The sequence below is a fragment of the Ideonella sp. genome (genome assembly GCF_041918995.1).
GTDB lineage: Bacteria > Pseudomonadota > Gammaproteobacteria > Burkholderiales > Burkholderiaceae_C > Ideonella.
This window is the reverse complement of sequence record NZ_JAYRUN010000007.1, coordinates 54,904-170,246: the sequence shown is the minus strand read 5'-3', so window position 1 is coordinate 170,246 and position 115,343 is coordinate 54,904. Positions and strand designations below refer to the sequence as shown.

The following is a 115,343-nucleotide window of genomic DNA, read 5'->3' as shown; positions in this document are numbered from 1 at the left end:
CCGAGCGGGTCGGGAAGGTCGAGTCCTCCCGAAGCCAATGGTCAGAGGCATCCGGGTCGCCTTTCTGAAGCAAGTTGCGCCAGCCGACGCGCAGGTCGAGATTGGCGACCGCCTTCTGCGACACCAAGGTGAGGTCGAGCAGCGTCCTCGCCGGAATCCGGCGCCACGGCGACGCGTATGCGCCCACGTGCCGAGCCGTCGCGCTCAGTCGCAGCGCCTCTCCGTGCAACGGAGCGGACGCCTGGAGCTTGGTCAGGTGACGGGGGGAGTAGTACAGGCCCTGGCCAGCGCCAGGGGCCGCGTCCTGCCAAGCCTGGCTGCCGCGCACGCGCCAGCCGGCTGACTGCCACTCCACCTCCAACTCCGCGCCGCGCGCACTGGCATTGACGGTGGTGCCGGCGGCGTCCTCGTTGCGGGTGGAGAAGTGGTACAGCGAGCCGAGGACGCGGAGTCCACCTTGCTTGTACTCGGAAACCAGCTCGCTGGTGGTGGCAGTCACGGCTTCGTCCACCGGGACGCCCGCCGCCGCCTGGCTGTTGCCCGGTGTGGCCGCTTCGGCAGCGGAACGATACAGCGCGGAGCGGCCATGGGAGGCCTTGAGCGACCATGCGCGCGACACCTGCCAGACGGTGGCCACGCGGGGGCTCCAAGTCCACGGCGATCCGATACGGTGGTCCGCCCGGATGCCCACCGTCGCTGACCAGGCCTCGCTGAGGGTGAACTCGTCCTCCACGGAAAAGCCGACTGCGCGCTGGCTGTCGCTTCTGGTGTCCCGTGATCCGTCACTGTCCCAGTAGTGGAACCGCTGTTGAGGGTCGTGGCGAAGACGCACGCCCAGCGCTACACGCTGGTGCTGCCAACCGTCATAGCCGGCCTGGGCATCCAGCGCCCACCATCGACCATCGTTCACGTCTTCATAGCGGTAGCCGTCTGCCCAAGCGTCATTGAAGCGATAGGCATAGCGTCCATGCTGTGCTCTGAGCGAGACCCGCCAATGGGGCGCCGGCCGACTGTCGTGGCCAAGGGCAAGCAGTTCGTTGCGGTCGATCCAGGCGTCGTACCAACCGGGGACTTCGATCGGCAAGAAGCGGTAGTCGCGTGCCACGCGCCGCTGTGCCGTCATCAGCTGCGCATGGAAGCCCTCGTACTGCGCCTTGAGCAGCACGGTCTGGCTGTGCCCGATGTAGTGATCGACAAAGTCGCCGATCTCAGGTGAGGCCAGCCCGTTGTCGTGGTGCACCGACAGCGAGGCCAGCCATTCCAGACCATTGGCCTGGCGGCGGCCGGCGCTGACTCGCCAGGTGCGCTGGTTCCAGTCACCCAGCGCGCCGCTGACCTCCACGCCGTCGAGCGTGCGGCCGCGTTTGGTGATGACGTTGATGACACCCAGCAGGGCGTTGTTGCCGTACATCGCCGAGCCGTTGCCGGGCGCGTACTCGATGCGGTCGATCATCGCCACGTCGATCAGCCCGTCGCGGCCCAGGTAGAGCTGGTCGTACAGGTTGTCCGGTGGCGGGTTGCCGTCCACCAGCATCAGCACGCGCGAGGCGAAGGTGTCGCCACCCGTGCCACGGGCGCCGAGGTAGACGTAGTCGGACGAGTGGCTGATGTGGATGCCGCGCATGTGGTCCAGCACCTCACCGAGTGTGCGCAGACCATAGATGCGGATCTCCTCCGCAGTGAGCACCGACACCGCCGATGCCGCATCGGTCACTTGACCGGCGAACCGGGTCGCGCTCACGACCTCGGTGTCGAGCAGGCTTTCCAGCGGCAGGTCGGTCAGGTCGGCCGGGGTGGCGCGGGCAGGCAGGGCGGCGGACACCCCGACAGCGACGAGGCTGGCGAGGGCCAGGGCGTGGAAGCGGGGCGGGTGGGCAGGAACAGGCGGGCGCATGGGCAGGGCACATCCCGGCCCCCCGGGGCGGGCGGCCGACTGCGTGGAGTGTCGGTCCTCATATCGGCACCCCGACGCCCGATTTCAGTGCATCGGCCCGGGGGGGGGGGGGGGGGGGCCGGGGGGGCCGCCCCCCCCCCGCCCCCCCGGCGCCGGGCGGCATGGCCCTCAGGCCAGCAGGGACTCAGCGCACCTTGCCCTGCTTCCACGCATTCAGCAGCGTGTCGTAGGCGATGGTTTCACCCTTGGGCTTCTCGTTGGCCAGCTTGGCCCAGGGCGCCTGCTGGTTCGACAGCCACTTCTTGGGGTCTTCCTTCTTGTTGAGCCTGGGCGCGCACTTGGCCATGCCTGCACGCTCCAGGCGGGCCAGCACGTCGTCCATCTCCTTGGCGAGGTTGTCCATGGCGGCCTGCGGGGTCTTTTCGCCGGTCACCGCCTGCGCCACGTTCTTCCACCACAGCTGGGCCAGCTTGGGGTAGTCGGGCACGTTGGTGCCGGTGGGCGTCCAGGCCACCCGGGCCGGGCTGCGGTAGAACTCCACCAGGCCGCCGAGCTTGGGCGCCATGTCGGTCATGGCCTTGCTCTGGATGTCCGACTCGCGGATGGGGGTGAGGCCCACGATGGTCTTCTTCAGGCTCACCGACTTGGCCGTGACGAACTGCGCATACAGCCAGGCGGCGGCGGTGCGGTTGGCGTCATGGCCCTGGAAGAAGGTCCAGGAGCCGACGTCCTGGTAGCCGTTCTGCATGCCCTGCTTCCAGTACGGGCCGTTGGGGCCGGGCGCCATGCGCCACTTGGGCGTGCCGTCGGCGTTGACCACCGGCAGGCCCGGCTTGGTCATGTCGGCGGTGAAGGCGGTGTACCAGAAGATCTGCTGGGCGATCTGGCCCTGGGCGGGCACGGGGCCGGCCTCGCCGAAGGTCATGCCGGTGGCCTCCTTCGGCGCGTACTTCTTCATCCAGTCCACGTACTTGGTGAGCGCGTAGACGGCGGCCGGCGAGTTGGTGGCGCCACCACGCTCGACGGAGGCGCCCACCGGCGCGCACTTCTGCGCATCCACCCGGATGCCCCACTCGTCCACCGGGTTGCCGTTGGGGATGCCCTTGTCGGCGGTGCCGGCCATGGACAGCCAGGCGTCGGTGAAGCGCCAGCCGAGCGACGGGTCCTTCTTGCCGTAGTCCATGTGGCCGTAGATCGGCTTGCCGTCGATGGTCTTCACGTCGTTGGTGAAGAACTCGGCGATGTCCTCGTAGGCGCTCCAGTTGAGCGGCACGCCGAGGTCGTAGCCGTACTTGGCCTTGAACTTGTCCTTCAGGTCCTTGCGCTCGAACAGGTCGGCGCGGAACCAGTACAGGTTGGCGAACTGCTGGTCGGGCAGCTGGTACAGCTTGCCGTCGGGAGCGGTGGTGAAGCTGGTGCCGATGAAATCCTTCAGGTCCAGCCCGGGGTTGGTGAAGTCCTTGCCCGCACCGGCCATGTAGTCGGTGAGGTTCATGATCTTGCCGTAGCGCCAGTGCGTGCCGATGAGGTCGGAGTCGCTGATCCAGCCGTCGTAGATGCTCTTGCCGGACTGCATGCTGGTCTGCAGCTTCTCCACGACGTCACCTTCCTGGATGAGGTCGTGCTTGACGGTGATGCCGGTGATCTCGGTGAAGGCCTTGGCGAGCGTCTTGGCCTCGTACTCGTGGGTGGTGATGGTCTCGGAGACGACCGAGATCTCCTTCACGCCCTTGGCCTGCAGCTTCTTGGCGGCCTCGATGAACCACTTCATCTCGGCCATCTGCTGGTCCTTGCTCAGCGTGGACGGCTGGAACTCGGCATCGATCCACTTCTTGGCCTCGGGCTCGCCGGCCCAGGCGTGGCCGGCGACGGCGCAGGTGGCTGCCAGGGCGAGCGCGGTGTGGCGCAGCTTCATGTCATGTCTCCTCGTCTCATTGCTTCCCCGTGTGCGGTTGGCGGTCACCACGGCCCCGGGGAAGCACCGGGCCGGATTCCGTGGAGGGTGGGCGGTCAGCCCTTCTTCATGATCAGCGCGAGCACGGCCATGGACAGCACAAAGCTGATCCATACGCTCGGTTCGCTCTCGAGGCTGAACCACTCGGCGAACCAGCCGGCCATGCCCACGAAGGCCAGGTTGATGTAGGCCGCCGTGAGCAGCCCGATGAACAGGCGGTCGCCCCGCGTGGTGGCGATGGGCAGGAAGCCCTTGCGCACGGTGGTGGGGCTCCTGATCTCCCACACCGTCATGCCCACCAGCATCAGCACGATGCAGGTGAAGAACACCGCGATGGGGGTGGTCCAGACCATCCAGTCGAACATGGGTGGGTTTCCTTTCAGTTGGCGAGAGGGGCGCGCGGGCGGGGAGCCGGCATTCGCCCGGGCTCATGCGTTCGCGCCCTCGGCTGCGCCGAGGGTGCCCTGCGCTGCTCGCTACGCGGGGCGGCTGCGGTGGATTCGCAGCCGGCCGCCTTCGCGCCCGGCTGCATAAATCCTCCTCGCTCGGTCCGCTGCGGGGCAGCGGACTGCCCCCGCTCCACTGCGCTGCTCGGCGCTGCCGAAATCGCCCAGGCGAATGCCGGCTCCCCGCCTGGAGTCCGCGTGGCAGTGGCACGGGCCCGTTTGTCACGGGGGGCAGTCAAGGCCGTTGGACGCGGGCGGGTGGGGCCGGGCGCCGGGGCGATGTGGGAGCGCCGAGAAGCGCAGGGCCCGGGTCGGCGCGCGCAGCGCGCTTCGTGAACTGACCCGCGGCGACTGTCCGAGCGAAGCGAACGCAGTGAGCGCAGCGAGTTGAGCCGCGCGACCCGGGACCGAGCATCGCAGGGCACCTTCGGCCGCAGGCCGAAGGCGCGGACGTTCTGAGCCCCGGCGCCCGGCCCCGCCCGCCCGCATCGCATCCACCGCCGCAGTCCGACGCGGGATGGCATCACACCCGCCCCATGGCGAAGCCCTTGGCGATGTAGTGCCGGACGAACCAGATGACGATGGCGCCCGGGACGATGGTGAGCGTGCCGGCGGCCGCCAGCGTCGCCCAGTCCATGCCGGAGGCGCTCACGGTGCGTGTCATGGTGGCCACGATGGGCTTGGCGTTCACGGAAGTGAGGGTGCGTGCCAGCAGCAGCTCCACCCAGCTGAACATGAAGCAGAAGAACGCGGCCACGCCCACGCCGGCCTTGATGAGCGGCAGGAAGATGGTGAGGAAGAAGCGCGGGAAGGAGTAGCCGTCGATGTAGGCCGTCTCGTCGATCTCGCGCGGGATGCCGCTCATGAAGCCTTCCAGGATCCACACCGCCAGCGGCACGTTGAACAGCAGGTGCGCCAGCGCCACCGCGATGTGCGTGTCCATCAGCCCCACCGTGCTGTAGAGCTGGAAGAACGGCAGCAGGAACACCGCGGGCGGCGTCATGCGGTTGGTGAGCAGCCAGAAGAACACGTGCTTGTCGCCCAGGAAGCTGTAGCGGCTGAACGCATAGGCGGCCGGCAGTGCCACCGTCACCGAGATCACCGTGTTGATGGCCACGTAGATCAGGCTGTTGATGTAGCCCGAGTACCAGCTCTCGTCGGTGAAGATGGTGCGGTAGTTGTCCCAGGTGAAGGCCTGGGGCAGCAGCGAGAAGCTCGACAGGATCTCCTCGTTGGTCTTGAAGCTCATGTTGACCATCCAGTAGATGGGCAACAGCGCGAAGAGCAGGTAGGCCAGCAGGAACAGGCTGCGCTTGCGGAAGCGGCGTTCAGTCATGGCCGGCTCCTTCGGCGCTGGCCTGGCCCAGGCGCTGCATCCAGTTGTAGAGCACGAAGCAGAACAGCAGGATGATGAGGAAGTAGATCAGCGAGAAGGCGGCCGCCGGGCCCAGGTCGAACTGGCCCACCGCCTTCTGGGTGAGGTACTGGCTGAGGAAGGTGGTGGCGTTGCCCGGGCCGCCGCCGGTGAGCACGAAGGGCTCGGTGTAGATCATGAAGCTGTCCATGAAGCGCAGCAGCACCGCGATCATCAGCACGCCGCGCATCTTGGGCAGCTGGATGTAGCGGAACACCGCGAACTTGCTCGCGCCGTCGATGCGGGCGGCCTGGTAGTAGGCGTCGGGGATGCTGCGCAGGCCGGCGTAGGCCAGCAGCGCCACCAGGGGCGTCCAGTGCCACACGTCCATCAGCAGCACCGTGAGCCAGGCATGGGTGGAGTCGCCCGTGTAGCTGTACTCGATGCCCAGCTCCTGCAGCGCGTGGCCCATGAGGCCGATGTCGGCGCGGCCGAAGATCTGCCAGATGGTGCCCACCACGTTCCAGGGGATCAGCAGCGACAGCGCCACGATCACCAGCGTGGCCGAGGCCTTCCAGCCCTCGGCCGGCATGGCCAGCGCCAGCGCGATGCCCAGCGGGATCTCCACCGCCAGCACCGCCAGCGAGAAGCGCAGCTGGTTCCACAGCGCGGCGTGCAGGTCCTCGTCGCGCATCACGGCGGCGAACCATTCGGTGCCCACGAACACGCGGCGCTCGGGGCTGATGATGTCCTGCACCGAGTAGTTCACCACCGTCATCAGCGGCAGGATGGCCGAGAAGGCCACGCAGATGAACACGGGCAGGATGAGGAACCAGGCTTTCTGGTTCACGGGCTTGTTCAACTGGGCACTCATGCCACGAGCTCCTCATCCGCATAGAAGCAGGTGTGGGCGCCCAGCACCTGCAGGCCCACGGTGTCGCCCACCGACGGCGCGCTGGCGTCGGGCGCCAGGCGGGCCTTCAGGGTCTGCTCGCCGGCGCGGCAGGTGACGAGCAGGTAGGTGCCGATGTCCTGCACCTGGGCCACCTGGGCCGGCAGGGTGCCGGGCGTGCCGGCAGGCGCCAGCGCCAGGTACTCCGGCCGGATGCCCAGCTTGAGCGCGCCGTCGGGCAGGGCCCGCCCCGCCGGGCCCAGCGCCTGGCCGGCCACCTGCAGGGTGCCGTCGCGCTGCTCGGCGGCCAGGAAGTTCATGCCCGGCGAGCCGATGAAGTGGCCCACGAAGGTGTGGGCCGGCCGCTCGAACAGCGCGTCGGCCGTGCCCACCTGCACCGCCCGGCCGCGGGTCATGACCACCACCTCGTCGGCGAAGGTCAGCGCTTCCACCTGGTCGTGCGTCACGTAGATCAGCGTGAGCTTCAGCTCATGGTGGATCTGCTTGAGCTTGCGCCGCAGCTGCCATTTCAGGTGCGGGTCGATGACGGTCAGCGGCTCGTCGAACAGCACCGCCGACACGTCCGGCCGCACCAGGCCGCGGCCCAGCGAGATCTTCTGCTTCTGGTCGGCCGACAGGCCGGCGGCGCGCATGTCCAGCTGGTGGCTCATCTCCAGCATCTCGGCGATCTGGCCCACGCGCTGGCGGATCTGCCCGGCGGGCACCTTGCGGTTCTTCAGCGGGAAGGCCAGGTTCTCCGCCACGGTCATCGTGTCGTAGATCACCGGGAACTGGAACACCTGGGCGATGTTGCGCTCCTGCGGGCTGGCGCGGGTGACGTCGCGGCCGTCGAAGCGCACGCCGCCATGCGAGGGCACCAGCAGGCCCGACATGATGTTGAGCATGGTGGTCTTGCCGCAGCCCGAGGGGCCCAGCAGCGCGTAGGCGCCGCCGTCGGCGAAGCTCATCTTCAGGGGCAGCAGGGCGTAGTCGCCGTCCTCGCGCGGGTTCGGCTTGTACGAGTGCGCCAGGTCGAGGTCGATGCGGGCCATCAGCGGGCTCCTTGCCGGGCGGCGCCGGGCCGTTCAGGGGCGCGCTGCAGCGCGCCGTCGGCGCCGAACACGTAGGCCTGTGACGGGTGCAGGTGCAGCGTGATGGACGCGCCCAGCGCGAAGTCGTGCACGCCGGTCAGCTGCGCCACCAGCTCGCCCACCGGCGTGGCGGCGTGCACGAAGGTGTCGGAGCCGGAGATCTCGGCCAGCTCCACGGTGCCGGGCAGGGCGATGTCCCCGGGACGCGGGGCCACGCGCAGCGCGCTGGCGCGCACGCCCACCGTGCAGTCGCGCGACGCGCCGGCCCCAGCCGGCAGTGACACGGGCAGGAGCGGCCCGCCGCGCAGCTGCAGGCCGCCGTCGGTGGCCTGCGCGGCGATGAGGTTCATGGGCGGGTCGCTGAAGGCGCGCGCCACGCGCAACGACGCCGGGCGGTGGAACACCTCGGCCGTGGGGCCGTATTGCAGCAGCTCGCCGGCGTCGAGCACGGCGGTCCAGCCGCCCAGCAGCAGGGCCTCGCCGGGCTCGGTGGTGGCGTAGATCACGGTGGAATCGCCGGCGGCGAACAGCTGCGTGAGCTCCTCGCGCAGCTCCTCGCGCAGCTTGTAGTCCAGGTTCACCAGCGGCTCGTCCAGCAGCATCAGCGGCGCGTTCTTGGCCAGCGCACGCGCCAGCGCCACGCGCTGCTGCTGGCCGCCCGACAGCGCCGAGGGCAGGCGGTCCAGGAAGGGCTCGATGTGCAGCCGGCCGGCCAGGGCGCGCACGCGCGCGTCGATGTCGCGCTCGCCGCGCAGCCGCAGCGGCGAGGCGATGTTCTGCGACACCGTCATCGACGGGTAGTTGATGAACTGCTGGTAGACCATGGCCACGTTGCGCTCGCGCACGGGCACGCCGGTCACGTCCTGCCCGTCCACGAGGACGCGGCCGGCGCTCGGCGCATCCAGGCCCGCCATCAGGCGCATCAGGCTGGTCTTGCCGGCCTGGGTGGCGCCCAGCAGCACGGTGACGGCGCCGGGCCGCGGGGCCAGCGACATCTCGTGCAGCCAGGTCTCGGCACCGACCTTCTTGCTGATGCCTTCCAGCCTCAGCTGCATGGGGAATCCTTCGTCATGGGGAACAGGGGGCGGGCGTCCGATTCGTCGGCTGCGGTCATCCAGGCGTCGACCCGGGCGCGCTCGGCCGCGGTGTAGTGCAGGCCCAGCTTGCTGCGGCGCCACAGCACATCGTCGCCGGTGCGGGCCCACTCGTGCTGGCGCAGGTGCTTCAGCTCGGCCTCGTGCAGGCCCGGCGCGATCTCCTCGCCCAGGTCGGCGGCGGTCTCGGCACCGGCCAGCACCTGGTCGATGCGGCTGCCATAGGCGCGCGCCAGGCGGCGCACCAGCGGCGTCGGCAGGCCCGGGTGGCGCGCGCCCACCGCATGCACCAGGCGCTCGAAGTCGGTGTCGGGGCGCTGGGCGCGGCCGATCCACGCGGCCAGGTCGCCGCCGGGCAGGAACGCGCCGTGCGTCCACGGCGCGCGCGTCTCGCCCAGCAGCCGGCCCACCTCGGTGGCGGCGTCCTCGGCAAGCTTGCGGAAGGTGGTGATCTTGCCGCCCCACACGCTGAGCACCGGGGCGCCCTCCGCGCTCGACTCCAGCAGGTAGTCGCGCGTGACGGCGGAGGGGTCGCCCGAGGCGTCCTCCAGCAGCGGGCGCACGCCGGCGTAGCTCCACACCACGTCGGCCGGGCGCACCGGGCGGCGGAAGTAGCGGCTGGCCTGCTCGCACAGGTAGGCCGTTTCCGTCTCGCTGATCGCCGCGCCGCGCGGGTCGCCCTGCAGCTCCACGTCGGTGGTGCCGATGAGGGTGAAATCGCGCTCGTAGGGGATGGCGAAGATGATGCGCTTGTCGGGGTTCTGGAAGATGTAGGCGTGGTCGTGCTCGAAGCAGCGCGGCACCACGATGTGCGAGCCCTTCACCAGCCGCAGGCTGCGCGTGGCCAGCGCCTCGCCGTGCGCCGGCCGGGCGGTGCCGCGCAGGAAGGCCTCGGCCCAGGGGCCGGCGGCATTCACCAGCGCACGCGCCTGCACGCTGTGCGCCTGGCCGTCCTCGCCCTGCAGCGTGGCGGTCCAGCCCCCGGGGTGGCGCTGCGCGGCGGTGCAGCGGGTGCGCGTGAGCACGGTGGCGCCGTGCTCGTGCGCGTCCAGCGCGTTCAGCACCACCAGCCGCGCGTCGTCCACCCAGCCGTCGGAGTAGACGAAGCCGCGCGTGAAGCGGGGCTGCAGCGGGGCACCGGCGGGGTGGTGGCGCAGGTCCACGCCGCGCGAGCCGGGCAGCACCTCGCGCCGCGCGAGGTGGTCGTACAGGAAGATGCCCATGCGGATCAGCCACGCCGGCCGCATGGACGGATCGTGCGGCATCACGAAACGCAGCGGCCACATGATGTGCGGCGCGCTCTTGAGCAGCACCTCGCGCTCCTGCAGCGCCTTGCGCACCAGCGAGAACTCGTAGTACTCGAGATAGCGCAGGCCGCCGTGGATGAGCTTGGTGGACGAGGAGGACGTGTGCGAAGCCAGGTCGTCCTGCTCCACCAGCACCACGCGCCAGCCGCGGCCGGCCAGGTCGCGTGCGATGCCGGCGCCGTTGATGCCGCCGCCCACCACGAGCACGTCGCAGTGCGGGGGCACGCTGGGAACGCCGCGGGGGGCGACGTGAGGGGCCGCGCAGGCAGGCGCAGGGCGGTTCAGGGCAGTCTCCTTCGTTCTTCTTTTTTCGTTTTATCCCAGTTGTTGCGCGAAAGCAAGTTCGCATCGGTTCGTTTGCTTTCGGGTTTGTGCGGAGGCCGCGACCCCACACGGCTTGAGGACAATGCCGCCATGACCCCCAATCCGCGTCAGTCCGAGCTGCTCGACGCCGTGCGCGCCCAGGGCATGGCCACCGTCGAATCGCTGGCCGAGCGTTTCGGCGTCACGCTGCAGACCGTGCGGCGCGACGTGAAGCTGCTCGCCGAGGCGGGGCTGCTCGCGCGCTACCACGGTGGCGTGCGCCTGCCTGCGTCCACCACCGAGAACCTCGCGCACCGCCAGCGCGAGGCGCTGAATGCCGATGCCAAGCAGCGCATCGCGCGCGCGGTGGCGGCCCGGGTGCCGCATGGCTCGTCCCTGCTCATCAACCTGGGCACCACCACCGAAGCGGTGGCGCGCGAGCTGCTGCACCACCAGGGCCTGCGCGTCATCACCAACAACCTGAACGTGGCCGCGATCCTGGCGGACAACCCCGACTGCGAGGTGATCGTCGCCGGTGGCGTGGTGCGCAACCGCGACCGTGGCATCGTCGGCGAGGCGGCCGTGGACTTCATCCGCCAGTTCCGCGTGGACATCGGGCTCATCGGCATCTCGGGCATCGAGCCCGACGGCTCGCTGCGCGACTTCGACTACCGCGAGGTCAAGGTAGCGCGGGTGATCATCGAGCAGTCGCGCGAGGTCTGGCTGGTGGCCGACCACAGCAAGTTCAACCGCCCGGCCATGGTGGAGCTGGCCCGCGTGGACCAGCTCGACCTGCTGTTCACCGACAGCCCGCCGCCGCCGCCGTTTCCCACGCTGCTGGCCGAGGCCGGCGTTCAACTCGAATGCGTGCAGCCATGACGTCCCGCACTTTCCTGCTCGCCCTGGACCAGGGCACCTCCAGCTCGCGCAGCATCGTCTTCGACGAGGCCGGCCGCATCGTCGCCATGGCGCAGCGCGAGTTCCGCCAGATCTACCCCCAGCCCGGCTGGGTGGAGCACGACCCCGAGGAGATCTGGACCAGCCAGCTGGCCACGGCGCGCGAGGCCCTGGCGCTGGCCGGCCTGACGGCGCGCGACATCCGCGCCATCGGCATCACCAACCAGCGCGAGACCACCGTGGTGTGGAACCGCCGCACCGGCCGGCCCGTGCACAACGCCATCGTCTGGCAGGACCGCCGCGCCGAGCCGCTGTGCGCGCAGCTGCGCGAGCAGGGCCTGGAGCCCACCGTGCGCGAGACCACCGGCCTGGTGATCGACGCGTACTTCTCCGGCACCAAGATCCGCTGGATCCTGGACCACGCGCCCGGCGCCCACCTGGCCGCCGCGCAGGGCGAGCTCGCCTTCGGCACGGTGGACAGCTGGCTGCTGTGGAAGCTCACCAAGGGAAGCGTCCACGCCACCGACGTGAGCAACGCCGCACGCACCATGCTGTTCGACGTGCGCCACAACCGCTGGGACCACGGCCTGCTGGGCGCGCTGCACGTGCCCGACAGCCTGCTGCCGCAGGTCTTCCCGAGCAGCCATGTGTTCGGCGAGAGCGACGCGGAATGGCTGGGCGCGCCGGTGCCCATCGCCGGCATCGCGGGCGACCAGCAGAGCGCGCTGTTCGGCCAGGCGTGCTTCCGCGCCGGCCAGGCCAAGAACACCTACGGCACGGGCTGCTTCATGCTCATGCACACGGGCGAGCGCTTCCGCCCGAGCGACAACGGCCTGGTCACCACGAGCGCCGCGCAACCGACCGCGACGCCGGAGTTCGCCTTCGAGGGCAGCGTGTTCATCGGCGGTGCGGTGGTGCAGTGGCTGCGCGACGGCCTGAAGGCCATCCGCGCCAGCTCCGAGGTGCAGTCGCTGGCCGAGAGCGTGCCCGATGCCGGCGGCGTGATGTTCGTGCCCGCCTTCACCGGCCTGGGCGCCCCGTACTGGCAGCCCGAGGCGCGGGGCACCATCGTGGGCCTGACGCGGGGCAGCACCGTGGCCCACATCGCGCGCGCGGCGCTGGAGAGCATCGCCTTCCAGAGCGCTGCCCTGCTGCAGGCGATGAGCCGCGACGCCGTGGCGGCCGGGGGCTCGCCCGTGACGGAGCTGCGCGTGGACGGCGGCGCCTGCGTGAACGACCTGCTCATGCAGTTCCAGGCGGACCTGCTGGGCATCCCCGTGCTGCGGCCGCAGGTGATCGAGACCACTGCGCTGGGCGCCGCCTACCTGGCCGGCCTGGCCACCGGCGTGTGGCGCAACCTGGACGAGCTGGCCGGGCAGTGGCAGGCGCAGCGCCGCTTCGAGCCCACGCTGCCGCGCGACCGTGCCCAGGAGCTGATGGACCGCTGGGAACGGGCGGTGCGCCAGGCCACGGTGGCCTGACGGCGCGCGCGGCAGCCGCGGCCGCGGCGCATCCGCGCGGCCTCAGCGGTGCAGCAGCGCCAGGGCGGCCGGCAGATGCCCGGTCGCGGCCAGCGCCACGCCCGCCGTGGCCAGCAGGTGGAGCGCCACCGTGGCCCAGTAGACCTGCCGGAACGCGGGCTTGGTGGACTTGTGGCGCAGCAGCTGCTGCGCCCACCAGGCGGCGGGCCAGCCGCCCAGCAGGGCCAGGCCATGCAGCGTCTGCTCCGGGGTGCGCCACTGCCCCTGCCGGGCGGCGTACTTGTCGGTCCAGTAGGCCCAGAAGGTGGCCAGGTTCAGGCCGGCCAACCCCAGCAGCACGCCGCCATGCAGGCCACCGGTCCACCACCCAGCGGCCCAGGCCATGGCCCAGGCCGCCATCAGCACCCACGCGAGCACGATCACGGCGTTGCCCGGCATCGCCGCCCGGGGCGGCGATGCGGCTGCACCACCGCGCCGCGGTGCCCCGTGGTCGTCGTGTTCACCGGTGTCCTCCCAGGGCAAAGTATGGCGCCATCCGCCGCCGGATTCGACCGGCTTTTCCGGCCATCGGCCACGGCCAGACAGGGCAGACTGCGCGGCGTCGCTGCTGTCGCCCCCTGGACCCACCGTGCCTGCCCTGCTCTCGTCCTGTCTGTTCGCGCTGGCGGCGTCCGCCTGCGAGCCGCCCGGCCCGGCCGTGGCGGGGCCGGCGGCGGCCGGTGCACTGCGCGGCATCGCCCCACTGGCGGCGCGGGCCCAGCTGCCACGGCGTGCCGCGGCGCTGCGTGGTCTGGCGCCCGAGACACCCGGCTTCCGCCTGAAGCCCGCCGGCCAGGGGCTGCGCATGCCACTGCCGCCGGGCGTGCCGCACCAGTTCGGCTGGGACATGGCCCTGCCCGTGGCAGCGGCCGGCTCGCCCGCGTCGCAGCTGGCGCTGCAGGGCGTGGTCGACATCCATGGGGCGGTTCCCGGCGCGGCACCGGGGCGGCCGGCGCATCGTCTCGGGCCGGCGGCCGTGGGCCGGGTGCCCGGGCTCGAGCCCTGGACGGGGGCCACCTGGCGCTACGAGGCCGGGCTGCTCACCGGCGGCATGCAGGCCCGCGCCACGGACATGCTGCTGCTGCGCGTGCAGACGCGTTTTTGAGACGTTCTTGAAGCGTTCTTGAGGCGTGCCTGAGGCGTGCCTGAGGCGGCCGCCGAGGCGGCGCACCGCCAGGGTTCAGCCCGCCGCGGCGGCCACGAGCGCGGCCAGGGCCTGCGCGACTTCGTCCTCGCCCACCCCGTCGCCGCGCTGCACCGGTGCGTCGGCCAGCGCCGCCGCGCCGTCGGTCTTCAGCCGCTTGACCCACTCGCCCGCCTCCCGGCCGCCAGCGAAGGCTTCGCTCTGCAGCAGGGTACGGCCGTCGTGGGCGCTCAGCTTGAAGTAGAAGCGGCCGTCGGCCTCGCGGTACTGCTTGAACACCGGCAGGGCGGCCGCCTTGGGCTTGGCCTCGTCACGAGCGGGTGCGGCCAGGGGCTGGAAGCGCCGCAGCCCCACCGCCTCGCGCAGCCGCTGCAGCAGCGGGCCGGCGAGCGCGCGCGCCTTCGCCGCGCCTTCCTGCAGGGTGTCCTCGATGCGCTCCGGGCGGGCCATCAGCTCGTCGTAGCGCGCGCGCATCGGGCCGATCTCGGCATCGATGCGCTCGAACAGGCGCTGCTTGGCGTCGCCCCAGCCCAGGCCGGCGCGCAGCTCGGCGCGGAAGGCGGCACGCTCCGCGGCGCTTGCGAACGCGTCGTACAGCGCGACCAGGGCGGTGCCCTCGGGCTCCTTCGGCTCACCCGGCAGGCGCGAGTCGGTCACGATGCGGGCGATGGCCTCGCGCAGCGCCTTGGCCCCGCCCTCGAACAGGGGCACGACGTTGTCGTAGCTCTTGCTCATCTTGCGGCCGTCCAGGCCGGGCAGCAGCTCCATCTCGGCGTCCACCTGCGCCTCGGGCAGCACGAAGAAGTCCTCCCCCTTGCCGAACAGGTGGTTGAAGCGCTGCGCCACGTCGCGCGCCATCTCGATGTGCTGCACCTGGTCCTTGCCCACGGGCACCCGGTGCGCGTTGAACATCAGGATGTCGGCCGCCATCAGGATGGGGTAGCTGTACAGGCCCATGGTGATGCCCGCGTCCGGGTCCTCGCCGGCGGCGGTGTTGGCGTCCACCGAGGCCTTGTAGGCATGGGCGCGGTTCATCTGGCCCTTGCTCGTCACGCAGGTGAGCAGCCAGGTCAGCTCGGGGATCTCGGGGATGTCGCTCTGCCGGTAGAACACCACCCGCCGGGTGTCCAGGCCGCAGGCCAGCCAGGTGGCGGCGATCTGCAGGCGCGAGCGCTCGATGCGGTCGGGCTCGTCGCACTTGATCAGCGCGTGGTAGTCGGCCATGAAGAAGAAGCTCTCCACGCCCGCCTCGCGGCTGGCCGCGATGGCGGGGCGGATCGCCCCGACGTAGTTGCCGAGGTGCAGGGTGCCGGTGGTGGTGATGCCGGTGAGGACGCGGGTGCTCATGCGGCCATTGTCGCCGGCCGCGTGCGGGCCGGCGCGGCCGGCGCGTCGCCTCGGCCGCGGGCGCGCAGCGCCGCCAGCAGCGCGCGGATCTCGGCGTCGGGCCGCTGCGGCTGCTTCCAGTAGGCCGAGCAGTCGGCCTCGCGCGCCAGCAGGCCCATCTCCACCAGCTCGCGCCGCGGGGTGACGTGGTCGCCGTAGGTGGTCCAGGCCTTGAGGATCTCGTTCACCTCGCGCTCGGTGTAGACGCGGCCGCTGTCGAAGCGCATCCACAGGCCCCACATGGCCAGGCGCTGCACGCTGAACTTGTAGGGCCAGCGCACCAGGCGGCCATGCGTGTCGAACTGGGTGAGCGCCTTGCGGGCGTGCGGGCCGAGCGGGGCCTCGGCCGGCGGCTCCGCCTGCGCGGGCGGCGGCACGGCCGGCACGGCGGGCTCGGCGGGTGTCGCTGGGGGCAGCAGGGCGCCAGGCGCGGCGCGCAGCGCCTGCCAGTTGCGGTGCCCGGCGGCGCGCGCCAGCATGTGCAGCAGCTGCTGGTGGCTGGGCGCGGTGGCCGGCTGGGTGGCCAGGTGGTCGGCGAGCTGCTGGCGCAGCGACTTGGCGAACTGCGAGGCGTCGTCGCAGTGCAGGGCCACGCGCTCACGGCCGCGCGGCAGGGGGGTGGGGGACGTCGTCATGGGCGTTGTTCCTCGTCACGCGCGCATGGACCGGTGGCATCGGGGTGCGTCCGCCTCGCCCGCGAATGCGGAACGGCGGGGCCGATGGGCTGGGGTCGCCGACTTGCAGCTGCCGGAGGTCCACACGCGCAGCACGGGGCTGACAGCGCACGACATGACCGAAGCAGGGGGAGCACGAGAAAGCTCTCGCGCGCCAAGGGCAGGTTCAGCTCGCCAGCACGGGCTGGCGCGACGACGCCTGGGTGAACTGCCGACCGGCCGCCATCATAGCGAGTCGCCCCCGGGTGTGCTGCCACGACGCTGTCAGCAGCCCGGAGGGAGCATGCGCGTCCGCCCCGGCGTAGGATGCGTCGCCTCCCGCCGCGGCCCACCCACCAGGAGGACCCCATGCCATTTGCCTACACCGTCGTCTACGTTGACAACGTCGAGGCGTCCCTGAGCTTCTTCGAGCGCGCCTTCGGCCTCACCCGCGGCTTCGTCTCGCCCGGGGCGGAGTTCGGCCAGCTGGACACCGGCACCACGGCGCTCGCCTTCTGCGACCACGCCACCGCGCGCGAGAGCCTGGGCGGCGACTACCGTCGCGCGGCCGACGGCGCGCCGCTGGGCATGGAGGTGGCCTTCACCACCGACGACGTGGCCGCCGCCGTGGACCGCGCAGTGCAGGCCGGCGCCACGCTGCTCAAGCCCGCCACCCGCATGCCCTGGGGCCAGACGGTGGCCTACGTGCGGGCGCCCGACGGCACGCTGGTCGAACTCTGCACGCCCATGGGCTGAGGTCGACGCTCCACGCATGCGCCGCGCCGACCGCCTCTTCGAGATCGTCCAGCTCATCCGCGGGCGCCGGCTGTCCACGGCCGCCTTCCTGGCCGGGCGCCTGGAGGTGTCGCTGCGCACCGTCTACCGCGACGTGGCCGACCTGCAGGCGCAGGGCGTGCCCATCGAGGGCGAGGCCGGCGTGGGCTACCGCCTGGGGGCCGGCTACGACCTGCCACCGCTCATGTTCAGCGCCGCCGAGGCCAAGGCCCTTGTCGCCTGCGTGCGGCTGGCCCAGTCCCGGCTCGACCGCGGCCTGGCCAGCGCGTCGGAGTCGGCGCTGTCCAAGATCATCGCCGTGCTGCCCACGGCCGCGCGCGCCGCGGCCGAGAGCCTGCCCATCTACGCGCCACCCTACTTTGCCGACGAGGACCCGGTGCGCCACCGGCTCGAGCGCCTGCGCGGCGCCATCGAGGTGCGGCGCAAGCTGCAGCTGGCCTACCGCGACGAGGCCGGCCGCGCCACCGACCGCACGGTGCGGCCGCTGGGCTGCTTCTACTGGGGCGCGGTGTGGACGCTGGGCGCCTGGTGCGAACAGCGCGACGACTTCCGCAGCTTCCGCGTCGACCGCATCGCCGACATGGCGGTGCTCGACGAGCCCTACCGCGACGAGGCCGGCAAGACCCTGGCCGATTTCCTGCGCACGGTGGAGCACGAATGACACCCCTGGCCGAGCTGAACCTTCGCACTGCGCGCCTGCACCTGCGCCCGCTGGCCGCCGGCGACGAGGCCGACCTGTTCGCCATCTTCGGTGACCCGCAGGTGATGCGCTACTGGTCCACGCCGCCATGGCAAGGCCTGGACGACGCGGTGGCCGCCATCGAGCGCGACCGGCGCACGCTCGCCGGGCGGCAGGACCTGCGACTCGGTGTGGTGTTGCACGCCGGTGAGGCGGCCGGCCGCCTGGTGGGCACGGTGAGCCTGTTCCGCATCGACGCCTCGAACCGGCGGGCGGAGATCGGTTATGCGCTGGCGCGGTCGCAGCAGGGGTCCGGGCTCATGCACGAGGCGCTGCAGGCGCTGGTGGCGACCGCCTTCGACCACACACCCGGGGCGCCCTTCGACGACCTGGCGCTGCACCGGCTGGAGGCGGACGCCGACCCGCGCAATGCGGCGTCCTGCCGCACGCTGCAGCGGCTGGGCTTCCTGCGCGAGGGCCTGCTGCGCGAACGCTGGCAGGTGGGCGGCGAGCTGAGCGACTCGGCCTGGTACGGGCTGCTGCGGCCCGACTGGCTGGCCTCGCGGGCCTCCGCGGCTCAGCCGGCCGGCTGAACGCCCAGCAGGCTGGCCAGCCCGGTGAAGCTGAAGAAGGCCAGCACGGTGGTGACCAGGATGATGCGCGCCACACGGCCGTTGTCGGCGCCATAGCGCTCGGCCAGCAGCGACACGTTGCTGGCGCTGGGCAGCGCGGCCGTGAGCGCCAGCGCGGTGAGCTGGAAGTCGCTGAGCGGCACGCCCATCTGGCGCGCCGAGGCGCCCAGCAGCAGCACCAGCAGCGGGTGCAGCAGCAGCTTCACGGCGGCCACGGGCACGATGGCCGCCAGCGGCGTGGGTGGCGGCGGTGGCGTGGCGTGGTCGGGGATGTCCACGGCGCGGTGGGCGGGGTCGCCTGAGCGCCAGAGCACGGCGCCGATGGTGAACAGCGCCACCGGGCTGGCCGCGTTGGCGAGCATGTTCACGATGGCCTGCACAGGACCGGGCAGCGCCAGGCCGGACACCCCGGCCGCCGCGCCCAGCGCGATCGACCAGGGCAGGGGGTTGGACAGGGCGCCGCGCAGGGCCCGCCAGGCGGCGGCCCGGCCGCCCGCGGCCCCCGCGCCGCCGGCCTGGGCCAGCCCCAGGCAGACCGAGCTGGTGACCAGCATGTCGGCCAGGATGGTGCAGATCACCGGGCCGGCCGCCGCGGGGCCCATCACGCCCACCAGCAGCGGCACGCCCATGAAGCCCGAGTTCGGGAACGCGGCCACGAGCGCGCCGAAGGACGCGTCCTTCATGCCCACCCGCGCCGAGAGCGTGAGCGCGATGGTGAAGCCCACGACGAGGGCGGCCGCCAGCAGGTACACGCCCAGCACCGCCGGATTCAGCAACTGCAGCAGCGGCGTGGACTGGCCGAAGCGGAACAGCATGCACGGCAGGGCGAAGAACAGCACGAAGGTGTTCAGCCCCGGGATGGCGCTGCCCGGCAGCAGGTGGCGGGCCGCGGCCCAGTAGCCGGCGGCGACGAGGGCGAAGAAGGGCAGGGTGACGGCGAAGATGGCGGCCATGGGCGACGAGGTGAGTGGCCGTCAGTCGCGCTGGGCGCCCGGGCGCCCGGATTCCACCACGTAGCGGGCGTGCACGGCCAAGGGGCTCGCCGCGTCCGCAAAGTCCTGCACGTCCATCAGCCGCATCTGCAGCCGCCGCGCGTCGAGCTGGCCGCGCACATAGCCGCGCCGCTGTGTGCGCGCCAGCTGGATGTGCGGGTTGAAGCGCAGGGCGGTGTCGATACGCTCCTGGTCCTTGCCAGGGCTGCTGATGCTGGTGGTGACGAACTCGCTGGCGAGCGTGGCCGAGCGCGGGTCGTCGAAGTCGGCCTTGACGTCGGCGACGTAGTGGCCGTGCAGGTCGCCGCCCAGCACCACCGCGCCGGGCAGGCGGCGCGCGGCGATTCCGGACAGCAGCCGGGCGCGGGCGGGGGCGTAACCGTCCCAGCCGTCGTTCCACACCGCCATGCGCTCCGGGCCGCCGGTGGGGTCGCTCCAGGCGAAGCGGCTCAGCAGCGTGGTCTGGGCGAGCAGGTTCCAGGGGCGCTCCATGTCCCACGACCGGGCCAGCCACGCCTCCTGGGCCATGCCGAGGAAGCTGCGGCGCGGATCGTCGAGCGCGCTGCAGTCACGCCGGCTCGTGCGCCCGGCGCCGCCGTTCCAGGTGGGGCAGGCAAGGGTGTCGCGGTGCTGGCGGCCATCGAGCATCAGCACGCGGGCCAGCGCGCCCCAGTCGTGCGCGCCGTGCAGCGGCAGGGCGCCGCCGGGCACGTCGCGGCGCGGGCGCATCGCCTGCGGCAGCGGCAGGTGCTCCCAGTAGGCCTGGTAGGCGTCGGCGCGGCGGGCGGCGAAACCGCGCTCGCCGCCGTTCAGGCCGGTGTAGTCGTTGGCCACCTCGTGGTCGTCCCAGATCAGCATCCAGGGGCAGGCGGCATGGACGTCCTGCAGCTGGGAGTCACGCTGGTAGGTGGCATAGCGGGTGCGCCAGTCGTCCAGGCTGCGTGCATAGCCGCCCGGGTGGGGGCGCAGCGCCCAGGGCAGCCAGGGGTACTCGTAGACGTAGTCGCCCAGGAACAGCACCAGGTCCAGCGCCTCGCGCGCCGCGTGCGCCCAGGCGGCGTAGCGGCCGGTGTCGTAGCGCTGGCAGCTGGCGATGGCGAACTGCAGCGGCTCCATCGCATCGGGTGCCGGGGCGGTGCGGGTGCGGCCGGTGCGGCTGCGCTGCCCCAGGGCGGTGAAGCGGTAGAAGTACCAGCGCCCGGGCGCCAGACCCCGCGGCTCGGCGTGGATGCTGTGGGCCCAGGCCGCTTCGGCCATGTCGGTGCCGCGGGCGACCACGTGGGCGAAGCCCTCGTCCTGTGCGAGCTCCCATTGCACGGGCACCCGTTCGGGCAGTCCCTCGCCGGTCAGCCGTGTCCACAGCACCATGCCATCGGGGCGGGGGTAGCCGCTGGCCACACCCTGCTCGAAGCGCGGTGTGTCGCCGGCGCGGGCGTGGCGCAGCCAGGCGGGCGCGGTGCCGGCGGCCAGGGCCGCCGCCAGCAGGGCGCGCCGGCGGGGCTGGGTGGGGGTGGGGAGGCGGTGGTCGGTCGTCACGGCCGCCGCAGCATAACCGCGGGGCCGGACGCCAGGCTTGCGCGGCACGCCGGTGGGCGGGGCCGCGCGGGTGGGCCTTCAGGCCACGCGGCGCAGGCGCGCGCGGGCGGGCGAGCCGCCCAGCACGCCGCCGAACAGGTCCTTCGGGTCGTCCAGGCGCGGCACCAGGTCGATCTGGCGGCTGGCCTCGCGCTGCTCGCCGAGCAGCAGGTGCAGGAAGCGCAGGGCGGAGAAATCCTCCAGCGCGAAACCCACGGAATCGAAGATGGTCACCTCGTCGGCCGTGCGGCGGAAGGGCCCGCCGGCGGCCACGACGTCAGCGAACTCGGTCACGGGGAAGTCCGCCGGCAGCTGCTGGATCTCGCCCTCGATGCGCGACTGCGGCTCGTACTCCACCACCACGCGGGCATCCGGCCGCAGCAGGATGTCGCGGTGCAGCTCCGTCTTGCCGGGGCAGTCGCCGCCCACGCCGTTCAGGTGCATGCCGGGGCGCACCATGCCGGGCTCCAGGATGACGGCGTTGCGCTTGTCGGCCGTCACGGTGGTCACGACGTCGGCGCCCTGCACCGCCTCGGCCGTGGAGCCACAGCGCACGATGGCCAGGTCGGCCAGCTCGGGCAGGCTGCGCAGGTTGCGCTCGAGCTTGGCGCTGGCGAGCGGGTCGATGTCGAACAGGCGCAGCTCGCGGATGCCCAGCATGCGGTGGAAGGCGATGGCCTGGAATTCGCTCTGCGCCCCGTTGCCGATCAGCGCCATGACGCGGCTGTCGGGCCGCGCCAGCCACTGGGCGGCCAGGGCCGACATGGCGGCCGTGCGCAGGGCGGTGGTCACCGTCAGCTCCGACAGCAGCAGCGGGTAGCCGGTGGCCACGTCGGCCAGCACGCCGAAGGCGGTCACCGTGAGCAGGCCCTCGGCCGTGTTCTTGGGGTGGCCGTTGACGTACTTGAAGGCGTAGTGGGCGCCGTCGGAGGCGGGCATGAGCTCGATCACGCCCACGTCGGAGTGGCTGGCCACGCGGGCCGTCTTCTCGAACTCGGCCCAGCGGCGGTAGTCCGCCTCGATCTCGCCGGCCAGGCGGTGGATGAAGGTGCCGGTGCCCAGGCGGTGCACCAGTTGCTGGATGTCGGCGATGCCGATGTAGTCGACCATGGGACGTCTCGTCTTGCGGTGGGCGGGCCGGGGTTTGTCTCGTGGCGTGCCGGGCGGCACGCAGGGGTGATGCGCTGACTGGGCATCCGCTGGCGCTGGCGCGCGGCCCCCGCGCCGCACCATGGTGGTGATTCTGTGGACAAGCGAAGCCAACAAGAAGCCAGCAAAGTGCGCAGATCGCGCAGCCGATTGAACAAATCGCTAGAGCAGGCTGGCGATGTGGCTAAGATGAGGCCATGGACGACGTGGACCACCAGCTCCTGAGCCTTCTGCGCGAGAATGCGCGCGCCTCGGTGGCCTCGCTGGCCAAGCGCCTGCGCGTGGCACGCGGCACCGTGCAGAACCGCATCGCCAAGCTGGAGGCCAACGGCACCATCGTGGGCTACACGGTGCGCCTGAAGCCACAGACCGAGGCCAACCGCATCGCCGCACTGATGACCATCACGGTCGAGGGCAATGCGCTCGACGCCGTGCTGCGCGCGCTGCGGGGCGACCCCGCCGTGCAGGCCCTGCACACCACCAACGGCCGCTGGGACATCGTCGCCGAGCTGCGCGCCGATTCCCTGGAAGCCTTCGACCGCGTGCTCAGCCGCATCCGCCTGATCGAAGGCATCGCCCACACTGAAACGAGCCTGCTGCTCTCGACACACAAGCTGTGAACGCTCCCGCTTCCCTCAACTCGGCGCAGATGGAGGCCGTGCACTACCTGCGCGGGCCCTGCCTGGTGCTGGCCGGCGCCGGCTCGGGCAAGACGCGGGTGATCACCCACAAGATCGCCCGGCTGCTGCAGGCCGGCCTGGCCCCGAAGCAGATCGCGGCCATCACCTTCACCAACAAGGCGGCGCTGGAAATGCGCGAGCGGGCCAAGGCGCTGGTGGGCCCCAAGGCGGCCAAGGACCTGGCGATCAGCACCTTCCACTCGCTGGGCGTGCGCATCCTGCGCGAGGACGGCGAGCAGCTGGGCCTGAAGCCCAACTTCTCCATCCTCGACTCGGACGACGTGCTGGGCGTGCTGCGGGACGCCGGCAGCTGCACCGACAACGCCCTGGCCCGCCGCTGGCAATGGACGATCAGCCTGTGGAAGAACCAGGGCCTGGACAGCGACGCCGCGCTCTCGGCGGCCAAGGACGACGACGAGCGCGTGGCCGCGCGCGTGATGAAGCTCTACGAGGAGCGGCTGGCCGCCTACCAGGCGGTGGACTTCGACGACCTGATCAGCCTGCCGCTCAAGCTCATCACCACACGCCCCGAGGCGCAGGCCAAGTGGCAGGCCCAGTTCGGCCATGTGCTGGTGGACGAGTACCAGGACACCAACGCCGTGCAGTACGAGCTGCTCAAGGCGCTGGTGGAGCACCCCGACGAATTGATGCGCGGCATGTTCACCGCGGTCGGCGACGACGACCAGAGCATCTACGGCTGGCGTGGCGCCACCATCGAGAACCTGAAGCGCCTGCCCGAGGAGTTCCCCAGCCTCAAGGTGATCCCGCTGGAGCAGAACTACCGCTCCACCAGCGCCATCCTGCGCGCCGCCAACGAGGTGATCGCGGGCAACCCCAAGATCTTCGCCAAGAAGCTGTGGAGCGAGCACGGCGAAGGCGAGCCGGTGCGCGTGGCCGAGTGCGACGGCGAGGAGCACGAGGCCGAGCGCGCCGTGGCGCGCATCCAGGCCCTGCGCGGCAACGACGGGCGCGTCAAGTTCAGCGACATCGCGATCCTGTACCGCGCCAACCACCAGGCGCGCATGTTCGAGCAGAAGCTGCGCGCCGCGCAGATCCCCTACAAGGTCTCGGGCGGGCAGAGCTTCTTCGACAAGGCGGAGATCAAGGACCTGTGCGCCTGGCTGCGCCTGCTGGTGAACCAGGACGACGACCCGGCCTTCCTGCGCGCCGTGACCACGCCCAAGCGCGGCATCGGCCACACCACCATCGGCAAGCTCGGCGAGTTCGCCGCGAGGTGGAAGGTGAGCATGTTCGAGGCGCTGTTCGCCGAGAGCCTGGTGGCTGCGCTGCCGGCCAAGGCCATCGGCTCGCTGCATGAGTTCGGCCGCTACGTGAACGATCTGGAGCACCGGGCGCGCACGACGGTGGGCGCCGAGGACGCCAAGGCGCTGCTGATCGGGTGGCTCCAGGACATCGGCTACGAGCAGCACCTGTTCGACAACGAGGACAGCGAGAAGGTGGCGGCCGCACGCTGGACCAATGTGCTCGATTTCGTCGACTGGGTGGCGCGGCGCTGCGGCGGCGAGATCACCCAGGAGGGCGGCACCTTCGAGAGCGAGCGCAAGAGCGTGCTCGACGTCGCGCAGACCATCAGTGTCATCCTGAGCCTGGCCGAGCGCGGCGACGAGCAGGACCAGGTCGTGCTGTCCACCCTGCATGCCAGCAAGGGCCTGGAGTGGCCGCACGTCATCCTGGCCGGCGTCAACGAGGGCCTGCTGCCCTTCAAGACCGACGACGACGACATGACGCCCGAGCGGCTGCAGGAGGAGCGCCGCCTGATGTACGTGGGCATCACCCGCGCGCAGAAGACGCTGGTGGTGAGCACGCTGCGCCGGCGCAAGAAGGGCCGCGACACCATCGCCGGCATCCCCAGCCGTTTCATCGCGGAGATGAAGCTCAACCAGGCGCCCGCGGGCGAGGACCCCAAGGAGCGCCTGAAGCGCCTGCGCGCCGAGCTCGCCGCCAAGGCGGCGGCCGGCCAGCCCGATCGACCCGACTGACGCCGCCATGTCGCCCTGCGCATCGATCGAGCGCACCGTCGGCGGGATCTCGTCGAGCCGCTGAACGCTGCCGTCCGGGTTCGGGCATGCTCATGGTTGACACCGCTCTTGCCGCTCAGTGCTGCAGTCGGCGGACAGCGACCGGTACCGCGATGCCGAACACTGGCGGCAAGCTCCCGTCATCGAACTCGAACAGCATGCGGCCTCGTGAGTCGATGTCCAGTACCGATGAGGTCGCGTTGTAGGCGTGCCGGCGGAACCGGCTTTCCAGTTCAAGCGGCAGCCATGCGCCATCCGCTTGCCTCTCCCATGCCACCGAGACCACCCTGCCGCGTGGCCCGGGCACGGCGGCAGCGTCGCAGTAGCCCACGATGAGGCTGTCGGGACTGATCGCAGTGGCCGAGCACCTCCGGAAGCCCTTGACCAGTGGCAGGTTCTGAACGCGCGAGCCCATGCCCGGGTTCCAGTAGAACGCGTGCCCGTAGGTCTCATGGTTCCCCTTGCCGACCACCTCATCTCGGTCGTTCATGCCATGGACCGCGGTCACCGGCCCCATGCCTAGCACGCCCGTGGCCGCTGACCAGAAGAAGCCGAGGCCGTAGCCTGTCTTGTGGGTGAGCACACTGCCGGCCACATGTCCCTGGTTGTTGATGCGCTGGCCCCACATGATGGGTGCCCAATCCGGGTTGGGCAGAACATGCGGCGTACCGTCCGCCTCCCACACGACAGTGTGGAACTCGCGGGGCTTCTCGCTGTAGTAGCCCACGACCTGTCCATGGTCGTTGATGTCCATCGCATAGCCGCGATGCCCAGGATGGGGGGACAGCTTCGCCGACAGGTCCACGACGCCGCCCTCTGGGGGCCACTTGACGGCGCGCACCTCCTCTGTCATCAGGGCCGCTTGGTATCCGACCGCCTCGTCCGCCTCGTTCACTCCGATGGCGGCACCTGCACCGTAGTCCGCCGAGGTCAGCGGGAGGGCGGTCACCCTGCCGTCTGCTGTGGCACGCAGTGGCATATTCAACTCGAGGAACCAGCCGACCATGGTTCCGCGGTCGTTCATTCGCGAGGGCGCCGGGAAGGGCGGCTCGGTGGCAAAGCGCTTCAGGCGGTACTTGTCCGCTGCCCGACCGTCCACCGTGGGTTCTGCCGCCTGTGCGGCGGCCACTGCGGTCAGGGTCCACACAGCCAGGTGCAGGAGCGGGCTTCGGCAGATCGCCGAGTTGGAGCGTTCGCTGAGCATGCAGGACCTTCTCGAGATCGATCGGTGTGCCGCATGATAGGCGGCACGGCGGCTGCGGCCGCAGGTCCTTCATGGGATGCCGGCACCGCGCCGGCGGCGGTCGACGCCCGTGCTCAAGCAGCCGTGACGCGATACGTCCGCGGGCGCCTCGGTGGCCAGCTTCAGCCGCTCGCCATGACTGCGCCGGTTGCCGAACATGACAGTGCGGAGGGGACAGGCTCCAGCGATCCCCCCACCGTGGTCCGGAGGGAGGTCCTCCCCATGCCGCTGGTGCTCTTTGGTTGCTTGGGCCGGGGCGCCCTGGCCCCGGCCGGTACCCATGGTGGGCCCGTCTACTCGTAGACCTCGGCGTCCGGGTCCGTCGCTTCGAGCTCGTAGGCGGCGGCCAGCATGGCCAGGCGGCCGATCACGCCGTACATGTAGAAGCGGTTGGGCGCGCTCGCGCCGGGCTTGTCGCCCGGGCGCGGCAGGTGGTGGCTGTCGGCGAAGGCCAGCGGCACGAAGCTGGAGCCCGGCGTGTTGAGGTTCTCGTCCACGCCGCGGTCGGCGTGGATGCGGTAGAAGCCGCCCACCACGTAGCGGTCGATCATGTAGACCACCGGCTCGGCCACCGCGTCGTGCATGCGCTCGTAGGTGGGCACGCCTTCCTGGATGATCACCTCGGTGACCGTCTGGCCGTCCTTCACCACGTCCATCTTGTTGCGCGTGCGCCGGCTCACCTCGTCGAGCTCCTTGGCGTCGCGCACCGTCATGATGCCCATGCCGTAGGTGCCGTTGTTGGCCTTGACCACCACGAACGGCTTCTCGGCGATGCCGTACTCCTTGTGCTTGCGGCGGATCTTGGCCAGCAGCGCATCCACCTGCGTCTGCACGCAGTCCAGGCCGGTGCCGTCCTGCCAGTTCACCTCGCCGCAGTGGGTGTACAGGGGGTTGATCAGCCACGGGTCCATGCCCAGCAGCTTGGCGAACTTCTTGGCCACTTCCTCGTAGGCATGGAAGTGGTTCGTCTTGCGGCGGATCGTCCAGCCGGCATGCAGCGGCGGCAGCAGGTACTGCTCGTACAGGCCCTCCAGCACGGCGGGCACGCCGGCGGACAGGTCGTTGTTCAGCAGGATGGTGCAGGGGTCGAAGTTCTTCAGCCCCAGCCGGCGCTTGGTGCGCAGCAGCGGCTCCAGCGTCAGGTGGCTGCCGTCGGGCAGGTCGAGCGGGGTCGGCTCGGTGATGGTCTCGTCCAGCGTGCCCAGCCGCACGTTCAGGCCCGCCTGGCCGAAGATCTGCACCAGCCGCTGCAGGTTCATCAGGTAGAACTTGTTGCGTGTGTGCTTTTCCGGCAGCAGCAGCAGATTCTTGGCCTCGGGGCAGATCTTCTCGATGGCCGCCATGGCCGCCTGCACCGCCAGGGGCAGCATCTGCGGCGTGAGGTTGTTGAAGCCGCCCGGGAACAGGTTGGTGTCCACCGGCGCCAGCTTGTAGCCCGCGTTGCGCACGTCCACCGACGAGTAGAACGGCGGCGTGTGCTCCATCCACTCCAGCCGGAACCAGCGCTCGATGGCCGGCATGGACTCCAGGATGCGCTGCTCCAGTTCGTTGATCGGGCCGGTGAGCGCGGTGACGAGGTGGGGGACCATGGTGGGCGGCGGCGGGCGCGTCGGGGGAGGGCGGAACGGGAATTCTGTCAGATGGGGGTGGGCGCCCCGCATTGCAACAGGGCAAGAAAAAAGCCGCCCCGACAGGGCGGCCTGGCTGGCTGGCCGGCTCCGCAGGCGGAGCCGGCAACGGCAGCGGTTCAGGTCACTTGTTGTACGCGGTCTCGCCGTGCGAGCTGATGTCCAGGCCCTCGCGTTCCTCGTCCTCGGTCACGCGCAGGCCGATCACCAGGTCCACGACCTTGTAGGCCACCACCGACACCACGCCCGACCACACCACGGTGATGAGCACCGCCTTGGTCTGCGTCCACACCTGGGCGGCGATGGAGTAGGCGTCCGGGGCGATCATCGCCACCGTGGTCCAGTCGGCCACGGCGCTCGGGCCGCCGAGGTTGGGCGAGTTGAACACGCCCGTCAGGAGCGCACCCAGGATGCCGCCCACGCCGTGCACGCCGAAGACGTCCAGCGAGTCGTCGGCGCCCAGCAGGCGCTTCAGGCCGTTGACGCCCCACAGGCAGGCGAAGCCGGCCACCAGGCCGATGATCAGCGCGCCGCCCACACCCACGTTGCCCGCGGCCGGGGTGATGGCCACCAGGCCCGCCACGGCGCCGGACGCGGCGCCCAGCATCGAGGCCTTGCCCTTGTGCAGCGCCTCGCCGGCGGACCACGCCAGCACCGCCGCGGCCGTGGCCACGAAGGTGTTGATGAACGCCAGGGCGGCGAAGCCGTTGGCCTCCAGGGCCGAGCCGGCGTTGAAGCCGAACCAGCCCACCCACAGCAGGGCCGCGCCCACCATCGTCAGCGTCAGGCTGTGCGGGGCCATGGCCTCGCGGCCGTAGCCGATGCGCTTGCCGATCATGTAGGCGCCCACCAGGCCCGCCACCGCGGCATTGATGTGCACGACGGTGCCGCCGGCGAAGTCCAGCGCGCCCATCTGCCAGATGTAGCCCGCCTTGCCGTTCATCGCGTCCACCACGTCGGCGCCGGTGTAGGCGTCGGGGCCCATCCAGAACCACACCATGTGGGCGATGGGCAGGTAGCTGAAGGTGAACCACAGCACCATGAACATCAGCACGGCGCTGAACTTGATGCGCTCGGCGAACGAGCCCACGATCAGCGCACAGGTGATGCCGGCGAAGGTGGCCTGGAAGGCCGCGAAGACGATCTCCGGGATCACCACGCCCTTGCTGAAGGTGGCGGCGTTGGCGAAGGTGCCGGCCACGTTGTCCCAGGTGCCCTTGAGGAACAGCCGGTCGAAGCCGCCGATGAAGGCATTGCCCTCGGTGAAGGCCAGGCTGTAGCCGTACACGGCCCACAGCACGACGATCAGCGAGAACGTGACCATCACCTGCATCAGCACGGACAGCATGTTCTTGCTGCGCACCAGGCCGCCGTAGAACAGGGCCAGGCCGGGCACCGTCATCAGGATCACCAGCAGCGTGGCGACCATCATCCAGGCGGTGTCGCCCTTGTTCGGCGCCGGCGCGGGCGCCGCTTCGGCGGCAGGGGCCGCCTCGGAGGCGGCGGCGGCCGGCGCGGCGGCGGCTTCAGGGGCGGCGCTCGCCGAGGCCGCCTCGGCGGCGGCGGTGGCCACGGGCGCGCTGGCGGCGCCGTCCTGGGCCCGGGCCGGGGCGGCGGCCCCGGTGCCGAGCAGGACCGCCAGGCCCAGGGCGAGGGAGGCAATCAGTGTCTTCATGGTGGGAAGTGCAATGTGTTGTGTGGGCGGGGTCGGCGGGCGGCTCGCGTCAGAGCGCGGCCTGGCCGGTCTCGCCGGTGCGGATGCGCACCACCTGCTCCAGGGCGGAGACGAAGATCTTCCCGTCACCGATCTTGCCGGTGCGGGCCGATCCCTCGATGGCCTCGATCACGCGGTCGACGAGGGCGTCGTCGATGGCGGCCTCGATCTTCACCTTGGGCAGGAAGTCGACGACGTACTCCGCGCCGCGGTAGAGCTCGGTGTGGCCCTTCTGGCGGCCGAAGCCCTTCACTTCCGTCACCGTGATGCCCTGCACGCCGATGGCGCTGAGGGCCTCACGCACTTCGTCGAGCTTGAACGGCTTGACGATCGCGGTCACCATCTTCATGGTCTTGCTCCTGTTGCTGGCTGGCTCACATGGCCTTGGTGAGGGTGAGGATGGCGCGGTCCTTGTTGACCTTGCCCCAGTCGCCGTCCTTGTCGGCGCCCACATAGGCCGCCGACACGCTGAAGCCGTTGCCCAGGTCCTTGGTGACGCCCAGCTTGTAGTCGGTGTAGTCCACCGCGCCGATGTCCTTGGCGCCGCCGCTGAAGCGGGTGAAGCCCACGTGCGCGTTCAGGGTGGTGCCGGTGGCGAACTCCCAGTTCGCGGCCAGGTCGAGGTAGCCGGTGCCCTGGCCGTCCTCGATGCCGAAGTACTTGCTCGACACGGTGTGCGAGTACTTGGCGCTGAACAGGCCGTAGCTGATGCCGCCGTAGACCTCGGTGGTGTTCAGCGGCGTGGCGCCGGTGCCGGGGTAGTAGTAGGTCAGCACACCGACGTCGTAGCCGAGGCCGCCGGCCTCGCCCTTGTAGCCGCCGTACACGTCCATCTCGGTGCCGTGGGCGAAGCCGACGGACGAGTTCCAGTTGCCGAGGTAGAAGCCGCCGTTGGCGTAGTCGAAGCCGCCCTGGATGGCCGGCACCATGTCCTTCTCGGGGTCGCTCTGGTCCTGGCCGCGGTACTTGTACTTGCTGGTCAGGCTCACGTTGGCGGACAGGCCGTCGGCGTGGACGCTGCCGGCGAACAGCGCCAGCGCGGCGGCAAGGGCGAGGGATGTCTTCATGCGGGGCTCCGTGGTAGGGGAAGAGGCGAACGGGTTCCGCAGCCACTACGCACCTTCTGTGCCAATCCGTGACGGCTGCAAGACGGTGCCTCGGGGGCACGCGGCTGGCGCATGCGGCGGCCACGGCGCGGCGCGGCGCCTCAACCTGGGTCGGGCCCCCCCCCCCCCCGGGGGGGGGCCCCCCCCACCGAGGGGGGGGCCGCGCCCCCGCCCGGCCCCCCCCACACACCCGCCCCCCCCCCGGGGGGGGGGGGGCGCGACCCCCCATCGGAGGGGAGCCGCGCGCGCACGGGCCCTGCGCACAATGCCGGCGCCGGAAGCCGGGGGAGGTGGCATGTCGTTGGCGGTGGTGGCGAGCCGGGCCCTGGATGGGCTGGCGGCGCCGGAGGTGCGGGTGGAGGTGCATCTGGCCAACGGCCTGCCGAGCTTCACGCTGGTCGGCCTGGCGGACACCGAGGTCAAGGAGGCGCGCGAGCGCGTGCGCGCCGCGCTGGCCGAAAGCGGCTTCGATTTCCCCCACAACAAGCGGATCACCGTCAACCTCGCGCCGGCGGACCTGCCCAAGGAGTCCGGGCGCTTCGACCTGCCCATCGCCATCGGCATCCTGGCGGCGCTGGGCGTCGTCCCCGTGGCCCGGCTGGCCGGCATCGAGTTCGCGGGCGAGCTGTCGCTGGCGGGCGAGCTCCGGCCGGTGCGGGGCGCGCTGGCGCTCGCCTTGGCCGCACGCGAGGCGCGGCCCCGGCCGGTGCTGGTGCTGCCTGCGGCCAGTGCCGCGGAGGCCGCGCGCGTGGGCGGGGTGGACATCCGGGTGGCACGCCACCTGGCGGACGTGGTCGCCGCCCTGGCGCCCCCCGCCGAGGCCCCGTCGGGCGGGCCGGACGACGCCCTGCGCCTGCCCCGGGCGCAGCCGCCGGCCGCCGGCGCTGCCGTGACCGCGCCCGACCTGCGCGACGTGAAGGGCCAGTCGGCGGCCAAGCGGGCGCTGGAGATTGCGGCCGCTGGCGGCCACAGCCTGCTGCTGGTGGGGCCGCCAGGCACCGGCAAGTCCATGCTCGCGCAGCGGCTGCCCGGGCTGCTGCCCGCGCTGTCGGACGACGAGGCACTGGCCACGGCGGCGCTGCACAGCATCTCGGCCGGCGGCTTCGATGCGGGCAGCTGGCGCCAGCGGCCGGTGCGAGCGCCCCACCACAGCGCCAGCGCCGTCGCCCTGGTGGGCGGGGGCTCGCCGCCGCGGCCGGGCGAGATCTCGCTGGCCCACGGCGGCGTGCTTTTCCTGGACGAGCTGCCCGAGTTCCCGCGCGCCGCGCTGGAGGCGCTGCGCGAGCCGCTGGAGACCGGCCGCATCACCATCAGCCGCGCGGCACGCCAGGCGCATTACCCGGCGCGCTTCCAGCTCGTGGCCGCCATGAACCCCTGCCCGTGCGGCTGGCTCGGCGCGCTGGCGGCCACGGGCAGGGCCTGCCGCTGCACCCCCGACGCGGTGGCCCGCTACCAGGGCAAGCTGTCCGGCCCGCTGCTCGACCGCATCGACATGCAGGTGGAGGTGACGGCGGTGCCGGCGGCGGACCTGCTGGCGGCGGCCGATGGCGAGCCCAGCGCGGCGGTGGCCGGGCGGGTGGCGCAGGCACGGCTGCGCCAGCAGGCCCGACAGGGGGGCACGAATGCCGACCTGGCCGCCGGCCAGGTGGATGCGCGCTGTGCCCTGGACGATCCGGCGCAGCGCTTCCTGCTGGCGGCGGCGCAGCGCCTGGGATGGTCGGGCCGCAGCCTGCACCGGGTGATGAAGCTCTCGCGCACCATCGCCGACCTGTCGGGCCGCGACGCCGTGGGCGTGGCGGAGGTGGCCGAGGCCGTGCAGTACCGGCGCGCCCTGCCGGGCGGCTGAGCCCGCCGGGCCCCTGGCCGGTGCCCGGGATCAGCCGCGGGTGAAGCGCGCCCGTGCGGCGGCGGCGAGCCGGCCCCGGCCGACCGCCTCGCCGGCCCAGTGCACGATCGCCTCCACCCAGGCGCCGGGGTCGTCGGGCAGCAGCACGCCGTCCACGCCATCCTGCACGAAGCCCTCGTACGGCGGGCGCCGGCTGTACAGCCCGACGGCGCCCTGGCGGGCGTAGTCGACCATCTTCACCGGCCCGCGGGCCGCGTTGAACACCCCGGGCAGCAGGGGCGCCAGGCCGATGTCCGCCCGCCGGGCGGCGGTGTGGGCCAGGTAGCTCGGCCAGCGCATCGGATGCAGCACGGCCACCCGGGGCAGGTCGCGGAAGCGCCGGTTGACGGCGAGGTCGCCGAAGAGCTCCACGTGGGTGGTGGCGCAGCGGCGCTGCACCTCCTGCAGCACCGGCAGCAGCCAGTCCAGCTCGCGTGCATGGGAGGCGGTGCCGTCGTACACCACCCGCACGGCGGGCGCGGGGGCCACCAGGGCGGGCGGCGGCGCCAGCGGCAGCACCTGCGGCGACAGGGCGGCGTACTTGGCCGCCAGGGCCTCGGTGGACAGCCACCACTGGCTGCCCATGCGTTCGAACCACGGACGGTGGTCGCTGGCCAGCCGGCGCAGCCGGCCGGCGTAGCGTGCGTCCAGCTCTCCCAGTGCCGCCGGGTCCAGCACGTCGTCGTCCAGGAACCAGGCCAGGCCGGCCAGGTCGGTGCGCTGGCGCTCGATGGCGGTGCGCCACGCCGCGTGCAGGTAGCGCTGGACGACGACGAAGTCGCCCCGCTGGAGGGCACCGGCCGACGGGGGCTGCCGCACGTCCATCCGCACCAGGGGGGGCCCAAGGCGCTGCAGCCAGGGCAGCAGGATGTAGTCGGCGCTGGCCGACGGACCCTCCTCCAGCACCACCAGCCGCGCAGCCGATGCGGCGGCGTCCGGCCCGCCGCGCGGCGCGACCGGGCCCGCCGCCCGGCCCACCAGGCGGCGCCAGCTCAGGCGCGTCACGGCAGGCAGCCGGCCGGGCAGGGCGGCGGGGCAAGGGTATGCATGGGGTGGATGCTAGCCGAGCGTGACGGGCGTCACGGCCGGACGGCGGGCTGTGACCGCCCCGCCACGCGCCCCCCAAAACCGTGGATGTGGGTCCCTCCGGCGCCACGCCACAATCCGCGCAGCCAATACAAGCGCCGGCTGGCACGCCAGGTGCAGGCAACAGCGCCGGAGGGACCGTGCTGACAGTTTCTGAGACACCGCCCGGGGCGCCCGGGGTGGCGTCGGATAGAGTTCCGGCTTTTGCGGCCGGCTGTCCCCGCCCCGCCTACCACCCCCGACCATGAAACGCAGTTCCTGGCAGATCCAGAAGGCCGTCGTGTTCGCGCTTGTGCTGCGCGAGCTGAAGACGCGCTTCGGCGGCCGGCTGGAGGGCCTGATCTGGGTGCTGTTCGAGCCGATGGCGCACATCGCCATCATGCTCGCCCTGAAGGTGGTGCTGCGCGAGCGCTTCGCCGGCGTGATGATCGACGTGGCGGTCTACCTGGTCGTCGCGATGATCCCGTTCTTCATGTTCCGCAACATCTGGATGCGGGGGATGGGGGCGGTGGACGCCAACGCGGGCCTGTTCGGCTACCGGCAGGTCAAGCCCGGCGACGCCATCGCGGCGCGCGCCATCATGGAGATCGTCATGTACACGATGATCTACGTGGCGTTCGTGCTGATCTTCCTCTGGATGGGCTACCACGCGCTGCCGTCCAAGCCGCTCGAGTACCTCGCCCTGGTGGGCGTGTTCGTCATGATGGGCCTGGGCATGGGCCTGATCTCGGTGGTGATCGTCAAGCGGGCGCCTGCCGCCGCCACCTTCTTCAACCTGCTGTCGTTCCCGCTGTACATCAGCTCGGGCGTGCTCATCCCCCTCACGTCGTTTCCGCCGCTGGTCGTGCAGGTGCTGATGTGGAACCCCATGGTGCACCTGGTGGAGCTGTCGCGCTGGGCCTACTTCGATACCTACCAGCCGCTGTTCGGCGTCAACCTCGAGTACCCGCTGGCCTGGGCCTTCGGCGTGGTGTTCCTCGGCGTGCTGATGTTCTCCGCAGACCGTCGACGGCTGCTGATGCGCGCGTGAGCCCGGAGCCGACATGATCGAGATCCGCAACCTCACCAAGTCATTCCCCTCGCGGCACGGGCGCAAGTACGTGTTCCGCGACCTCACCTTCAGCCTGCCCACCGGCGGCGGCGTGGGCCTCATCGGCCGCAACGGCGCCGGCAAGACGACGCTGCTCAGCCTCATGGCGGGCATCGACACGCCGGATTCGGGCGAGGTGTTCAGCGAGTCCACCATCTCCTGGCCCGTGGGGCTGTCGGGCGGCTTCCAGGGCATGCTGAGCGCGCGTGACAACGTGCGTTTCGTCTGCCGCGTCTTCGGCGCCACCGGCGACGCCATGCGCGAGAAGATCGAGTACGTGCGCTCGTTCGCCGAGATCGGCGACTACTTCGACCTGCCCATGCGCTCGTACTCGCCCGGCATGCGCGCCCGGGTGGCCTTCGGCGTCAGCATGGCCTTCGACTTCGACTACTACCTCATCGACGAGGTGATGGCCGTCGGCGACCCGATGTTCCGCCGCAAGGCGGCCGAGGTGTTCCGCGAGAAGCTGGCCGGCGCGGGCGTCATCCTGGTGTCCCACAACATGAAGGACATCAAGGACCTGTGCAGCTCGGTGGTGTTCCTGAACGACGGGCACGCCCACTATTACGAGGACGTCGACGAAGGCATCGGCGCCTTCCAGGCACTCATCAAGGCAACCCAACCATGAAGTTCAAGGCTTCCGCACTCACGCCACGGCGGCTGCAACTCGCGCTGATCGCCGTGCCCATGATCATCGGGGCGCTGTACTACACCCTCGTCGCGTCGGACCGCTACACCAGCGAGTCCATCGTCGCGGTGAAGTCGGCGGTGGTCAACCAGGGCCCCGGCGGCACGGTCTCGCTGGGCAACGGCAGCGGCCTGTTGTCGTGGGAGGACACGCTCTACCTGCTGGACTACGTGCATTCCGGCACCCTGGCCCGCGAGCTGGACGCCCAGCTGAAGCTGCGCGAGCACTTCGAGCAGCCCCGCGCGGACATCTTCTACCGGCTGTGGCCGGGCACCAGCGTGGAGTGGTGGGTGCGCTACTACCGCTCGCGCGTCGAGCTGGAGTTCAGCGACGTCAACGGCCTGCTGACCATCCGCACCCAGGGCTTCGACCCCGACACGGCGCAGAAGGTCAACCGGGCCATCCTGGACCATGCGGAACGCTTCGTGAACGCGTTCTCCAACCGGGTGGCCGCCGAGCAGATGAAGTTCTCCCAGGGGGAGCTGGACGCCGCGTCCAAGCGCCTGCACGAGGCCAAGGCCAAGGTGGTGGCGTTCCAGACCGCCAACAAGATCCTGGACCCGGTGGCACAGTCGGCCGCTGCCACCGCCCTGACGGCGGAGCTGCAGGCCAGCATCGCCCGGCAGGAGGCCGAGCTGAAGAGCCTGCTCGCCTTCATGCAGCCGAACGCCCCGCAGGTGGTGACGCTGCGTGACCAGATCGCCGGCAACCGGGCGCAGCTGGAGGCCGAGAAGGCCCGCACCACCAACGCGCAGGGCGGCGACCGGCTGGGCACGCTGAACACCGAGTACCAGAGCCTGCTGCTGGCCAGCGCCATCGCCGAGGACGGCTACAAGTCGGCGTCGGCCGCGCTGGAGGCGGCCCGCATCGAGGCCGCCCGCAAGATCAAGAGCCTGGTCATCGTCGAGCCGCCGACCCAGGCGGAAACTGCCGAGTACCCGCGCCGCATCTACAACCTGCTGACGCTGTTCGCCCTGTGCTTGATCACCTACGCCGTGGTCCGCCTCGTCGCCGCCACCATCCAGGAACATCAGGACTGACCACCATGAACCGCACTCTCATCCATGCCCTGATGGCCGCGCTGACGGTCGGACTGTTCACCGCCCCGGTGGCGGCCCAGTCGCCCAACTACCCGCCGGCCTACGGCAACGTGCCGCCCTCGAGCAGCTCGACGCCGGCCACGGGTACCCCGACGACCACGGCCACCCAGCCCACGCCCAACGCGGGTGTGCCCACGGCCGGCACCGCCGCCTCCCCGACCGCCCCCGTGCCGGTGGGTGCACCGGTGGTGGCCCCGGCCCCCGTGACCGCACCGCTGCCGGCCAGCCCCACGGCCACCACCGGCGCGCGCCCGGTCGTGTTCGGCTCCCAGATGTTCAGCGGCCGCTTCGGCGCCGTGACCTTCAGCGGCTTCAACCCCGACTACCAGCTGGCCATCGGTGACCGCGTGCTGGTGCGCCTGTGGGGCGCCACGGTGTACGAGGCGGTGCAGCCGGTGGACGCGCAAGGCAACATCTTCATCCCCAACGTGGGCCCGGTGAAGGTGGTGGGCGTGCGCAACGGCGACCTGAATCAGCTGGTCGACAACTCCGTGAAGAAGGTCTTCCGGGCCAACGTGGGCGTGTACGCCACGCTGGAGGCCGCCCAGCCGGTGAAGATCTACGTGACGGGCTTCGTGCGGGCGCCGGGCCTGTACGGCGGCCTGTCGTCCGACTCGGTGCTGTACTACCTCGACCGCGCCGGCGGCATCGACACCGACCGCGGCTCCTACCTCGCCGTGGACGTCATGCGCAACGGCAAGCTGCGCGCGCGCATCGACCTGTACCAGTTCCTGCTCAAGGGAGAGATCGCGGCGCTGCAGCTGCAGGACGGCGACACCATCGTCGTGCCGCCGCGCCGCCATGCGGTCGTCGTCGCCGGCGAAGTGCTCAACCCCTACCAGTTCGAGCTGTCCAAGCCGCAGGTCACGGCCAGCGAGCTGATGGCCCTGGCCCAGCCCCGGTCCAGCGCCACGCACATCAGCATCGTGCGCTCGATCGGCGCCGAACGCCGCAGCGAATACCACCCCATCGAGACCGCCGGCAACGTGGTGATCCAGGGCGGCGACGAAGTGGCCTTCACGGCCGACAAGTACCCCGCGACCATCCTGGTGCGCATCGAAGGCGCCCACCTGGGCGAGCGCTCGTTCGTCATGCCCTACGGCGCCAAGCTGAAGGACGTGATCGCCCGCCTGAAGCCCGCGCCGCAGGCCAACATCTCCGCGCTGCAGCTGTACCGCCGTTCCGTGGCGGCGCGCCAGAAGGAGAGCCTGGACCAGACGCTGCGCGGCCTGGAAGTCACCGCGCTCACCGGCCGTTCCTCCACGATGGAAGAGGCCAACCTGCGCAAGACCGAGGCCGACCTGATCCTGCAGTTCGTCGAGCGCGCCCGCCAGATCCAGCCCAAGGGCCAGGTGGTCCTGTCGGCCAAGGACCAGCAGGGCGAGACCATCATGGAAGATGGCGACGTGGTCCGCCTGCCCGAGGTGAGCAACCTGGTCGCGGTGAGCGGCGAGGTGACCTTCGCCAACACGCTCGTGTACTCGCCCAGCTACTCGGTGGACGACTACGTGGAGCTGGTGGGTGGCTACACCCAGCGGTCCGACCGCACCAAGACGCTGCTGCTGCGTCCGGATGGCAGCATCGCGCCCTACGGCTCGGCGCCCGGCCCGGGCGACGAGATCATCGTGTTCCCGAAGGTGGAGACGAAGTGGGTCGAGGTGGCGCGTGGCATCACGTCCATCCTCTACCAGCTGGCCATCTCGGCCAAGGTGCTGACGAGCTTCTGACCGCAGGCGCCCCGGGCGCGCGCCCGGGGGCCGGAGGCCCTCTTGTGATTGCCGTTCCCAAGCGAGCCTTCGACGCCCAGGTGATGCTCCAGAGCATCCGCCTGATGCGGGCGGTCGGCCGTCTGTGGGGCAAGGACCGGGCCTTGCTGAACTTCGAGGTCGAGCTCACTCGGCGGCTGGGCCTGTTCGACCGCGAGCACTACCTGTCGCAGATCGAGCCGGGCGACCTGCGCGGCATGTCGCCGCTGCGGCACTACGTGACGGTCGGCGACGCGGCGAACTTGTCGCCCACGCCGCTGTTCGACCTGCGCCACTACGACAGCCACTGCGGCGAGCGCCACGGCATCAACCGCCTGCTGCACTACGGCCTGGTCACGCGCTTCCGAGGCCTGTCGCCCACGCCCTGGTTCGACGCCGAGTACTACCTGCAGAGCAACCCGGACGTCGCGCAGTCGGGGCTCGATGCACTCGAGCACTTCCAGCGCTGGGGCTGGCGCGAGGGGCGCAGCCCGCTGCCCGGCGTGGACATGCGGCGGCTGCTCGGCTCGCAGCCGGGCCTGCGCGTGTCCAAGGGCAACCCCCTGTCGCTGTTCGCCAATGGCGAGCTGGCCCACCACATCCACGCCGCCGCCGGGCAGGCGAACACGTCCAACCGGCAGGTGCCCGCCCTCGGGCTGGCCACGCCGGTCGAGGACGACATGCTGGACCCGGCACGCTGGGCCGCGCTGCAGCCGCGGCCCAGGACGGGCGAACCGCAGGTCGACGTGCTCATCCCCGTCTACGGCGGCGCGCAGGAAACGCTGCGCTGCCTGTGGACCGTGCTCACCGCGCCGGTGAGCACGCCCTTCGAGCTCGTCGTCATCAACGACGCCGGCCCGGTGCCCGAGCTCAACGCCATGCTGCGCAGCCTCGCGCAGCGCGACCTCTTCACGCTGGAGCAGCACCGCACCAACCAGGGCTTCGTGAAGACGGTGAACCACGGCCTGCGCCTGCACCGTGACCGCGACGTGGTCATCCTCAACAGCGACACCGAGGTCTACAACGACTGGCTGGACCGCCTGCTGCGGCATGCGGCCGAGCACCCCCGGCTGGCCACCATCACGCCGCTGTCCAACAACGCCACCATCTGCAGCTACCCCGAGACGCTGAGCGACAACCGCCTCGCGCTGGAGGTGGACCACGCCGAGATCGACCGGCTGGCGGCGCAGGTGAACACGCTGCGCCACGTCACCACGCCCACGGGCGTGGGCTTCTGCATGTACATGCGCCGCGATGCGGTGCGCGACATCGGCCTGCTCGACGAGCGGCACTTCGGCCGCGGCTACGGCGAGGAGAACGACTTCTGCCAGCGGGCGATCCGCCGCGGCTGGTCGAACGCGCTCGCCTGCGACGTCTACGTCCGCCACGTGGGCTCGGTGAGTTTCAAGGGCGAGGCGGCCGAGCGCACCGCCAAGGCGATCAAGACGCTGGGCCGCCTGCACCCGCACTACGAGGCCGACGTCGCGCGCCACATCCAGGACGACCCCGCCTGGGTGTACCGCGCCCGCATCGACCTGGCCCGCCTGAAGCGCCTGAAGAGCGAGCGCAACGTGCTGCTGGTGTGCCACAACCGCGGCGGCGGCACGGAGCGCCACCTGCTGGAGCAGTCGCAGCAGCTGCTCAACCAGGGCGCGGCGGCCTTCGAGCTGCGGCCCTCGCACGAGCCGGGTTGCGTGGCGCTGCTGCACCCGGGCGTCTACGGCCTGCACAACCTCGCCACCCTGCCGCTGCGTGTGGACGGCATGCTGGAGGAGGCCCTGGCGGAGCTGGACATCCGCGAGATCCACCTGCACCACCTGATCGACTTCCCGGTGGGCACGGCGCAGCAGCTGATCGCGGTGGCGCGCCGCATGGGCGTGGCCATCCGCCTGGCCGTGCACGACTACTACGCCGTCTGCCCGCGGGTGAACCTGGTCACGCCGGAGGGCCGCTACTGCGGCGAGCCCACTGTGGCGGAGTGCAACCGGTGCCTGGCCCAGGACCGCATGGTCGAGCAGACCGGGCCCATCGAGGCCTGGCGCGCCGAGTCGCTGCAGCTGCTGATGGCGGCCAGCCAGGTGGTGGTGCCCTCGGGGGACGTGGCGCGCCGGCTGGCGCAGATGGCTCCGCAGCTGCGGGTGACCGTGGAGCCGCACGAGGACGACCCGCAGCCCCGCGAGCTGCCCCTGCCGGTGCGTGCCCCGGACGAGCCGGTGCGGGTGCTGGTGGTCGGGGCGATCAGCCGCATCAAGGGCTACGACGTGGTGCACGCCCTGGCACGCTGTGCCCGCGAGCAGCGCCTGCCCCTGTCGGTGGCGCTGCTGGGCTATTCCATGGACGACCCCCGGCTGGCGGAGCAGGGCGTGACGCTGCTCGGCCGCTACTTCGACAACGAACTGCTGGACCGCATCGCGTCGTCGGACCCGCACATCGTGCTGATCCCCTCCATCTGGCCGGAGACCTACTGCTACGTGCTCTCCGGTGCGCTGCACAGTGGCCGCCGCATCGCCGTGTTCGATCTGGGCGCCCAGGCGGAGAGGGCGCGCGCCCACGATCCGCACCACCTCACCCTGCCCCTGGCGCTGGCCGACCGGCCCCAGGAGCTGGCCGAGCGCCTGCTGGGCGCGGTGGCCGTGGCGTCCGACCTGCCCTTGAGGACCGCTGCCTGACCCATGGCCCGCCCGCCCCTGCTCGCTTCCCTGCTCGGCCGTTCGGCCGCTGACACTGCGCCCGCTCCCGCCGTCGCCGGGCCGCCGACGGACCACCTGCATGTGGAGCGGGTGGAGGGCGCATGGGTGGTGGGCTGGTCCGCCGACGCCGGCGGCGGCAGCCTGCCGCCGCGGCTGCATCTGGACGGGGTGGCCGTGGACGCCCGGGTGGAGGCGGTGCACCGCGAGGACGTGAACCGCGCCCTGCAGGTGCCGACCGGCGCGCCGCTGGGCTGGCGGCTGCAGCTGCCCGTGTCGGCCTGGCTGGACGATGGCAGCGTCCGGCACGTGGAGGTCCGGGCCGGCGACCGGGCGGAGGCCGTGCCGCTGCCCCGCCGCGCCGGCGACTGGCTCGATGCGGTGCGCCGAGAGGGCCGCGTGGACCTGCTGGGCCCGCTGTGGGAGCAGCTGCGCGCGTGGACGGCGCCGGGGCAGCGGGTGCTGGACGAGGCACAGGCCGAGTGGCTGGCGGACCAGTCGCGCCGCCTGCATGCGGCGCTGCCCGCCGGCGTGTCGCCGGGACAGATGGCCGCGCCCCTCGGCAAGGTCGAGCGCCTGGACCGAGGGGTGCTCCAGGGCTGGGCCTGCTGGCCGGCCGCCATCGACGAGCCGCTCGAGCTGTGGGTCGACGGGCAGGCGATCGACGCCGGTGCGATCCGCACCGAACGCGACGACGTGGCCCGTGCGCTTGGCAGCCCGCGTGGCCGGCTGGGTTTCGAGTTCGAGGTGCCGGCCGCCGTCTGGGCGGGCCATCCGGATGCCGTGTCGCTGGAGGTGCGTTGCGCCGGCCGGCCGCTGGAGGGCAGCCCGCTGACCTGGCGGCGCGCCCAGCTGGCGGACTGGCTGGACGCCCAGCGGCAGGCCGAGGCCGCCGTGCCGGCCCAGGAGCCGGCGGCCGACCGCGCCGACCGGCAGTACGCCGTGCTGCTGCTGCTGGAGCACCTGCGCGCCGCCGGCCTGACCGACGGGGCCGGTGCCCTGCCGGCGGAGCGGCTGGCGTTCGTGCGCGAGCAGGCCGCCCGATTCGGCGTCCAGCTCGCCGCGGCGGCCGCGCCGGCGCCGGCGGATGAGCTCGCGGCGCAGGGCGCGCTGGCGGACGCCGCCGCACAGGACGTGTCCACGGTCACCGTCTGGCGGCTGCTGCGCCAGTTCAATGCGCGCCTGCTGGCGGGCGACACCTCGGCGGCGGCGCTCGCCCGCCTGCTGGATGACCCGGCGGCCCAGGGCGTGGTGGGACAGCGCTGCCTGTGGTCGCTCATCCCGTACTTCTGCGCCCAGGGGCAGTTCGCCACCGTGCGGCCGCATCTGGACGCGGCCCGGCTGCGGCGCCTGGCCCAGTCGTCCTCGGCCTGGGAGCTCAGCCTGGTCCTGCCGGAGGCTGCCCTGGCCGGCGACCATGCACTGGCCACCGCGGTGATGCGGCGCCTGGCCGACGGCGCGGCGGGCTGGGTCAACACGGAATGCGTGGCGGCCGCCGTCCGGACCTCGCTCCAGCCCGGCGACCAGGGCACCGTCGAGGCGCCCGTGGCCGAGTTCCTGCAGGCCGTGCTCGACCATTTCGAGCACCTCGGCCGCGCGCCGTACTGGTCGCGGCTGCATGACCAGCACCTCATCGGTGCCCTGGTCGCCCTGCTCGCCCACGACAGCCTGCTCAACGACCGGCTGGCGTACTGGGCGCAGGACGTCGCCGTGCGCCTGTATGCGCTGGTGCCCGATTTCTGGGCCGCGGTGGACGCCGTGCCGGCGCCCGCGGGCGGCTGGGGCAGTGCCTGCCTGGAGGCCCGCCAGCTGCACGAGACCGTGCACGACGCGCTCCATGGCGGACGCGACGCCCACGCCGCACTGGCGGCCCTCACCCGCCTGCGCGTGCTGGGCAACGTGGATGCCGACGCCTGCGGTCGCGAACTCGCGGTCGAGGCCCTGGCAGCGGACCCGGCGAGGGCGGCCGCGCTGTGCGCCACACCCGAGGAACTCATCCGCCTCACCGCCCACCCCGACGCGCCGGCGCTGGCCGACTGGGTGCACGATCCGTCGGCCCTTGCCGATCGCATCGCACGGCTGGCCGACGTGCCCTTGCCCCTGGGCCGGCGCGCGCTGCCCGACCTGGTCGCCGCCTGCATGGACGGCCACGGGCAGGCGCTGAGCCCGCCGCAGCAGGCCGCGCTGCGCCGCATGGCCGGCCGCGAGGGTGGCTACCTCGGCGTGCGCCTGGCGGCCGAGCACTGGCTGGCCGGTGCGGCGCGGCGTGATCCCGCGCAGGCCCTGGCCGCCCTGGTGGTCTGGCGCGACCTGTGGTTCCACGCCTTCGACGATGCCGCCGAGCAGCCCCTGCCGCCTGCCCCGCTGTCCGCGTCGTACAGCCGCCTGGACGCGGCCGCACGGGGCAGCGGCCTGTCCGGCGAGCTGGCCGCGGCCCTGGGCCGGGTGGTGGCCGAGTTGCGGCGCGCGCTGGCCGGGCGCCATGGGGACACCGTGCGCGAGCTGGAAGCGGGCGCACGCCCGGTGCCCGCGGCCCTGGCAGACCGGCCGGGCAGCCGGTCGGTGCTGGTCGCGGTGTACTCCTGCCAGCGCAACCTCGCCACGCGCGTGCAGGCCATCCGCGACACCTGGGGCCGCGACCTCGACGCCCGCGGCATCCCCTGGATCGTGGTCGTTGGAGACGGCGACGGCCAGCTCGGCGACGACCGGGTGCTGCGGCTGCAGGCGTCCGACGCCTACGAGGACCTGCCCGCCAAGACGCTGGCGCTGGTGGAGTGGGCCTGGCGGCACACCCCGTTCGAACACCTGCTGAAGATCGATGACGACTGCCACCTGGCCGTCGACGCGTACTTCGCCCAGTCGGCCTTCCTGGCCCACCACTACCACGGTCGGCGCCTGCACCGGGGCATCGGCGGCACCGACCGCACCTGGCACCAGGGCCGCTCACGGCGGGCGCGGGCGGCCGCGTCGGCCGACAAGTCGCCCGAGCCATCCACCTACGCCGACGGCGGTGCCGGCTATGTGCTGAGCCGGCTGGCCATGGGCCAGGTGGTGAAGGCCCTGTCGACGACGCGCGGCGCCCGGCTCACGCGCAGCGCCTTTCTCGAGGACAAGCTGCTGGGCGACCTGCTCGCCAGCCGCGGCATCACGCTGGCCAGCCACGGCCACTACACGCTGATCCGCCGGCGCTTCGGCCAGGGCGACGTCGACGGCGCCGCGGGCGCGGCAACGACGCGGGCCCTGCCGGTCAACGCCTATGACAACCTGTTCCTGCCGGGCCCGGCCAGCCCCACGCTGGTCACCCACCTGGACGGGCACGAGGACATGGCCGAGGTGCAGGCCGGGCAGCGCCTGGTGCGCCTGCGGCCCCACCGGCTCTGGCCGAGCTGCGCGCCGGTGCGCCTGGGCGGCGAGGGCACCAACCAGCTGGAGCTGCTCAGTCCGCCGGAGCGCGCGCGGGCGCTGCGCCACGCCCCCGTGGTGGTGGTCGCCGTGGCCCGCAACGAGCGCGTGCTCATGCCCCACTTCCTGGCGCACTACCGGCAACTCGGCGTGCGGGCATTCGGCATCGTCGACAACCTGTCGGATGACGGCACGCGCGAGTACCTCGCGGCACAGGACGACGTGGTGCTGTATTCCGCGGACACGGAGTACCGCCACTCGCACTACGGCGTGAGCTGGCAGCAGGCCCTGCTGTCCGGGCATCGGCTGGGCCGCTGGGCCATCCTCGCGGACATCGACGAGTTCCTGGTCTACCCCGACTGCGAAACCCGGCCGGTGGACGACTGGCTGGCCGGCCTGGACGCGGCCGGCCACGACGCGGCCCAGGTGCTCATGGTGGACATGTACCCGTCCGGCATGCTGGACGAGGCCGATTTCCGCCGGGCCACGCCCTTCGAGGCGGCCCCCTGCCACGACGAGCAGGCGCTGCTGCCCTGGGCGCTCGGGTCCGGGGCCTACTCCAACGGACGCACCTACCTCAGCGGGTTGCGCCACCGGCTGATCCCCGATTCGGCGCCCAATCTGTACACCTCGCAGAAAATCGCCGTCTTCCGCTACCGGCCCTGGGTGCGCCTGTCGGAGGGCCTGCACTACGCCAGCAACCTCCGCCCCGCCCCCGAGCCGGTCTGGTTCGCCCATTTCAAGTACCACGCCGGCTTCCGCACCAAGGTGCTCACCGAGGTGGCCCGCCAGCAGCACTTCAACGGTGCCGAGGAGTACCGCAAGTACGCCGCCCTGCTGGCCGAGGCCCGCGGGTCGCTCGCCGACCCGCGCATCACCCGCACCTGGCACGGAAGCCGCACGTGGACGCGTGACGCATGAAGAGAAAAGAACAGGACGTGGCATCGCCGGCGCGTGCCGCCCAACCCACCCCTCCGCGCCCGCCGCGGCTGTGGATATGGCGCTTCGGGCCCGAGCAACCGGGCGCGTGGCTGCCCGCCGAGTGCCTGGCGGAGGCCGGCATGGACCGGCCCGAGATGGAGCCCTTCGGCGCCGAGGGCGCGCACGGCGCCCTGGCACGCGAATGGCCAGCCGGCCAGCCGAAGGAAGCGGACGACAAGCGCCTGCGCGCGGCGGTGGAAGGTGCCCGTGCCTGGGTGATCGGCGTCGCCGACCAGCGTCCGGGCTTCCACGCGGCGCTCGTCGAGGCGGCGGTGCAGGACGTGGGATCCGTGCACCTGCTGCTGCACGTGCGCGATGCCGCCACGCGCCTGGCGGCAAGCTGGTCGGCCCACCCGGCACAGGGTGTGGAGGCGCTGCTGCGGCGCGACCGCGCCGGCATCGGTCGCCTGGCCTTCCTGCATGCGGCACTGCAGCGGGCCGGTCTCACCGTGCACCGGGTGGCCGTGGACGACCTGGCGCCTGGCGCGGCCGGTGCGGCGGCGGCCTGGGCCGGGCTGGCCCCCATCGGCGCGCAGTCGGCGTCGGCGGATGCGCGCCGCGAGCCCTGGTCCGCCCGTCTGGGCGTCGAGCTGTCCACGGCCTTGTCGCAGCGCTCCGAGGCCGACCGCGCGCTGCTCGGCCGCGAGGCCCTGTGGGCCACGCATGCCGAGATGCCCGTGGGCGCGCTGCTGCCCGTGGTGCGGGAGCCGGCCGCCTCCCCGGTGGCCATGCGGCTGGTGCGCCTGGACCGGCTGCCCGCGCTGGTGCATGAGGGCGAATCCCTGCGCCTGGGCGGCGTGGTGGTGCCGCCGGGCGAGCCGGTGACCGACCGGCGCCTGTTCCTGCGCCAGGGCCCGCGGCGCCAGCGGCTGGTGTGGGACCTGCCCTCGCCGGCGGTGGCTGCGCGCATGCCGGCCGATCCGGCGGCCGGCCAGGCCCGCTTTAAGCCCGCCGTGGTGCAGGCGCACGTGCGCCAGCCGGTGATGCTGATGTACCGACCGGGCGAGAAGGCCACGCCCCAGAGGGTGGCCGAGCTGCACTTCGAGGCCGCCGGCCGCCCGATGATCGAGGGCATCTTCCTGGGGCCGTGGTCGATCGGCTACCAGCCGTTCCCCAAGGTGGCCTGCACCTCCATCAAGGAGCTGCTGTTCCAGCTCGCCGTCGGCGCCGCCTTCCAGCCCGCGCTGGGCGCCGGGGCGGACCACGTGCACCGCTACTTCGACCTGCGCGTGCGCGACGTCAGCGGCGCGAGCTTCCGCTTCGTCGTGGTGCGCGACCCGGTCAAGCGCTTTCTCTCGGCGTTCAGCAACCGCGTGCTGCACCACAAGGAGCTGTCGCGTGCCTACGTGGAGAAACTGCGCCTGACGCCGCCCCTGGACCTGGGCGCGTTCCCGTTCGACCCCACGCTGGCGCAGTTCGTGGAGCACTTCGAGCTCTACCGCCGCGTGCCGACGATCGACCACCACTTCCGGCCGGTCAGCGAGTACACCGCGCCGCTGTCGGCCTTCGACAAGGTGTACACCTTCGAGCGCCTGGACGACCTGGTGGCCGACCTGCAGCGCCTCACCGGCCACCGGCTCGGCCTGCCGCACTCGCAGCGCGGCGGACCCAAGATCTCCGTCAAGGACGTGCCCCCCAAGGTGCTCGACCGCCTGGTCGAGCTGTGCGCGCCGGACTACCGCCTGCTCGAGGGGCTGTACGCCCCCTCGCAGCTGCGATGAGCCTGGCGCGCGCCGACCGCGAGGCCCGTCGCCGGCTGCGTGTGCATGCCGGCGAGCTGTCGCCGGTGCATGTGCGACAGGCCGAGATCGCGCGCGCCTGGTGCGTGCTGGTGTGCTGCGTGCGCAACGAGATGCCCCGCATGCCGGCCTTCCTGGACTACTACCGCCGCCTCGGCGTGGCGCACTTCCTGGTGCTGGACAACGAATCCGGCGACGGCCTGGCGGACTACCTCGCGGCGCAACCCGACTGCTCGGTGTGGCGCGCCGCGGGCAGCTACAAGGCCTCGAACTTCGGCATGGACTGGTGCAACCACCTGCTTGCCACCCACGGGGTCGGCAAGTGGTGCCTCACGGTCGACCCCGACGAGTTCCTCGTCTACCCGTACTGCGAGGAGCGCGGCCTGGCCAGCCTCACCGACCACCTGGACATGATCGGCCAGCCCAGCCTGTTCACCGTGATGGTGGACGCCTATGGTGCCGGCCGGCTGAGCCAGACCCGGCTGCAGCCGGGCGCCGACCCGTTCGCGCTGTGCCCGTGGTTCGACCGCTTCAACCTCACCCAGCGCTTCAACGAGGAACTGCGCAGCGTGTGGGTGCAGGGTGGCGTGCGGATGCGGCGCTTCTTCGCGGGCGTGCCGCACCAGGCGCCCGCCCTCAACAAGGTGCCGCTGGTGCGCTGGCAGGCGGGCTGGCGCTATCTCTCGTCCACGCACCACCTCAACCAGCCGGCGGCCAACTGCACCGTGCTGGACAACCCGGAGGCGGTGTCGGGCGTGCTGTTCCACTTCAAGTACGTGAGCCTGCTGCAGGAGAAGGCGGCCGAGGAACTGCAGCGCCGCGAGCACTACGCCGGCAGCCAGGAGTACCGCGCCTACCTGGACGCCGGCGACGTGGTGCTGCACGACCCGCAGATCTCGGTGCGCTACGCCGGCAGCGCCCAGATGCAGTCCCTGGGGTTCATGCAATGCGGCACCTGGTTCTGAGCGGGCGGCCATGAAGATCGCCGTCCTGATGCTCTGCCACGAGGCGCCGGCCCGGCTGGCGCCCCGGCTCGCCTCGCCGTTCTACCGCAGCGACGACGTCAGGCTGTACATCCACTACGACGCCCGCCGCGGCGCCGACGAACTCGGCCAGCTCGAGCGCCTGGTGCCCGAGGGCGTGGCGGCCCGGCTGCTGCCCGACCGGGTGGCCTGCGGCTGGGGCGACTACTCCCTGGTCGAGGCGACCCACCGGCTGATGAAGGCGGCGCTCGCGGACGACGGCTTCGCGGCCGACTACCTGGTGCTGGTCAGCGGCAGCTGCACGCCGGTGCGGCCGCTGGCGAGCCTGCAGGCGTACCTGCGGCGGCGCCGAGGCATGGACTTCATCCAGGCCGTGGACGTGCAGCACCGCAGCTGGGTCAAGGGCGGCCTGGAGCAGGAGCGCTACCAGTACTGGTTCCCCTTCAATTTCCGCACCCACCGCGCCTGGTTCGAGCGCACCACGCGCTGGCAGCGCCGCCTCGGCATCCGCCGCGCCATGCCCGAGGGGCTGCGCATCCATTTCGGCTCGCAGTGGTTCGCCCTGACGCGGGAGACGGCCCGGCGCGTGGCCGCCCGCCTGGACGAGCCGGCGCTGCGCGGCTTCTTCGCCCGCTCGTGGATCCCCGACGAGTTCGCCCTGCAGACGCTGGTGGCGGCCGAGCAGCGCCCGGCCCTGATCGCGGGCCACCACCTCACCTACTACGAGTTCGACGGCCAGGGCCGGCCGCTGGTGCTCGACAACGGCCATGCCGGCCACCTGGCGCGCCAGCCCTTCTTCTTCGCCCGCAAGGTCGCCCCGCAGGCCGTGGCGCTGCAGCGGCAGATCGACGAGCGCGTGGCCGGGGTCGAGCAGGACTTCAGCTACTTCAACCATGTCGGGCGCCCGACCAACGACTACCAGCGCTTCCTGGCGCATGCGCTGACGGTCAAGGCGGCGCGGGCCACCGTGGGCTCGTCGCAGGACGCCTGGCGGGGCTTCATGGATTTCAACCGGCGTCCCTACTACGTCCTGCACGCGTCGTCCCGCAGCTACCTGCTGGCGCTGCTGGCGGCCGCGCGCGAGGCGGCACCCGGCCTGCCGCTGCTGGACTTCGTCTTCGACCCGGCCTCGCTGGTGCCGGCCAGCGGGCAGGGCCCCGTGCGCGGGGTGCAGGCCGGCATGCGGGCCCGGCGCGACTACGACCCGGGCGCCTTCCTGTACGAGCTGGCCAACCTCGACAGCCGCTGGCCCACCGCGTTCGCGCTGGACGCGGGCGTGCCGTCCTGGACGCGCGAGTTCGTGCTCTGGGACAGCAACGCCACGCTGGTGCACTGCGACCCGCCCGGCCTGGGCAAGCTGCAGCGGGCCGAGGCCGCGCTGCGGGCGCTCAACGCCGCCACGGACGGCCCCGTGTTCGCCGCCACCCTCGAGGCGGCGCTGTCGCCCAAGTGGCTGCCGCAGGAGCACTTCGCGGCGGCGGTGGCCGAGAAGCAGCCCGCCTGCCAGTCCTGGACACTGGCCGACCTGGCGCGTGAACGGCCGACGGACCCGGTGCTGGCCGCGCTGGCCTCCGCGGCCAGCCGCGTCGACGCCGCCCGCCACCACCTCGGCTCCGAGGCGCTGGCCCGCGATGCGCTGGGCGCCTCGCGCCACCTGGCCGACTGACACTGTCGACGATGACCGAACGCCTTTCCCGCCACGACCGCTGCGTGGTGCTGGGTCGCCCGCGCTGCGGTGCCCACTTCGTCTACCGGCTGCTGGCCGCGCATGTGCCGGCCCGCGACCTGGGCGTGCAGCCCTTCGCCTGGCAGGCTCCTTTGGGGGAGTGGTCGCGCCGGTTCCACGCCGATGCGTCCGCCGACGTGCTGCTGCCCGGGCTGACCCAGGCCCTGGAGGACGGCGTGTTCTTCCTGCACCTGCACGAGGCCGAGTCGTGGGCCTTCAATGCGCTGGTGCTCGACGCGCTGGCGGCGGCCGGCTACCGCGTGCTGCGCGTCGGCCGGCGCGACGAGGCGGCGCGGCTGTTGTCGCTGTGGGTCGCGCAGGCTTGCGGCGCCTGGTCCCAGACCGAGGTCCAGGCCGTGCGCGACGGGGCCCTGCGTGGCGCCCCGCCCACGCTGCCGGCCGACCGGGCCACCGACGACGCCGTGCGCAGCTTCGTGCACGCCCAGCAGGCCAACGCCCGCTGGATGGACGCGGAGCTGGCGCGTCGCGGCCTGCCGGTGATGGTGGTGGCGCACGAGGCCCTGTTCCACGACGGCATCGGCGTGCTGGACCGGGCGAACGAGGTCTTCGCCTTCGCCGGCGCGGGGTCGCGCGAGGCGGTGCTGGACGACGAGACGCTGCTGCGGCTGGTCTTCACCGGCGAGTCCCACACGCCCGGCCTGGTGGCGCACTGGCCGCTGCTGCGGCGGGTGGCGGAAGTGATCGCACGGGAGGTGCACGCATGAACGCGGTGACGGCGACGGCGGCGACGCCGGAGGTGGAGGCCTTCATGGCCGATGTGCTGGCCGGCCGGCGCACCGGGCTGACCCTGGGCAACCACCGGGTGGAGCTCATGCCCGGCACCTACGGCGGCGCCCTGGTGGTCAGCTTCGAGCCGGCGGCCGACGAAGGCCCGGCCATCGGCCTGGACCGCCCCGTCTGGGGCGAGGCCTTCCTGTCCCGCCGCGGCCACACCATCCTGGGTGTCAAGCGCGTGGCCTCGGACTGGTACCGCAACCCGGCGCTGCACCGCCTGTTCCGCCGTCTGCAGGCGCAGGGCTGGTTCGAGCGCTTCGAACGCGTCATGTTCTACGGCCCCTCGATGGGGGGCTATGCCGCCCTGGCCCTGTCGGCGGTGGCGCCGGGCTGCACGGTGCTGGCCCTCAACCCGCAGTCCACGCTCGCGCCGGAGCGCGTGTGGTTCGACCAGCGTTTCGCGGGGGCCCACGCAGCGGCCTGGAAGGGCGACTTCATCGACGGCGCGGATGGCGCGGCCACCGCGGCGCGTGTCTACGTGTGCTACGACCCCTGGCACCTGAAGGACCGCCTGCACGCCCAGCGCCTGCCACGCCACAACCGCGTGGACCTGCGCCTGCCCTTCGGTGGCCACGCCACGGCGCAGACGCTGCAGTCGCTCTCGCTGCTGGGCAGCGTGTTCGACAAGGCACTGGAGGGCACGCTGGACGCGGCCACCTTCCGCGACATGGCGCGCGCCCGGGCGCAGCTGCCCGAGTACTGGCTGCGCCTGTCGCGCCGGGGCTTGCACGTGCCGCGCCAGGTGCGCTGCCTGGAACGCGCCCTGGCCATCCGTCCGGACCACCCGGCCGTCCTGGCCGCGCTGGGCCGGCTGGACGCGTCGGCGCTGCTGCGCCACCTGCCCGCGAAGGCCGCCGCCGGCGTGCGCCGGGACGAGCTGGTGGAGCCGGCCGCCGCCGAACTGCCGCCGCTGCCGGCCCTGCCGCAGTTCGCCCCGGTGGTGCGCGGCCGGCGCTGGCCGCCGGGCATGGTCACCGCCGAGCGGCTGCCGCTGGTGTACCTGAACGTCCCCAAGGCGGCCAGCACCACGATCCAGAACCACCTGCTCTTCATGCTCACCGGCCGCTATGCGGCCGACCCGAGCGCCATCTATGCCCACCCCGGGCTGGCGCGCAGCCAGGAGGCGGCGCCCGCGGTGCAGGGCCTGTTCGACCGCCAGGTCGCTGCCGGGGCGCTGGTCTTCACCTTCGTGCGCGACCCGGGCGTGCGCGCCTATGCGTGCTTCAACGACAAGCTCATGCACTCCGGCCCGCACAGCTTCACGGCCATCCGCGAGTCGCTGGTGCGTGACTGGGGCCTGCGGCCGCCCGCCCCCGGGCAGGCCGCCACGCTGGTGCAGCAGCAGGACAACTTCCTCGCCTTCCTGCGCTTCGTCGAGGCCAACCTCGCCGGCCAGACCTCCATCCGGCAGGACCTGCACTGGGCGCCACAGGCGCCGCAACTGGCGCGCTTTCGCCGCCACGTGAAGATCGGATTTGTCGGCCGCGTGGAGGACTTCGCCTCCGACATGGCCTGGGTCATGCACCGGTGCGTGCCGCGCCGGCTGCCCGACCTGCAGTTCCGGCCCTGGCGGCACCCTGCTGCCGCCTACCCGTTCGAGCAGGTTGTCACACCTGAGATCCAGGCATGTCTGGACCGCATCTACGCGGCCGACTACGCTGAGCTGGGCTACCGCCCCGGCCGCAAGCCGCCACCCGAGTTCGACGCCGAGCGGGTGACGCGCGCGGTGCGGCGCGGCAGCGCGAAAGCGCGCTAGCGCCCCCGTCGCCACAGCGCGCGTGCAGCGCTTGCCCACCCCACGAACCGGGGGGGCGCCGGGCGGCGGAGGCGCAAATCGCTGCGGTACATTTGCCGCGCTCCGCCTGGCGCCTGGCGGCGAATCGAGGAATGCAGTCGTGACGATCTCCCACAGGACGCCTCAGCCCACGGGGTTCCCGCCCGGCCCGCACACGCGGCCATCCGCCGCACGGCCCGGCCCGCGCAGCGGCCTGTCCGCTGCCCGGCACGCTTCCTGCGGCGGTGTCCTGACCCCCTGCCACCATGAGTGACCCTGACGTTCCGCCCCTGCCGTTGCCCGAACGGGACGCTGCCGCGTCGCCGGAAGGCGCCGGCCTGCGCCCGGCCCCCTTCTTCGTCGTCGGCTGCGTGCGCTCCGGCGTGGGGGTGCTGCGCTCGACGCTGCAGCACCATCCCGGCCTGGCCAGCCCCGAGCCCACGCACTTCTTCCGCTGGTCCGAGGCGTTCGGCACCGAGCCGCTGTTTCGCCTGCTGCTGTCCAACCCGGTGCTGCAGGCGCACCGCGAACGGGACGGCATCACGGAATCCGAGTTCGCGACCCTGCTGCGGCAGTGCACCTCGCGCGCGGAGCTCTACAACCGCTACATGGCGCTGTTCCAGCAGCGGCGCAAGCCGACGGCGCGCCGCTGGTTCGACGCCACGCCGCAGAACATCTATGGCGCGCTGCTCGCAGCCGCCAGCATGCCGCGCGCCAAGTTCGTGCACGTGGTGCGCGAACCCACCGACGTGGTGGCCAGCCTGCGCGCCGGGCGGGCAGGGCGGGCGGAGCCCCTGACCGCCGCCTGCGCCTGCTGGAACGAAGCCGTGCAGATCGCCAGCGGGCTGAAGCGCGCCTTCCCGGCGCGCGTCTACGAACTGCGCTACGAGGATCTCCTGCGCGACCCGCAGCAGCAGCTGCGGCTGCTGCTGAGCTTTGTCGACGAGCCCTTCGAGGCCCCGTGGTTCGACGGGCTGAAATGGCAGCCCGCGGCGCGCCCTGCCGAAGGCGGGTTGTCGGACGACGAGCAGGTGCTGGTGCGCACGCTGTGCGGCACCGGCCGCCGGCGCTACGGCTACGAGGAGCCCGCGGCCGAGCAGACGGCCGGGCCCATTTCAAACAAAGTTCCAGGCGCACGGCAGGCCGCCAAGGCGTCACAGTCAGCCAGCTAACATCGTCCGGCGCCGTGTGCGCCGCTCCCCGGACGGCGCGGGCATGCCCCGCCGGGCCCCACTCTTGCAGCAGTCATCTCCATGGCACATCCCATCGACGCACAGCGGCACGAACAGGTGCACCGCCTCACCCTGCAGCTGCAGGCCCTGCGTGGCCAGCTCAACGACACCATCGACCAGCTCTGCCAGCTGGTCGCCGGCCACGATGTCTCCGGCGCGCCGGTGGGCCTGTCGCCCCTGGCCGGGCAGGAGGAGGGCACCGCCGAGCGCAGCCTGACGCCGGCATGGCTGCGCCTGCCCAGTTCCACGGCCGCCGCGAGCAACCCGGCCTCGGGCTTCCGCATCGGCCCGGACACCGCGCTGTACAGCGACTACCGCAACGGCTTCATCCAGCTCATCCAGGTGAGCCAGCCGCGCGGCGCCGACGAGCCCTACGCCCTGGTGGTCAACCATGCCGACTACGACGGCAGCTTCCTGTCGGTCGTGCTCGATGCCCGCAGCCTGCTGGCCGACATGCCGGCCGGCCCGGCCCGCCTGTCCCTGGCCGTCGAGGTCCGTGGCACGCCGGCACCGGGCCTGCACGCCAAGTGCGCGTGGAAGGTGGGTGAGCACTGGAGCGAACGCGTGCTGCAGCTGCAGCCGGGCCAGCTGGCCGCCGACAGCTTCGCCATCGACATGCTCGACCCGTCGCAGACCACGGCGCTCGACTTCCACCTGTTCTTCAACCCGGTGGGCCGTGGCAGTTTCGAGGTCCGGCGCCTGACGGCCAGTGTCGTGGTCACGCCGCCCAGCGAGGCGCCAGTGATCTCCAGCGTCTTCGAAACCGCTCCCTAAAGCCCGCGCCGAGAGGTCCTTCCCATGCTTCCCTCCGACGTGAACGATCCGTCCGCCATCGGTGGCGTGCCGCTGGCCCAGGCCCGCATCGACTGGGGCCACGGCCGCATCATCGGCTTCTCGGTGCCGGCCGACGACGCCCTGGCCTTCGACGTGGTGCAGCTGTGGCTCGACGGCCGCTGCGTGGCGTCCGCCGTGGCCAACCTCTCCGTCTTCGACTTCGCGCGCGACCTGTCGGGCCTGAACCTGCCGTCTCGCGAGCACTCGGCGTTCGAGCTGCGCATTCCGCAGGCCGGCCTGCTGCCCGCCCATGTCGGCGAGGCGGCGGTGTCGCTCGAGGTGCGCACCTCGCGCGGCGGCCAGGTGCTGTCCACCACCATCCAGGGCCTGCACGAGCTGCTGCGGCTGACCGACGGCGCGCCTGTCGATCTGCTGTACCAGGTGCGTTTCCACGGCCTCAGCGGCGGCGCGCTGCAGGGCGCCGTGATCAACCTGCATGGCGTGGCGCAGCGCCCGGCGCTGCTGGCGCGCCTGAACGACCAGGCGCCCGAGCCGCTGGCGTTCTACGAATCCGCCGCCGATGGCCGCGTGCACCACTTCTCCATCCCGGTGCGCATCGACCGCCTGGTCGACGGCGCGAATCAGGTGAGCGTGTGCGGGCCGGATGGCCAGCCCCTGGGCAGCTACCCGATCCAGATCGGTGCGTCCACGCTGGGTGAGGCCGACCGCAAGCTGGCCGCCCTGGAAGCGGAGGTGGCTTTCCTCAAGCGGCTGGTGCTCACCCAGAACCCCGAGGCGCTGCCTGCCCGCCTGGCGCTGCTGAAGAGCGAGATCGTCAACATCTGCTCCGAGATGATGACGATGCAGCGCACCAACTTCGAGCGCGAATGGCTCGCCCGGCCGGCGGCGCCCGGCGGCACCCAGGCCGCCGCGGGCAGCCGTGCGGCGGCCCGGCCGGCGACCCTGCCGGCGTCGGCCGGCCAGGCCTGACGGCGTTCCAGCGAAGGACTGCCCGTGCTCAACTTCGACGAACCGGTCGTGCGGCCGGCGACGGCGCTGCGCACCGCCCCGCGCCGCCGGCTCTACGTGTTCTCTCCCCTGCCGCCGCAGCGCAACGGGCTGGCGGACTACATCGTCGAGTACCTGCCCATGCTCGGGGCGGATTTCGACCTGTGCCTCGTGGCCGAGGCCGGCCGCGCCAAGGACAGTGCCGAGGCGCTGGCTGGCGTGCCCTGCACCGTCATCGACGAGGCGGCCTTCCTGGCCCGCCAGCCCGAGGCGGGCGCACAGGTGCTCTACAACGTCGGCAACAACGGCGACTGCGCCTACATGCTGGACCACCTGCACCGGTTCCCCGGCGTGGTGGTGGTGCACGACGTGTCGCTGTTCTACCTGCACCAGGTGACGCTGCAGGCGGAGCGGGCCAACGGCATGTTCCATCAGTGGGTGCGCGACACCGGCTATGACGTGCCGGCCGACTTCGTGGCGCGCGACGGCTCGCTGGGCCGCACCCCCGGCCTGCTCTACCAGGAGTGCCTGATGGTGCGCCGCATTGCCGCGTCCGCCCGCGGCCTCATGCTGCACAGCCGCTATGCCGAGGCCCGCTTCCGCGGCGGCGCCTTCGACGTGCCGCTCGGGGCCGAGCATGGCCGGCCGCTCGCGCGCATTCCGCACTTCGTGCTGCCGCCCGCGCCGCAGGCGCCGGACACCGCCGAGGTGCTGCAGCGTTTCGGCGTGGAGCCGAACGACATCGTCCTGCTGGTGCCGGGCTTCCTCACGGGCAACAAGATGCTCTACGAGGTGCTGGTGGCCTATGCCCGCGTCAAGCCCGGCCTGCCGCGGCTGAAGCTGCTGTTCGCGGGCGAGGAGCGCCCCAGCGAGTACGCGGTGTCCGACCGCATCCGCCAGCTCTGGCCGGACGGCGACGGCCCGCGCGTCACGGGCTACCTCGACGCCCGCGAGCTCGACATCCTGCTCGGCCGGGCTGACCTGTCCTTCGTGCTGCGCTACCCGACGTACGGCGAGACCTCCGGCATCCTGCCGCGCGCCGTGATGGGCGGTGGCCGGGTGGTCACGGTCGACATCGGCTCCTACCCCGAGTTCGACAGCCCGCTCATCGCCCAGGCGCCCGTGGGGCCGCACCTGGTCGACGAGCTGGCGCGGCAGATCGTGGCGCTGTGCGCCGGCCTGCCCACGCCCGTGGAGCGCGCGGCCCGCCGCGCCGTGGAGGCGCAGCGCGCGCAGACGCTCAGCCCGGCGGCGCTGTACCCGCAGGTGCGGCAGCTGCTCGACGAGGCCTGGGAGGTGGTGCGATGAGCTGGCTCGATCTGCCCGGCGCGCCTGCGCCCGTGGCCGCGCCCGTGCAGGCCAGCGCGGTGGAGGCCTGGGCCGACATCTTCGCCACCCACGCCGTGCGCAGCGGCCAGGGCGGCCCGGGCGCACCCGTGGTGCTCACCGACAGCATGCGGGTGCTGCCCCTGTTGGAATCACAAGGGCCGCTCGGCTGGATCCACGCCGGCCCCCTGCGTTACGTGGACCATGTCCAGGTGGCCCATGGCCAGCCGGCATGGCGGCCCCGCATCGCCGCGGACCAGCAGCCCGCCGAGGCGGTGCGCCTGCTGCGCCGCGCGGGCCTGTGCCTGGTGGGGGTGCCGGCATCACGCACCACCGCCCAGGTGCTGGCCGGCCTGGCCGCGCACGCCGTGGCTGCCAAGGTGCCGATGCTCGTGTACGGCGCCGCCGGCCTGGCCGGCTGGGCGGCCTTCGATGGCCTGGTGCGCCAGGCCGCCCTGCAGCCGGTCGAGGCCGGTGCGGGCCGCGCCATGGCCAGTGCCGGGCTGGCCGGCCTGGTGGGCCCGGCGGGCCTGTGCGACACCGAACGTGCCGTGGCGCTGGCCCACCAGCTCAGCCGCTCACGCCAAGCGGATCTGCACGTGGAAGCGCTCGGTCCGGGTCGGGTCCAGCTGCGCCTGCGCATCGATCCCGTGCTGCTCGTCGCGGCGAGTGCGCCCACGCTCGCGCACCACGTGGCCAACGAGGGTCGCGCCCTGTTCAACAGCCGCGGGCTGGCGTCCCTGCTGCTGCCCTGGGCCGCGCCGTCCCGCGTGCGGCTGCTGCTGCGCAACGTGCGCGCCCGCATCGAGGGCGGCGAGATCGCGGTGGGCGACCGGCGGCTGGAGCCCGACGCGGTGGACTACACCGAGCACGGTGCCTTCCTGCGCATGTCGCTGCCCGGCGTGCCCCCCGGGCGCGACGCCCTGCTGCACCTGTCCCTGCCCCGCGACGCCGTGCCGGGCGACGGTTTCTGCGACGTGGGCGCGGCAGAGTTCACCGTGGAGGCCTCTTGATGGACCTGTCCACCCCCACCGCACCGGGCGAGTTCCTGCCCAGCGGCGCCGCGGCGCCGCGCGTGCTGGTCGTCACCTTCAACCGGCTGGTGCCGGCCGACCAGGGCAACGCCCGCCGGATCATGCAGCTGGTGCGGCTGTACAAGAGCCGTGGCTTCGAGGTCGACCTGCTGTACCACAACGAGGAAGGCTTCGACCCCGCGCTTTCGCATGCGCTGGCGGCGGAGTTCGGGCGCGTCAACGTGGTGCGTTCGCGGGCCCCCAAGCACATCCTGCCCGGCCACGTGTGCCGCATCGTCGACTGGTACGACCGCGGGCTGGAGGCGGCCGCGCGCGACATGCACCGCCTGCGCGGCTACAGCGTGGTGCATGTGAACTACGTCTGGTACTCGCCCCTGCTGGAGCAGTTCGGCAGCGACGTGGTCAAGGTGCTCGACACGCACGACATCTTCGGCGAGCGCCGCGAGAAGTACACGGCCGCCGGCATGAAGCCGCAGTGGTTCAGCACCACCTACGCGGACGAGGACGTGGCCATCCGCCGTGCCGACGCCGCGCTGGCCATTCAGAAGGAAGAGGCCGCCGAGCTGGCCGGCCGCGGCCACCGCAACATCCTGTACCTGCCGTATGTCGAGCCGGCGCTGCGGCCGTTCACGCCGCCCGAAGGCCAGCGGCCGCTGACCTTCGGCTACCTGGGCAGCGGCAACGACTGGAACATCCTCAGCATGGCGGAGTTCCTCTCGCGCCTGCAGGCCCGGGGGGTGCCGTTCCCGCACCCCATCGTGGTGGCGGGCGGCGTGTGCCGCCACGTGCGCGAGGGCGCCGGCGTCATCAAGCTCGGCTTCGTGCAGGAGCTGCACACCTTCTACGACGCCATCGACATCGCCATCAACCCCATGGTGGGCGGCACGGGGCTGAAGATCAAGACGGTGGAGCCCCTGTGCTACGGCAAGCCGGTGCTGACCACGCTGCCCGGCGCGCAGGGCCTGACGCACCTGTGGCAGCTGCCCATGTTCGACAGCGTCGAGGCGATGACCGAGTACATGTTCGACGGCTTCCCTGCCCGGGGCGCCGACGAGCTGATCGCCCGCCTCAGCGCCCAGGCGGCCGACACCCGTCGGGCGCTGGACGCCGAGTACGACGGTCAGGTCGACCGACTCTTCCGTTGGCTGTCCGCCCGCGTCTGATGCGCGCGAGGGCGTTCGCCCCCGCGTCATCCAACCTAGGGACGCACGGGCGCGCGGCTGAACACTTGCGTGCGAAGATGCACAGGCCCTCCAATCAGGCCAGGCAGACATGACCGACGATGACAAGGCGTCCCAGCTGAAGGCACTCGCACGCGAGATCCGGGAGGAGCTGGGAGAGCAAAACGTACTGGACGCGCTCGCGCGTGAACTGGCCGCGCAGCGCGTGGCCGTGGCGCAGCTGCAGGAACAGCTGGCGGCACTGCAGACGCAATTGCAGACCGTCGTGCTGGTGCAGAAGAGCCGCGACATCCTCCTGCCGCAGGCGCGCATGGACTACGCCGGGCGCCGCCAGCTCACCGTCGAGGCCGGCATGCCCATGGCGCCCGACCACGGCTTCCACGGCCTCGAGCGCGACGGGGTGGGCAACGCGTTCCGCTGGACCGGGCCGACTCAGGCCTTCCACTTCGACGCCCACCTCGACCGCACGGTGCCGCTGCGCTTCGTCATGCAGCTGCCCCTGTGGGGCGCGGAACACGCGCAGGGACTGCGCGCCAGCAGCGACGAGCAGACGCTGCCCTTGCTGCAGCGTCAGGGCCACCGCGTGCTGGAGTTCGAGGGCATGCTCTTCCCGCGCGAGACGCTGGGGCTCACGCGCCTGAGCTTCATCGCGCCGCGCCTGAGCGCCGCGCCGGTGGACGCCGAGGAAACCGCCACCCGCCAGCTCGGCGTGCCGTTCCTGCGGCTGACGGTCAGCGAGGCCACGGCGGACGAGGTGGACGCCTGGCGGCGCGCCATGGAGCACGGCCGCGATCCGTCCGGCCCTGCGGCGCGTCCGCGCAGCGAGCCGTCGGCAGGCGGCGAGGCGGCCACCGTCTCATGAACCAGCGGGCCGACGTCCTGTCGGAGCGTGCACCGGGGTCCGCCGGCGAGGTGCCGGCCGCGGCGCCCGCGGACGATCCTGCCGAGTGGCTGGACGCGCTCGCCCGCGCGGAGGTGCGCCTGCTCGGCGGCGACATCCTCGTGCTGTCGCCCACGCCCACCGCGCCGGTCGACCAGGGCAACCGCAAGCGCATCTACGCCGTCTGCCGCGAGCTGCAGCGCCGCGGCGCGCGTGTCCACTTCGTGTACTACCCGCAGGAATGGTGGTTCGAGTTCCTGCCCGACGACCTCGTGCGCGAGATGGCCGCGCAGTGGGACAGCTTCCACCTGGTGCCACCCAGTCGCCATACCTACACCCAGCCGGCCGGTGAGGACTACCTCATCGACGAGTGGTGGGACGACGCGATCGGCGAGCACCTGCGCTGGCTGTTCAAGCGCCACCGCTACGACGCCTTCATCGTCAACTACGCCTACATGAGCAAGGCGTTCGAGGTGGCGCCGGCCAACACCCTGAAGATCCTCGACACGCACGACCAGTTCACCGGCCGCCGCCAGCTGCTGGGCCGCCACGGCATCGCGCCCGAGTTCTTCTACACCACGCAGGAGCAGGAGGCCATCGCGCTCGACCGCGCCCAGCTGGTGTGGGCCATCAAGGACGAGGAGCGCGACTTCTACCGCTCCATCAGCCAGACGCCCTGCATCACCGTGCCGCACATCGAGCCCGAGACCCGGGTGCCGCGCGTGCGCCGCCCGGAGGACGAAGGCCGGCTGGTGATCGGCATGCTGGGCTCGGGCAACGCGATCAACGTCAACAATGCGCGCGCCTTCGTGCAGGTGGCGCTGCCCATCATCGCCCGGCGGCAGGCCCCGGTGGTCATCCGCTTTGTCGGCGCCATGTGCACCAAACTGCCCGACCTGCAGGGCCTGCCTGGCGTGGAACTGCTCGGCCCGGTCGACACGACCGACGAGTTCTACCGCGACGTGGACCTGGTCATCGTGCCGCTGGCTTTCTCCACGGGACTGAAGATCAAGGCCGTGGAGGCCTTCGCCACCGGCATGCCGCTGGTGGCCATGGGGCACGCCCTCGAGGGCATTCCCACCCGCCATCCCTGGCACCAGTGCCGCACGATGGAGGAGGTCGCGGAGGTCTGCTGCGACGTGGCCTTCGACACCTCGCGGCTGGACGCGCTGACCGAAAGCACCGAGCACACCTATGCCCGCGTGCGGGCGCAGGCCAAGGCGGCGTTCGACGACACCCTGCGGCGGCTGGTGGACCAGCCCACCGTGGTCGTCACGGTCGACCGCCAGTTCTTCGAGCTCGACTCGCCCTACCGCGAGCACATCTTCCAGACCGTGAACCTCATGCGCCACCTGGCGCAGGTGGTGCTGCACTTCGACCAGCGGCTGCCCACGAACCAGAACGCCCTGTTCGAGGCCTTTCACGGCATGGCCAGCGATTGCAAGCTGGTGGTCTCCCACCCCGCGGAGCGGGCGGGCACCCGGTCGCTGGGCCTGTCGGCGGTGCGCGCGCCGCTCAAGGACGTGCTGGCCGCGTACAGCCGGCTCACCCTGTGGGTGACCCGCCTGGGCCCGGAGATGCTCGAGCTGGGCACGCAGCCCTCGCGCCTGCCCCTGTTCGTGCGCCTGGACACCCTGCGCATGCTGCAGCCGGAGGTGCTGGCGCAGGACGTGGACAGGCTGACGCGGCAGTTCCACGAGGTGACCTTGCTGGACAGCCATCCCCTGGCGCCACCGGTGCCGGCGGTGCCGCAGGCGACGCGCCTGACGGTGCCCTTCTGGCGCTGGCGCCCCTGGCTGCTGCACGCCGAGGCGGGGCCGCGGCGCGTGTGGATCCTGGCGCGCGCCGACCAGCGCGAGCTCGCCGAGCTGATGGCCGAGGCGCTGGACGCGGCCCATCCGGACTGGCCCGCCTGCAAGGTGGTGCTGCCGGACGACGACGGGGAGTGCCCCGCCGGCGCTGCGGGCGCGCTGCCTTCGGACACGCTGCGCGTGCAGGCGGCCGGCACGCTGCTCGGCCGGTTCCGCCTGCTGCGCCCGCTGCCGCTGGCCCTGCTCGACCTGTCGGGTGATGCGCCGGGGCTCGAGATCGTGCGCGAGACCTTCCGGCGTGCCCACGTGCCCGTCGTGGTGCCGCCGGTGCCCGGGCTGTGGGCGGTCACCGAACTCGTCACGACTCTGGGCCAGCAGCTGCCCGCCTGGACCGGCCGTGCCCCCGTGGAAGAAGCGTCACGCTACGGCAGCGACGCGGGATGGAACCACGTCTGGAAGGCCATCTCGATGAACAATGTGCTGCGGTAGCCCCCTTACACTCGCCGCCGGGCTTCGCCCGACGCGCCGCCCGTTCCAACCCGACACGCCCTGGAGCCCTCGCGCATGAAGCAGAACAACCGACCGGCCAACGACCCCATCAGCGAGGACATGCTGGGCCGCATCGTGTTCTTCATGGGCGGCGTGCGCTCGGGCACCACGGTGTTCCGCCGCATGCTGGCCTCGCACCCCCGCGTGCGCGACCGCGGCGAGATCTTCAACTCGAACAACCCCCAGGGCTTCTTCAAGTACTTCCGCGAGCGCATCGCCGCCAACCCCGACCTGGTCTTCCCGGAGCACCACGGCAAGCTGTTCCTGCAGTACGTGGCCAGCCAGGTGCCCAAGGACGCGGACGGCATCGCGCTCCTGGACATCAAGTACGAACACCTGAACCTGATCTCCGACGCCTGGCAGCTGCCCTTCACGAACCCGCCCATGCTGCGGCTGATCAAGCGCAGCCGGCTGAAGGTGATCCACCTGCGCCGCCAGCACTTCTATTCCGTGGTGTCCAACCTCGTGGCCGTGCAGACCGGCCGCTACCACCAGCCCGCCAGCGGCGACGCCAGCCTGCCCGACAAGCGCCCGGTGACGGTGGACCGCAACACCGTGCTGTCGTCCATGAAGAAGCGCAAGCGGGCGGCCGACACGGTGGACCAGGCCTTCGAAGACAGCCAGCGGCTGTCCATCGACTACGAATCGGTCTTCGACGACCAGGGCGACTTCCGCCCCGAGATCTGCACCAGCGTCGCCGCGTTCCTCGCCGTCGAGAACCAGTTCGAGCGCCAGCCGGCGCTGAAGAAGGTGATCGACGAGCCGCTGTCGGCCGTGATCACCAACTACGACGAGATCCGTGACCTCGAGACGACCGTGATCTGACGGACGTCGTGGCCGCGGGCACCGGCCTGGCCGCCCGTCGCCCGCTTCTTGCTTTCCTGCTTGCTGAAGGCGCATCGGCTGCGCCCTGTCCACCATGAAACCACCGCTCATCGTTGTCTGCACGCACCACAAGACCGGCTCGGTCTGGATGGCCAACATCTTTCGCGCCATCAAGCGCCACGAGAAGCTGAACCTGCACACCAAGTCGCAGGCGGAACTGCCCCAGGAGGCGGACATCTTCCTCCAGGACCACAGCAAGGTGGACCTCAAGGCCCTGAAGGCGCGCTTTCCCAAGCGCGGCGTGCGGGCCGTGCACGTCATCCGCGACCCGCGCGACGTGGTCATCTCCGGCGCCTTCTATCACGTGAAGACGGTCGAGAAGTGGGCCAACAACCCCAAGAAGGAGTTCGGCGGCAAGAGCTACCGACAGGCCATCAGCGCACTGCCCACGGACCACGACAAGCTGGTCTTCGAGATGGACCACACCGGCGGCAAGACCATCCGCGAGATGGTGGGCTGGGACTACGGCATGAAGGACCTGTGCTTCGAGGCGAAGTACGAGGACCTCATCGTCGACCGCGACCTCAAGATCTTCACGCCGATGATGCAGTTCCTCGGCTTCGAGGGCCCGCGGCTGGAGATGGCGCTGAAGTTCGTGCGCGAGCTGTCGCTGTTCGGTGGCGCCGCCGGCTCGGACCCGGCCGACCACATCCGCTCCGGTGAAGGCCGCCAGTGGGTGCGTACCTTCACGCCCGAGCTGAAGGCCGCCTTCAAGGAGCGCTTCCCCGACGCACTGCAGAAGCTGGGCTACGAGCCCGGCGCCGAGTGGTGATGCACTGCCTCCCGGCCGCGCCGCGTGGCGCGGCCAGGCGGGCAGGGCGTCACTCGGGCGTGTAGCCGAGCAGCTCGAAGTCGCGCGCGAAGCGCTCGCACACCGTGGAGTGCGCGAGCGGCGACAAGGCCAGGGCCGACTTCTTGTCGTGGCTCGAGTTGCGCACTTCCAGCGGCACGCTGACCTCGAGCTTCTGGCAGATGGTGGCGAAGTCCTGCTCGATGGACTCCACCTTCCCGATGAAGTCCACGATCAGCTGGCCGTTCGCGTCGCACAGGCTCTTCCATTGCGGTTGCGCGCCCGCGTCTGCCCAGGTGAGCGGGTGCAGGGCGAAGTCGCTGAACGAGTTGCACTCGAGCGCAGCGGCCACCGCCTTGTAGCGGAAGGGCGGGCGGTCGGGCCACTGGCCGTGGGCATCGAACGTGCGTTGCTCTTCGTCGGACAGCGGTGCATCGTGCGCGAGCTTGAGCGCGTAGGAGTACAGCGAGTGGAGTCGATCGATGGGATGGCGCACGAAGGCGAACTTGAAGAACTTGTCGTACAGCGCGTCGCCGAGGAACTGGCGCGCCTCCAGCGCGGTGCTGTGCTTGTTCAGGCCGATCGCCCGCTTGAAGAAGTCCTGGTACTTCTCGCCGCTCTTGGTGGACCCCAGAACGATGTCGTTATGCCGCAGCGCCTTCGCAAGCGCCACTTCGACGCTCGTGCCCGCGCACTTGTGGATGTGAACGAAAACGTAGCGTCTGTTCAGTGAAATGATCATCGATGTTTCTTTCGTGCGCCAGCCGTCGCCGAGCTGTCGTTATTATCAGTGACTGCACATTGGAGCCCAGTGTCGTGATCGTCAACCATACCCATAAATTCATCTTCGTTCATGTGCCCAAGTCGGCGGGCACATCGGTCACCGAGCTCTTCAGCCAGTACAGCACCTACCGCGATCTCGAGGTCGGCGGCACCGCGCTGGGCGAGGCGCTGCAGAATGAATTCAAGCGTCGCTTCGGGCTGACCAAGCACGCCACTGCGAGCGAGATCCGGGCCATCGTGGGCGCCGAACTCTGGAGCAGTTATTACTCGTTCGGCGTGGTGCGCAATCCCTATGCCCGCGCCCAGAGCACATTCCATTTCATGAAGCGCTGGCGCGGCAACAAGGAGATGGATCGCCTGAAGTTCATCGAGAAGATGCCCGACTTCAAGACCTTCGCGCTGTCGCCCAAGCTCAAGCGCAAGCAGTACCACCGCCTGCTGTGGTCGCAGACGCAGTGGCTGTGCGACGAGCAAGGCAAGCCGCTGGTCAACCGGGTGGCGCACCTGGAATCGCTGGACGACGACCTGGCCCAGATCCAGGCCGCCATTCCGGGGCTGGTGCAGCGCACCGAGGAGGCGCAGGCCGCACCGAAGCGGAACAAGAGCGCCGCCGATGACGAGGCGCTGCTGCAGCTGCTGCGCGACGAACCCGAGGTCGAGCAGGCGCTGTACGAGGCCTACCAGGACGACTTCGAGGCCTTTGGCTACCCCCGCTTCAAGGCCTGAGCGCCCGACGCCCCCAGTTCGAAGCCCGTCGCGGCGCCCCGTGGGCGCCGGCCGGTGCCCCAACCGACGGACCGCTTCCTAGAATCGGCAGCACCATGCGCAGCGTCCTCGATCGAATCCGCCGTCCGCGCGCCGATGCCCCGGCGGGCCCTGCCCTCGACCTGGACGAGGTGCGGGCGTGGTGCCAGCGCAGCCGGCCGCTGTTCATCGTGGGCCTGGCCCGCTCGGGCACGTCGATGCTGCAGGTGGCCTTCGCGCAGCACCCCACTATGTTCGACATCGCGAACTGTCGCGAGACCTTCATCTTCCTGCGGCCCCGGCAGCCGTACGAAGATCCGGTGCACTTCCCCACCCGCGCCTACCTCAAGGGCCGTCCCAACCTCATGGCCCTGCGCGAATGGGTGGGCCCCCATGAGCAGCAGCACGGCCCGCTGTCCGAGGCGGATGCCATCCGCGCCTTCTTCCACTTCGCCGGCACGCGGGTGTATCCCGATCGGCATCCGCTGGAGAAGACGCCCGGGCACCTGCGCAAGCTCGACCTGATCTTCGAGATCTTTCCTCAGGCGCGCATCCTGGTGTGCAGCCGCGACCCGGTGGACGTCGTGGCCTCGTACCGCAAGCGCCTGGCCAAGGCGCGGGCCGAGGGCGAGCCGCCCGAGAAGACGGCCTGGCTCGACAAGAGCGTGGACGAGATGATCGGCGTGTTCGACCGCTTCACGCGGCTGGTCAACGAAGCCCTCCCGCGGCACGGTTCGTCGATGTACATGGCGCCGTACGACTGGCTCATCGGCGACCCGGAGGCCTCCATCCGTGCCATCTGCGAGTTCGCCGACATGGAGTTCGTGCCGCAGATGGTCGCGGCCGAGGCCAGCGGCAGCAAGGCGGACGGCACGGCGCAGAAGTCGCACGCGATCCAGCGCCGCGCCTCCGACGCGCACACCGTGATGACGGCCGAGGAGATCGAGCGGGTGCAGTCGGCCTGCGCCGCCTGGCTGCCGCAGTGGAGCACCCCGGGCGTGCTGCGCTGAACGCCGCCCACCGCAAGGAACCTGCATGGCTGTCTACTCCGCGCAGCACCGCTACATCTTCTTCGCCAACCCGCAGACGGCGAGCAAGGCCATCGCGCTCACGCTGCGCGAGTGCCTGGGCGGCGTGGCCCTGCCCGACCGCGAGATCACGCGCAACGGCAAGACGCTGGCTCGCCTGCACCACACCACCTACAGCCAGATCCTGGCCGCCGGCCTGCTGACCGAGGCGCAGCTCGCGGAGCTGTTCAAGGTCACGTGCGTGCGCAACCCCTTCGACCAGCTGGTGAGCAAGTACATCAAGTACTGCGAGCGGTTCGGTGGCGACCCTGCCAAGTTCCCCTGGCTCGTCGATGAGGCGCCCGCCGGCGAGCACAGCTTCCCGCAGTGGCTGCGCTGGCTGGGCCGGCGCTACGAGGAAATCGACAAGCTGCGCAACGGGCCGCTCGAGTTCCTGGCGCATGCGGACCATGTCATCCGCTTCGAGGCGCTGCAGGACGGCTTCGACGAGTTCACGCGGCGCATCGGGATTGCTCAGCCGGTGCCCATCATCGTGCACAACATCACCAAGGGCCGGGCGGAGGCGGGCGAGCCCGCGGCGCCGGTGGTGAAGAAGAAAAAGAAGAACTACACCGAGTACTACGACGACGCCAGCGTGGCCGTCGTCGAGCGCCTGTACGCCCCCATCCTCGAGCGCTTCGGCTACCGCTTCGCGGGCTGACCGCCCGCGAGCAGGCCGTTCAGGCGTCGCTGTCCGCGGTGGATGGCGTGGCGCCGGTGGCTGCCGCGCGGCGCCGAGCCGCCTTGCGCGGCGCGGCGGGCGTGTCCGGTGCAGGCGGGGCCTCCGGCGTGGCCCGCTTGGCGGCCCTGCGCGCTTTGGGCGCCGGCGGGGTGGCGGCGGGTGCCGCGTCGCCGGTGGGCGCGACGGGGCCAGGCGTGTCACCTGCCGCGTCGCCTGCCAGCGCCTCAGGGGCGGCTGGCGAGTCCGCCATGGCGTCCTCGGTGGCGCCGGCTGGCCCGGCTTCCGTCCGGGCCAGCGCCTTGGCCTTCTTGCCTGGCCCGGCGCCGGGCGGCATGTCGTAGCCGAGGCGCCCGTACAGGAACGCCTCCCGTCGTGCCACCAGCCGGCGCGCCTCGGCGTCGTAGAACTGCTCGATGGCCTCCTGCTCGGCGGCGACGCCGCCTTTCAACGCGGCCACACGTTCGCGCTGCGGGGCGGTCAGCGGCACGCCGGCCGCGTCCAGCGCGGCCAGCAGGTCGCTGCCCAGCGACTCCAGCCGCACGAAATGGGCGGGCAGCGCCTGCGCCGCGTGCAGGGCCTGCAAGGCCTCCATGGAGGACACCGACTTGTCCATGTTCTCGGCGCCGCGCACGAAGTGGTTGAAGTACTGGTAGGTCATCAGGCCGGCGAACTTGGCGATGGGCGAGCTGCCCCAGCCGTGGTCCACCAGCTTGCGCATGCCGCGCTCCATCAGCACCGCCTGCAGCCACTCGCGGAACGCCTGGACGTCGTTCGCATCGGCATACCAGGTGTCGCGCGCCCGTTCCGGTCCCCAGCCGTCGGGGATCTGCTTCAGGTCCGTCTGCCCCGGCTTGGGCTCCCGGTTCTTCAGGCGCGCGCGCAGCTGCCCCCAGCGCACGTCGCTGGTCAGTCGCTTGTGCAGATCGCCCTTGCCGGCACAGCCGTTGCGCCACAGGGCGAGGTACCAGCTCAGCGGGTGGCACACCAGGCCCAGCACCGGCTTGCCCGTCTCGGCCAGGGCGTCCGCGTAGAGCGAGCCCTTGTCCGTGTCGCCTCCCACCAGCTCCTGCAGCAGCTTCTTCACGCGTGCACTGCCGCCACGGTGGAGTTCGACGAGCAGCAGGCGTTCGGACGTGAACATGGGGGAGAGCCTTGGGGAAGTGGGGTGGGCAAAACTAGTATAGGAGGCCGTCCGTGACGGACGGTCGGAAGCCACGACGCAAGCTGGGGGGGCCACATGGCCGTGTACTCGACGCGCTATCGCTACATCTTCTTCGCCAATCCGCAGACGGCGAGCAAGGCGGTCGCGCGCACCTTGCTCGAATCGCTGGAGGGGCAGCCGATGCCGGAACGCGAGATCCGTGCCGAGGATGGCGCGATCCTCGTCAAGAAGCACCACGCCACCTGGCGCGACCTGCAGGAGCACGGGCTGATGACCCGTGCCCAGCTCGACGGGCTGTTCAAGTTCACCTGCGTGCGCAATCCGTACGACCTGCTCGTCAGCCGATACCTCAAGCGCAAGGGCCGGTTCACGGCCGACCCCACGCGCTACCGCTGGGCGCAGGACAACGCGCGCGTGCACGCCAGCATGGACGCCGCGCAGTCCATGGGCTTCCCGGAATGGGTGGGGCGCGAACTGCAGCGGCACCGGGACAAGGGCACCACCGTCAAGGGACCGCTGGAGTACCTGGACCACGCGGACTTCATCATCCGGTTCGAGGCGCTGCAGCCCGGCTTCGACGAGGTGCTGCGTCGGCTCGGCGTCGAGCACACCGTGCCCATCGTGTCGGAGAACGTGACCAGCGAACGCGCCGCCGACGCCGGTGCGCGCCGCCACTACGCCAGCTACTACGACGACGACAGCCGCGGCTGGGTGGCCCGTGCCTACGCGCCCGTGATCGAGCGCTTCGGCTACCGCTTCGAGGGCTGAGCGACAAAGGGGCGCTCCCGTGCGGGAGCGCCCCTTGGCGTGCGGGCAATCACCAGGGGGCCGGCGCACCGGCCCCGCCGATCACTCGGCGTCGTCGGTGACGGCGGCCTTTTCCTTCTTCTTGCCGCCGGCCTTCTTGGCGCGGGCCACGGCCGGCGTGGCGAAGAACTTCTGCGCTTCCTGCCACAGCGGGCGCGAGTACTCCGGCGGCTCGTGGCCGTGGCCGGCCTCGGCCGAGTCGTACATGGCGGTCATCACGCGGCCGTCCGGCGACACGCCGCCTTCCGGGTCGATGTCCCAGCGGCGCCAGATGCCGGGGAAGTGGCGGCTGATGGTGGACTTGTCCTTCAGGTTCTGGCCCACGAACACGCGGATGTCCTGGCCGGCCTGGTGCGCGTCCTTCAGCGCGATGAGCGGGTTGAAGCGCCAGGGGGTGTCCTGCATCATCTGCTCGTAGTCGTCCATGGTCTTGCCCATGGCGCGCATGCCGGCGGCGATGACCCCCTCGCGGTACTTGTCGGGGCGCAGGAACGGGCACACGGCGACGATGCCGGTGCGGGACTTGCGGCGGCTGCCCACCAGGATGGCGGACGTGCCGCCGGCGGACGAGCCGTACATCTGCACGTTGTCGACCGGCACGCCCAGCTTGGCGCAGACCACGTCGATCAGGGCGTTGAGCTCAGGCACCAGGTCGTTGTCGATCGTGCCCATGTAGAACCCGCAACGCGGCACGTTGGAGTTCCAGTCGAGTTCGGCGATCGGGTCGGAGATGGCCAGGATGGGCGCGTCGAACAGCGCTTCCCAGTTGCGGCGCGAGAACATCGGCCGGCTGGCGTTGGCGCTGTCCTTGCCGCCGCCCCGTGCACCCTGGAAGGTGACCACGAGCTTGTCCGCCTTGCGCACCGTGTTGATGGAGATGTTGACCGTGAAGTGACCCGTCTTCACGCGCATCACGGTGAGGGCCTTCTCGGGGATCGTCCAGTCGCCGTTGAGCTCCACCGTCTCGGCGGCCTCGCGGGTGATCTCGGCATTGCTGTCGGGGTAGAACGGGATGTCGGAGCCCTGGTCGGGTACGAGTTCAAACATGGTTCGAATGCTGGCAGGTTGGGGGAAACGGCATCCCTGTCACAGGGCCCAGAAAGCACCCGCGGATGCACTGTGAAAGTGCGCGCCGAATGCAATTTGATACTAGCACAGCACCCTCTTTGCAAGGCCTGTGCCATTGGGGATGCACACGTGCAAACGTCTCGGGCAGACGGGCTTGCCGACATGGCAAATGGGGCCCCATCCGGGAAGTCCCTCGTCTATGATCCGCGGCGCCATGGTGCGGGCCCTCGGGGCCTCCCGGCCGCTTCGTCATCAATCTTCAACAAGGGATGGCGACGGTGCCCATGCGCCCCCCCAACCACCCGCGAGGTTTCGCACATGCTCATCACCGACAAGGTCGTCTTCGTTGAACTCCAGAAGACCGGCTCCACTCACATCAAGAAGACGCTGAGGGATCTCCTCGGCGGCAAGAACGATGGCAAGCACAACGTTCCCACCGAGGAACTGCTGGCCAGTGGAAAGCAGTTCATGGGGTCCATCCGCGACCCCTGGGGCTGGTACCTGTCGCTGTGGACCTACGGCTGCCAGCAGCAGGGTGAGCTGTTCCAGCGCCTGACGAACCCCAAGCGCTGGGAGCGCGTGCTGGCCAAGATCAACGCGGCGCGCAACGCCAGCACCGAGAAGGACGGCGTGGAGGAGAAGAAGCAGAAGTCCATGCTGCCGCCCGACGTGGGCGCCGACCGCGCCAAGGACTTCTACTACGCCGATCCCGCCAACGCGGAGGCCTTCCGCGAGTGGTTGCGGGTGGTGTGCTCGCCGCAGACGCGGCGCGTGGTGGAGGCGGGCTTCGCGCAGTCTCCCATCGGCAAGGTCGGCGGCCTGATGACCTTCCGCTACTTCAACCTCTTCGTGCGCGGCGCCGACAAGATGCCCGCCACCGTGAGCACGCAGGAAGGCCTGAAGGCGTTCGAGAAGGACAACCTCATCGTCCAGCACATCATCCGGCAGGACTGCCTGGCCGACGACCTCGTCAAGGCGCTGGACGGCTGCGGCGTGGAGCTCTCCGACGAGCAGCGCAAGAAGATCTACGACGCCAAGCCCACCAACAAGTCGAACCGGCCGCACCCGTTCAACCACTACTACGATGCCGCCAGCGTCGACCTGGTGGCGCGGCGCGAGAAGTTCATCATCGACCGCTTCGGCTACAAGCGTCCGGCCGTCTGAGCCTCTGGTGGCCCCCCGCGCTTGGCGGGGGGGCCCCTTCGGCGTACGCTGCGCGCGTCGTCCGGCGCCGGTCGGCCGCGCCGGCCCGGCACAGACCTTGCCGTCCCGGTCCGCTCCGCGCGGGCGGGGCCGGCATGCGCCGGAGCGACACACCACGGACGGGAACGACATGAACCGACTCCTTCGACCCCTTTGTGCCAGCCTGCTGGCCGCTGCCGCCCTGGCGGCGCCCATCGCCCACGCGCAGACCGCGGCGGCGCCGGCGGCCGGCGAGGCGGCGCTGTACCGCATCGGCCCGGGCGACACGGTGCGTATCGCCGTGTACCAGAGCCCGGACCTCAGCCTGGAAACGCGGGTGTCCGAGTCCGGCCTAATCAGCTACCCGCTGATCGGTTCCCTCCGGCTCGGCGGCCTCACGGTCAACCAGGCCGAGGCGGCGCTGGCGGATGCCCTGAAGAAGGGCGACTTCATCAAGAACCCGCAGGTCACGGTGATGGTCACGCAGGTGCGCGCCAACCAGGTGAACGTGCTGGGCCAGGTGGGCAAGCCCGGCCGCGTGCCGCTCGACGTGGCCGGCATGCGGCTGACCGACGTGCTGGCCCTGGCCGGCGGCGTCACCAACACGGCCGGTGCCGACACGGTGGTGGTCACCGGCCAGCGCAACGGGCAACCCTTCCGCAAGGAGATCGACCTGCCCCGCGTCTTTGCCCCCGGCGGCCGCGGCGACGACATCGAGATCCAGCCGGGTGACGCCATCTGGGTCGACCGCTACCCCGTGGTGTACCTGTACGGCGAGGTGCAGCGCCCGGGCCAGCTGCGCCTGGAGCGGGGCATGACCGTGATGCAGGCGCTGGCCACCGCCGGCGGCCTCACCCAGCGCGGCACGCAGCGCGGCCTGCGCGTGAGCCGCCGTGCCGCCAACGGCCAGGTGCAGCAGCTGGAGCTGTCGCTCGACGACACCCTGCTGCCCGGCGACGTGGTGTTCGTGCGCGAGAGCCTGTTCTGATGAGCCTGCCCAATTTCCTGGCCGTGCTGCGCGCCCGCTGGGTGCCGGCCGTGCTCACCTTCGCGCTGGTCCTGGGGGCCGCGGTCGGCTACACGCTGCTGGCGCCCAAGATGTACACCGCCTCGGCCACCCTGGTCATCGACATCAAGCCCGATCCGGTGGCGTCGATGCTCTATGGCGGTGCGGCCTCGCCCGCCCTGATGAACACCCAGGTGGAAGTGCTGCGCAGCGACCGGGTGGCCCTGCGTGTGGTGCGCAACCTCAAGCTCACCGAGGTGCCTGACATCCGCAAGCTCTGGGACAAGATGAACCGGGGCGAGGGCACGATGGAGGACTGGCTGGTCGAGTTCCTGCTGAAGAACCTCGACGTGCAGGTGGCACGCGCCGGCAGCAACGTGGTGAACGTGGCCTACAAGGGCACCGAGCCGCAGTTTGCAGCCACCCTGGCCAACGCCTTCGTGCAGGCCTACTTGGAGACCGCGGTCGAGCTGCGGGTGGACCCGGCGCGCGAGTACAGCGGCTTCTTCGCCACCCAGGTGGACGAGGCGCGCGTCGCGCTCGAGTCGGCCCAGCAGCGCCTGTCCAAGTTCCAGCAGCAGCAGGGCATCATCGCCACCGACGAGCGCTTCGACGTGGAGATGAGCCGGCTGAACATGCTGAGTCAGCAGCTGGTGACCATGCAGGCGCAGTCCAGCGAGTCGTCGAGCCGGCAGGCGCAGGCGGCGGCCTACGGGGACAACCTCTCGGAGGTCATCAACAACCCGCTGGTCGCCTCGCTCAAGGGTGACCTGGCCCGCGCCGAGGCCAAGCTCAAGGAACTCGACTCCCGCTATGGCGCCAACCACCCGCAGGTGGTGGAAGCACGCGCCACCGTGGGCGACCTGCGCAACCGCCTCGCCGCCGAGACGCGCACGGTGACGGGCAGCGTCTCCGTCAGCGCCCGCATCGACCGCGCCCGCGAGGGCCAGGTGCGGGCCAGCCTGGAGGAGCAGCGCCAGAAGGTGCTGCGCATGAAGGAGGTGCGTGACCAGGGCGCGGTGCTGGTGCGCGACGTGGAGAACGCCCAGCGCTCCTACGACCTGCTGCTCAACCGCTTCAACCAGAGCAACCTGGAAAGCCAGAACCGGCAGAGCAACGCCGCCATGCTGGCGCGGGCCACGCCGCCGGCGGCGCCCTCGTCGCCCAAGGTGGCCGCCAACCTGCTGATCGGCCTGTTCTTCGGCCTGGCACTCGGCTGCGGCGTGGCGCTGGCCCTCGAGCAGTTCGACAAGCGCGTGCGCGTGCCGGCCGATGCTGTCGCCGCGCTCGGGCTGCCCGTCATCGGCATCATGCCCACGCCGGCCATCGGCCGCCGCATGCGGCTGCAGCTGGCCCAGGCCCAGGACCGCATGATCTCCGGCCGCCGCCTGCCCGCGCCGGGCAAGGGAAGCCAATGAACGACTCCGCAGACCCGACCCAGCACGACTTCTCCGATTCCATCCATGCGCCGCTGGGGGCGGCCGAGGTTAAGTCGCGGGCGATCGGCGAGTTGATCCGCGATGCGCGCAACCTGAGCGCGGAGGACGTGGAGCACATCGCGCGCTACCAGCGCGAGCACAACGTGCGTTTCGGCGAGGCCGCCATCGCGCTCGGCCTGGCCTCGGCCGAGGACGTGCTGTACGCGCTGTCGCAGCAGTTCCAGTACGCCTACGGCGACGAGCAGCGCCGCCAGGCCAACCCCGAGCTGGTGGCGCTGGTGCAGCCCTTTGGCCACCAGGCGGAGGCCTTCCGGGCGATCCGCAGCCAGATCCTGCTGCGCAGCCAGGAGGAAGAGGGCGGCCAGCGCCGCCCGCTGGCGGTGGTGAGCCTGGACAGCGGGGACGGCAAGACCTATTTCTGCGCCAACCTCGCGGTGGCCCTGGCGCAGCTCGGCGGGCGGGTGCTGGTGGTGGATGCCGACATGCGCGGCGCCCGCCTGCACCAGATCTTCGACGTGGACAACTCCCGCGGCCTGTCCAACCTCCTGGCCGGCCGCGGCGGCAAGAACGTCGTCAAGGCGGTGCCCGACGTGCCCAACCTGTGGGTCATGCCGGTGGGGCCCCAGCCGCCCAACCCGCTCGAGCTGGTGGAGGGGCCGGCCTTCGGGCTGCTGCTGCGAGAGCTGTCGTCCAAGTTCGACCATGTGCTGATCGACACGCCCGCGGCGGTGTTCGGCACCGACGGCGTGGTGATCGCGGCGCGTTGCGGCGCGGCCCTCGTGGTCGCCCGTCGGGACGCCAGCCGCGTCAGCGGCCTGCAGGACCTGGTGGTCTCGCTGCAGGCGGGCCACACGCGGCTGGCGGGCGTGGTGATGAACGAGTACTGAAGGGGCTGACCCCGCCCGGCGGCCGCGCCGGATACTTTTCGTCACAGTCGTCACCGCCTGGCGCAGCAACTGCTTACCAATTGCGCGCGCTTCGACACGCGGGCCAGGACACCGGGCCGGCATCATGCGCCGCTGGCACGCCCCCGGAAGGGCCGAGGGGCGGCCGGAATTGCGGGGGGCGCGGTGGCGCAAGCGGAGGCGAGGGACCGGACAGCGGGCTGGCGCGGCATCGTGGCCGCGACGCTGGCGGTTGCCTGCCTCTCCGCCGGGGCGGCGCCGGCCTCCGCGCCGGCGTCGGCCACCGCCTCGTCGGTCCCGGCCATGGCCGGCCGCTCCGGCCTGGGGCTGAACCTCGCGCCGTGGGAGTACCACGGCACCGACTTCCCCCTGGTCGACCAGTTCAAGCGCAGCACCGGCTGGCTCACCCAGTGCGAGCCCAGCCGTGACCCGGGCTGCAGCGGTTTCGCCGCGGGCGCCAGCGCGTGGGACACCGGAGAGCGCGCGCGGCTCCCGCTCGACGCCGAGGGCTGGCCGCTGCGCCTGCCCGCCGCCGACGACGCGAGCGTCAAGTACCGGTCGGCGGCCGTCCTGCTGTTCAACGGCAATGGCGGGGCACATCCCGCGGGCCGTTATGTCGTGACCTACGAAGGGCGCGGGACCCTGGCCCACGACCTGGCCGGCCGCAAGGTCGCCGCCGAGTCCCGCCCGGGCCGCGACGTGGTGGAGGTGAGCAACCGCCCCGAGGACGGTGGCTGGCGGATCGCCATCCAGGCGACCGACCCCGCCCAGCCACTGCGCCACATCCGCGTGTTCCCGCCGGGCGGCGCGTGTGCGACCGACCTGGCGCGCTTCGCCGCCACGCCCGCCGACTGCACGGCACGCCGCGCCGGCGCCTTCGTGCCGTTCGAGAAGTTCCCGCCCCAGTGGCGCTGGCACCCGCAGTACCTGCAGGACCTGCGCGGCTTCCGCACGCTGCGCTTCATGGACTGGGGCCGCACCAACACCAGCCCGGTCACCACCTGGGCGTCGCGCCCGCCCATGGACGCGGCGGTGTGGGACCACCCGGGTGGCGTGCCGGTCGAGGCGATGCTCGACCTCGCGTCGGCCGCCGGCGCCGACCCCTGGCTCCATGTGCCCCTGCGGGCGGACGACGGCTACGCTCGCGCGCTGGGCCAGCTGCTGCGCGAGCGCCTGCCAGCCGGCCGGACGGCGGTCGTGGAGCACGCCAATGAACCCTGGAACGAGGCCTTTCCCATCGCTGCCTGGGTGCAGCAGCAGGCCCGCGCCAAGTGGCCGGCGGCCCGGGGCGAGCCGGTGGCCCTTGGCGTCAACTGGCAGGCCTGGCGGGCGGCCCGCCTGTGCCAGCTGGTCAAGTCCGCCTGGGCACCGGGCGCCGCACCGGTCCGCTGCGTGCTCAATGGTCAGGCGGCGAACCCCGACCTGCTGAAGCAGGCGCTGGCCTGCCCGCTGGCGGCGGCCGAGCTCGGCGGCCCCTGCGGCCGCCAGGTCGACGCCCTCGCCGTGGCGCCGTACTTCGGCGGCTACCTCGCCAGCGCCGCCCTGCGCGATGCCACCCGCCCGTGGCTCACCGACGCCGACGGCGGCGTCGATCGGCTGTTCCAGGAACTGCTGGCCACCGACCGCCAGGGCGCGCCCGTGCGGCCGCCGCTGCAGGGCCGGCCCGATGCCCCGCGCGAGGGCGGTGCCCTGGCCCAGTCGCGCGGCTGGATGCAGCAGGCGCGCACCCTGGCGGCCTCGCACGGCCTGCCGCTGTGGGCCTACGAGGGTGGCCAGCATCTCACGCCCCCCGCCGGCGAGGACGAGTCGCGCTGGGTGCGGCTCATCCGCGCCGCCAACCGGGACCCCCGCATGGGTGCCGCCTACGAGCGCCACCTGGCCGACTGGCGCGGCGCGGGAGGTGAACTGTTCGTCTTCTATCACCACATGGGTGCCGCCTCGAAATGGGGCGCCTGGGGCCTGCAGGAACGCCCCGGGGATGCGCAAGCGCCCAAGTGGCAGGCCGTGATTCGCTGGCGAGACCACCAGCCTTGCTGGTGGAAGGGGTGCGGAACTTGAGGCCCGCGCGCTTCCACCGACGGGTCAATCCGCGGAATTGGCCCGTGAAAACCCTGTGGTTGCCTCTCGTTGCAGGCCGGTGCTCACCGGCCGTCTCCATCGTCCGATCAGCAGTGCGTCGCCCATGCAGTGGAAGTTCGTTGCGGTGCGCGACCCCTCTGCTGTGAACTCCTTCCCCAAAGGCTGAACCCCATGACTGTCCGACTGCTCTCCCGACCTGCCGCTCTGGCGACCGCCGCGGCACTGGCCGCGATGGCCTCCTTCGGTGCCCACGCTGCCAACGGCACCCCGTCCAACCGCGGCGTGGGTGTGAACCTCGGCGCGTTCGACTACTTCACCCCCGACCTGCCCACCATCAACCAGCTCAAGCGGGCGGGCGGCTGGTTCACCCAGTGCAGCTACCCGCGCGACGCGGGCTGCACCGGCTTCACCAACGGCCAGAGCAGCTGGGACACCCTGGAGCAGGCCAAGATGGACCTGGACGAGCAGGGCTACCCCAAGACGCTGCCGGCCGCTGGCGACACCAACGTCAAGTACCGCACCGTGGCGGCGCTGATGTTCCAGGACGACGCGCGGGTGCACCCGGCGGGCAAGTACGTGGTGCTGTACGACGGCGCCGGTACGCTGGAATACAGCCTGGCCGGCACGAAGGTGGCGGCCGAGTCCAAGCCGGGCCGCGACGTGGTGAGCGTCACCAACACCGACAACGCGGGCCTGCTGCTGACCATCCGCGCCACCACGGCCGGCAACCACATCCGCAACATCCGCGTGCTGCCTCCGGGTGGCGTGTGCAGCCTGGACACGGCGCAGTACGCGCTCACCTCGGCCGACTGCAGCGGCAAGGGCAAGGGCGAACTGGTGCCGTTCGAGAACCTGACCGGCCGCACCTGGCATCCGTCCTTCGTGGCCGACCTGAAGGGCTTCCGCACCCTGCGCTTCCTGGACTGGAACAAGACCAACTCGTCGCCGCTGGCCAACTGGGCCGACCGTCCGAAGGTGAACGACGCGCTGTGGACCGGCACGGGCGGCGTGCCCACGCCGGCCATGATCTCCCTGGCCAACGAAGTGGGTGCCGATCCCTGGATCAACCTGCCCACCCACGCCACCGACGACTACGCCATGCGCTTCGCGCGCCAGGCCAAGTCGCTGCTGGCGCCCAAGCTGAACCTCATCGTCGAGTACAGCAACGAGCCCTGGAACTACGGCTTCAGCCAGTCGCACTGGATGCGTGAGCAGGCCCGCGCCACCTGGCCGGACCAGATCTCCAAGGGCAAGAGCGACTACGAGCTGCAGCCCAGCTGGTACGCCATGCGCTCGGTGCAGCTGTGCCAGATCGTGAAGAAGGAGTTCGGTGCCGACGCGGCGCGCGTGAAGTGCGTGTTCAACGGCCAGGCCTCCAATTCGTGGATCAGCGCCCAGCAGATGGACTGCCCGTTCGCCGTGTCGAAGCTCGGCCAGGCCTGCTCGAAGTTCATGGACGGCATGGCCATCGCCCCGTACTTCGCCAGCCACATCGGTGACCCGGCCGTGCGCAGCACCGTCAAGACCTGGTACACCCAGCCCGACGGCGGCCTGAACAAGATGTTCGAGGAGATCCTCGGCGTCGACGCCAACGGCAACAAGGTGACGCCCCCGCTGTACGGCAAGACCCGCGAGTCGGACATCGACGGCTCGGTGGCCCAGGTGAAGAAGTGGATGACGGCCAACAAGACCGAAGCCACCAACCGCGGCCTGCCGCTGATGGCCTACGAAGGCGGCCAGCACCTGATCATGCACCCCGGCGACACCGACCAGCAGTGGCTGAACCTGATGATCGCCGCCAACCGCGACCCGCGCATGGGCAAGGCCTACACGCAGACGCTGGCCGACTGGCAAGCCGTGGGTGGGCAGGTCTACGCGATGTACAACCACGTGTACAAGCCCGGCAAGTACGGCGTCTGGGGCCTGAAGGAGACGCAGTTCCAGGGCACCAACCACAAGTGGCAAGCGGTGCTGCCGTACCGCGACACCAAGACCTGCTGGTGGACGGGCTGCGCCCGCTGAACACCGGTACGGCTCTTGCCTCCCAAGCCGCCGGCCCCAGGGCCGGCGGCTTTTTTCTTGCCTGCGTGGTGTCTTGTGATGGAGGCTTCCCTGTTGGTCGACGGCTCGTCTGTCCCCCGCCCGCGCGACGCCGGTGCCGGCATGCCGCTGGTGGTGCTGGTCGCGCCCAACGTGTCCGAGCAGATGGGGGGCGAGGCCATGAAGGCGCTGCAGATCCTGCGCGAGCTGCGGCGGGCCCTGCCCGACACGCTGCAGGTGACGCACGCGCGCAACCGGGCCGAGGTGGCGCGGCTGGGGCTGACCCAGGTCCATTTCGTGGAGGACCGCTGGTGGATGCGGCTGTTGTGGGCCGTGCCCCCGCTGCGCTGGACGCTCGGACCGTTGTTCTCGTGGGTGTCCATGCGCCTGGCGGAGCGGCTGGCCGATGGCCTGGCCGCCGGTCGGCCCGTGGTCATCCACCAGGTGGAGCCCAATTCGCCGGTGATGCCGCGCTGGCTGTCGCGCCGCCACGCCAACGTGCTGGGCCCGGTCAACGGCAACATCTATTGCCCGCCCGCGTTCCGCCACCACGAGAGCGCCGCCGCACGCTGGCGCCGGCGACTGCACATGCCGCTGCAGTGGGCCCGGCGCCTGTGGCCACTGCGCCGGCATGCGCAATGCGTGCTGGTGGCCGGCGGGGAGCGCACACGCCGCTCCCTGCGGGCGGCGGGCCTGCCTGAGGCCACGCTGGTGGACACGGTGGACTGCGGCGTGCCCGAGGCGTGGCTGGACCGCCCGAGGTTGCACCACGCCGGTGCGAACCTGCACTTCGTGCACTTCGGCCGGCTGGTGTTCCACAAGGGCACCGCGCTGGCGATCCGTGCCCTGGCGCACTGCCGGCTGCCGGTGATGCTGGACGTGGTGGGGCGCGGCCCCGAGAGGGCCGCCTGCGAGCGCCTGGCGCAGGCGCTCGGGCTGGCCGGGCGGGTGCGCTTCCTCGACTGGTACGAGCGGCACGACGACCTCGTCGCCAGCTTCGGCCGCTACCGCGGGATGGTGCTGCCCAGCCTGGAGGACGCGAACGGCATCGTCGTCCAGGAGGCCCTGGCGCTCGGCCTGCCGCCCGTGTGCCTGGACTGGGGCGGGCCCCAGCTGCTGATCGACGACGGCGTGGCGGGCCTGCTGGTGCCGGCGACGGACGAGGACTCGATCGTGCGCGGTCTGGCGGCGTGCATGGACCGGCTCGCGGGCGACGGTGCGCTGGCCGACCGCCTGGCCGAGGCCGGGCGGCGGCGTGCCGAGGGCTGGCGCTGGTCCCGCGTGGTCGCGCAGTGGCTGCTGCTGTACCAGGCCGTGGTGCGCGGCCGCCCGCCGGCCGCGGCCTGACCGCCGCCGGCGCCCGCCTCAGCGCGTGGGCCGGCTGCCGAACGCGGTGGCGCGCAGCAGCCCCAGCAGCGCCGCCCACCGGCGCAGGCCGCTGGCCAGGCGGCGGCGGTCGTGCTGGCGCCACCAGTCCCGCAGGCCCACCAGCAGGGCGGCCAGGCCCTCCAGCAGCACATGCGCGGCCAGGCCCAGGCGGCCATGGTGCTTGCGGAAGTAGAGCAGGCTGCTCTCGATGGACAGGTGGTCGATCTGGCGCGTCGCGTTCACCTCGCCGTCGGCCTTGGCGCTTTCGCCGCCGAGGTGCACCACGTGGGCGTCGGGAAAGTAGTGCACCTGCCAGCCGGCGTTCTTCACCCGGCGGCACAGATCCACCTCCTCGGCGTAGAGGAAGAAGCGCGGGTCGAACAGGCCCACCTCGTCGATCACCGACTTGCGCATCAGGTAGTAGCAGCCGGGCACCCAGTCGCACTCCTGGGGGCGGTCGAAGTCCCAGTCGCCCGGGTCGATGCGTGGGGTGCCGCGGAACCAGCGCTGCAGCCCCGCCTGCATGAGGAACACGTTCCAGGGCGTGGGAAAGCGCCGCGCGCTGGGCTGCGGGCTGCCGTCGCGGTTGAGCAGCCGGGCGCCGAGCACGCCGCAGCGCGGGTGGGCGCGCAGGTAGTCCAGCGAGCGTTGCAGCGAGTCCGGCGTCATGAACGCATCGGTGTTCAGCAGCAGCACGAAGGGCGTGTGCACGTGGGGCAGGGCCGCGTTGTTGGCCCGGCCGAAGCCCACGTTCTCGGGCAGGCGCACCAGCGTGACGTCGGGGTGGTCGGTGGCCAGGTGCTCCGCCGAACCGTCGCGCGAGGCGTTGTCCACCACCACCACGGCGCCGCCGCCGATCGCCGCCTCGGCGGCGTGCAGCGCGGCGAGGCACTCGTCCAGCAGGTGGCGCGTGTTGTAGCTGACGAGGATGGTGGTGAGTTCCATGGGAAGCAGACAGTCGTCGCGCGGGGCCGTCACCGCACCAGCCAGCCGGCCAGCCAGCCCAGCGGGAACAGGCCGAGCACGCCGAATTCGAAGCGCCAGTCCAGCAGGCCCCGCTGGTGCTGCATGTGCAGCATGACGGGCACGAAGGAGGCCTGCGCCAGCACCACGCCGCCCAGTGCCCCGGGCAGCCCCCAGAGGGCGAAGCCTGCCGGCACGGCCGTGTAGAGCGTGAGGTTCTGGATCAGCCCGCGCTTGTAGAGCTGGCGCGTCTCGCCCGTGGCGATGAGGTACTGCTCCGTCACCGAATAGCGCAGCGCCACCAGGCCCAGCGACAGCACGGCCAGCACGTGGCCGGCCAGGGCGTAGCGGCCGTCGTAGATCAGGCCGATGACACGGTCGGCCGCCGCGAAGAGAAAGCCCGCGGCCAGCAGGCACAGGGCATCGATCGGCAGCCGGCACTGGCGGTAGGCGGCGGCCAGCCGCTGCGGCTGCTGGCGCGACACCTCGGCCAGGGCCGGCATGCCGACGTAGGCAGCCAGCTTGTAGATCACCTCGCGCAATGCGTTCACCAACAGTGCGCCGATGGCATAGATGCCCAGGTCGGCCGGCGTCAGCAGGCCCCCCAGCAGGATGCGGTCGCCCTCGCGGAACAGGTAGGTCAGGGCGGACGACAGCAGGATCCACTTGGAGAAGTGCCAGGCCGTGCGCGCGGCCGCAGGCTCCCAGCGCAGCCGGTTGGGCGGGCCGGGCAGGGTCAGGTGGCTGAGCAGCGCGATGGCGGCGGCCTGCACCAGCCACCCCACCGGCAGCACCCACCAGGCGGCCCAGTGCAGGGCCAGCCCGATCATCAGCGCGGTCACGCCCAGCTGCACCACCACCTCGTTGCGCACCACGCGGCCCAGGGCGAGCGCCCGCTGTGCGCGCGCCAGGTTGGTGGACTCCAGCGCCATGGCCAGCGGCACCAGCGACAGCACGGCGATCACGCCCGGCAGGCGCGGATCGGCGTAGCTGCCGGCCAACCACCCGGGCGCCGTGTGCGCCAGCCCCACCAGCGCGCCGGCCACCCCGTTCATCACGGCGCACAGCACGGCGCCGCGCAGCAGCTGCATCGACCAGATGGTGTTCAGGAAATCCGGGTCGTCCCCGCGCTCGTTGTGGATGACGCTCTGCGAGAAGCCGAAATCCGACATCATCACCACGGCGGCGATGACCACGGTGCCCAGCGTCATCAGGCCGTACATCTCCGGCGCGAGCAGGCGGGTGAGCACGATGCTGCTGCCCAGCCGCACCGCCTGGGTGAAGGCGAAGCCCAGGCCGATCCACAACGCCGCCGAGCCCGCACGCTGGCGCCAGCTGCCCGAGGTGGGTGCGGGCGGCGGCGGCAGGGCGGCAGAAGGGTCGGCGGGCGGCACGGGCGGCATGGAGCGCAGGGCGGGGCGGCGGGGCCATCGGCAAGCGAGGGGCCTGCCTGGCCGCGCGCTATTGTCGCCAAGCGCGGCAGGGGGGCCGGCCGGGCCCGCCGATTGCTCTTGGGGGTGTCGCGCCCGGCCGACCCCGTCGCGCCATGCGGTACGCTTCGCGCGCCGCGGTCCCACGCGGACGACTGTCCCACCATGCCCTCCCATCTGAAGGCGCTGCCCGTCATCCTGGCGGTGGCGCTGGTGTTGTTCTGGATCGCCGGGTTCGCCTGGCCCGCCCTGGCCCGCAGCGGTGAGCTGCGCCGGCTGCGCTGGGCGTTCCTGATCGTCACGCTGCTGGCCTTCGCGAGCCCCAGCATCTGGGTCTATGCGCTGGCCATGCCCGTGGTGGTGGCCGCCTTCCTGGTGCCGGCCGGTGACCGCGGCACGCGCGCCGCCGCCCTGTGGGCCGGCCTGCTGCTGGCGGTGCCCAGCGTGGGGGCCTACATCCCCGGCTTCGGTGGCATCGGCAACTTCTTCGAGATGACCCACGCCCGGGCCCTGACCCTGGCGCTGCTGCTGCCCGCGCTGCTGTGGGTGCGCCATGGCGCGCGCTCGCCCGCCCCGCTGGGCCTGGCGGCGGACTGGTTCGTGCTGGCCTACTTCGCCGTGCAGCTGGCGGTGGTGCTGCCGTTCGCCTCGCGCACGGACCTGATCCGCCAGGCCTTCGTGCTGTGCATCGACACGCTGCTGCCCTACTGGGTGTTCAGCCGCGTGTTCCAGGACCCGGACGGGCTGCGCTCGGCCCTGCGGGCTTTCGTGCTGACCGCCATGGTGCTGTCGGTGCTGGCGGTGTTCGAATCCGTGCGCCGCTGGCCGCTGTACGACGCCGTGCCCGAGGCCTGGGGCATGAGCTGGGACCTGAACGTCTTCCTGGAGCGGGCCGGCCTGCTGCGGGCCAAGGCCTCCGCCGGCCACTCGCTGGTGCTGGGCAGCGTGCTCGTCGTGGCACTGGGCTGCTGGGCCGCGGTGCGCCAGGAGGTGCCGCGGCGCTGGCTGGCCACGCTGGGCACGCTCGGCCTCGTGGGCGGCCTCACCGCCTCCATGGCGCGCGGCTCGTGGCTGGGCGCGCTGCTGCTCGGCCTGCTGCTGCTGGTGCTGGGGCCCGCCCCCATCAAGCGCCTGCTGCTGGCCGGCGTGGCGGGCGTGGGCGTGCTGCTGGTGGCGGCGCAGATCCCCGCGTTGCGCGTGGTGGTGGACCTGCTGCCCTTCGTCGGCGAGGTGGACGCCTTCAACGTCACCTACCGCCAGCGCCTGTTCGAGATCTCCATCGCGCTCATCGCCAACAGCCCCTGGCTGGGCGTGCCGGGCTACCTCGACCACATGGAGGAGCTGCGGCAGGGCCAGGGCATCATCGACATCGTCAACTCCTACCTCGCCATCGGCCTGGCCACCGGCGTGGTCGGCCTGGGCTGTTTCCTGGGCGCGTTCGCCACCATGCTGTGGAGCCTCTGGCGCTTGCGCCGCGACGCGGACGCCGCCCCCGAAGGGCGCCACCTGGCCGGCTGCCTGCTGGCCACCACGCTCGCGCTGATGTTCGTGCTGGTCACCACCAGCAGCATCGTGATCGTGCCCGCCATGAGCTACATGCTGCTGGGCCTGGGCGTCTCCTGCGCCCGCCTGTACCTGCCGCAACGCGACGCGTCCCACGCGCTCGCCGCGGCCGCCCTGCGACATGGCCGGCTCTGAGCGGCACGCCGCGGCCGGCCGCGCGCCGTCGCCGGCCACGGGGGTGGTGGTCATCGGCCGCAACGAGGGCGCGCGCCTGGCGGCCTGCCTGCAGGCCCTGCGCGGCCAGCCGCGGCCGGTGGTCTACGTGGACTCCGGCTCGCGCGACGACAGCGTGGCGCTGGCGCGCGGCCTGTGCGATGCCGTCCTGCCTCTGGACCCGGCGCGGCCGTTCTCCGCGGCCCGGGCGCGCAACGAGGGCGCGGCCCTGCTGCATGCCCGGTGGCCCGGCCTGCGGCACGTGCAGTTCCTCGATGGCGACTGCATCGTGGACCCGGCCTGGCTGGACGCGGCCGAGGCGGCGCTCGACGCCGAGCCCGGCTGTGCGCTGGTGGTGGGCCACCTGCGGGAGCGCCACCCAGAGGCCTCGCCCTACAACCGCCTGTGCGCCCTGGAGTGGCACTCGCCCGCCGGGCGGCTGGAGCGGCCCGGCCAGATCGGCGGCCTGATGATGGTGCGGCTGGCCGTCTTCGAATTGCTCGGCGGCTTCCGCACCGAGGTCATCGCCGGCGAGGACTCGGAGTTCGGCGTGCGGGTGGCCCTGGCCGGCCACCACCTGCGCAAGCTCGACGCCGCCATGGCCACGCACGATGCCGACATGCACCGCTTCGGCCAGTGGTGGACGCGCGCGGTGCGCGCCGGCCATGCCATCGGCCAGCGCGCCCACCTGCATGGCCGCGGGCCGCTGCAGGACTGCGCCCGCGAACGTGCCTCCACCTGGGCTTGGGGCCTGGCGCTGCCGGCGGCGGCGCTGGCGCTGGCGCCGGCCAGCCGGGGCGTGTCGCTGGCGCTGCTGGCGGCCTACGGCCTGCTGGCCTGGCGCATCTACCGCCACCGCCGCGGCCAGGGCGACAGCGCGGGCGACGCCTGGCTCTACACCCGCTTCAACCTGCTGGCCAAGTTCGCGAACGCCTGGGGCCTGCTGAAGTTCCAGGCCAACCAGGCGCGCGGCCATTACCGGCTCATCGAATACAAATAACGACGTGGCACCTGTGCATCCACACGACCCGACCACCACCCCGCTGCGGGTGGGCCTGCTGGGGGCAGGCTACATCCTCACCGCGCATGCGAAGGCCATCGAGGCCCTGCCCGGTGCCCGCCTGGCCGCCGTGTGCGACGTGTCGCGCGCGCGCGCCGAGGCGGCGGCCGCCGCCCATGGGATTCCGGCCGCCTTCACCTCGCTGGACGACATGCTGGCCGCCGGCGTGGACGTGGTGCACGTGCTGGTGCCGCCGCAGGCGCACGTGGACTGCACGCGCCGCATCCTGCAGGCCGGCGTGCACGCGTTCGTCGAGAAGCCCATGGGGCTGGACGCGACGCAGTGCGAGGAGCTGGTGGCGCTGGCCGAGGCGCGCCGCGTGCAGCTGGGCGTGAACCACAACTTCCTCTTCGGCCGCGCCTACGAGCGGCTGCGCGCCGCCGTGCGCGACGGCACGCTCGGTCGCCTGGACCACCTGGACCTGCGCTGGCTGTACCCGCTGGGGCTGATCCAGTTCGGCCCCTACAACAACTGGATGCTGCGCGCGGAGTCCAACCTGCTGTTCGAGCTGGGCCCGCACCTGGCGGCGTTCCTGCTCGACCTGGTGGGCGTGCCCGACGAGCTGCACGCCCAGGCGGGCCTGCCCATCGAGCTGCCCATGGCGCAGCGCGTGTTCCGCCAGTGGAGCGTCATCGCGCGCCGCGGCAGCACCTCGGTGAGCTGGCAGCTCTCGGTGCAGCCCGGCCAGGCCGACCGCAGCCTGCGCCTGCGCGGGTATGCCGCCGCGGCCACGCTCGACTTCGACCGCGACTGGCTGCTGTGGGACGAGGCGCGCAGCAACAGCGCCCTGTTCGATGCCTGGCGTGCCGGCCGGCAGGGCCCGCGCGAGTGGGCCGGCCAGGCGCGTGCCAACTTCGGGCGCCAGTTCCTGGGCACGCTGCGCAAGCGCACGCCGGCCAACGTCTTCCTGGACAGCGTGGGGCGCAGCGTGGCGGCGTTCTACGCCGGCGTGGCGGGCGGCCGGCTGGACGAGCGCCTGTCGGGCCGCTTCGGCGCCGAGGTCGTGCGCACCTGCGAGCGCATCGTCGCCAGCGCCGGCGCACTGGCGACGCCGCGGCCCGTGCCCGTGCCTGCCCCGCCCGCGCGGGCGGCCGACGTGCTGGTGGTGGGCGGCACCGGCTTCATCGGCAAGCGCCTGGTGCGCGCGCTGCTGGCGGCCGGGCGCGGCGTGCGGGTGTACTCGCGCAGTGCCGCCGGTGCCCGCGCCGAGCTCGAGGGCCTGCCCGTCGAGGTGGCCGAAGGCGCACTCGACGATCCGCAGGCGCTGGCCACGGCCTTGCAGGGCATCGCCGTGGTCTACCACCTCGCCAAGGCGGTGGGCCAGCGCTGGCAGGACTACGTGGACGGAGACCAGCGCCCCACGCGCGTGCTGGCCGAGGCGGCGCTGGCCGCCGGCGTGCGCCGCTTCATCTACACCGGCACCATCGATTCCTACGACGCGGCCGACCCGAACGCGGTGATCCAGGGCGACACGCCGCTGGACGGGGCACTGCATGCCCGCAACCTCTACGCGCGCTCCAAGGCCGCCTGCGAGGCGCTGCTGCTCGAGATGCACCGCAGCCGCGGTCTGCCCCTGGTCATCTTCCGCCCGGCGGTGGTGATCGGCGAGGGCTGCCCGCCGGCCCACTGGGGCGTGGGCATGTTCCACAGCGACACGCGCGTGCAGTACTGGGGCAGCGGCGAGCACAAGCTGCCGCTGGTGCTGGTGGACGACGTGGCCGACGCGCTGGTGCGCGGGCTGGACGCCCCGGGCATCGAGGGCCGCAGCTTCCTGCTGACCGACGAGCCCCTGCTGACGGCGCGCGAGTACGTGGACGAGGTCTCCCGCCTCTGCGGCACCCGGCTGCGCGCCACGCCCACGCCGGTGTGGAAGTACTTCGTGCTGGACGTGGCCAAGGAGGCCGTCAAGCACGCCATCCGCCATCCCAACCGCAAGCGCCCCAGCTACCACGACTGGGCGTGCCGGCAGCTGGCGGCGCGCTTCGACGCCAGCCAGACCCGGGCGGTGCTCGGCTGGCAGCCGGCGGGCACGCGCGAGGCGCTGGTCGAGCGTGGCATCGCCGCGGCCGTGCGCCACTACCTGCGCTGAGCACCGATGAACCGGCCACCGGCCCCACCGGCCATGCGCGTCGCCTACCTGGTCAACCAGTACCCGAAGGTGAGCCACACCTTCATCCGCCGCGAGATCGCCGCGCTGGAGCGCCAGGGCGCCACGGTGCTGCGCTTCGCGCTGCGCGGCTGGGACGCGGAGGTGGTGGATGCCGAGGACCGCGCCGAGCTGGGCCGCACGCACTACCTGCTGTACGGCGGGCTGGCGCCGCTGGCGTGGGCGGCCGTGCGCCAGCTGCTGGCCACGCCGCGCCGCTTCGCGCTGGCGCTCGGGCTGGCGCTGCGCGTGGCCCGGCGCGCCGACCGGGCGTGGCCCTGGCACCTGGTCTACCTGGCCGAGGCCTGCGCGCTGGTCCGGCGCCTGGCCCGCCAGGGCGGTGCGACGCAGCTGCATGCGCACTTCGGCACCAACGCGGCCGAGGTGGCCATGCTGGCCCATGCGCTGGGTGGCCCGCCCTACAGCTTCACCGTGCACGGACCGGAGGAGTTCGACAAGCCCGGTGCCCTGCACCTGCGCGAGAAGATGGCGCGCGCCAATGCCGTCGTGGCCATCAGCGCCTATGGCCGCAGCCAGCTCTGGCGCTGGGCGCGGCTGGACGACTGGCCCAAGGTGCGCGTGGTGCACTGCGGGCTCGAGCCCGCCTTCTTCGGCGACGCGCCCATGCCGCCGTCGACCGCGCCGCGCCTGGTGTGCGTGGGCCGGCTGTGCGAGCAGAAGGGCCAGCTGCTCCTGGTGGAGGCGGCGGCGCGCCTGGCGGCCGAAGGCCTGGCGTTCGAGCTGGTGCTCGCCGGCGACGGCGAGATGCGGCCCGAGGTCGAGGCGGCCATCGCGCGGCACGGCCTGCAGGCCTGCGTGCGCATCACCGGCTGGATCTCCAGCGCCCAGGTGCGCGCCGAGCTCGGCGCCGCGCGCGCCCTGGTGCTGCCCAGCTTCGCCGAGGGGCTGCCCGTGGTGATCATGGAAGCGCTGGCCGTGGGCCGCCCGGTGCTGGCCACCTACGTGGCGGGCATCCCGGAACTGGTGCGCGACGGCGTGGAAGGCTGGCTGTTCGAGGCCGGCTCGGCGGCGGCCGCGGCGCAGGCCATGCGCGCCTGCCTGGCGGCGCCGCCCGAGCTGCTGGCCGCCATGGGGCGGGCCGGGCGCGACCGCGTGCTGGCCCGGCATGGCGTGGATGCCGAGGCCCAGCGGCTGCTGGCGCTGTGGCGGCCGCCGGAGGCAGCGGCATGAACGGGGCGCTCGTCCTCGCCGAGGTGGCGGGCGCGCTGCTGGCCGCCGCCGGCCTGGCGCTGGCGGTACCGGTGCTGGTGTTCGCGGCACAGGTGGCCGCGGCCTGCCTGCCCGCCCGCCGGGCGCCGGGTGCGTCCGCCCGGCCGCCGGTGGCGCTGCTGGTGCCGGCCCATGACGAGGCAGCGGGCCTGGCTGCGCCGCTGGCAGCGATGCGCGCGCAGATGCGCCCGGGCGACCGCCTGCTGGTGGTGGCCGACAACTGCAGCGACGACACGGCCGCCGTGGCCCGCGGTGCGGGTGCGGAAGTGGTGGAACGCACGCACGCCGACCTGCGCGGCAAGGGCTACGCCCTGGCCTTCGGCGTGGACCATCTGCGCGCGGCGCCGCCGCCCGTGGTGGTGATCGTGGACGCGGACTGCCTGCTGGCGCCCGGCGCGCTCGACGCCCTGGCGGCCGACTGCCAGCGCCGGCAGGCGCCGGTGCAGGCCTGCTACCTCATGGGCCACGCCGGCGCGGCGCGGCTGACGGGCCGTGTCGCCGCCTTCGCCTGGGCGGTGAAGAACCGGGTGCGGCCGCGGGGCGGCGAACGCCTGGGCTGGCCCTGCCCGCTCACCGGCAGCGGCATGGCGTTTCCCTGGGCGCTGATCGCCGACGCCCCGCTGGCCACCGGCCACCTGGCCGAGGACATGCAGCTCGGGCTGGACCTGGCACGCGCCGGCCACGCGCCGCGCTTCTGCGAGGCGGCGGTCGTGACCAGCCACTTCCCCGAGTCGGCGCGGGCCACCGCCACGCAGCGCACGCGCTGGGAGCACGGCCACCTGGGCCTGATCGTGCAGCGCGCCTGGCCGCTGTGGCGCGAGGCAGCGCGGCGCCGCGATGTGCGCCTGGCGGCCATGGCACTGGACCTGGCGGTGCCCCCGCTGGCCTTGCTCGTGCTGGGGGTGGTCGCACTGTGGCTGGCGGCCGCGGGGGTGTCGGCGGTGGCGCCGGCGGCCGCCCTGCCGGCGGCGGCCTTCGGCCTGGCCAGCGCGGCCGGGGTGGCGATGGCGGCCGCGGTGCTGGCGGCCTGGCTGCGCTGGGGCCGGGGCCTGCTGTCCGCCTGGGACCTGCTGGGCATCCCCTGGTACGTGCTGGGCAAGCTGGGCGTGTACACGCGCTTCCTCACTCGCCGCCAGACGGCCTGGGTGCGCACCGGCCGTGATGATGGCGCGCAGCGCGAGGACGACACGCGATGAACATCCCTGCGCGCCCCTGGCGCCGCGTGCCGCTGCTCAACGTGTGGGCGGACGACCTCACCCAGGCCGAGCTGATGGACCGGCTGGACGCCGACGGCGGGCTGGTGTTCACCGTGAACCCCGACCACCTCTGGCACCTGCAGCACGACGCGGCCTTCGTGGCCGCCTACCGCAGCGCCGACTTCATCACCGTGGACAGCCACTACGTGATGGCCGCACTGCGGTGGCAGGGGCAGGGCGTGCGCGAGAAGGTCACCGGCTCGGACTTCCTGCCCGCGTTCTGCCGGCGCCATGCCGCCAACCCCGCGGTGCGCATCTTCCTGCTCGGCGCGGCGCCCGGCGTGGCCGAGCGGGCGCGCCAGCGCCTCAACGCCCGCGCCGGCCGCGAGCTCGTGGTGGGCGCACTGGGTCCGTCCATGCGCTTCGCCGAGGACGCCGCCGAGATCGACGCCGCCATCGAGCAGGTGCGCGCCAGCGGCGCCACCGCGCTGTTCCTGGGCCTGGGCGCGCCCCGCCAGGAGATCTGGCTCGCCCGCCACCGCCACCGGCTGCCCGGCGTGCGGGTGCTGGTGGGCGTGGGTGCCACGCTGGACTACGAGGCCGGCGCGGTGGCCCGTGCGCCGGTGTGGATGCGCCGCCTGGGCCTCGAATGGGCCTACCGTGTGCTCAGCGAGCCGCGCCGCTACGCGCGGCGCTACCTGCGCAACAGCCGCTTCCTCTGGTGGATGGCGCAGGCACGCGCCGGCCAGTACCGCGACCCCTTTCCAGGCATCGGCCCGGCCCCGGCCGCGCCCGCGCCCGCCACCGTCTCCCCGTCCGTCCCCGACCGTCCCGGAGTACCGCGATGACCCGTTCTCCCCCCCCGTCTCGCCGCAAGGGCATCATCCTCGCCGGCGGCTCCGGCACGCGGCTGCACCCGGCCACGCTGGCCATGAGCAAGCAGCTGCTGCCCGTGTACGACAAGCCGATGGTCTACTACCCGCTGTCGGCGCTGCTGCTGGCGGGGATCCGCGAGATCCTGGTCATCAGCACCCCGCAGGACACGCCGCGCTTCGAGCAGCTGCTGGGTGACGGGCAGCGCTGGGGCATCTCGCTGCAGTACGCGGTGCAGCCGCAGCCCGAGGGCCTGGCGCAGGCCTTCCTGATCGGCGAGCGCTTTCTCGATGGCCAGTGCAGCGCGCTCGTGCTGGGCGACAACATCTTCTACGGCCACGACCTGGGCCGGCGCCTGCAGACCGCTGCCGCCCGCCCGGAGGGCGCCACCGTCTTTGCCTACCCCGTGACGGACCCGGAGCGCTACGGCGTGGTGGAGTTCGACGCCGCCGGCCGCGCCATCAGCCTCGAGGAGAAGCCCGCGCGGCCGAAGAGCCGCTATGCGGTCACGGGCCTGTACTTCTATGACGAGCAGGTGGTGGAGCGCGCCCGGGCCCTGCGGCCCAGCGCCCGCGGCGAGCTGGAGATCACCGACCTCAACCGGGGCTACCTCGAGTCCGGCCAGCTCGACGTGCAGATCTTCGGCCGCGGCGACGCCTGGCTGGACACCGGCACGCACGACAGCCTGCTCGAGGCCGGCGCCTTCGTGCAGACGCTGGAGAAGCGCCAGGGCCTGAAGGTCTGCTGCCCGGAGGAGATCTGCTGGCGCCAGGGATGGATCGACGACACGCGGCTGGCCGCGCTGGCCGCCCCGCTGGCCAAGAGCGGCTACGGCCAATACCTGCAGCAGGTGCTCCGTGACCGCGTCTTCTGAAGCCCCGGGGCCGGGCGCCTGCCCCTGGTGCGGCGCGCGCATGCGCGCGCTGTTCGACACCCGCGACTGGCGGCGTCCGGCGTGCCACGAGCGCTGGCGCGTGGACTGGTGCGACGCGTGCCGCTACGGCCGCGTGGCCGGCGAGCCCTCGGCCGAGGAGGTGGCCGCGTTCTACCGGGTCGACTACTACACCCATGCCGACCCGGCCCAGGCCGGCGCGGCGCCCCGCGGCGGGCTGCTGGCGCGTGTGCGCACCCACCTGGCGTGGCGGCTGGACCGCGGCGTCGACTTCGCCCCCGCGGAGTTCGGTGCGCCCCCGGGCCGGCTGGTCGACATCGGCTGCGGCAGCGGCCACAACCTGGCCGCCCTGCGCGCGGCGGGATTCGACGCCTGCGGCGTGGAGCCCGACCCCGCCGCGCGCCAGGTGGCCGAGCGGCACGGGCCGGTGCTGGCCGGCACCGCCGAGGAACTGCCCGCCGCGCTCGGCGGCATGTTCGATGGCGCCCTGCTGTCGCACGTGCTGGAGCACACCCGCCACCCGGAACGGGCGCTGCAACAGGCCCATGACCGGCTGAAGCCGGGCGCCCGCCTGGTGGTGGAAGTGCCCAACGCGGACGCGCTGGGCTTCCGCGCCTTCGGGGCGAGCTGGCCCTGGACCGACGTGCCGCGCCACCTGCACTTCTTCACGCTGGACTCGCTGCGCGCGCTGCTCGGTCGCTGCGGCTTCGAGCTGGAGTCGGTGCGCCACACCGGCTTCACGCGGCAGTTCGACGCCTCGTGGATCGCGGCGCTGCACGACATCCACGCCCGCACGGACAGCGCCGCCGACCGCAGCAGCGCCTGGCAGCGCGAAAGCTGGGGCTTGCTGTGGCGCAGCGCGCTGGCGCCCGAGGACCAGCGCTACGACTCGATGCGGGTGCTGGCGCGCCGCGTCTAGCGGCCCGGCGGGCCGGCGGCCTCTACGCCGCCGGTCGGGGTGTCTTGAGCGCGGTCACCATGGGCGGCAGCAGGGCCACCTGCTTGACCAGCTCGACCATGCTGCGGCTGTGGGTCTTTTCCTTGAGGTTGTGCACGTGGCTGCGCACCGTGGCCACGGCCACGCCCAGGCGCTCGGCGATCTGCTGGGGCCGCAGGCCCTCGCACAGGGCGGCCAGCACCTCTTCCTCGCGCTGCGACAGGCCGCGGGCCCGGGCGAAGGCGCCCACCGACAGCTTCTCGACGATCTGCGCCCGCTGCAGGGTGAGCAGCACCGCGTGGCCGCCGCTGCGCGACGACAGGGGCAGGGGCAGCGGCACGATGGACACGCCCACCCGCGCGACGTCGCTGCCGAGGTTGAGCAGGGTGCGCGTGCCGCGGTGGCGGGCGCCCAGCAGGGCCTCGGCGAGCGCGGCCTGGTCGGCGCCGTCGCGGGCGCGCAGGCGGCGCTGGCGCAGTTCCAGCGGATGCTCGGCGCTCAGTTCACGCAGCGCGGCGTGGTTGGCATGCACCACCAGGCCGTCGCCCGACAGCAGCATCAGGCCATAGTCCACCTCGTCCAGCACGGCGGCCATCACGCGCACCAGCCCGGCCTGCTCACCGCTGCGGCGCTCCGGTCCGCGGTAGGACAGTTCGCATTCCAGGGCGGTGAGTTCGACGGACGTCGTGGCGTTCATGGATAGGCGGGCAATGGCAGGGCCAGACTGTGCATCTTCGGCCACGCCGGGCGGCTTGCGCAGGGGCCGGCGTGCGCGCACCGGCGCAAAGCGTGAACAATTCGTTACCCTGCCGGCGGCCAGCGGGGGGCGGCAGGGCGCATGGGACAATCGCAGCGCATGAAGATCGAGACCACCGCCCTCGACGGCGTGCTGCTGCTCACCCCGCGGGTGCATGGCGACGCCCGCGGCTTCTTCCTGGAAAGCTTCAACGAGCGCGCGTTCGACGCGGCGGTGGGCGCGCCGGTGCGCTTCGTGCAGGACAACCATTCCCGCTCGGCCCGCGGCGTGCTGCGCGGCCTGCACTTCCAGCGTTCGCCCCATGCGCAGGGCAAGCTGGTGCGCGTGGTGCGCGGCGCGGTGTTCGACGTGGCAGTGGACGTCCGCCCGGGCAGCGCCACCTTCGGGCGCTGGGTGGGTGCCGAGCTGTCCGCCGACAACCACCGCCAGATGTGGATCCCGCCCGGTCTCGCGCACGGTTTCCTGGTGCTCACCGACGACGCGGACTTCCTGTACAAGACCACCGACTACTACGCCCCCGCCGCCGAGGGCGCCGTGCGCTGGGACGACCCGGACCTGGCCATCGACTGGCCGCTGGGGGGCCAGGCCCCCGTGCTTTCGCCCAAGGACGCGGTGGCCCCGCGGCTGCGGGACCTCGACCTCTGAACCGACCGCTCCCATGAAAGTCACTGTCATCGGCACCGGCTATGTCGGCCTGGTCACCGGCGCCTGCCTCGCCGAGATGGGCAACCACGTGCTGTGCGTCGACGTGGACGCCCGCAAGATCGACATCCTGCACAGCGGCGGCATCCCCATCCACGAGCCGGGCCTGCAGGAGGTGGTGCAGCGCAACGCGGCGGCCGGCCGGCTGGAGTTCACCACCGACATCGCCCGCTCGGTGGCGCACGGCACGCTGCAGTTCATCGCCGTCGGCACGCCGCCCGACGAGGACGGCTCGGCCGACCTGCAGTACGTGACGGCCGCCGCGCGCAACATCGGCCGCCTGATGACCGACCACAAGGTCATCGTCGACAAGAGCACGGTGCCCGTGGGCACCGCGGACAAGGTGCGCGAGACCGTGGCGGCCGAGCTGGCCGCCCGTGGCGTGGCGCTGGAGTTCTCGGTGGCGTCCAACCCCGAGTTCCTGAAGGAAGGCGCCGCGGTCGAGGACTTCATGAAGCCCGACCGCATCATCATCGGCACCGACGACGAGCGAGCGACGCTGCTGCTGCGTGCGCTGTACGCACCGTTCGTGCGCAACCACGACCGCCTGCTGGTGATGGACGTGCGCAGCGCGGAGTTCACCAAGTACGCCGCCAACGCCATGCTGGCCACGCGCATCAGCTTCATGAACGAGCTGTCGCGCCTGGCCGAGAAGCTGGGCGCCGACATCGAGCACGTGCGCATGGGCATCGGCTCGGACCCGCGCATCGGCACCCACTTCCTGTACCCCGGCGCAGGCTACGGCGGCAGCTGCTTCCCCAAGGACGTGAAGGCGCTGGCGCGCATGGCCGCCGACGCCGGCTTGCCCAGCCGCATGATGGCGGCGGTGGAGCAGGTCAACGAGGAACAGAAGCGGGTGCTGGTGGACAAGGTGGTGGCGCGCTACGGCGAGGACCTGCGCGGCCGCACCTTCGCGCTGTGGGGCCTGGCCTTCAAGCCCAACACCGACGACATGCGCGAGGCGCCCAGCCGCGTCGTCGTGGCCGAGTTGGTGCGCCGTGGCGCACGCCTGCAGGCCTACGACCCCGTGGCCGCGGCCGAGGCGCGCCGGGTGCTGGCCCTCGACCTGGGCGAGCCGGCGCTGTCGCAGGTGCACTTCATGGCCTCCGCGCCCGCTGCGCTGCAGGGCGCCGACGCGTTGGTGGTGGTGACCGAGTGGAAGGAGTTCCGCACGCCCGACTTCGAGGCCATGGCGGTCACGCTCAGGGACCGCCTCGTCTTCGACGGCCGCAACCTCTACGACCCGGCCCTGGTGCGCGGCTTCGGGCTCGACTACCGTGGCATCGGGCGGCCCTGACGATTCGTGACGATTCGGGTTCGTCCGCCCCACGGATGTGACGGAATCCCGTCCGGAGAAGGCCCGATCCTTGCCTCCTAGGGGGCCGAACTGTCATGGCTTCTACGCCACAATGGTTCGCATCCGGACCGGGGTGAGGGGCGTGCCTGCCTGCCCGCGGTGAGCATTCATACGAACATCTGTCGAGAGGTTGTCGATGTCCCGATCCATCACCGTGTTGCCGGTCGTCATGGCCGGTGGCAGCGGCACGCGGCTGTGGCCGCTGTCGCGCGCGGGTTATCCCAAGCAGTTCCTGGTGCTCACCGGCGAGACGAGCCTGTTCCAGCAGGCTGTCGACCGCATTGCGGCGATCGATGGCAATGGCGTGCAGGTGCAGTCGCCGGTCGTGGTGGGCAATGCCGAGCACCGCTTCATGGTGCTCGAGCAGCTGCGCGAGCTGGGCATGGATTCCACCGCCGTGATCCTCGAACCGTCCGGCCGCAACACCGCGCCGGCGCTCACGCTGGCGGCGCTGCAGGCGCAGGAAGGCGGCGAGGACCCGGTACTGGTGGTCACGCCGGCCGACCAGACCGTGGCCGACGGCCCCGCCTTCACCGTGGCGCTGCAGCACGCGGTGCGCGGCGCGGCGGACGGCTCCATCGTCATCCTGGGCATCACGCCCGACCGGCCCGAGACCGGCTACGGCTACATCCGCGTGGCCCCCGGTGCGGTGGGCCACGAGCTGGCCGCCGTGGCGCAGTTCGTCGAGAAGCCGAACCAGGCCACGGCCGAGCGCTACCTGGCCGAAGGCGGCTACTACTGGAACAGCGGCATGTTCGTGCTGAAGGCCTCGGTGTGGCTGAAGGCGCTGGCGGCATTCCGCCCGGACATCCTCGAGGCCACCCAGGCCTCGTGGGCGGCCCGCCGCGAGGACGCGAAGTTCGTGCGGCCCGGCAAGAAGGAGTTCGAGCAGGTGCCGGCGGAGTCGGTCGACTACGCCGTGATGGAGCGCTGCCCGGGCAGCGGCTTCGACATCCGCATGGTGCCCCTGGCCGCCGGCTGGAACGACCTGGGCGCCTGGGACGCGGTGTGGCAGGTGGCGGGCAAGGACGGCGAGGGCAATGCCACCGTCGGCGACGTGCTGCTCGAGGACACCCGCAACACGCTGGTGCATGCCTCCGGCCGCCTGGTGAGCACGGTGGGCGTGGACAACCTCGTCGTCGTGGAGACCGCGGACGCCGTGCTGGTGGCCGACGCCTCGCGCAGCCAGGACGTCAAGAAGATCGTCAACAAGCTGGCCGCCAGCGGCCGCGGCGAAGGGCTGCTGCACCGCAAGGTGCACCGCCCCTGGGGCTGGTACGACAGCATCGACGCCGGCCCGCGCTTCCAGGTCAAGCGCATCATGGTGCGCCCGGGCGCGTCCCTGAGCCTGCAAATGCACCACCACCGCGCGGAGCACTGGATCGTCGTCACCGGCACCGCCGAGGTGACCTGCGGCGAGCGCAAGATCCTGCTGTCGGAGAACCAGAGCACCTACATCCCGCTGGGTGAGGTGCACCGCCTGGCCAACCCCGGCAAGGTGGACCTGGAGATCATCGAAGTCCAGTCGGGCAGCTACCTCGGCGAAGACGACATCGTCCGGTACGAGGATACTTACGGCCGAACGGCCTGAGCATACCCCCCCAGGCACGGCGGCTGCCCAGGCGGCCCGCCCGTGCCGGCAGGGTGCCGCGCGGGCCCTGCCACATCCCGATGTTCGAAGACCGCAGCGCCCGCAAGCAGTTCCTGAACGCCCCGCCCAGCGTGCCGGCGGCCATTGCCTCGGTGCTGGAGCCGGTGCTGGCCGCCACCAGCCTGGCGGTGTTCCATGGCCTGTTCGGCCAGCCTTTCGGCGGGCCGGCGATGGCCATGGCCATCCTGCTGCTGGTGCTGATGTTCCCGGGCGTCAACCGCTTCGGCAAGACCGGCATCGGCGTCGGCATCGACATCTTCCTGTCCTGGTCCGGCGTGCTCATGGTGCTGGTGCTGGTGGGCTACGCGACGGGCGGCCTGGCCGCCTTCGACCCCCAGATGCTGCTGGCCTGGGCCCTGATCACGCCGCTGGTGCACTGGGCCTGCGTCGTGGGGGGCACCGCCTGGATGCGGCACCGCGCCGCGCTGCCCCAGCACCGCCGGCCCGCCGTGGTGGTGGGCGCGCACCGCATGGGCCAGCGCGTGGCGCAAATGCTGGCCACCCGCAAGGGCTACGGCCACGACCTGCTCGGCTTCTTCGACGACCGGTCGGCCGAGCGCCTGCACCTGCCCGGGGCCGTGCCGCTGGTGGGCAGCCTGGCCGAGCTGCCCGACTTCATCGAGCGGCACGGCGTGAAGGACGTCTTCATCACGCTGCCGCTCACGTCCCAGCCGCGCATCTTGCAGCTCATGGAGACGCTGCAGAACTCCACCGCCTCGCTGCACTTCGTGCCCGACGTGTTCGGCGTCAGCATCATCCAGGGCCGGCTCGACGACATGGGCGGCGTGCCGGTGGTGGGCCTGCACGTGACGCCCTTCACCGGCATCAACGGCCTGCTCAAGCGCGCCAGCGACGTCGTGCTGGCCACGCTGATCCTTATCCTGGTGGCGCCGGTGATGCTCGCCGTGGCGGTGGGCGTGAAGCTCAGCTCCCCCGGCCCGGTCATCTTCCGCCAGCGTCGCACCGGCCTGGATGGCGAGGTGATCGAGGTGTACAAGTTCCGCTCCATGACCACGCAGGACAACGGCGCCGTCGTCCAGCAGGCCACGCGCAACGACCCGCGGGTCACCCGCTTCGGCGCCTTCATCCGCCGCACCTCGCTGGACGAGCTGCCGCAGTTCTTCAACGTGCTCAAGGGGCAGATGAGCATCGTCGGGCCGCGCCCGCATGCGGTGGCCCACAACGAGCAGTACCGCAAGATCGTCAAGGCCTACATGGCCCGCCACAAGGTCAAGCCGGGCATCACCGGCTGGGCGCAGGTGAACGGCCTGCGCGGCGAGACCGACACGGTGGAGAAGATGGCGCGACGCGTCGAGTACGATCTGGAGTACCTGCGCAACTGGTCGCTGGGCCTGGACCTGCTCATCATCGCGCGCACGGCCAAGCTGATGTTCTTCGACCGCAAGGCGTACTGACCGGCGGCCCGCCGTCCGGCGCCATGGCGACCCTGCACCGACCAGGACGACCTCACGAGGCACCCGCATGACCGGATCCCTGCTTTCCCGCCCGCTGCCCCTGGCCCTGGCGGCCGCCACGGTGTTCGCCGCCTCGGGCGCGGCCTTCGCCCAGGCCGATGCCCTGCCGCCCGCACCGCCCCCCGTGCCGGCCCCCGGCAGCCAGGCCGCCACGCCGGTGCCGCTGGCCTATGGCATCTCGCAGAAGTTCACGCACGAGAGCAACCTCTTCCGCGAAACCCGCGGGGCCGAGGACGACTGGGCGTCCACCACGGCGCTGAACCTGGCGCTGGACCAGCCGCTGGGCCGGGGCAAGCTGCGCGGCACCGCGTCGCTGCAGGCGAACCGCTACGGCGACCACGATGAGCTGGACAACACCGGCCACGACGTCGACCTGGCGCTCGACGTCGAGACCGCCCTCAACCTGGCCGGCACGGTGGGCGTGCGGGCCAGCCGCCAGCAGTACCGCTACGGGCTGGACAGCGCCACGCCGTTCGACGGCAAGAACATCGAGGACGAGCAGGCCGCCTACGTGCAGGCGCGGCTCGGCGGCATGGGGGTGTGGTCGCTGCTGGCCGGCGCCGACACGCTCGAGCGCAGCTATTCGCAGGACGCCTTCGCGGACCTGAACGACCTGTCGCAGTGGAGCGCCGAAGGGGGCGTGGGCTGGCGTCCGAGCCCGGATCTCGGCGGCACGTTGAAGGCCCGCTACACCCGCATCAGCCGGCCGGATTCAGCGCTGGGCTTCGGCGACGACGTCGGCCGGCGCGAGGTGGAGCTCGCCCTGGGCTGGCAGGCCAGCGGGGCCAGCCGCTTCGAGGGCCGCGCGGCCCGCGCCAAGGAGCGCCACTCGGTGCTGGACGACCGCTCCTTCTGGACCGGCGGCCTGGCCTGGGACTGGATGCCCGCCGCCAAGCTGCACCTTCGCACCGAGCTGGCGCGCGACACCGAGGGGGCGGGCGGCGCGCAGACCTCGCCCGAGCCCAGCGCGCAGGCCGTGCCGGCCGGCGACACCCTGCGCGACGCGCTGCGCTGGTCGGTGCAGTGGGCCGCCACCGCCAAGGTCAACGTGCTGGCGGCGGCGCAGTATTCCGAACGGCGGCTGAAAGCCCTGGTGGGCGGGCTGCCCGCCAGCGCGGAAGACCAGACCACCGCCTTGTCGCTGGGCGTGCGCTGGGCGCCGTCGCGTGCGCTGGACGTGGGCTGCGAGCTCGGCCGCGAGAAGCGCGAGACCGACAGTTCGCTCACCGTCATCACCCGGCCCTACGAGCTGACCACGATGGGCTGCTCGGTGGCCTTCTGGTTCCGCTGACCCGGCGCCGCGCCCCGTGGGAGGCATCCATCCGACCGCCGTCCTCAGCGGCCAGGTGACGGTGGACCCCACCGCCGAGGTGGGGCCCTGGTGCGTGCTCGACGGCGACATCACCGTCGGCGCGCGCACCCGGCTCGAGGTGGGCGTGTCCCTGCAGGGCAAGGTCACGCTGGGCGAGGACAACTTCATCGGCGCCCACAGCGTGATCGGCGGCCGGCCGCACGACCCGGCCTGGCGGGGCGAGCCGGGCGAGGTGGTCCTGGGGCGTGGCAACCAGATCTTCAGCTTCGTCACCATCGACCGCGGCACGCCGCGCGGCGACAGCCGCACGGTGCTGGGCAACGACAACTTCGTGATGGCCTACACCCACCTCGCGCACGACTGCGTGCTGGGCAACGGCTGCCGGATCACCAGCTACTGCGGCATCGCCGGCCTGTGCCGGCTCGACGACCACGTGGTCATCGCCGGCATGGTGGGCATGCAGCAGGCCGTGCGCGTGGGCGCCCATGCGTTCATTTCCGGCATGTCGGCGGTGACGAACGACGTGCTGCCCTTCGCCATCGCCCATGGCACCGACCAGCCCACGGCTCTGCGCGGGGCGAACGTCATCGGCATGAAGCGCCATGGCTTCAGCCGCGAGGACATCGACATTGCCCGCGCGCTGATCGCCCGCTTCGAGGGGCAGGCCATGCCCTTTGCCCAGATCCTGGCCGACATCGAGTCGGCCTATGACTCGGCCCACCCCGTGGTGCGCCGGGTGCTGGATTTCGCCCGCGCGCCCTCGCGCAGCGGCGTGCTGCGATGACGGTGGCGGCGGGCGACGGCATCACGCTGCGCCCCTACACGCCGGCCGACGAGGCCGTGTGGAACCGCTGGGTGGCGGGTGCCGCCAACGGCAGCTTCCTGTTCGACCGCGGCTTCATGGGCTACCACGCGGACCGCTTCCCCGACGCGTCGCTCCTGATCGAGCGGCAGGGGCGGCTGCTGGCCGTGCTGCCGGCCCACCGCGACGGTGACGGCTGGGCCAGCCACCGGGGCCTGAGCTACGGCGGCCTGGTGGTGGCGCAGCCCTTGGGGCCGGAGGCCACGCTGGCCGTGCTGCGGGCCGTGCAGGCCCATGGACGGCGCCAGGGCTGGCCGGCGCTGCTGTACAAGACCGTGCCCCTGATCTACCACCGACTGCCTTGCGAGGACGACCGCTGGGCGCTGTGGCGGCTGGGTGCCACGCTGGTGCGTCGGGATGCCCTGGCCGCGATCGGGCCCACCGCGGCGCACTGGCCGCCGGCGCGCCGCCGGCCCATCACCCGCGCGATGCGCGAGCGCGCCGCCCTGCGCCTCCACTGGCAGGCGGGCGACGAGGCCGCCGCGTCCTGGCCGGTCTTCTGGGGGCTGCTGGAGGCCGAGCTGCAGGCGCGCCACGGCCAGTCGCCGGTGCACAGCCTGGACGAGATCCGCCTGCTCGCCGGGCGGTTTCCGGCCCACATCCGCCTGGGCCTGGCCTGCCAGGGCGCCGAGGTGCTGGCCGGGGCGGTGCTCTTCGAGGGGCCGGCGGCCTGCCGCCTGCAGTACACCGCCACGGGCGACGCCGGCCGGCGCGTGGCGGCGCTGGACCAGCTGCTGGAGCAGGCGGTGGCCCAGGCCCAGGCGGGGGGGCGCTGGTTCGATTTCGGCCATTCCCATGAAGACCAGGGCCGCGCCGTGAATGCCGGGCTGGCCTTCTACAAGGCGAGTTTCGGGGCCAGCACGGTGGTGCATGATCACTACGTCCTGCCCTGCTGAGCGAGGAGACCCGGATGTCCCATGTCGATGATTGCCGGCTCGTCGAGCTGCGCACGGTGTACGACCACCGCGGCTCGATCTCCTTCGTCGAGTCCGGCGTGGATTTCGAGTTTCCGATCAAGCGCGCCTACTGGACCTACGACGTGCCGTCCCGCGCTTCGCGGGCCGGCCATTCGCACCGGCGGCTGCGCCAGCTGTACGTGGCGATCTCCGGCTCGTTCCAGGTGCACCTGGACGACGGCGAGCGGCAGCGTGTGGTGGGCCTTGGCCACCCCAACGAGGGGCTGCTCATGGCCCCCGGCGTCTGGCGCGAGCTGCACGGGTTCTCGTCGAACGCCTGCCTGCTCGTGCTGGCGTCCGAGCTGTTCGACGAATCGGACTACATCCGCGAACGTGCGGACTTCATGCGCTGGGTCGCCGAGGGCCGCCCCTGATCGGTGCGGCGCTTGACGATCGTCAGCGTCCGGTGTCGCCAAGTGGCGACACTGGGGCGCCCCGGCCTGCCCGCATCGGGTGAGGCCGCCTGGTTCCCATGAAGATCGTTCTCCTGCGCAGCATCGCGGCCGCCCTGGACGGCCTGGACATCGGCTTCTGTGCCTTCGACAGCCAGGACCGGGCCGTGGCATGGAACGAGACCTTCCTGGCCGTGTTTCCCGAGCACCGCGGGCACGTGCAGGTGGGGGAGCCCTACGCCGACAACCTGCGGCGCTTCTACGGGGTGCGCCTGCAGGGGGCCGAGCTCGACCTGATCGAGCGCTACATCGAGCAGGGCATCGCGCGCCACCGCAGCCAGCGCCGCCCTTACGAGTTCGAGCACCTCGGCCAGCGCCTGCGCGTGTCGTCGGTGGAGGCGGGGCGGTTCGGCCGCCTGCGCGTGTGGCGCAGGCTGGGCCCGGTCGACGGCGCACCGCGCGCCACCCAGCCGGTGGAGCATCCCGGCGAGGTGGCCTGGCGGGGCATTCTCGAGCGCATCCCCGACGGCGTGCTGGTGGTCGATTCCGGCGACCACATGGTCTGGGCCAACGCGGCGTTCCTGGCCCTCTACGGGCTGCCGGCCGACGAGCCGCTCACCGGCCGGCCGTTCGAGGCGCTGTACCGGCAGGCCTGGGATTCGGCGGCCGAGTCCCCGCGCCTGCGCGACAGCCTGCAGACGCTGGCGGAGAACCGGCGTTTCCCCGGGGCGCCTTTCGAGCTGGCATTGCCGGGCGACCGCTGGGTGCGGGTGGTGGAGCAGCGCGGGGACGCGGCCGACGGCACGGGCTGCTTCGTGCACGTGGACATCACGGCGGCCAAGCGCCAGCAGCAGGCGTTGCAGGCCGCACAGGAGCGCGCACGTGAGAGCGAGGCGCGCTACCGCCTGCTGGCCGAGTACTCCAGCGACGTCACGCTGGAGCTGCACGACGGTGCGGTGACCTACGTCTCGCCGGCGATCACACGCTTGCTGGGCTGGTCGCCCGAGCAGGTGCTCGGCCGCCGCGTGGAGGACTTCTGCCACCCGGACGACGCCGCCCGCGTGGCGGCCGCGGCGCGCTCGGCGACCGCGCGCGGTGAATCGGAGTACCGCGTGCGCGCGCTGCATGCGGCGGGCGAGCCGGTGTGGGTGGAGGCGCGCTCCCAGCGCCTGCCGCCACGCGGCGCGGGCGACACGACCACCCGCGCCATCCTCAATGTGCGCGGCATCGCTGCGCGCAAGCAGGTGGAAGACCGCCTGGCCGCGGCCAACCGCCGTCTGGAGGCGCTGGCGGTGACCGATGCGCTCACCGGGCTGGCCAACCGGCGGCGCTTCGACGAGGCCCTGGAGGCGGAGTGCCGCCGCGCCCAGCGCGACGGCAGCGAGCTGACGCTGCTGATCTGCGACCTGGACGACTTCAAGCGCGTGAACGACGGCTTCGGGCACCCGGTGGGCGACCAGGTGCTGCAGCGGGTCGCCGAGCTGCTGACCGCCCACGCCCAGCGTGCCGGCGACGTGGCGGCGCGCTACGGCGGCGAGGAGTTCGCGGTGCTGCTGCCCCACACCCCACACGAGCACGCGGCCGCGGTGGCCGAAGCGCTGCGCCGCGCCGTCGAGGCGGAGACGGGCTGGCCCCCGGGGGTGCACGGGCTCACGGTGAGCATTGGCCTTGCCGGCACCCGCCACGGTGGCGTCGACGGCTCACCGCGGCGGCTGGTGCTCATGGCCGACCATGCGCTGTATGCGGCCAAGCGCCAGGGGAAGAACCGGGTGGTCGCCGCGACAGCAACGCCATCTCCGCTGCCTGCTCCGGAAACTGCCGGCCCAGGGCGATGAGCCCCTGCACGCCGGCTTCGCCCAGCGAGGGCAGCAGCTGGGCCATCTGGGCGTGCGTGAAGGGCTTGAACAGGTAGCCGGCCATCTCCACCTCGTCCAGCCCGAGCGGGCCGACGAGCGCGCGCAGGTCCTGCGGCCGGTACACCGTCGGCTGGCCGAGCAGGCGGTTGCGTTCGCCCAGCGTCTCGGGGGAGGGCATGAGCCCCATCTGCACTGCCAGCAGGCGGTGAAAGGACAAGGCATTGGGCACGCTCACCAGCAGGTGGCCGCCCGGTCGCAGCCAGGCCACGGCCGCCCGCAGCAGCGCCAGCGGCTCGGCCGTCTCGTGGACCACGCCCGAGACGATCACCAGGTCGGCGCGGGGCTCACCCGGCCAGTGCACCGCCAGGGCGTCGCCGGCCGATTCGATGTAGTCGTGCACCACCGTCACGGCCGGCCGCGTGCGCCCGGCCGTCGCCGTGCGCGCCGCCTCGGCCCAGCGGGTGGCGGGCTCCACGATCACCCAGTCCCGGGGCGGCGCGGGCGCGGCGGACACCGCATCCACCAGGCGCTCCGGGCCGCAGCCCACCTCCAGCACCACGGCCGGCGCCAGGCGCTGCACCACGCCGAGGTTGTGCGCCTGGCGGGCGCGCAGGCAGACCGCCTCGAAATCGAGCGCGCCGTCGTGGCGCGCGGCGTAGTCGTCGGCCGACAGCGGCTTGCCGCTCGGGGTGGGGCTCATGGGGCAGGCGGCATGGCAGTGGCACCGTCGGCACGGCAGAAGGCCCGCACGGCGTCGGCCACGCGGTCCACCTCGTCCAGCCGGAGGTGCGGGCCGATCGGCAGGCTCAGCACCTCGTCGCACAGGGTGTCGCTGGGGCTGCGTCCGGTGGCCGCGGGGTCGGGTGCGAAGGCAGCGAACGGGGCAAAGCGGTAGACCGGCTTCGGGTAGTGCACCAGCGTCTCGATGCCGGCGGCCGCCAGCGCCGCCTGCAGCGCGTCGCGCCGGCCATGTCGCACCACGTACAGGTGCCACACCGGTTCGTCGCCGGGCACGGTGGCCGGCAGCTGCAGGCCGGGCAGGCCGGCCAGCGCCTCGGCATAACGCGCTGCCTGCGCCGCGCGCCGGGCGTTGTGCTCGCGCAGGCGGGCCAGGCGCACGCGCAGGAAGGCCGCCTGCAGCTCGTCGAGCCGGCTGTTCACGCCCTCGGTCTCGTGCGCATAACGCTGCAGGCTGCCGTAGTTGCGCCGCTGCCGCAGCGTGCGCGCAAGCGCATCGTCGTCGGTCGCTGCCGCGCCCGCGTCGCCGAATGCGCCGAGGTTCTTGCCCGGGTAGAAGCTGTAGCCGGCCGCGCGGCCGAAGCTGCCCACCGGCCGCCCCTGGTGGCGCGCGCCGTGGGCCTGGGCGGCATCCTCGATGAGCACCAGGCCGTGCGTCTCGCACAGTGCAGCGATGGCCGCCGGGTCGGCCGGCTGGCCGGTCAGGTGCACCGGCATCACCGCGCGCGTGGCCGGCGTGAGCGCCGCCTGCACGCCGGCGGCGTCGATGTTGAAGCGGCCCGGGGCGGGCTCCACCGCGCGCGGCGTGGCGCCGGCCAGCCGCACCGCCTGCCAGGTGGCGATGAAGGTGTGGGCCGGCACGATCACTTCGTCGCCCGGGCCGATGCCGGCCGCCTGCAGCGCCAGCGCCAGCGCGTCCAGCCCGTTGCCCACGCCCACCACGTGCCGGCACCCCAGGAAGGCGGCGAACTCGGCCTCGAAGGCCTCCAGCTCGGGGCCCAGCAGCCAGCGGCCGCTGTCCATCACGCGGCGGTACCCGGCGTCGTAGGCGGCCTGGTCCTCGCGGTAGACCGCCTGCAGGTCCAGGAAGCGCACGGGCGGCGCCGTCATGCGTCGCCCGCCGCCCACTGCAGCGCCTGCCGCGCCAGCGCCAGGTCCACCGAGAACGGCGAGGTCACGATGGACACGCCCTCGAAGCCCGCCAGGCTGCGGCCCTGCAGCCAGCGGTGCGCCTGGCCGCGCAGGAAGGACAGGTCGAGGAAGGTGGGCGAGTAGATGTCCTGCTTGTACACGGTGAGCACCCGGCAGTCCGGCTGCGTCCACATCAGGTTGGTGAAGGCGGCGCCGGGCGGGCCGGCGATCGCACGGGCGGTGGCGAACAGGCGCACCTGGTCCAGCAGGCTCAGCGTCTCCGGGGCCACGATCTCGAAGCCCAGCGACTCGGCGAGGGCGATCATGTCCTCGGCCTCCGCCATGGGGCGGCGCGTCTCGCCCCGGCGGGCGAGGTAGACGCGCCGCGCCAGCGGCGGCGGGGCATCCGGGTCGAGGCCGGCGGCCTGCCACAGGCATCGGCGCAGGCCCTCCACCAGCGTCGGGCTGGCGAACTCGGCCGGCGAGGCCACCAGCGCATCGGACAGGCGCAGGTCGTCCGCCGCCTCGTACCAGCGCACGCGGCTGTCATCCAGGCCGATGTCGGCGAGCGAGCTGCGCATCCAGCCGTTCAGCTCACGCGGCAGCAGCAGGCGGCGCGTCTTGAGGATGCCGCGCACCATGAGGCCGTGGATGCGCGCGAGGGTGAGCACCATCCAGTGGTAGTAGTTGCGGTGGAAGGGTGCGTCCATGTTGGCCAGCACCACCAGCGGCTCGTCCACACGCTGCCAGCGCGTGGCGCGGCGCATCACCGTGCCTGCCGCACCGCGCGCCACCACCGACGGGTGCGGGTAGGGGAAGTCGGCCATCTGCAGGTGCCACGGGTGCGGCTTGAGGATGCCGCCCTGCGGTGCGATGAGCAGGTGGATGGCGCGCACTCGCAGGTCGGTCACGCGGGCCAGGCTCAGCGTGGTCGCTTCGGCGGCGTGGCGCTCCACCCGCAGCCGCCCCGTCACGTCGACCACCTCGAACTGGCCGGGGCAGGGCGGGTCGCTCACCAGCGCATGGTCGGTCACGCCCTCGGCGCGCAGCCAGTCGGCCCACTCGCGCAGCGGCCACACCTCCAGCACGCGCGCCGCGGCGGCCTCGGTGGGGTGCAGCCGCGCGATGTCGGCCTGCACGGAAGTGGCCTGCCCGGCGGCGAGCAGCGCCCGCTCCTGCATGGGCTCGACGGCGCCGGCGCCCAGCGCGCCCAGCCGCTGGCGCGCGTCGGCCAGGTCGGCCAGCGCCTCGTGCGGCTGGCGCATGGCCAGCCGGGCGTCGAGCTGCAGCTGCAGCAGGCCGATCAGGGCCGCCACGCTGCCCTCGGTCGGCGCACCACGCAGCGGGCGGTCCTGGCGCATGACATGGCCGACCAGCGTCACCAGGTGCGCCAGCACCGCCATGCACTGCGCCCGCGCGCGCTGGCCGTCGAGCACGCCGAAGGCCGGGCCCACCTCGAAGGGAAAGACCTGGTCCCAGTGGGCCAGGTCCAGCGCGCCGCAGTTGGCCTGCACCCACAGGTGGGTGGCGGCGGCCAGGGCCTGGGCCGCGGTCGGGCCCTCGTCGGCCGCGATGGCGGCGCGGCAGGCGGCGTCGAACTCGGCCAGGGCAGCGGCCCCGGCGCGGGTGATGTCGGCGGGCGTGTGGGGGCTGTCGTGCCGCGGCGGCTCGGCCACCAGCTGCGCCAGGGCCGCCAGGGCCGGCGCCACCGGGCCGAGCGCCTCGGCGTCGAAGTGGGTCGGGCCCGCGGCCTCGCGCAGGCCGCCGGCCCCCGGCTGCGCCAGGGCCGCCACGCGCGACTGCTGCAGGCGCAGGTGCGCCAGGCGCATCTCCGCCTGGTCGTCCAGCGCCCCGATGTCCGCGAGCTTCTGGTAGACCTGCTCGGCCAGTGCCGTGTCGCCGTCGTGGAAGGCGTACTCGGCCAGCAGTTGCCAGGCGCTGGGCGTGGCCGGGTGGGTGGGCTCCAGCGCCAGCAGCGGCGCCGCCAGGTCCTGCACCAGCGTGCCCGCGGCGCGGCGGCGGCGCGCCAGCTCACGCTGGATGGAGGGCTGCTTCGGCCAGGCCTGCGCGGCGCGCTCGGCGAGTGCGTCGACCTCGGGACCCGGCGCGAGATCGGCGAGGGTGGCGATGGCGCTGGCCAGTGCGAAGCCGTCGTTGGCGGCCGGGTCGTCGAAAGCCAGCATCGCCTCGGCCAGCTGGCGCAGCGACGGCAGGTGCGCGCAGCGCACGGCCGCGCTCACGAGTGGCGTGCGCCAGGCCTCGACGCCGGCACGGGCAGTGTGCGGGGCCAGCCGCTCCACCCAGGCCGCCACGCGTTGCAGCGGCGCCAGCTGCTCGGCGGCGCGCGCCACCATGGCCAGCGAGCCGGTGAGCTCGGCTGTCCAGTCGACCTCCGGCTGCCAGCGTTCGCCCAGCGCGTCGATGAGCGCCAGCGTGGGTTCGATGGCGGCCTCGCCCTTCAGGCGGCGCAGCTGGCGCAGCAGCGCCAGGGCCACCGCCTCGTGCTCGGGCAGGGCCAGCTGCGATTGCCAGCGCAGGGCCGCGTCGGCCAGGGGCTGGACCCGCCCGAGCGTGCCTTGCGCGCGGATCCAGGCGGGGACCAGGCCGGCGCCGAGCGGCTCGGTGCCCTCGGGCAGCGTGTGCCACCAGGCCTCGATGGCCTCGACGGTGGCCTGCAGCTGCCAGGGCGGGACGTCCTGCCGGCCCTTCACCCATTCGTGGTGCATCACCTGGGCCAGGCGGCCGCGGGCCGCCGCCGGCACCTCGGGGCGGTGCAGCTTCTGCTGCAGCTGGGCACCGCCGGGCAGGCTCAGGCCCTCGCGCTCGCAGCGGGCCAGCAGTTCGTCCAGCCAGACGCGCCCCAGCGCCGGCACGGCGGCGCCCGCCGCCAGGGGGGTGCTGCTCATTCGACGGCCTCCGTGCCGGCGCCGGCCACCCAGTGCAGCTGCGCCTCGGCGAGCGCCATGTCCACGCTGTAGGGGGCGTTGACCACCGACATCAGCTCATAACCCGGCAGGTTGCGGCCCAGCAGCCAGCGGTGGGCCTGGCCACGCACCAGGGACAGGTCGACGAAAGTCGGCAAGTTGGCTTCCTCCTTGAAGATCGAGAGCACGCGTGCGCCGCGACCGGCCCACAGCAGGTTGGTGTACGCGGCGCCGGGCGGCCCGGCAATCCCACGGGCCGAGGCGAACAGCCGCACCTGGTCGAGCAGGCTCAGGGTCTCGGGTGCCACCAGCGTGAAGCCCAGTGACTCGGCCAACGACTCCAGCGCGGCTTCCTCCACCAGCGGCCGCCGTCCTTCGCCGCGGCGCGAGATGTACAGCAGCGCGCCCCCGGCCGGGGCGGGCGCGTCCGCGTCGCAGCCGGCGGCGCCCAGCAGCGTGCGCCGCAGGCCGTCCAGCAGCGCAGGGCTGGCGAACTCCAGTGGCGAGGCCACCCAGGCGTCGGTGAGCCACAGGTCCTCGTCTTCGCCATAGCTGCACAGCGCGCTGTCGGGCACGCTGATGTCCACCAGCGAGGACCGCATCCAGCCCGACAGCTCGGCCGGCAGCCACAGCGGCCGCTCCGCCGAGAACAGGCCTGCGCGGTGCAGGGCGTCGATGCGCGACAGCAGCAGCACCACCCAGTGGTAGAAGTTGCGGTGGAAGGTCGCGTCCAGGTTGGCCAGCACCAGGGCCGGGCGGTCCACCGTGCGCCAGCGCGGCGCGCCGAGCACGGCGGCACGCGCGCCGGCACCGCCGCGGGCGCGCACGTGGCGGTGGTCGTAGGGGTACTCGCCCATGCTCAGGTGCCAGTCGGCCGGGCGCAGGATGCCGCCCTGCCGGCCGATGAGCAGGTGCGAGTTGCGCACGCCCAGGCCGGCGTGGCGGCTGAGGGACAGGGCCGTGGGAGCCAGGCGATGCGCATGGCGGCGGCAGGCGCCGTCGGGCCCGACGGACTCGAAGTGGCCCTCGCATGGGCGGTCTGCCACGAGCAGGCGTGCGCTGGCCGATTCGGCGGCCAGCCAGGCATCCCATTCGCGCAGCGGCAGCAGCTCGTCCTGCGGCGAGGCGAGGGCGGCGCGCGCCGCGTCGAGCCGCCCGGCGGTGAGCCAGGCCCGCAGGCGCAGGCGCGCCCGCGGTTCGGCCGCCAGCGGCCCCAGCTGGGCGTCCAGGCGGGCCAGGTCGTCCAGGGCGGCGTCGGCCTCGCCCAGGGCCCAGCGGGCCTCCGCGCGCTGGGCCTCCAGCTGCTCCACATGGCGCAGGCTGGCCACGCCGGCGCCGCCTTGCAAGGCGCGCGGGCGCTCGATGGCATGGCTGCACAGCGCCACCACATGCCGCTGCACGGTGCGGTGCTGGGCCCGGCAGCGCTGCGGGTCGAGCCGGCCGTAGGCCGGGCCGAACGCCATGCCGAAGGCCTCGGGCCAGCGGGCATGGTGGCCGAAGGCCGCGTCCGCCAGCTGCGACAGGTGGCGGGCCAGGCGCAGGCAGGCCTGCAGGCTGGCGGGCGGCGCAGCCTGCAGCCCGGCGGTGAAGTCGTGCAGTGCGGCCTGGCCCGCCGCCGCCAGCGCCGCGGCGTCGTAGCGGCTGTCGTGCGTGGGCGCCACCGACAGCAGCGCCCTCAGCGGCGCCAGCGCCGCGCCGAAGGGCGCCAGCAGGTCCTCGGGCCAGGTGTCGCGCGCGCTGCGTTGCGCGCGCGCCTCGGCCAGGTCGCTGTCGGTGGCCGTGGCGTGGGCCGTGTCCGCCGCCGGCTCGGGCGCCGCCGGGTGCGTGGGCAGGAAGCCCGATTCCTCGCGCGAGCGCAGGTGGCCCAGCCGCAGGCGGTCGATGGCCGACAGCGCACGCCGCGACTCCAGCGCCCGGTACAGGCCGATGGCCTCGCGCTCATGGCCCTGGTGGAAGCAGATGCCGGCCAGCCAGCCCATCGCGGTGGCGGCCCCGGGCTCGTCGAGGTCCAGCGGCCCCAGCAGTTCGCGCAGCTGCGGCACCTCGGCGCCGTCGGCATGGGCGAGCTTGGCCATGGACAGGCGCAGCCCGGCATGGTGGCCATGCGCTCCGGCTCGCGCCAGCAGCGCACGGGTGGTGTCGTCCGGTGCCAGCGAGCCGAGCGTGGCCAGCAGCTGCACCAGCAAGGCGGTGCTGTCCTCCGCGGCCAGCCCGCCGTGGGCCAGCAGCGCATCGGCGGCCTGCTGCATGGCGCCCACCTGCAGGGTGCGCAGGGCCAGGCGGCCTACCTCGTTCCAGCGGCCCAGCCGTTGCGCGGGATCGTCTGCCGGCGTGTCGCCCGCGGCATGGGCCAGCGCACACAGGGGCTCGACCCACATCGCGGCCAGGCGCAGGGGGGCCAGGTCGTCCGCGTGGCGCGCCAGCGCGGACACCGCGCCCAGGGCCGGCGCCTGCCAGCCGGCGCACGCGTGCCACACCGGCCGCAGGGCCGCGAGCAGCCGGGCCAGGGCGGGCCAGTCGCGGCGCTGCCGCAGGTGGCGCAGCAGCGCGGCCACCAGCTGCTCGGCCGGCGGGGCGCCCAGGCGGCCGGGGTGCGTGGCGGCGGCGGCCACCTCCTGCGCGAGGGCGCCGAGCGCGGGGCCGTCGTCCAGCTCGGCCAGGGCGCGCACGAGCGGGGCGCCGAGGCCGCAGGCCGGGCGATCGGCAGGCGGCAGCGACTGCCAGGCCGCGAGGGCCAGGTCGGCGAAGAGCCGGCCATGCACCGGGTCGGCGCCGGCGCCGCCCTTGAGCCAGGCGGCGTGGCAGGCCTGTGCGGCGCGCAGCCAGTCGGCGGGCGCCGGGTCACCGGACGCCAGCTTCGCCCAGGGCCCGGGCGGCCCCGGCGGGCCGGAGGGCGAGACCGCCCGCACGCGCTCGAGCAGCGCAGCGGCGGTGCCGGCGGCGGCAGGCGCCCCGGGGCCGGCGGCCGGCGTGGGCGGGTCGGACGGGAAGGCGGCGGCGCTCACCCCCGCAGTACACCACAGGCGGGGGGCCGCGCCGACCGCCCGGCGCGGGCGCTCAGGCGGTGAGGAAGCCCAGGTTGCGCTGCGACACGTTCCAGCGCGACAGGCCCGGCAGCACCGCCAGCAGCTCGCTGTCGGTGAGGCCGAACCAGCGGCCCAGCGTGGCGGCGTAGGCCTCCACGCTCGTCGTGGGCAGCAGCGCACCGCCGCGCAGCTGGTCGTCGCTGGTGAAGCCGCCGCTGCCGTCGGCCGTGCCGTACACGGGCAGCTTGCCGTAGACGTCACCGCCGCGCACCGCGCCGCCCATCACGAAGTGGTGGCCGCCCCAGCCGTGGTCGCAGCCGTCGCCGTTGCCGGCGAAGGTGCGGCCGAAGTCGCTGGCGGTGAAGGTCGTCACGTAGTCGTCCACGCCCATGGCCTGGGTGGTGGTGTCGAAGTAGCGCAGCGCGTGGTTCAGCTGGGCCAGCAGGCGGGCGTGGCGCGGCTGCTGGGTGTCGTGGGTGTCCCAGCCGCCGATGCCGACGAAGAACACCTGCCGCGCCATGCCGAGCGTGGACCGGGCCGCGACCATGCGGGCCACTGCCTGCAGCTGCTGGGCCACGGGGTTGGGCGTCATGGCGCCGGTCTCCGGGTCGCGGTACATCAGCATCGGGTCGGCCTGGCCGGGGGCGAGGCCGCCGGTGCCCCAGGGCCCCGCGCCGGCGCCGGGCAGGGCGGCCGACAGCACGGCCTCGGCCTCCATGGAGCGCGCCGACACGGCCGCGTGCTCACGCTGCAGGATGCTGTTGTCGCGCGCGGCGCCCATCAGCGCCATCATCTTCTGGCGCACCGTGGCGGAGCCATACACCAGCCCGTCGCTGCCGCCCACGTGGATGGCGCCCTCGGCGGTCATCTGGTAGGCGCGGGCGGACTGGCCCGACAGCCACACCGCGTCGCCGGTCAGGCTCACGGAGGTGAACATCGAGCGGCCGTTGGCGGAGAGGATGCGGTCGGCCATCTGGCCGCCCCAGCCCTTGGTGCTGCCCTCGCCGGAGAAGGACTGCCACACCGACTGCTGGTCGTTGTGGGAGAACAGCTTCGGCGGGCGCGCCGCCGTGCCGGCCACGAACGCCGCCTTGGTGATGGGGCCCACCAGCGGGCCCACGTTGCTGACGATGGCCAGCCGCTGCGAGGCGAACAGGTCGCGCACGCCACCGAGCACCGGGTGCACGGCCAGCGTGCGGCCCTGGGCGTTGAGCGGGCTGATGGGCAGCACGCCGCCCAGGCGGGCATGCAGGGAGCCGGTGCCGGCGGGGGTGCCGGGCGCGGCGAGGGCGATGCCTTCCAGGCCGCCTTCGCGTGCCGCGTTGTAGGCGGCCCAGGAAGCGCTGTCGGTGGCCAGCACGGTGTTGTAGGCGTCGTTGCCGCCCATCAGGAACAGGCACACCAGGGCCTTGTAGCCGCTGGTGTTGGCGGCCGCCGCCGGGCCCATGGCGGCCAGGCTGAGGCCCAGGCCACCCAGGCCGGACAGCACCGGCTGGCTCAGGCCGAGGACGGCGCCGCGGCGCAGCAGCTCACGGCGGGTAAGGGGAGAAAGCGGTCGGGTCATGGTCGGGGTTCCGTGGCCGGGCGCGTCACTTCTGGACGACGAATTCAGGGGTCACCAGGGTCAGCGCGGTGGCGGCCCAGAGGCGGTTCGACTTGGCGCGCTCCACGGCGGCCTGGTTGCGACCATCGGGGCGCAGGACCGGGATGACGATGGAGGAGACGGCGCTGATCTGCTCGTTGCGCAGCGTGGCGCCGATGCCCTCGCCCAGCAGGCGGCGGTTGACCTGGTCCACCAGGGCCGCGGGGTCGTTCACCAGCGGCTTGAGCGCACCGTAGTCGGGCTGCAGGTCGGGCCGCAGGCCCTTGCCGTCCGCGCCCCACTGGCCGGCGCCCTTCTGCACCACCGTCATCATGTAGTTGGCGTAGCCCGCGACGGTGGTCTCGTTGGTGATCTGCATCTCCGGCAGCGTCAGGCCGGCGCCGGCTGCTTCCCCGCCGGGCGGCACGAAGCCGGGGCGGTAGAAGTTGAAGACGCTCGGCGAGCGCAGCGGGGTCTGGCCCAGCTGGCGGCCCGGGTCGTCGGTGGCGGTCATCAGCACCTTGCCGCTGTCGCTCTTGGCGTTGAAGGCGCGCAGGAAGGCGGTCAGGCGCAGCACCGGCTCCTTGACCTTGCCGTACTGCGGCGCCGCCATGGCGACGGTGGAGCGCGCTTCCTCGTCCAGCAGCACCGCACGCACCACGGCCTTCAGGTCGCCGCGCACGCCGGCGCCGTTGTTGTTGAAGACCGTGGCCACGCGCGCCACGTAGGCGGGGCTCGGGTGGCTGGTGACCAGGCGCTGGATCAGCTGGCGGCCGATGAACGGGCCCACGTTCGGATGGTGGAAGATGGTGTCCAGCGCCGTGGTCAGGCTGGCGCCCGGGTTGGCGACGCCCTGCGCGGCCACCGTGGTGCCCAGGAAGGTCTTGGGCAGCATCGAGTGGTACTGCGTGTAGCCCTGCATCGGGATCGTCAGGCGGTTCGGGTCCCGCGTGACGCCGTTGAAGCGGCTGTTCAGCGTGTCCGGGCCGCCCCAGGAGAAACCGGTGAAGACGGACGCCAGGCCTTCGATGTCGGCGGTGTCGTAGGTGGGGATCGGCCGGCCGCTGCCGTCGAGCCGGGGCGTGCCGTCGATGTTCAGCTGCACCAGGCCGATGGAGAACAGCTGGATCAGCTCGCGGGCGAAGTTCTGGTCGGGCACGCGGCCGGTGCGCGGGTCTTCCTTGCGGTTCTTCAGGTGCGACAGGTACAGGCCCATCGCCGGGTGCATGGCCACGTCGCGCAGCAGCGTGCGGTAGTTGCCGAAGGCATTGCGCGTCAGCATGTCGTTCCAGGACGCGGCCGCCTGGGCGCGCTCGCTGCTCAGGTCGGCGAGGGAGACGACGAAAATTTGTGACAGCGCGTAAGCCGTGCGCTGGCGCAGCTGGTCATTGGCCTGCAGCGCTTCGCGGTAGAACGACGAGATCACCGGGTTCGGGCCGGCGTTGGCGTCCGGATTGACCGCCTTGACGGCGGTGTTCTCGGCGTTCCAGCGGGCCAGGTGCACCGAGCGGGCGGACATGGCCAGCTGCTCGTCCACCCAGCCGGCGGCGCCCAGCGACATGGCGCGCGAGATCGCCGCCTCGGTGGGGCCGAAGCTGGCCTGGGTGAGCAGGCGGAAGGCATCCGCCCGCGTCGTGGGCACGGCGAGGTAGCCGGCCTGGAGGCCACCGTCGGCGCCGGCACCGCCGCCATCGTCGGAGCCGCCATCGGGCGGGGTCACGCCCGCCACGGGGGCGTCGGCGGCGGGTTCGCCACCGCCACCGCCGCAGGCGGCCAGCAGCAGGCTGGCCAGCACGGCCGCCACGGCGGTGTGCCGGGGCCGCAGGAAGTCGAGGGAGGAGGGCATGCGATATCTCGGATCGGGGCGGGGGTGCGCCACGCACCCCCTGGTGACCCGAGATATCGACCGGCGCCACGGCCCGTTAAGCGGCCGACGCCTTGTAACGTGGCCGGCGTGAGGCCTTGCTCACGCCGGCTTGACGGACGTCAACCGCGTCGTCAGATCAGGCCGAGCTCCTTGATCTTCGAGATCACCGCGTCGGCCGCCTGGTCGGCGTTGAGCAGCGTGGTGTCGATGCGCAGCTCCGGCGACTCGGGCGCCTCGTAGGGGCTGGAGATGCCAGTGAAGTTGGCGATCTCGCCGCGACGGGCCTTCTTGTACAGGCCCTTCACGTCCCGGTCCTCGGCCACGTTCAGCGGGGTGTCCACATGGATCTCGATGAACTCGCCCTGGCCCAGCAGGCCGCGCGCCATCGCCCGTTCCGAGCGGAACGGCGAGATGAAGGCGGTCAGCACGATCAGGCCGGCGTCCACCATCAGGCGTGCCACCTCGGAGACGCGGCGGATGTTCTCCACGCGGTCGGCCTCGGTGAAGCCCAGGTCCTTGTTCAGGCCGTGGCGGATGTTGTCGCCGTCCAGCAGGTAGGTGTGGCGGCCCATCGCATGCAGCTTCTTCTCCACCAGGTTGGCGATGGTGGACTTGCCGGCGCCCGACAGGCCCGTGAACCACAGCACGCCCGGGCGCTGGCC

At 72.3% G+C, this 115,343-nt stretch carries 91 protein-coding genes (2 of these 91 only partly in view); 58 read left to right on the top strand and 33 right to left on the bottom strand.

Annotated features, from left to right (window positions below; all coding sequences use genetic code 11):
• From ACE3UN_RS08460 to glpD, 8 genes are all read right to left on the bottom strand, one after another.
• Positions 1–1,894, bottom strand: partial view of a TonB-dependent receptor plug domain-containing protein gene (locus ACE3UN_RS08460; protein WP_374674490.1) — the 5' portion only. The gene continues 32 nt to the left of window position 1, outside the view; only the first 1,894 of its 1,926 coding nucleotides appear in the window; the start codon lies at positions 1,892–1,894; its stop codon lies off the left edge, out of view.
• Between the two features lie 184 nt (positions 1,895–2,078).
• On the bottom strand, positions 2,079–3,809 hold the full coding sequence (locus ACE3UN_RS08455) for an ABC transporter substrate-binding protein (protein ID WP_374674489.1): 1,731 nt from the start codon (positions 3,807–3,809) through the stop codon (positions 2,079–2,081).
• Between the two features lie 95 nt (positions 3,810–3,904).
• Entirely contained in the window at positions 3,905–4,213 is a 309-nt protein-coding gene (locus tag ACE3UN_RS08450; RefSeq protein WP_374674488.1) for a DUF2160 domain-containing protein, read from the bottom strand.
• Between the two features lie 604 nt (positions 4,214–4,817).
• On the bottom strand, positions 4,818–5,630 hold the full coding sequence (locus tag ACE3UN_RS08445; protein ID WP_374674487.1) for a carbohydrate ABC transporter permease: 813 nt from the start codon (positions 5,628–5,630) through the stop codon (positions 4,818–4,820).
• Positions 5,623–6,522, bottom strand: a complete 900-nt coding sequence (locus tag ACE3UN_RS08440) for a carbohydrate ABC transporter permease (RefSeq protein WP_374674486.1) — start codon at positions 6,520–6,522, stop codon at positions 5,623–5,625. Before ACE3UN_RS08440 ends, ACE3UN_RS08445 begins: the two co-directional genes overlap by 8 nt.
• Positions 6,519–7,592, bottom strand: coding sequence for an ABC transporter ATP-binding protein (locus tag ACE3UN_RS08435; RefSeq protein ID WP_374674485.1), 1,074 nt, complete (start codon positions 7,590–7,592; stop codon positions 6,519–6,521). Before ACE3UN_RS08435 ends, ACE3UN_RS08440 begins: the two co-directional genes overlap by 4 nt.
• Positions 7,592–8,686: an ABC transporter ATP-binding protein gene (locus ACE3UN_RS08430; protein ID WP_374674484.1), complete on the bottom strand. Its 1,095-nt coding sequence runs from the start codon at positions 8,684–8,686 to the stop codon at positions 7,592–7,594. The genes ACE3UN_RS08435 and ACE3UN_RS08430 overlap by 1 nt, the downstream gene beginning before the upstream one ends.
• Positions 8,677–10,257, bottom strand: coding sequence for a glycerol-3-phosphate dehydrogenase (gene glpD, locus ACE3UN_RS08425; protein WP_374674483.1), 1,581 nt, complete (start codon positions 10,255–10,257; stop codon positions 8,677–8,679). Before glpD ends, ACE3UN_RS08430 begins: the two co-directional genes overlap by 10 nt.
• Positions 10,258–10,446: 189 nt before the next feature.
• Between glpD and ACE3UN_RS08420 the strand changes: the two genes are divergently transcribed.
• Both ACE3UN_RS08420 and glpK read left to right on the top strand, forming a co-directional pair.
• Positions 10,447–11,214 (top strand): DeoR/GlpR family DNA-binding transcription regulator, encoded by a 768-nt coding sequence (locus tag ACE3UN_RS08420; RefSeq protein WP_374674482.1) that lies wholly within the window; start codon positions 10,447–10,449, stop codon positions 11,212–11,214.
• The gene (gene glpK / locus ACE3UN_RS08415; RefSeq protein ID WP_374674481.1) at positions 11,211–12,713 is read left to right on the top strand and encodes a glycerol kinase GlpK; all 1,503 of its coding nucleotides are present in this window, start codon (positions 11,211–11,213) and stop codon (positions 12,711–12,713) included. Before ACE3UN_RS08420 ends, glpK begins: the two co-directional genes overlap by 4 nt.
• Positions 12,714–12,755: 42 nt before the next feature.
• On the opposite strand, the gene ACE3UN_RS08410 is transcribed toward glpK, so the two are convergent.
• A complete protein-coding gene (locus tag ACE3UN_RS08410) occupies positions 12,756–13,151 on the bottom strand; it encodes a DUF1294 domain-containing protein (protein ID WP_374674480.1) in 396 nt (131 codons plus the stop codon).
• Between the two features lie 190 nt (positions 13,152–13,341).
• Between ACE3UN_RS08410 and ACE3UN_RS08405 the strand changes: the two genes are divergently transcribed.
• Positions 13,342–13,857: a hypothetical protein gene (locus ACE3UN_RS08405; protein WP_374674479.1), complete on the top strand. Its 516-nt coding sequence runs from the start codon at positions 13,342–13,344 to the stop codon at positions 13,855–13,857.
• A 75-nt stretch (positions 13,858–13,932) separates the two neighbouring features.
• On the opposite strand, the gene ACE3UN_RS08400 is transcribed toward ACE3UN_RS08405, so the two are convergent.
• Both ACE3UN_RS08400 and ACE3UN_RS08395 read right to left on the bottom strand, forming a co-directional pair.
• Positions 13,933–15,243 carry a tryptophan--tRNA ligase gene (locus tag ACE3UN_RS08400; protein ID WP_374674478.1) on the bottom strand — a complete coding sequence of 437 codons (1,311 nt, stop codon included), beginning with the start codon at positions 15,241–15,243 and terminating at the stop codon, positions 13,933–13,935.
• Complete coding sequence (locus ACE3UN_RS08395) at positions 15,240–15,917, bottom strand: DUF2087 domain-containing protein (protein WP_374674477.1); 678 nt, start codon at positions 15,915–15,917, stop codon at positions 15,240–15,242. Before ACE3UN_RS08395 ends, ACE3UN_RS08400 begins: the two co-directional genes overlap by 4 nt.
• A gap of 387 nt (positions 15,918–16,304) precedes the next feature.
• On the opposite strand from ACE3UN_RS08395, the gene ACE3UN_RS08390 reads away from it, so the two are divergent.
• The 3 genes from ACE3UN_RS08390 to ACE3UN_RS08380 are packed head-to-tail and all read left to right on the top strand — an operon-like array spanning position 16,305 to position 18,002.
• Entirely contained in the window at positions 16,305–16,691 is a 387-nt protein-coding gene (locus ACE3UN_RS08390) for a VOC family protein (RefSeq protein WP_374674476.1), read from the top strand.
• A 16-nt stretch (positions 16,692–16,707) separates the two neighbouring features.
• A complete protein-coding gene (locus ACE3UN_RS08385) occupies positions 16,708–17,391 on the top strand; it encodes a helix-turn-helix transcriptional regulator (protein WP_374674475.1) in 684 nt (227 codons plus the stop codon).
• Positions 17,388–18,002: a GNAT family N-acetyltransferase gene (locus ACE3UN_RS08380; RefSeq protein ID WP_374674474.1), complete on the top strand. Its 615-nt coding sequence runs from the start codon at positions 17,388–17,390 to the stop codon at positions 18,000–18,002. Before ACE3UN_RS08385 ends, ACE3UN_RS08380 begins: the two co-directional genes overlap by 4 nt.
• On the opposite strand, the gene ACE3UN_RS08375 is transcribed toward ACE3UN_RS08380, so the two are convergent.
• The 3 genes from ACE3UN_RS08375 to ACE3UN_RS08365 all read right to left on the bottom strand — a co-directional run bounded on the left by ACE3UN_RS08375 (position 17,987) and on the right by ACE3UN_RS08365 (position 21,718).
• Complete coding sequence (locus tag ACE3UN_RS08375) at positions 17,987–18,994, bottom strand: AEC family transporter (protein ID WP_374674473.1); 1,008 nt, start codon at positions 18,992–18,994, stop codon at positions 17,987–17,989. The genes ACE3UN_RS08380 and ACE3UN_RS08375 overlap by 16 nt on opposite strands.
• Positions 18,995–19,015: 21 nt before the next feature.
• A complete protein-coding gene (locus tag ACE3UN_RS08370; protein ID WP_374674472.1) occupies positions 19,016–20,569 on the bottom strand; it encodes an alkaline phosphatase in 1,554 nt (517 codons plus the stop codon).
• Positions 20,570–20,647: 78 nt separating this feature from the next.
• A complete protein-coding gene (locus ACE3UN_RS08365) occupies positions 20,648–21,718 on the bottom strand; it encodes an ornithine cyclodeaminase (RefSeq protein ID WP_374674471.1) in 1,071 nt (356 codons plus the stop codon).
• A gap of 236 nt (positions 21,719–21,954) precedes the next feature.
• On the opposite strand from ACE3UN_RS08365, the gene ACE3UN_RS08360 reads away from it, so the two are divergent.
• Both ACE3UN_RS08360 and ACE3UN_RS08355 read left to right on the top strand, forming a co-directional pair.
• Positions 21,955–22,377: an Lrp/AsnC family transcriptional regulator gene (locus tag ACE3UN_RS08360; protein WP_374674470.1), complete on the top strand. Its 423-nt coding sequence runs from the start codon at positions 21,955–21,957 to the stop codon at positions 22,375–22,377.
• Positions 22,374–24,437 (top strand): ATP-dependent helicase, encoded by a 2,064-nt coding sequence (locus ACE3UN_RS08355; protein ID WP_374674469.1) that lies wholly within the window; start codon positions 22,374–22,376, stop codon positions 24,435–24,437. The genes ACE3UN_RS08360 and ACE3UN_RS08355 overlap by 4 nt, the downstream gene beginning before the upstream one ends.
• Positions 24,438–24,552: 115 nt before the next feature.
• Here ACE3UN_RS08355 and ACE3UN_RS08350 read toward each other — a convergent pair whose 3' ends face one another.
• From ACE3UN_RS08350 to ACE3UN_RS08330, 5 genes are all read right to left on the bottom strand, one after another.
• Complete coding sequence (locus tag ACE3UN_RS08350; protein WP_374674468.1) at positions 24,553–25,680, bottom strand: hypothetical protein; 1,128 nt, start codon at positions 25,678–25,680, stop codon at positions 24,553–24,555.
• Between the two features lie 332 nt (positions 25,681–26,012).
• Positions 26,013–27,308, bottom strand: a complete 1,296-nt coding sequence (gene gshA / locus ACE3UN_RS08345; RefSeq protein WP_374674467.1) for a glutamate--cysteine ligase — start codon at positions 27,306–27,308, stop codon at positions 26,013–26,015.
• A gap of 163 nt (positions 27,309–27,471) precedes the next feature.
• On the bottom strand, positions 27,472–29,022 hold the full coding sequence (locus ACE3UN_RS08340) for an ammonium transporter (RefSeq protein ID WP_374674466.1): 1,551 nt from the start codon (positions 29,020–29,022) through the stop codon (positions 27,472–27,474).
• Positions 29,023–29,071: 49 nt separating this feature from the next.
• Positions 29,072–29,410, bottom strand: a complete 339-nt coding sequence (glnK, locus tag ACE3UN_RS08335) for a P-II family nitrogen regulator (protein WP_374674465.1) — start codon at positions 29,408–29,410, stop codon at positions 29,072–29,074.
• A gap of 25 nt (positions 29,411–29,435) precedes the next feature.
• The gene (locus ACE3UN_RS08330) at positions 29,436–30,128 is read right to left on the bottom strand and encodes a TorF family putative porin (RefSeq protein ID WP_374674464.1); all 693 of its coding nucleotides are present in this window, start codon (positions 30,126–30,128) and stop codon (positions 29,436–29,438) included.
• Positions 30,129–30,462: 334 nt separating this feature from the next.
• Between ACE3UN_RS08330 and ACE3UN_RS08325 the strand changes: the two genes are divergently transcribed.
• A complete protein-coding gene (locus ACE3UN_RS08325) occupies positions 30,463–32,013 on the top strand; it encodes a YifB family Mg chelatase-like AAA ATPase (RefSeq protein WP_374674463.1) in 1,551 nt (516 codons plus the stop codon).
• A gap of 30 nt (positions 32,014–32,043) precedes the next feature.
• On the opposite strand, the gene ACE3UN_RS08320 is transcribed toward ACE3UN_RS08325, so the two are convergent.
• Complete coding sequence (locus ACE3UN_RS08320) at positions 32,044–33,057, bottom strand: hypothetical protein (protein ID WP_374674462.1); 1,014 nt, start codon at positions 33,055–33,057, stop codon at positions 32,044–32,046.
• A gap of 325 nt (positions 33,058–33,382) precedes the next feature.
• Here ACE3UN_RS08320 and ACE3UN_RS08315 point away from each other — a divergent pair, with 325 nt between their 5' ends.
• From ACE3UN_RS08315 to ACE3UN_RS08215, 21 genes are all read left to right on the top strand, one after another.
• Positions 33,383–34,168, top strand: coding sequence for an ABC transporter permease (locus tag ACE3UN_RS08315; protein ID WP_374674461.1), 786 nt, complete (start codon positions 33,383–33,385; stop codon positions 34,166–34,168).
• A gap of 13 nt (positions 34,169–34,181) precedes the next feature.
• A complete protein-coding gene (locus ACE3UN_RS08310) occupies positions 34,182–34,856 on the top strand; it encodes an ABC transporter ATP-binding protein (RefSeq protein WP_374674460.1) in 675 nt (224 codons plus the stop codon).
• Positions 34,853–35,956 carry a capsular biosynthesis protein gene (locus ACE3UN_RS08305; protein WP_374674459.1) on the top strand — a complete coding sequence of 368 codons (1,104 nt, stop codon included), beginning with the start codon at positions 34,853–34,855 and terminating at the stop codon, positions 35,954–35,956. The genes ACE3UN_RS08310 and ACE3UN_RS08305 overlap by 4 nt, the downstream gene beginning before the upstream one ends.
• 5 nt (positions 35,957–35,961) lie before the next feature.
• The gene (locus ACE3UN_RS08300) at positions 35,962–37,743 is read left to right on the top strand and encodes a polysaccharide biosynthesis/export family protein (protein ID WP_374674458.1); all 1,782 of its coding nucleotides are present in this window, start codon (positions 35,962–35,964) and stop codon (positions 37,741–37,743) included.
• Positions 37,744–37,826: 83 nt separating this feature from the next.
• Complete coding sequence (locus tag ACE3UN_RS08295) at positions 37,827–40,430, top strand: glycosyltransferase (RefSeq protein WP_374674457.1); 2,604 nt, start codon at positions 37,827–37,829, stop codon at positions 40,428–40,430.
• Positions 40,431–40,433: 3 nt separating this feature from the next.
• Positions 40,434–44,771, top strand: a complete 4,338-nt coding sequence (locus tag ACE3UN_RS08290; RefSeq protein WP_374674456.1) for a glycosyltransferase family 2 protein — start codon at positions 40,434–40,436, stop codon at positions 44,769–44,771.
• Complete coding sequence (locus ACE3UN_RS08285; RefSeq protein ID WP_374674455.1) at positions 44,768–46,552, top strand: sulfotransferase family 2 domain-containing protein; 1,785 nt, start codon at positions 44,768–44,770, stop codon at positions 46,550–46,552. Before ACE3UN_RS08290 ends, ACE3UN_RS08285 begins: the two co-directional genes overlap by 4 nt.
• Positions 46,549–47,535, top strand: a complete 987-nt coding sequence (locus ACE3UN_RS08280) for a glycosyltransferase family 2 protein (protein ID WP_374674454.1) — start codon at positions 46,549–46,551, stop codon at positions 47,533–47,535. Before ACE3UN_RS08285 ends, ACE3UN_RS08280 begins: the two co-directional genes overlap by 4 nt.
• Before the next feature lie 10 nt (positions 47,536–47,545).
• Complete coding sequence (locus tag ACE3UN_RS08275) at positions 47,546–49,219, top strand: beta-1,6-N-acetylglucosaminyltransferase (protein WP_374674453.1); 1,674 nt, start codon at positions 47,546–47,548, stop codon at positions 49,217–49,219.
• An 11-nt stretch (positions 49,220–49,230) separates the two neighbouring features.
• Positions 49,231–50,004, top strand: a complete 774-nt coding sequence (locus tag ACE3UN_RS08270) for a hypothetical protein (RefSeq protein WP_374674452.1) — start codon at positions 49,231–49,233, stop codon at positions 50,002–50,004.
• On the top strand, positions 50,001–51,830 hold the full coding sequence (locus tag ACE3UN_RS08265) for a sulfotransferase family 2 domain-containing protein (protein WP_374674451.1): 1,830 nt from the start codon (positions 50,001–50,003) through the stop codon (positions 51,828–51,830). Before ACE3UN_RS08270 ends, ACE3UN_RS08265 begins: the two co-directional genes overlap by 4 nt.
• A gap of 284 nt (positions 51,831–52,114) precedes the next feature.
• Positions 52,115–53,020: a sulfotransferase gene (locus ACE3UN_RS08260; RefSeq protein WP_374674450.1), complete on the top strand. Its 906-nt coding sequence runs from the start codon at positions 52,115–52,117 to the stop codon at positions 53,018–53,020.
• A gap of 81 nt (positions 53,021–53,101) precedes the next feature.
• Positions 53,102–53,854, top strand: coding sequence for a DUF6478 family protein (locus ACE3UN_RS08255; RefSeq protein ID WP_374674449.1), 753 nt, complete (start codon positions 53,102–53,104; stop codon positions 53,852–53,854).
• A 24-nt stretch (positions 53,855–53,878) separates the two neighbouring features.
• Positions 53,879–54,844, top strand: a complete 966-nt coding sequence (locus ACE3UN_RS08250) for a hypothetical protein (RefSeq protein WP_374674448.1) — start codon at positions 53,879–53,881, stop codon at positions 54,842–54,844.
• 24 nt (positions 54,845–54,868) lie between these two features.
• On the top strand, positions 54,869–56,170 hold the full coding sequence (locus ACE3UN_RS08245; protein WP_374674447.1) for a hypothetical protein: 1,302 nt from the start codon (positions 54,869–54,871) through the stop codon (positions 56,168–56,170).
• The gene (locus ACE3UN_RS08240; protein ID WP_374674446.1) at positions 56,167–57,201 is read left to right on the top strand and encodes a hypothetical protein; all 1,035 of its coding nucleotides are present in this window, start codon (positions 56,167–56,169) and stop codon (positions 57,199–57,201) included. Before ACE3UN_RS08245 ends, ACE3UN_RS08240 begins: the two co-directional genes overlap by 4 nt.
• Entirely contained in the window at positions 57,201–58,385 is a 1,185-nt protein-coding gene (locus ACE3UN_RS08235; RefSeq protein WP_374674445.1) for a glycosyltransferase, read from the top strand. Before ACE3UN_RS08240 ends, ACE3UN_RS08235 begins: the two co-directional genes overlap by 1 nt.
• 109 nt (positions 58,386–58,494) lie before the next feature.
• On the top strand, positions 58,495–59,265 hold the full coding sequence (locus ACE3UN_RS08230; protein WP_374674444.1) for a hypothetical protein: 771 nt from the start codon (positions 58,495–58,497) through the stop codon (positions 59,263–59,265).
• Positions 59,262–61,583 (top strand): glycosyltransferase, encoded by a 2,322-nt coding sequence (locus tag ACE3UN_RS08225; protein ID WP_374674443.1) that lies wholly within the window; start codon positions 59,262–59,264, stop codon positions 61,581–61,583. Before ACE3UN_RS08230 ends, ACE3UN_RS08225 begins: the two co-directional genes overlap by 4 nt.
• Before the next feature lie 75 nt (positions 61,584–61,658).
• Positions 61,659–62,468: a hypothetical protein gene (locus tag ACE3UN_RS08220; protein WP_374674442.1), complete on the top strand. Its 810-nt coding sequence runs from the start codon at positions 61,659–61,661 to the stop codon at positions 62,466–62,468.
• Positions 62,469–62,562: 94 nt separating this feature from the next.
• Complete coding sequence (locus tag ACE3UN_RS08215) at positions 62,563–63,300, top strand: sulfotransferase domain-containing protein (protein ID WP_374674441.1); 738 nt, start codon at positions 62,563–62,565, stop codon at positions 63,298–63,300.
• A gap of 49 nt (positions 63,301–63,349) precedes the next feature.
• Here the strand turns inward: ACE3UN_RS08215 and ACE3UN_RS08210 are convergent, their stop codons facing one another.
• The gene (locus ACE3UN_RS08210) at positions 63,350–64,060 is read right to left on the bottom strand and encodes a sulfotransferase family 2 domain-containing protein (RefSeq protein WP_374674440.1); all 711 of its coding nucleotides are present in this window, start codon (positions 64,058–64,060) and stop codon (positions 63,350–63,352) included.
• A gap of 74 nt (positions 64,061–64,134) precedes the next feature.
• On the opposite strand from ACE3UN_RS08210, the gene ACE3UN_RS08205 reads away from it, so the two are divergent.
• From ACE3UN_RS08205 to ACE3UN_RS08195, 3 genes are all read left to right on the top strand, one after another.
• Positions 64,135–64,827: a sulfotransferase family 2 domain-containing protein gene (locus tag ACE3UN_RS08205; protein ID WP_374674439.1), complete on the top strand. Its 693-nt coding sequence runs from the start codon at positions 64,135–64,137 to the stop codon at positions 64,825–64,827.
• Positions 64,828–64,922: 95 nt separating this feature from the next.
• Positions 64,923–65,855 carry a sulfotransferase gene (locus tag ACE3UN_RS08200; RefSeq protein ID WP_374674438.1) on the top strand — a complete coding sequence of 311 codons (933 nt, stop codon included), beginning with the start codon at positions 64,923–64,925 and terminating at the stop codon, positions 65,853–65,855.
• 25 nt (positions 65,856–65,880) lie between these two features.
• A complete protein-coding gene (locus tag ACE3UN_RS08195) occupies positions 65,881–66,573 on the top strand; it encodes a sulfotransferase family 2 domain-containing protein (protein WP_374674437.1) in 693 nt (230 codons plus the stop codon).
• A 19-nt stretch (positions 66,574–66,592) separates the two neighbouring features.
• Here the strand turns inward: ACE3UN_RS08195 and ACE3UN_RS08190 are convergent, their stop codons facing one another.
• Positions 66,593–67,735 carry a hypothetical protein gene (locus ACE3UN_RS08190; protein WP_374674436.1) on the bottom strand — a complete coding sequence of 381 codons (1,143 nt, stop codon included), beginning with the start codon at positions 67,733–67,735 and terminating at the stop codon, positions 66,593–66,595.
• A 96-nt stretch (positions 67,736–67,831) separates the two neighbouring features.
• Between ACE3UN_RS08190 and ACE3UN_RS08185 the strand changes: the two genes are divergently transcribed.
• Entirely contained in the window at positions 67,832–68,524 is a 693-nt protein-coding gene (locus ACE3UN_RS08185) for a sulfotransferase family 2 domain-containing protein (RefSeq protein WP_374674435.1), read from the top strand.
• 81 nt (positions 68,525–68,605) lie between these two features.
• Here ACE3UN_RS08185 and ACE3UN_RS08180 read toward each other — a convergent pair whose 3' ends face one another.
• Positions 68,606–69,610 carry a hypothetical protein gene (locus ACE3UN_RS08180; protein ID WP_374674434.1) on the bottom strand — a complete coding sequence of 335 codons (1,005 nt, stop codon included), beginning with the start codon at positions 69,608–69,610 and terminating at the stop codon, positions 68,606–68,608.
• A 339-nt stretch (positions 69,611–69,949) separates the two neighbouring features.
• Between ACE3UN_RS08180 and ACE3UN_RS08175 the strand changes: the two genes are divergently transcribed.
• The 7 genes from ACE3UN_RS08175 (at position 69,950) to ACE3UN_RS08145 (ending at position 79,629) form a co-directional block, all read left to right on the top strand.
• Positions 69,950–70,795, top strand: coding sequence for a hypothetical protein (locus ACE3UN_RS08175; RefSeq protein WP_374674433.1), 846 nt, complete (start codon positions 69,950–69,952; stop codon positions 70,793–70,795).
• Between the two features lie 169 nt (positions 70,796–70,964).
• Positions 70,965–71,801, top strand: a complete 837-nt coding sequence (gene epsE / locus ACE3UN_RS08170) for a polysaccharide export protein EpsE (RefSeq protein WP_374674432.1) — start codon at positions 70,965–70,967, stop codon at positions 71,799–71,801.
• Positions 71,801–73,237, top strand: a complete 1,437-nt coding sequence (gene epsF, locus ACE3UN_RS08165) for a chain length determinant protein EpsF (RefSeq protein WP_374674431.1) — start codon at positions 71,801–71,803, stop codon at positions 73,235–73,237. The genes epsE and epsF overlap by 1 nt, the downstream gene beginning before the upstream one ends.
• Positions 73,234–74,145: a polysaccharide biosynthesis tyrosine autokinase gene (locus ACE3UN_RS08160; RefSeq protein WP_374674430.1), complete on the top strand. Its 912-nt coding sequence runs from the start codon at positions 73,234–73,236 to the stop codon at positions 74,143–74,145. The genes epsF and ACE3UN_RS08160 overlap by 4 nt, the downstream gene beginning before the upstream one ends.
• Positions 74,146–74,466: 321 nt before the next feature.
• On the top strand, positions 74,467–76,221 hold the full coding sequence (locus ACE3UN_RS08155) for a hypothetical protein (RefSeq protein WP_374674429.1): 1,755 nt from the start codon (positions 74,467–74,469) through the stop codon (positions 76,219–76,221).
• A gap of 192 nt (positions 76,222–76,413) precedes the next feature.
• On the top strand, positions 76,414–78,264 hold the full coding sequence (locus ACE3UN_RS08150; RefSeq protein ID WP_374674428.1) for a hypothetical protein: 1,851 nt from the start codon (positions 76,414–76,416) through the stop codon (positions 78,262–78,264).
• A gap of 78 nt (positions 78,265–78,342) precedes the next feature.
• Entirely contained in the window at positions 78,343–79,629 is a 1,287-nt protein-coding gene (locus tag ACE3UN_RS08145; protein WP_374674427.1) for a glycosyltransferase family 4 protein, read from the top strand.
• Between the two features lie 18 nt (positions 79,630–79,647).
• Here ACE3UN_RS08145 and ACE3UN_RS08140 read toward each other — a convergent pair whose 3' ends face one another.
• Together ACE3UN_RS08140 and ACE3UN_RS08135 are read right to left on the bottom strand one after the other, a co-directional pair.
• Positions 79,648–80,595, bottom strand: coding sequence for a glycosyltransferase family 2 protein (locus tag ACE3UN_RS08140; protein WP_374674426.1), 948 nt, complete (start codon positions 80,593–80,595; stop codon positions 79,648–79,650).
• Positions 80,596–80,624: 29 nt separating this feature from the next.
• Positions 80,625–82,016, bottom strand: coding sequence for an oligosaccharide flippase family protein (locus tag ACE3UN_RS08135; RefSeq protein ID WP_374674425.1), 1,392 nt, complete (start codon positions 82,014–82,016; stop codon positions 80,625–80,627).
• A 192-nt stretch (positions 82,017–82,208) separates the two neighbouring features.
• Here ACE3UN_RS08135 and ACE3UN_RS08130 point away from each other — a divergent pair, with 192 nt between their 5' ends.
• The 8 genes from ACE3UN_RS08130 to ACE3UN_RS08095 are packed head-to-tail and all read left to right on the top strand — an operon-like array spanning position 82,209 to position 92,075.
• Positions 82,209–83,741, top strand: a complete 1,533-nt coding sequence (locus ACE3UN_RS08130) for an O-antigen ligase family protein (protein WP_374674424.1) — start codon at positions 82,209–82,211, stop codon at positions 83,739–83,741.
• Positions 83,728–84,759, top strand: a complete 1,032-nt coding sequence (locus tag ACE3UN_RS08125) for a glycosyltransferase family 2 protein (RefSeq protein ID WP_374674423.1) — start codon at positions 83,728–83,730, stop codon at positions 84,757–84,759. The genes ACE3UN_RS08130 and ACE3UN_RS08125 overlap by 14 nt, the downstream gene beginning before the upstream one ends.
• 4 nt (positions 84,760–84,763) lie before the next feature.
• Entirely contained in the window at positions 84,764–86,908 is a 2,145-nt protein-coding gene (locus tag ACE3UN_RS08120; RefSeq protein ID WP_374674422.1) for an NAD-dependent epimerase/dehydratase family protein, read from the top strand.
• A 6-nt stretch (positions 86,909–86,914) separates the two neighbouring features.
• On the top strand, positions 86,915–88,156 hold the full coding sequence (locus ACE3UN_RS08115) for a glycosyltransferase (protein ID WP_374674421.1): 1,242 nt from the start codon (positions 86,915–86,917) through the stop codon (positions 88,154–88,156).
• The gene (locus ACE3UN_RS08110) at positions 88,153–89,391 is read left to right on the top strand and encodes a glycosyltransferase (RefSeq protein WP_374674420.1); all 1,239 of its coding nucleotides are present in this window, start codon (positions 88,153–88,155) and stop codon (positions 89,389–89,391) included. Before ACE3UN_RS08115 ends, ACE3UN_RS08110 begins: the two co-directional genes overlap by 4 nt.
• On the top strand, positions 89,388–90,239 hold the full coding sequence (locus ACE3UN_RS08105) for a WecB/TagA/CpsF family glycosyltransferase (protein WP_374674419.1): 852 nt from the start codon (positions 89,388–89,390) through the stop codon (positions 90,237–90,239). The genes ACE3UN_RS08110 and ACE3UN_RS08105 overlap by 4 nt, the downstream gene beginning before the upstream one ends.
• Positions 90,236–91,138, top strand: a complete 903-nt coding sequence (gene rfbA / locus ACE3UN_RS08100) for a glucose-1-phosphate thymidylyltransferase RfbA (protein ID WP_374674418.1) — start codon at positions 90,236–90,238, stop codon at positions 91,136–91,138. The genes ACE3UN_RS08105 and rfbA overlap by 4 nt, the downstream gene beginning before the upstream one ends.
• On the top strand, positions 91,122–92,075 hold the full coding sequence (locus ACE3UN_RS08095) for a class I SAM-dependent methyltransferase (RefSeq protein ID WP_374674417.1): 954 nt from the start codon (positions 91,122–91,124) through the stop codon (positions 92,073–92,075). The genes rfbA and ACE3UN_RS08095 overlap by 17 nt, the downstream gene beginning before the upstream one ends.
• 22 nt (positions 92,076–92,097) lie before the next feature.
• Here the strand turns inward: ACE3UN_RS08095 and ACE3UN_RS08090 are convergent, their stop codons facing one another.
• The gene (locus ACE3UN_RS08090) at positions 92,098–92,790 is read right to left on the bottom strand and encodes a response regulator transcription factor (protein ID WP_374674416.1); all 693 of its coding nucleotides are present in this window, start codon (positions 92,788–92,790) and stop codon (positions 92,098–92,100) included.
• 159 nt (positions 92,791–92,949) lie between these two features.
• Here ACE3UN_RS08090 and rfbC point away from each other — a divergent pair, with 159 nt between their 5' ends.
• From rfbC to ACE3UN_RS08045, 9 genes are all read left to right on the top strand, one after another.
• Complete coding sequence (rfbC, locus tag ACE3UN_RS08085) at positions 92,950–93,495, top strand: dTDP-4-dehydrorhamnose 3,5-epimerase (RefSeq protein WP_374674415.1); 546 nt, start codon at positions 92,950–92,952, stop codon at positions 93,493–93,495.
• Between the two features lie 13 nt (positions 93,496–93,508).
• On the top strand, positions 93,509–94,849 hold the full coding sequence (locus tag ACE3UN_RS08080) for a UDP-glucose/GDP-mannose dehydrogenase family protein (RefSeq protein ID WP_374674414.1): 1,341 nt from the start codon (positions 93,509–93,511) through the stop codon (positions 94,847–94,849).
• 196 nt (positions 94,850–95,045) lie between these two features.
• On the top strand, positions 95,046–96,500 hold the full coding sequence (locus tag ACE3UN_RS08075) for a mannose-1-phosphate guanylyltransferase/mannose-6-phosphate isomerase (protein ID WP_374674413.1): 1,455 nt from the start codon (positions 95,046–95,048) through the stop codon (positions 96,498–96,500).
• An 80-nt stretch (positions 96,501–96,580) separates the two neighbouring features.
• On the top strand, positions 96,581–97,975 hold the full coding sequence (locus ACE3UN_RS08070) for an undecaprenyl-phosphate glucose phosphotransferase (protein WP_374674412.1): 1,395 nt from the start codon (positions 96,581–96,583) through the stop codon (positions 97,973–97,975).
• A 67-nt stretch (positions 97,976–98,042) separates the two neighbouring features.
• Positions 98,043–99,326 (top strand): hypothetical protein, encoded by a 1,284-nt coding sequence (locus ACE3UN_RS08065; RefSeq protein WP_374674411.1) that lies wholly within the window; start codon positions 98,043–98,045, stop codon positions 99,324–99,326.
• Between the two features lie 16 nt (positions 99,327–99,342).
• Entirely contained in the window at positions 99,343–100,131 is a 789-nt protein-coding gene (lpxA, locus tag ACE3UN_RS08060; protein WP_374674410.1) for an acyl-ACP--UDP-N-acetylglucosamine O-acyltransferase, read from the top strand.
• The gene (locus ACE3UN_RS08055) at positions 100,128–101,105 is read left to right on the top strand and encodes a hypothetical protein (RefSeq protein ID WP_374674409.1); all 978 of its coding nucleotides are present in this window, start codon (positions 100,128–100,130) and stop codon (positions 101,103–101,105) included. The genes lpxA and ACE3UN_RS08055 overlap by 4 nt, the downstream gene beginning before the upstream one ends.
• Positions 101,106–101,119: 14 nt before the next feature.
• Positions 101,120–101,539, top strand: a complete 420-nt coding sequence (locus tag ACE3UN_RS08050; RefSeq protein ID WP_374674408.1) for an FdtA/QdtA family cupin domain-containing protein — start codon at positions 101,120–101,122, stop codon at positions 101,537–101,539.
• A gap of 98 nt (positions 101,540–101,637) precedes the next feature.
• Positions 101,638–103,392, top strand: a complete 1,755-nt coding sequence (locus ACE3UN_RS08045) for a diguanylate cyclase (RefSeq protein ID WP_374674407.1) — start codon at positions 101,638–101,640, stop codon at positions 103,390–103,392.
• On the opposite strand, the gene ACE3UN_RS08040 is transcribed toward ACE3UN_RS08045, so the two are convergent.
• The 7 genes from ACE3UN_RS08040 to cysN form a co-directional block, all read right to left on the bottom strand.
• Positions 103,277–104,113, bottom strand: coding sequence for a class I SAM-dependent methyltransferase (locus tag ACE3UN_RS08040; protein WP_374674406.1), 837 nt, complete (start codon positions 104,111–104,113; stop codon positions 103,277–103,279). The genes ACE3UN_RS08045 and ACE3UN_RS08040 overlap by 116 nt on opposite strands.
• The gene (locus ACE3UN_RS08035) at positions 104,110–105,261 is read right to left on the bottom strand and encodes a DegT/DnrJ/EryC1/StrS family aminotransferase (RefSeq protein WP_374674405.1); all 1,152 of its coding nucleotides are present in this window, start codon (positions 105,259–105,261) and stop codon (positions 104,110–104,112) included. Before ACE3UN_RS08035 ends, ACE3UN_RS08040 begins: the two co-directional genes overlap by 4 nt.
• Entirely contained in the window at positions 105,258–108,188 is a 2,931-nt protein-coding gene (locus ACE3UN_RS08030) for a glycosyltransferase 61 family protein (RefSeq protein ID WP_374674404.1), read from the bottom strand. Before ACE3UN_RS08030 ends, ACE3UN_RS08035 begins: the two co-directional genes overlap by 4 nt.
• Positions 108,185–111,211 carry a glycosyltransferase 61 family protein gene (locus ACE3UN_RS08025; protein WP_374674403.1) on the bottom strand — a complete coding sequence of 1,009 codons (3,027 nt, stop codon included), beginning with the start codon at positions 111,209–111,211 and terminating at the stop codon, positions 108,185–108,187. The genes ACE3UN_RS08030 and ACE3UN_RS08025 overlap by 4 nt, the downstream gene beginning before the upstream one ends.
• A gap of 52 nt (positions 111,212–111,263) precedes the next feature.
• Positions 111,264–112,796 (bottom strand): DUF1501 domain-containing protein, encoded by a 1,533-nt coding sequence (locus ACE3UN_RS08020; RefSeq protein ID WP_374674402.1) that lies wholly within the window; start codon positions 112,794–112,796, stop codon positions 111,264–111,266.
• Positions 112,797–112,821: 25 nt separating this feature from the next.
• Positions 112,822–114,660, bottom strand: coding sequence for a DUF1800 family protein (locus ACE3UN_RS08015; RefSeq protein WP_374674401.1), 1,839 nt, complete (start codon positions 114,658–114,660; stop codon positions 112,822–112,824).
• A gap of 152 nt (positions 114,661–114,812) precedes the next feature.
• On the bottom strand, positions 114,813–115,343 hold the end of the coding sequence (gene cysN, locus ACE3UN_RS08010; RefSeq protein ID WP_374674400.1) for a sulfate adenylyltransferase subunit CysN. It continues 1,371 nt past the right edge of the window; the window shows 531 of its 1,902 coding nt (coding positions 1,372–1,902); the start codon falls outside the window, past its right edge; it ends in the stop codon at positions 114,813–114,815.

Coding starts and splice junctions, on each gene's coding strand:
- ACE3UN_RS08455 (WP_374674489.1), bottom strand. CDS start 3,809: ATGAAGCTGCGCCACACCGCGCTCGCCCTGGCAGCCACCTGCGCCGTC.
- ACE3UN_RS08450 (WP_374674488.1), bottom strand. CDS start 4,213: ATGTTCGACTGGATGGTCTGGACCACCCCCATCGCGGTGTTCTTCACC.
- ACE3UN_RS08445 (WP_374674487.1), bottom strand. CDS start 5,630: ATGACTGAACGCCGCTTCCGCAAGCGCAGCCTGTTCCTGCTGGCCTAC.
- ACE3UN_RS08440 (WP_374674486.1), bottom strand. CDS start 6,522: ATGAGTGCCCAGTTGAACAAGCCCGTGAACCAGAAAGCCTGGTTCCTC.
- ACE3UN_RS08435 (WP_374674485.1), bottom strand. CDS start 7,592: ATGGCCCGCATCGACCTCGACCTGGCGCACTCGTACAAGCCGAACCCG.
- ACE3UN_RS08430 (WP_374674484.1), bottom strand. CDS start 8,686: ATGCAGCTGAGGCTGGAAGGCATCAGCAAGAAGGTCGGTGCCGAGACC.
- ACE3UN_RS08420 (WP_374674482.1), top strand. CDS start 10,447: ATGACCCCCAATCCGCGTCAGTCCGAGCTGCTCGACGCCGTGCGCGCC.
- glpK (WP_374674481.1), top strand. CDS start 11,211: ATGACGTCCCGCACTTTCCTGCTCGCCCTGGACCAGGGCACCTCCAGC.
- ACE3UN_RS08410 (WP_374674480.1), bottom strand. CDS start 13,151: ATGCCGGGCAACGCCGTGATCGTGCTCGCGTGGGTGCTGATGGCGGCC.
- ACE3UN_RS08400 (WP_374674478.1), bottom strand. CDS start 15,243: ATGAGCACCCGCGTCCTCACCGGCATCACCACCACCGGCACCCTGCAC.
- ACE3UN_RS08395 (WP_374674477.1), bottom strand. CDS start 15,917: ATGACGACGTCCCCCACCCCCCTGCCGCGCGGCCGTGAGCGCGTGGCC.
- ACE3UN_RS08390 (WP_374674476.1), top strand. CDS start 16,305: ATGCCATTTGCCTACACCGTCGTCTACGTTGACAACGTCGAGGCGTCC.
- ACE3UN_RS08385 (WP_374674475.1), top strand. CDS start 16,708: ATGCGCCGCGCCGACCGCCTCTTCGAGATCGTCCAGCTCATCCGCGGG.
- ACE3UN_RS08380 (WP_374674474.1), top strand. CDS start 17,388: ATGACACCCCTGGCCGAGCTGAACCTTCGCACTGCGCGCCTGCACCTG.
- ACE3UN_RS08375 (WP_374674473.1), bottom strand. CDS start 18,994: ATGGCCGCCATCTTCGCCGTCACCCTGCCCTTCTTCGCCCTCGTCGCC.
- ACE3UN_RS08365 (WP_374674471.1), bottom strand. CDS start 21,718: ATGGTCGACTACATCGGCATCGCCGACATCCAGCAACTGGTGCACCGC.
- ACE3UN_RS08360 (WP_374674470.1), top strand. CDS start 21,955: ATGGACGACGTGGACCACCAGCTCCTGAGCCTTCTGCGCGAGAATGCG.
- ACE3UN_RS08350 (WP_374674468.1), bottom strand. CDS start 25,680: ATGCTCAGCGAACGCTCCAACTCGGCGATCTGCCGAAGCCCGCTCCTG.
- gshA (WP_374674467.1), bottom strand. CDS start 27,308: ATGGTCCCCCACCTCGTCACCGCGCTCACCGGCCCGATCAACGAACTG.
- ACE3UN_RS08340 (WP_374674466.1), bottom strand. CDS start 29,022: ATGAAGACACTGATTGCCTCCCTCGCCCTGGGCCTGGCGGTCCTGCTC.
- glnK (WP_374674465.1), bottom strand. CDS start 29,410: ATGAAGATGGTGACCGCGATCGTCAAGCCGTTCAAGCTCGACGAAGTG.
- ACE3UN_RS08330 (WP_374674464.1), bottom strand. CDS start 30,128: ATGAAGACATCCCTCGCCCTTGCCGCCGCGCTGGCGCTGTTCGCCGGC.
- ACE3UN_RS08325 (WP_374674463.1), top strand. CDS start 30,463: ATGTCGTTGGCGGTGGTGGCGAGCCGGGCCCTGGATGGGCTGGCGGCG.
- ACE3UN_RS08315 (WP_374674461.1), top strand. CDS start 33,383: ATGAAACGCAGTTCCTGGCAGATCCAGAAGGCCGTCGTGTTCGCGCTT.
- ACE3UN_RS08310 (WP_374674460.1), top strand. CDS start 34,182: ATGATCGAGATCCGCAACCTCACCAAGTCATTCCCCTCGCGGCACGGG.
- ACE3UN_RS08305 (WP_374674459.1), top strand. CDS start 34,853: ATGAAGTTCAAGGCTTCCGCACTCACGCCACGGCGGCTGCAACTCGCG.
- ACE3UN_RS08300 (WP_374674458.1), top strand. CDS start 35,962: ATGAACCGCACTCTCATCCATGCCCTGATGGCCGCGCTGACGGTCGGA.
- ACE3UN_RS08295 (WP_374674457.1), top strand. CDS start 37,827: ATGCTCCAGAGCATCCGCCTGATGCGGGCGGTCGGCCGTCTGTGGGGC.
- ACE3UN_RS08290 (WP_374674456.1), top strand. CDS start 40,434: ATGGCCCGCCCGCCCCTGCTCGCTTCCCTGCTCGGCCGTTCGGCCGCT.
- ACE3UN_RS08285 (WP_374674455.1), top strand. CDS start 44,768: ATGAAGAGAAAAGAACAGGACGTGGCATCGCCGGCGCGTGCCGCCCAA.
- ACE3UN_RS08280 (WP_374674454.1), top strand. CDS start 46,549: ATGAGCCTGGCGCGCGCCGACCGCGAGGCCCGTCGCCGGCTGCGTGTG.
- ACE3UN_RS08275 (WP_374674453.1), top strand. CDS start 47,546: ATGAAGATCGCCGTCCTGATGCTCTGCCACGAGGCGCCGGCCCGGCTG.
- ACE3UN_RS08270 (WP_374674452.1), top strand. CDS start 49,231: ATGACCGAACGCCTTTCCCGCCACGACCGCTGCGTGGTGCTGGGTCGC.
- ACE3UN_RS08265 (WP_374674451.1), top strand. CDS start 50,001: ATGAACGCGGTGACGGCGACGGCGGCGACGCCGGAGGTGGAGGCCTTC.
- ACE3UN_RS08260 (WP_374674450.1), top strand. CDS start 52,115: ATGAGTGACCCTGACGTTCCGCCCCTGCCGTTGCCCGAACGGGACGCT.
- ACE3UN_RS08255 (WP_374674449.1), top strand. CDS start 53,102: ATGGCACATCCCATCGACGCACAGCGGCACGAACAGGTGCACCGCCTC.
- ACE3UN_RS08250 (WP_374674448.1), top strand. CDS start 53,879: ATGCTTCCCTCCGACGTGAACGATCCGTCCGCCATCGGTGGCGTGCCG.
- ACE3UN_RS08240 (WP_374674446.1), top strand. CDS start 56,167: ATGAGCTGGCTCGATCTGCCCGGCGCGCCTGCGCCCGTGGCCGCGCCC.
- ACE3UN_RS08235 (WP_374674445.1), top strand. CDS start 57,201: ATGGACCTGTCCACCCCCACCGCACCGGGCGAGTTCCTGCCCAGCGGC.
- ACE3UN_RS08230 (WP_374674444.1), top strand. CDS start 58,495: ATGACCGACGATGACAAGGCGTCCCAGCTGAAGGCACTCGCACGCGAG.
- ACE3UN_RS08225 (WP_374674443.1), top strand. CDS start 59,262: ATGAACCAGCGGGCCGACGTCCTGTCGGAGCGTGCACCGGGGTCCGCC.
- ACE3UN_RS08220 (WP_374674442.1), top strand. CDS start 61,659: ATGAAGCAGAACAACCGACCGGCCAACGACCCCATCAGCGAGGACATG.
- ACE3UN_RS08215 (WP_374674441.1), top strand. CDS start 62,563: ATGAAACCACCGCTCATCGTTGTCTGCACGCACCACAAGACCGGCTCG.
- ACE3UN_RS08210 (WP_374674440.1), bottom strand. CDS start 64,060: ATGATCATTTCACTGAACAGACGCTACGTTTTCGTTCACATCCACAAG.
- ACE3UN_RS08200 (WP_374674438.1), top strand. CDS start 64,923: ATGCGCAGCGTCCTCGATCGAATCCGCCGTCCGCGCGCCGATGCCCCG.
- ACE3UN_RS08195 (WP_374674437.1), top strand. CDS start 65,881: ATGGCTGTCTACTCCGCGCAGCACCGCTACATCTTCTTCGCCAACCCG.
- ACE3UN_RS08190 (WP_374674436.1), bottom strand. CDS start 67,735: ATGTTCACGTCCGAACGCCTGCTGCTCGTCGAACTCCACCGTGGCGGC.
- ACE3UN_RS08185 (WP_374674435.1), top strand. CDS start 67,832: ATGGCCGTGTACTCGACGCGCTATCGCTACATCTTCTTCGCCAATCCG.
- ACE3UN_RS08180 (WP_374674434.1), bottom strand. CDS start 69,610: ATGTTTGAACTCGTACCCGACCAGGGCTCCGACATCCCGTTCTACCCC.
- ACE3UN_RS08175 (WP_374674433.1), top strand. CDS start 69,950: ATGCTCATCACCGACAAGGTCGTCTTCGTTGAACTCCAGAAGACCGGC.
- epsE (WP_374674432.1), top strand. CDS start 70,965: ATGAACCGACTCCTTCGACCCCTTTGTGCCAGCCTGCTGGCCGCTGCC.
- epsF (WP_374674431.1), top strand. CDS start 71,801: ATGAGCCTGCCCAATTTCCTGGCCGTGCTGCGCGCCCGCTGGGTGCCG.
- ACE3UN_RS08160 (WP_374674430.1), top strand. CDS start 73,234: ATGAACGACTCCGCAGACCCGACCCAGCACGACTTCTCCGATTCCATC.
- ACE3UN_RS08155 (WP_374674429.1), top strand. CDS start 74,467: ATGGCCGGCCGCTCCGGCCTGGGGCTGAACCTCGCGCCGTGGGAGTAC.
- ACE3UN_RS08150 (WP_374674428.1), top strand. CDS start 76,414: ATGACTGTCCGACTGCTCTCCCGACCTGCCGCTCTGGCGACCGCCGCG.
- ACE3UN_RS08145 (WP_374674427.1), top strand. CDS start 78,343: ATGGAGGCTTCCCTGTTGGTCGACGGCTCGTCTGTCCCCCGCCCGCGC.
- ACE3UN_RS08140 (WP_374674426.1), bottom strand. CDS start 80,595: ATGGAACTCACCACCATCCTCGTCAGCTACAACACGCGCCACCTGCTG.
- ACE3UN_RS08135 (WP_374674425.1), bottom strand. CDS start 82,016: ATGCCGCCCGTGCCGCCCGCCGACCCTTCTGCCGCCCTGCCGCCGCCG.
- ACE3UN_RS08130 (WP_374674424.1), top strand. CDS start 82,209: ATGCCCTCCCATCTGAAGGCGCTGCCCGTCATCCTGGCGGTGGCGCTG.
- ACE3UN_RS08125 (WP_374674423.1), top strand. CDS start 83,728: ATGGCCGGCTCTGAGCGGCACGCCGCGGCCGGCCGCGCGCCGTCGCCG.
- ACE3UN_RS08115 (WP_374674421.1), top strand. CDS start 86,915: ATGAACCGGCCACCGGCCCCACCGGCCATGCGCGTCGCCTACCTGGTC.
- ACE3UN_RS08110 (WP_374674420.1), top strand. CDS start 88,153: ATGAACGGGGCGCTCGTCCTCGCCGAGGTGGCGGGCGCGCTGCTGGCC.
- ACE3UN_RS08105 (WP_374674419.1), top strand. CDS start 89,388: ATGAACATCCCTGCGCGCCCCTGGCGCCGCGTGCCGCTGCTCAACGTG.
- rfbA (WP_374674418.1), top strand. CDS start 90,236: ATGACCCGTTCTCCCCCCCCGTCTCGCCGCAAGGGCATCATCCTCGCC.
- ACE3UN_RS08090 (WP_374674416.1), bottom strand. CDS start 92,790: ATGAACGCCACGACGTCCGTCGAACTCACCGCCCTGGAATGCGAACTG.
- rfbC (WP_374674415.1), top strand. CDS start 92,950: ATGAAGATCGAGACCACCGCCCTCGACGGCGTGCTGCTGCTCACCCCG.
- ACE3UN_RS08080 (WP_374674414.1), top strand. CDS start 93,509: ATGAAAGTCACTGTCATCGGCACCGGCTATGTCGGCCTGGTCACCGGC.
- ACE3UN_RS08075 (WP_374674413.1), top strand. CDS start 95,046: ATGTCCCGATCCATCACCGTGTTGCCGGTCGTCATGGCCGGTGGCAGC.
- ACE3UN_RS08070 (WP_374674412.1), top strand. CDS start 96,581: ATGTTCGAAGACCGCAGCGCCCGCAAGCAGTTCCTGAACGCCCCGCCC.
- ACE3UN_RS08065 (WP_374674411.1), top strand. CDS start 98,043: ATGACCGGATCCCTGCTTTCCCGCCCGCTGCCCCTGGCCCTGGCGGCC.
- ACE3UN_RS08055 (WP_374674409.1), top strand. CDS start 100,128: ATGACGGTGGCGGCGGGCGACGGCATCACGCTGCGCCCCTACACGCCG.
- ACE3UN_RS08050 (WP_374674408.1), top strand. CDS start 101,120: ATGTCCCATGTCGATGATTGCCGGCTCGTCGAGCTGCGCACGGTGTAC.
- ACE3UN_RS08045 (WP_374674407.1), top strand. CDS start 101,638: ATGAAGATCGTTCTCCTGCGCAGCATCGCGGCCGCCCTGGACGGCCTG.
- ACE3UN_RS08040 (WP_374674406.1), bottom strand. CDS start 104,113: ATGAGCCCCACCCCGAGCGGCAAGCCGCTGTCGGCCGACGACTACGCC.
- ACE3UN_RS08035 (WP_374674405.1), bottom strand. CDS start 105,261: ATGACGGCGCCGCCCGTGCGCTTCCTGGACCTGCAGGCGGTCTACCGC.
- ACE3UN_RS08030 (WP_374674404.1), bottom strand. CDS start 108,188: ATGAGCAGCACCCCCCTGGCGGCGGGCGCCGCCGTGCCGGCGCTGGGG.
- ACE3UN_RS08020 (WP_374674402.1), bottom strand. CDS start 112,796: ATGACCCGACCGCTTTCTCCCCTTACCCGCCGTGAGCTGCTGCGCCGC.
- ACE3UN_RS08015 (WP_374674401.1), bottom strand. CDS start 114,660: ATGCCCTCCTCCCTCGACTTCCTGCGGCCCCGGCACACCGCCGTGGCG.